At 41.3% G+C, this 115343-nt stretch carries 96 protein-coding genes and 1 tRNA gene (2 of these 97 cut by a window edge); 53 read left to right on the top strand and 44 right to left on the bottom strand.

The window, feature by feature from the left end:
* Together ACN222_RS11855 and ACN222_RS11850 are read left to right on the top strand one after the other, a co-directional pair.
* On the top strand, positions 1–317 hold the 3' portion of the coding sequence (locus tag ACN222_RS11855) for a hypothetical protein (protein ID WP_010996527.1). The gene continues 97 nt to the left of window position 1, outside the view; the window shows 317 of its 414 coding nt (coding positions 98–414); its start codon lies off the left edge, out of view; the stop codon is at positions 315–317.
* A gap of 142 nt (positions 318–459) precedes the next feature.
* Positions 460–636: a hypothetical protein gene (locus ACN222_RS11850; protein ID WP_168370996.1), complete on the top strand. Its 177-nt coding sequence runs from the start codon at positions 460–462 to the stop codon at positions 634–636.
* 320 nt (positions 637–956) lie between these two features.
* Here the strand turns inward: ACN222_RS11850 and ACN222_RS11845 are convergent, their stop codons facing one another.
* Positions 957–1220 carry a hypothetical protein gene (locus ACN222_RS11845; RefSeq protein WP_044521343.1) on the bottom strand — a complete coding sequence of 88 codons (264 nt, stop codon included), beginning with the start codon at positions 1218–1220 and terminating at the stop codon, positions 957–959.
* Between the two features lie 244 nt (positions 1221–1464).
* Between ACN222_RS11845 and infC the strand changes: the two genes are divergently transcribed.
* Together infC and trxA are read left to right on the top strand one after the other, a co-directional pair.
* Positions 1465–1956: a translation initiation factor IF-3 gene (gene infC, locus ACN222_RS11840; protein WP_084789094.1), complete on the top strand. Its 492-nt coding sequence runs from the start codon at positions 1465–1467 to the stop codon at positions 1954–1956.
* 323 nt (positions 1957–2279) lie between these two features.
* Entirely contained in the window at positions 2280–2606 is a 327-nt protein-coding gene (trxA, locus tag ACN222_RS11835) for a thioredoxin (RefSeq protein WP_010996523.1), read from the top strand.
* Between the two features lie 235 nt (positions 2607–2841).
* Here the strand turns inward: trxA and ACN222_RS11830 are convergent, their stop codons facing one another.
* Complete coding sequence (locus tag ACN222_RS11830) at positions 2842–3132, bottom strand: hypothetical protein (protein ID WP_044522982.1); 291 nt, start codon at positions 3130–3132, stop codon at positions 2842–2844.
* 109 nt (positions 3133–3241) lie between these two features.
* A complete protein-coding gene (locus tag ACN222_RS11825; RefSeq protein WP_010996521.1) occupies positions 3242–3409 on the bottom strand; it encodes a hypothetical protein in 168 nt (55 codons plus the stop codon).
* A gap of 651 nt (positions 3410–4060) precedes the next feature.
* Here ACN222_RS11825 and accD point away from each other — a divergent pair.
* Positions 4061–5011, top strand: a complete 951-nt coding sequence (gene accD, locus ACN222_RS11820) for an acetyl-CoA carboxylase, carboxyltransferase subunit beta (RefSeq protein WP_010996520.1) — start codon at positions 4061–4063, stop codon at positions 5009–5011.
* Positions 5012–5223: 212 nt separating this feature from the next.
* On the opposite strand, the gene ACN222_RS11815 is transcribed toward accD, so the two are convergent.
* Positions 5224–6636: an MFS transporter gene (locus ACN222_RS11815; RefSeq protein ID WP_010996519.1), complete on the bottom strand. Its 1413-nt coding sequence runs from the start codon at positions 6634–6636 to the stop codon at positions 5224–5226.
* Positions 6637–6921: 285 nt separating this feature from the next.
* Between ACN222_RS11815 and ACN222_RS11810 the strand changes: the two genes are divergently transcribed.
* Positions 6922–8124 carry a murein hydrolase activator EnvC family protein gene (locus ACN222_RS11810; RefSeq protein WP_044521342.1) on the top strand — a complete coding sequence of 401 codons (1203 nt, stop codon included), beginning with the start codon at positions 6922–6924 and terminating at the stop codon, positions 8122–8124.
* Between the two features lie 40 nt (positions 8125–8164).
* Positions 8165–8237: transfer RNA gene (locus tag ACN222_RS11805), tRNA-Arg, on the top strand.
* Between the two features lie 138 nt (positions 8238–8375).
* Here the strand turns inward: ACN222_RS11805 and ACN222_RS11800 are convergent.
* Positions 8376–10904 (bottom strand): mannose-1-phosphate guanyltransferase, encoded by a 2529-nt coding sequence (locus tag ACN222_RS11800; RefSeq protein ID WP_010996517.1) that lies wholly within the window; start codon positions 10902–10904, stop codon positions 8376–8378.
* A gap of 586 nt (positions 10905–11490) precedes the next feature.
* Here ACN222_RS11800 and ACN222_RS11795 point away from each other — a divergent pair.
* Positions 11491–11682 carry a hypothetical protein gene (locus tag ACN222_RS11795; protein WP_044521340.1) on the top strand — a complete coding sequence of 64 codons (192 nt, stop codon included), beginning with the start codon at positions 11491–11493 and terminating at the stop codon, positions 11680–11682.
* A gap of 225 nt (positions 11683–11907) precedes the next feature.
* Here the strand turns inward: ACN222_RS11795 and ACN222_RS11790 are convergent, their stop codons facing one another.
* Positions 11908–12315, bottom strand: a complete 408-nt coding sequence (locus ACN222_RS11790) for a hypothetical protein (RefSeq protein ID WP_010996515.1) — start codon at positions 12313–12315, stop codon at positions 11908–11910.
* A gap of 430 nt (positions 12316–12745) precedes the next feature.
* Between ACN222_RS11790 and ACN222_RS11785 the strand changes: the two genes are divergently transcribed.
* From ACN222_RS11785 to phnE, 3 genes are all read left to right on the top strand, one after another.
* On the top strand, positions 12746–13720 hold the full coding sequence (locus ACN222_RS11785) for a phosphate/phosphite/phosphonate ABC transporter substrate-binding protein (protein WP_044521339.1): 975 nt from the start codon (positions 12746–12748) through the stop codon (positions 13718–13720).
* 129 nt (positions 13721–13849) lie between these two features.
* On the top strand, positions 13850–14584 hold the full coding sequence (locus ACN222_RS11780; RefSeq protein WP_010996513.1) for a phosphonate ABC transporter ATP-binding protein: 735 nt from the start codon (positions 13850–13852) through the stop codon (positions 14582–14584).
* Positions 14585–14630: 46 nt separating this feature from the next.
* Complete coding sequence (phnE, locus tag ACN222_RS11775) at positions 14631–15425, top strand: phosphonate ABC transporter, permease protein PhnE (RefSeq protein WP_010996512.1); 795 nt, start codon at positions 14631–14633, stop codon at positions 15423–15425.
* A gap of 89 nt (positions 15426–15514) precedes the next feature.
* Here the strand turns inward: phnE and ald are convergent, their stop codons facing one another.
* Positions 15515–16606, bottom strand: a complete 1092-nt coding sequence (gene ald, locus ACN222_RS11770) for an alanine dehydrogenase (RefSeq protein WP_010996511.1) — start codon at positions 16604–16606, stop codon at positions 15515–15517.
* 308 nt (positions 16607–16914) lie between these two features.
* Here ald and ACN222_RS11765 point away from each other — a divergent pair, with 308 nt between their 5' ends.
* The 3 genes from ACN222_RS11765 (at position 16915) to ACN222_RS11755 (ending at position 18927) form a co-directional block, all read left to right on the top strand.
* The gene (locus ACN222_RS11765) at positions 16915–17085 is read left to right on the top strand and encodes a chlorophyll a/b-binding protein (protein ID WP_010996510.1); all 171 of its coding nucleotides are present in this window, start codon (positions 16915–16917) and stop codon (positions 17083–17085) included.
* A gap of 391 nt (positions 17086–17476) precedes the next feature.
* Positions 17477–17773: a hypothetical protein gene (locus tag ACN222_RS11760; RefSeq protein WP_010996509.1), complete on the top strand. Its 297-nt coding sequence runs from the start codon at positions 17477–17479 to the stop codon at positions 17771–17773.
* 113 nt (positions 17774–17886) lie between these two features.
* Complete coding sequence (locus ACN222_RS11755; protein ID WP_084789093.1) at positions 17887–18927, top strand: WD40 repeat domain-containing protein; 1041 nt, start codon at positions 17887–17889, stop codon at positions 18925–18927.
* A 49-nt stretch (positions 18928–18976) separates the two neighbouring features.
* On the opposite strand, the gene radC is transcribed toward ACN222_RS11755, so the two are convergent.
* Together radC and ACN222_RS11745 are read right to left on the bottom strand one after the other, a co-directional pair.
* Positions 18977–19708 carry a RadC family protein gene (gene radC, locus ACN222_RS11750; protein ID WP_010996507.1) on the bottom strand — a complete coding sequence of 244 codons (732 nt, stop codon included), beginning with the start codon at positions 19706–19708 and terminating at the stop codon, positions 18977–18979.
* A 169-nt stretch (positions 19709–19877) separates the two neighbouring features.
* Positions 19878–20816, bottom strand: a complete 939-nt coding sequence (locus tag ACN222_RS11745; protein ID WP_041455902.1) for a phosphoribulokinase — start codon at positions 20814–20816, stop codon at positions 19878–19880.
* A 582-nt stretch (positions 20817–21398) separates the two neighbouring features.
* Here ACN222_RS11745 and ACN222_RS11740 point away from each other — a divergent pair.
* Entirely contained in the window at positions 21399–23000 is a 1602-nt protein-coding gene (locus tag ACN222_RS11740; protein ID WP_044522977.1) for a peptide ligase PGM1-related protein, read from the top strand.
* 14 nt (positions 23001–23014) lie between these two features.
* Here ACN222_RS11740 and ACN222_RS11735 read toward each other — a convergent pair whose 3' ends face one another.
* Both ACN222_RS11735 and ACN222_RS11730 read right to left on the bottom strand, forming a co-directional pair.
* Positions 23015–23146, bottom strand: a complete 132-nt coding sequence (locus tag ACN222_RS11735) for a DUF4351 domain-containing protein (protein WP_231865560.1) — start codon at positions 23144–23146, stop codon at positions 23015–23017.
* Between the two features lie 17 nt (positions 23147–23163).
* On the bottom strand, positions 23164–23427 hold the full coding sequence (locus ACN222_RS11730; RefSeq protein WP_190449592.1) for a DUF2887 domain-containing protein: 264 nt from the start codon (positions 23425–23427) through the stop codon (positions 23164–23166).
* A gap of 48 nt (positions 23428–23475) precedes the next feature.
* Between ACN222_RS11730 and menB the strand changes: the two genes are divergently transcribed.
* Positions 23476–24309 carry a 1,4-dihydroxy-2-naphthoyl-CoA synthase gene (gene menB / locus ACN222_RS11725; RefSeq protein WP_010996503.1) on the top strand — a complete coding sequence of 278 codons (834 nt, stop codon included), beginning with the start codon at positions 23476–23478 and terminating at the stop codon, positions 24307–24309.
* A gap of 149 nt (positions 24310–24458) precedes the next feature.
* Here the strand turns inward: menB and ACN222_RS11720 are convergent, their stop codons facing one another.
* Both ACN222_RS11720 and ACN222_RS11715 read right to left on the bottom strand, forming a co-directional pair.
* Positions 24459–24773 (bottom strand): hypothetical protein, encoded by a 315-nt coding sequence (locus ACN222_RS11720; protein WP_010996502.1) that lies wholly within the window; start codon positions 24771–24773, stop codon positions 24459–24461.
* Positions 24774–25145: 372 nt separating this feature from the next.
* Complete coding sequence (locus ACN222_RS11715; RefSeq protein WP_010996501.1) at positions 25146–25703, bottom strand: DUF721 domain-containing protein; 558 nt, start codon at positions 25701–25703, stop codon at positions 25146–25148.
* 219 nt (positions 25704–25922) lie between these two features.
* Between ACN222_RS11715 and ACN222_RS11710 the strand changes: the two genes are divergently transcribed.
* From ACN222_RS11710 to ACN222_RS11690, 5 genes are all read left to right on the top strand, one after another.
* Positions 25923–27242 (top strand): hypothetical protein, encoded by a 1320-nt coding sequence (locus tag ACN222_RS11710; protein WP_010996500.1) that lies wholly within the window; start codon positions 25923–25925, stop codon positions 27240–27242.
* A gap of 243 nt (positions 27243–27485) precedes the next feature.
* Positions 27486–28193 (top strand): PspA/IM30 family protein, encoded by a 708-nt coding sequence (locus ACN222_RS11705; protein WP_044522974.1) that lies wholly within the window; start codon positions 27486–27488, stop codon positions 28191–28193.
* 162 nt (positions 28194–28355) lie between these two features.
* Positions 28356–29132 (top strand): PspA/IM30 family protein, encoded by a 777-nt coding sequence (locus tag ACN222_RS11700; RefSeq protein ID WP_010996498.1) that lies wholly within the window; start codon positions 28356–28358, stop codon positions 29130–29132.
* A gap of 167 nt (positions 29133–29299) precedes the next feature.
* On the top strand, positions 29300–29635 hold the full coding sequence (locus ACN222_RS11695; protein WP_044521338.1) for a thioredoxin family protein: 336 nt from the start codon (positions 29300–29302) through the stop codon (positions 29633–29635).
* An 89-nt stretch (positions 29636–29724) separates the two neighbouring features.
* A complete protein-coding gene (locus ACN222_RS11690) occupies positions 29725–30939 on the top strand; it encodes an LL-diaminopimelate aminotransferase (RefSeq protein WP_010996496.1) in 1215 nt (404 codons plus the stop codon).
* 280 nt (positions 30940–31219) lie between these two features.
* On the opposite strand, the gene hetR is transcribed toward ACN222_RS11690, so the two are convergent.
* From hetR to ACN222_RS11670, 4 genes are all read right to left on the bottom strand, one after another.
* A complete protein-coding gene (hetR, locus tag ACN222_RS11685; RefSeq protein WP_010996495.1) occupies positions 31220–32119 on the bottom strand; it encodes a heterocyst differentiation master regulator HetR in 900 nt (299 codons plus the stop codon).
* 948 nt (positions 32120–33067) lie between these two features.
* The gene (sepJ, locus tag ACN222_RS11680) at positions 33068–35323 is read right to left on the bottom strand and encodes a septal junction formation protein SepJ (RefSeq protein WP_010996494.1); all 2256 of its coding nucleotides are present in this window, start codon (positions 35321–35323) and stop codon (positions 33068–33070) included.
* 768 nt (positions 35324–36091) lie between these two features.
* The gene (locus ACN222_RS11675) at positions 36092–37390 is read right to left on the bottom strand and encodes an inorganic phosphate transporter (RefSeq protein ID WP_010996492.1); all 1299 of its coding nucleotides are present in this window, start codon (positions 37388–37390) and stop codon (positions 36092–36094) included.
* Between the two features lie 70 nt (positions 37391–37460).
* On the bottom strand, positions 37461–38519 hold the full coding sequence (locus ACN222_RS11670; protein ID WP_010996491.1) for a zinc-dependent dehydrogenase: 1059 nt from the start codon (positions 38517–38519) through the stop codon (positions 37461–37463).
* A 228-nt stretch (positions 38520–38747) separates the two neighbouring features.
* Between ACN222_RS11670 and ACN222_RS11665 the strand changes: the two genes are divergently transcribed.
* The 3 genes from ACN222_RS11665 (at position 38748) to patX (ending at position 42807) form a co-directional block, all read left to right on the top strand.
* Complete coding sequence (locus tag ACN222_RS11665; protein WP_010996490.1) at positions 38748–40202, top strand: serine/threonine-protein kinase; 1455 nt, start codon at positions 38748–38750, stop codon at positions 40200–40202.
* 498 nt (positions 40203–40700) lie between these two features.
* Positions 40701–42488 carry an FAD-dependent oxidoreductase gene (locus ACN222_RS11660; RefSeq protein ID WP_010996489.1) on the top strand — a complete coding sequence of 596 codons (1788 nt, stop codon included), beginning with the start codon at positions 40701–40703 and terminating at the stop codon, positions 42486–42488.
* Between the two features lie 85 nt (positions 42489–42573).
* Positions 42574–42807, top strand: coding sequence for a heterocyst-inhibiting protein PatX (gene patX, locus ACN222_RS11655; RefSeq protein WP_010996488.1), 234 nt, complete (start codon positions 42574–42576; stop codon positions 42805–42807).
* Between the two features lie 480 nt (positions 42808–43287).
* Here the strand turns inward: patX and ACN222_RS11650 are convergent, their stop codons facing one another.
* A complete protein-coding gene (locus ACN222_RS11650) occupies positions 43288–44172 on the bottom strand; it encodes a ferritin-like domain-containing protein (protein ID WP_044521331.1) in 885 nt (294 codons plus the stop codon).
* A gap of 311 nt (positions 44173–44483) precedes the next feature.
* Here ACN222_RS11650 and ACN222_RS11645 point away from each other — a divergent pair, with 311 nt between their 5' ends.
* On the top strand, positions 44484–44687 hold the full coding sequence (locus ACN222_RS11645; RefSeq protein ID WP_010996485.1) for a hypothetical protein: 204 nt from the start codon (positions 44484–44486) through the stop codon (positions 44685–44687).
* A 162-nt stretch (positions 44688–44849) separates the two neighbouring features.
* Here the strand turns inward: ACN222_RS11645 and glnA are convergent, their stop codons facing one another.
* On the bottom strand, positions 44850–46274 hold the full coding sequence (glnA, locus tag ACN222_RS11640) for a type I glutamate--ammonia ligase (protein WP_010996484.1): 1425 nt from the start codon (positions 46272–46274) through the stop codon (positions 44850–44852).
* A gap of 359 nt (positions 46275–46633) precedes the next feature.
* Between glnA and apcB the strand changes: the two genes are divergently transcribed.
* Complete coding sequence (gene apcB, locus ACN222_RS11635; protein WP_010996483.1) at positions 46634–47143, top strand: allophycocyanin subunit beta; 510 nt, start codon at positions 46634–46636, stop codon at positions 47141–47143.
* 487 nt (positions 47144–47630) lie between these two features.
* On the opposite strand, the gene ACN222_RS11630 is transcribed toward apcB, so the two are convergent.
* The 6 genes from ACN222_RS11630 to gloA all read right to left on the bottom strand — a co-directional run bounded on the left by ACN222_RS11630 (position 47631) and on the right by gloA (position 58658).
* Positions 47631–49415 (bottom strand): M61 family metallopeptidase, encoded by a 1785-nt coding sequence (locus ACN222_RS11630; RefSeq protein WP_044521326.1) that lies wholly within the window; start codon positions 49413–49415, stop codon positions 47631–47633.
* A 566-nt stretch (positions 49416–49981) separates the two neighbouring features.
* A complete protein-coding gene (locus ACN222_RS11625; protein ID WP_010996481.1) occupies positions 49982–50665 on the bottom strand; it encodes a Crp/Fnr family transcriptional regulator in 684 nt (227 codons plus the stop codon).
* A 466-nt stretch (positions 50666–51131) separates the two neighbouring features.
* Positions 51132–52325 (bottom strand): hypothetical protein, encoded by a 1194-nt coding sequence (locus ACN222_RS11620; RefSeq protein WP_010996480.1) that lies wholly within the window; start codon positions 52323–52325, stop codon positions 51132–51134.
* A 416-nt stretch (positions 52326–52741) separates the two neighbouring features.
* Positions 52742–54718 (bottom strand): molecular chaperone HtpG, encoded by a 1977-nt coding sequence (htpG, locus tag ACN222_RS11615; protein WP_010996479.1) that lies wholly within the window; start codon positions 54716–54718, stop codon positions 52742–52744.
* Between the two features lie 269 nt (positions 54719–54987).
* The gene (clpB, locus tag ACN222_RS11610) at positions 54988–57630 is read right to left on the bottom strand and encodes an ATP-dependent chaperone ClpB (RefSeq protein WP_010996478.1); all 2643 of its coding nucleotides are present in this window, start codon (positions 57628–57630) and stop codon (positions 54988–54990) included.
* A gap of 590 nt (positions 57631–58220) precedes the next feature.
* Positions 58221–58658 (bottom strand): lactoylglutathione lyase, encoded by a 438-nt coding sequence (gene gloA / locus ACN222_RS11605; protein WP_010996477.1) that lies wholly within the window; start codon positions 58656–58658, stop codon positions 58221–58223.
* A 284-nt stretch (positions 58659–58942) separates the two neighbouring features.
* Here gloA and ACN222_RS11600 point away from each other — a divergent pair, with 284 nt between their 5' ends.
* The 7 genes from ACN222_RS11600 (at position 58943) to ACN222_RS11570 (ending at position 64922) form a co-directional block, all read left to right on the top strand.
* On the top strand, positions 58943–59536 hold the full coding sequence (locus tag ACN222_RS11600; protein ID WP_010996476.1) for a hypothetical protein: 594 nt from the start codon (positions 58943–58945) through the stop codon (positions 59534–59536).
* A gap of 392 nt (positions 59537–59928) precedes the next feature.
* Positions 59929–60267 (top strand): P-II family nitrogen regulator, encoded by a 339-nt coding sequence (locus ACN222_RS11595; protein ID WP_010996475.1) that lies wholly within the window; start codon positions 59929–59931, stop codon positions 60265–60267.
* Between the two features lie 206 nt (positions 60268–60473).
* The gene (locus ACN222_RS11590; RefSeq protein ID WP_010996474.1) at positions 60474–61268 is read left to right on the top strand and encodes a Tab2/Atab2 family RNA-binding protein; all 795 of its coding nucleotides are present in this window, start codon (positions 60474–60476) and stop codon (positions 61266–61268) included.
* 144 nt (positions 61269–61412) lie between these two features.
* Positions 61413–61853, top strand: a complete 441-nt coding sequence (locus tag ACN222_RS11585) for a thermonuclease family protein (RefSeq protein ID WP_010996473.1) — start codon at positions 61413–61415, stop codon at positions 61851–61853.
* Positions 61854–62032: 179 nt separating this feature from the next.
* Complete coding sequence (locus ACN222_RS11580; protein ID WP_010996472.1) at positions 62033–62887, top strand: aldo/keto reductase; 855 nt, start codon at positions 62033–62035, stop codon at positions 62885–62887.
* A 126-nt stretch (positions 62888–63013) separates the two neighbouring features.
* A complete protein-coding gene (gene ilvC / locus ACN222_RS11575) occupies positions 63014–64009 on the top strand; it encodes a ketol-acid reductoisomerase (protein ID WP_010996471.1) in 996 nt (331 codons plus the stop codon).
* Positions 64010–64112: 103 nt separating this feature from the next.
* The gene (locus ACN222_RS11570; protein WP_044521322.1) at positions 64113–64922 is read left to right on the top strand and encodes an EndoU domain-containing protein; all 810 of its coding nucleotides are present in this window, start codon (positions 64113–64115) and stop codon (positions 64920–64922) included.
* A gap of 290 nt (positions 64923–65212) precedes the next feature.
* On the opposite strand, the gene ACN222_RS11565 is transcribed toward ACN222_RS11570, so the two are convergent.
* From ACN222_RS11565 to lepB, 10 genes are all read right to left on the bottom strand, one after another.
* Positions 65213–65992 (bottom strand): COP23 domain-containing protein, encoded by a 780-nt coding sequence (locus tag ACN222_RS11565; RefSeq protein WP_044522967.1) that lies wholly within the window; start codon positions 65990–65992, stop codon positions 65213–65215.
* 298 nt (positions 65993–66290) lie between these two features.
* Positions 66291–67919, bottom strand: a complete 1629-nt coding sequence (locus ACN222_RS11560) for a M48 family metallopeptidase (protein ID WP_096637142.1) — start codon at positions 67917–67919, stop codon at positions 66291–66293.
* 188 nt (positions 67920–68107) lie between these two features.
* On the bottom strand, positions 68108–68425 hold the full coding sequence (locus tag ACN222_RS11555; protein WP_010996467.1) for an RNA recognition motif domain-containing protein: 318 nt from the start codon (positions 68423–68425) through the stop codon (positions 68108–68110).
* A 419-nt stretch (positions 68426–68844) separates the two neighbouring features.
* The gene (speB, locus tag ACN222_RS11550; RefSeq protein WP_010996466.1) at positions 68845–69885 is read right to left on the bottom strand and encodes an agmatinase SpeB; all 1041 of its coding nucleotides are present in this window, start codon (positions 69883–69885) and stop codon (positions 68845–68847) included.
* A 91-nt stretch (positions 69886–69976) separates the two neighbouring features.
* Positions 69977–71716, bottom strand: coding sequence for a R3H domain-containing nucleic acid-binding protein (locus ACN222_RS11545; RefSeq protein WP_010996465.1), 1740 nt, complete (start codon positions 71714–71716; stop codon positions 69977–69979).
* A gap of 39 nt (positions 71717–71755) precedes the next feature.
* Complete coding sequence (ldpA, locus tag ACN222_RS11540) at positions 71756–73033, bottom strand: circadian clock protein LdpA (RefSeq protein ID WP_010996464.1); 1278 nt, start codon at positions 73031–73033, stop codon at positions 71756–71758.
* A 95-nt stretch (positions 73034–73128) separates the two neighbouring features.
* Positions 73129–74541: a sensor histidine kinase gene (locus tag ACN222_RS11535; protein WP_010996463.1), complete on the bottom strand. Its 1413-nt coding sequence runs from the start codon at positions 74539–74541 to the stop codon at positions 73129–73131.
* 182 nt (positions 74542–74723) lie between these two features.
* The gene (locus ACN222_RS11530) at positions 74724–76559 is read right to left on the bottom strand and encodes an EAL domain-containing protein (protein WP_010996462.1); all 1836 of its coding nucleotides are present in this window, start codon (positions 76557–76559) and stop codon (positions 74724–74726) included.
* An 856-nt stretch (positions 76560–77415) separates the two neighbouring features.
* Positions 77416–78198, bottom strand: coding sequence for an MOSC domain-containing protein (locus ACN222_RS11525; protein WP_010996461.1), 783 nt, complete (start codon positions 78196–78198; stop codon positions 77416–77418).
* A 108-nt stretch (positions 78199–78306) separates the two neighbouring features.
* Positions 78307–78954: a signal peptidase I gene (lepB, locus tag ACN222_RS11520; protein WP_010996460.1), complete on the bottom strand. Its 648-nt coding sequence runs from the start codon at positions 78952–78954 to the stop codon at positions 78307–78309.
* Positions 78955–79179: 225 nt separating this feature from the next.
* Between lepB and ACN222_RS11515 the strand changes: the two genes are divergently transcribed.
* The 3 genes from ACN222_RS11515 to patS all read left to right on the top strand — a co-directional run bounded on the left by ACN222_RS11515 (position 79180) and on the right by patS (position 82756).
* Entirely contained in the window at positions 79180–80499 is a 1320-nt protein-coding gene (locus ACN222_RS11515; RefSeq protein ID WP_010996459.1) for a dihydroorotase, read from the top strand.
* Between the two features lie 106 nt (positions 80500–80605).
* Positions 80606–81778: a patatin-like phospholipase family protein gene (locus ACN222_RS11510; protein ID WP_010996458.1), complete on the top strand. Its 1173-nt coding sequence runs from the start codon at positions 80606–80608 to the stop codon at positions 81776–81778.
* Between the two features lie 924 nt (positions 81779–82702).
* Positions 82703–82756: a heterocyst-inhibiting signaling peptide PatS gene (gene patS / locus ACN222_RS11505; protein ID WP_395939658.1), complete on the top strand. Its 54-nt coding sequence runs from the start codon at positions 82703–82705 to the stop codon at positions 82754–82756.
* Between the two features lie 211 nt (positions 82757–82967).
* Here the strand turns inward: patS and tsaE are convergent, their stop codons facing one another.
* Complete coding sequence (gene tsaE, locus ACN222_RS11500) at positions 82968–83456, bottom strand: tRNA (adenosine(37)-N6)-threonylcarbamoyltransferase complex ATPase subunit type 1 TsaE (protein WP_010996457.1); 489 nt, start codon at positions 83454–83456, stop codon at positions 82968–82970.
* A gap of 179 nt (positions 83457–83635) precedes the next feature.
* Here tsaE and ACN222_RS11495 point away from each other — a divergent pair, with 179 nt between their 5' ends.
* A complete protein-coding gene (locus ACN222_RS11495) occupies positions 83636–83860 on the top strand; it encodes a hypothetical protein (protein WP_010996456.1) in 225 nt (74 codons plus the stop codon).
* Between the two features lie 192 nt (positions 83861–84052).
* Here ACN222_RS11495 and ACN222_RS11490 read toward each other — a convergent pair whose 3' ends face one another.
* Positions 84053–85423 carry a gluconeogenesis factor YvcK family protein gene (locus ACN222_RS11490; protein WP_010996455.1) on the bottom strand — a complete coding sequence of 457 codons (1371 nt, stop codon included), beginning with the start codon at positions 85421–85423 and terminating at the stop codon, positions 84053–84055.
* A gap of 171 nt (positions 85424–85594) precedes the next feature.
* Here ACN222_RS11490 and ruvC point away from each other — a divergent pair, with 171 nt between their 5' ends.
* Complete coding sequence (ruvC, locus tag ACN222_RS11485; protein ID WP_010996454.1) at positions 85595–86086, top strand: crossover junction endodeoxyribonuclease RuvC; 492 nt, start codon at positions 85595–85597, stop codon at positions 86084–86086.
* A 29-nt stretch (positions 86087–86115) separates the two neighbouring features.
* On the opposite strand, the gene ACN222_RS11480 is transcribed toward ruvC, so the two are convergent.
* The 3 genes from ACN222_RS11480 to ACN222_RS11470 form a co-directional block, all read right to left on the bottom strand.
* Positions 86116–87396: a capsular polysaccharide biosynthesis protein gene (locus ACN222_RS11480; RefSeq protein WP_010996453.1), complete on the bottom strand. Its 1281-nt coding sequence runs from the start codon at positions 87394–87396 to the stop codon at positions 86116–86118.
* A gap of 65 nt (positions 87397–87461) precedes the next feature.
* Complete coding sequence (locus ACN222_RS11475; protein WP_010996452.1) at positions 87462–88859, bottom strand: GumC family protein; 1398 nt, start codon at positions 88857–88859, stop codon at positions 87462–87464.
* Positions 88856–89884 (bottom strand): polysaccharide biosynthesis/export family protein, encoded by a 1029-nt coding sequence (locus ACN222_RS11470; RefSeq protein WP_010996451.1) that lies wholly within the window; start codon positions 89882–89884, stop codon positions 88856–88858. The genes ACN222_RS11475 and ACN222_RS11470 overlap by 4 nt, the downstream gene beginning before the upstream one ends.
* A gap of 351 nt (positions 89885–90235) precedes the next feature.
* Here ACN222_RS11470 and ACN222_RS11465 point away from each other — a divergent pair, with 351 nt between their 5' ends.
* The 13 genes from ACN222_RS11465 (at position 90236) to ACN222_RS11405 (ending at position 106226) form a co-directional block, all read left to right on the top strand.
* Positions 90236–91333: a polysaccharide pyruvyl transferase family protein gene (locus tag ACN222_RS11465; protein WP_010996450.1), complete on the top strand. Its 1098-nt coding sequence runs from the start codon at positions 90236–90238 to the stop codon at positions 91331–91333.
* A gap of 74 nt (positions 91334–91407) precedes the next feature.
* Positions 91408–92586 carry a glycosyltransferase gene (locus ACN222_RS11460; protein ID WP_010996449.1) on the top strand — a complete coding sequence of 393 codons (1179 nt, stop codon included), beginning with the start codon at positions 91408–91410 and terminating at the stop codon, positions 92584–92586.
* The gene (locus tag ACN222_RS11455; protein WP_010996448.1) at positions 92583–93569 is read left to right on the top strand and encodes a glycosyltransferase family 4 protein; all 987 of its coding nucleotides are present in this window, start codon (positions 92583–92585) and stop codon (positions 93567–93569) included. Before ACN222_RS11460 ends, ACN222_RS11455 begins: the two co-directional genes overlap by 4 nt.
* A complete protein-coding gene (locus tag ACN222_RS11450; protein WP_010996447.1) occupies positions 93566–94843 on the top strand; it encodes a lipopolysaccharide biosynthesis protein in 1278 nt (425 codons plus the stop codon). The genes ACN222_RS11455 and ACN222_RS11450 overlap by 4 nt, the downstream gene beginning before the upstream one ends.
* Positions 94840–95829 carry a glycosyltransferase family 2 protein gene (locus tag ACN222_RS11445; RefSeq protein ID WP_010996446.1) on the top strand — a complete coding sequence of 330 codons (990 nt, stop codon included), beginning with the start codon at positions 94840–94842 and terminating at the stop codon, positions 95827–95829. Before ACN222_RS11450 ends, ACN222_RS11445 begins: the two co-directional genes overlap by 4 nt.
* A gap of 85 nt (positions 95830–95914) precedes the next feature.
* Positions 95915–96946, top strand: a complete 1032-nt coding sequence (locus ACN222_RS11440; RefSeq protein ID WP_010996445.1) for a glycosyltransferase family 2 protein — start codon at positions 95915–95917, stop codon at positions 96944–96946.
* 73 nt (positions 96947–97019) lie between these two features.
* Positions 97020–97475, top strand: coding sequence for a PssD/Cps14F family polysaccharide biosynthesis glycosyltransferase (gene pssD / locus ACN222_RS11435; RefSeq protein WP_096637141.1), 456 nt, complete (start codon positions 97020–97022; stop codon positions 97473–97475).
* Positions 97472–97981, top strand: a complete 510-nt coding sequence (locus tag ACN222_RS11430) for a glycosyltransferase (protein WP_010996443.1) — start codon at positions 97472–97474, stop codon at positions 97979–97981. Before pssD ends, ACN222_RS11430 begins: the two co-directional genes overlap by 4 nt.
* On the top strand, positions 97978–98979 hold the full coding sequence (locus ACN222_RS11425; protein ID WP_010996442.1) for a sugar transferase: 1002 nt from the start codon (positions 97978–97980) through the stop codon (positions 98977–98979). The genes ACN222_RS11430 and ACN222_RS11425 overlap by 4 nt, the downstream gene beginning before the upstream one ends.
* Positions 98980–99477 (top strand): ATP-binding protein, encoded by a 498-nt coding sequence (locus ACN222_RS11420; protein WP_010996441.1) that lies wholly within the window; start codon positions 98980–98982, stop codon positions 99475–99477. It abuts the gene before it with no gap.
* Positions 99478–99611: 134 nt separating this feature from the next.
* Positions 99612–99941, top strand: a complete 330-nt coding sequence (locus tag ACN222_RS11415; RefSeq protein WP_010996440.1) for an STAS domain-containing protein — start codon at positions 99612–99614, stop codon at positions 99939–99941.
* Positions 99942–100183: 242 nt separating this feature from the next.
* Positions 100184–105535, top strand: coding sequence for a trifunctional serine/threonine-protein kinase/ATP-binding protein/sensor histidine kinase (locus ACN222_RS11410; protein WP_010996439.1), 5352 nt, complete (start codon positions 100184–100186; stop codon positions 105533–105535).
* Complete coding sequence (locus ACN222_RS11405) at positions 105528–106226, top strand: response regulator (protein WP_010996438.1); 699 nt, start codon at positions 105528–105530, stop codon at positions 106224–106226. Before ACN222_RS11410 ends, ACN222_RS11405 begins: the two co-directional genes overlap by 8 nt.
* A 78-nt stretch (positions 106227–106304) precedes the next feature.
* On the opposite strand, the gene ACN222_RS11400 is transcribed toward ACN222_RS11405, so the two are convergent.
* Genes ACN222_RS11400 through ACN222_RS11390 form a run of 3 tightly spaced genes read right to left on the bottom strand, consistent with a single transcriptional unit; the run spans position 106305 to position 112068 of the window.
* Positions 106305–107570, bottom strand: a complete 1266-nt coding sequence (locus ACN222_RS11400) for a PP2C family protein-serine/threonine phosphatase (RefSeq protein ID WP_010996437.1) — start codon at positions 107568–107570, stop codon at positions 106305–106307.
* Between the two features lie 39 nt (positions 107571–107609).
* On the bottom strand, positions 107610–111509 hold the full coding sequence (locus ACN222_RS11395; RefSeq protein ID WP_010996436.1) for a response regulator: 3900 nt from the start codon (positions 111507–111509) through the stop codon (positions 107610–107612).
* Positions 111499–112068 (bottom strand): heme NO-binding domain-containing protein, encoded by a 570-nt coding sequence (locus ACN222_RS11390; RefSeq protein ID WP_010996435.1) that lies wholly within the window; start codon positions 112066–112068, stop codon positions 111499–111501. Before ACN222_RS11390 ends, ACN222_RS11395 begins: the two co-directional genes overlap by 11 nt.
* A 373-nt stretch (positions 112069–112441) precedes the next feature.
* Between ACN222_RS11390 and ACN222_RS11385 the strand changes: the two genes are divergently transcribed.
* On the top strand, positions 112442–113407 hold the full coding sequence (locus tag ACN222_RS11385) for an aldo/keto reductase (protein WP_044521313.1): 966 nt from the start codon (positions 112442–112444) through the stop codon (positions 113405–113407).
* Positions 113408–113489: 82 nt separating this feature from the next.
* On the opposite strand, the gene ACN222_RS11380 is transcribed toward ACN222_RS11385, so the two are convergent.
* The gene (locus tag ACN222_RS11380) at positions 113490–114785 is read right to left on the bottom strand and encodes a DNA cytosine methyltransferase (RefSeq protein ID WP_010996433.1); all 1296 of its coding nucleotides are present in this window, start codon (positions 114783–114785) and stop codon (positions 113490–113492) included.
* 340 nt (positions 114786–115125) lie between these two features.
* Here ACN222_RS11380 and ACN222_RS11375 point away from each other — a divergent pair, with 340 nt between their 5' ends.
* Positions 115126–115343 carry the 5' end (the start) of a Uma2 family endonuclease gene (locus tag ACN222_RS11375; protein ID WP_010996432.1) on the top strand. 367 nt of this gene lie beyond the right edge of the window, so only the first 218 of its 585 coding nucleotides appear in the window; its start codon is at positions 115126–115128; the stop codon falls past the right edge of the window.

Below are 115343 nucleotides of genomic sequence, written 5' to 3'. Positions count from 1 at the left end.
GTGAATTATGTCACTATAACGGATTCGTTAATTCCATCTCTGAGGCTGAAAAAGAAGCTAAAGAGAAAATTGACGAAAAATTTCATCAAATAGATAGAAAATCTGCACTACACAGATATTGCGTAATGCGTGACTTTGAAAGCTTTGTTGAACTGTTGAATCAACAAAAAGAAATGTCTCCAGAAATTACTTATCAAATAGCCTCCCAACTGGCTTTAGCTTCAACCTTAAAATATTTTACTAAAGAAGTATTAAGTAATGATGTATTTACATCATTGGAAAGTAGTCAAACAATAAACACAGATAACTTACAATAGGTTGGCTTTTTAGGGAAAATATTCTAGCGATCGCTAAACATTATCTAGTTAAATTCGGGTGACTGCTTTAAGTAGTAATTATTTGAACTTGCACTTCTCTCCCGCTCGCTACACATAGAATTTCCTAGTGCAGTTAAGGAACATGAAAGAAAATTACAAACTAGACATAAGTCACATTAGTCCTGAAGTAGAACAGTTAATCAAGATGTATGCTACTGTTAACGGATGCACGCATATTGAGATGCTGGAACGCATTGTTTTGGAGTGGCACGCTCAACAAAGCCGGAGCGAACGTCCACCAGGAAACGAAGATGAGTAAGATAAAGTATTTTTAATTGCATAATCCTGAAAGCTAGGATGCTTAGTGTTATTAATCTCTTTCATTTTGAATTTTGTAGGCTTGCCTACTCTTCCCTACGGGACTCTCGGCGTACCTTGCTTCCGCGTAGTGGTACGAGAACGAGTTACCACAAACCCGTAGGGTGTTTTGAATTATTTAGCTTTCTCAGATAAGCTTTTAGCATCGTGGAGTTAACATCAAAAACCGTGGAGAAAGTCACACATTCATTGTGCTAGCAATAAAATCAAGATGTAACATCCCATAAATAAATGCTGAAAGCCCATTATTTTGATTTTGCCCTATCTTAACTCAACGTCTTGCTCAAACACCAAGATAAAATCATTTATGGTTTTTTTGTATTGAAAACCATAATCTAATAAAGCTTGCTTTAAAATTTCTAATTCTGGTTCTTTGATGGCAGTTTGATCGTGTTCTATCTCAATCGCTTCATTATTGACTTTAAAGCTGAAACAGTCTTTAAATTGCTGATAGTTCCAATTTAATTTTCTCGCTGCATTTAACTCGATAGCAGCCAATGTGTTCTCAAAATTTTGCCTAACCATAACCTGCATTCTCGTATTATGATATTAACCACATCTTAACAATCAAAATAAATAAAAGACTCAACATAAAATATTCATAAATAGTCAATAGTAAAAATAATTCATTTTACATTAAAAAAATCAACCTTTTGGTAAAAGTCTTAACGAAAGTGATGAAGTAATATTTTATAGTAAACAATATAGATAGTACTGTGTTACCTTAGTAATACTTGCAAGACAGAGCATTGAAAATTAGGAGGAAGCGATTATCGTAGTCCAAAAGCAGCTGATTAATTCCCAAATCAAGTCACCCCAGGTCTTCTTGATTGACCATGAGAATAACAATCGTGGTTTAATCGATACCTACGAAGCTCTACAATTAGCCCAGAGTGTAGAGCTTGACCTAGTTGTAGTTTCGCAAAGCAAAGACACTCCAGTAGCGAAAATTCTTAACTACGGTAAGCTACAGTATCAGAAGAAAAAACGCCAGGGTCAAAGTGCTAGACCCACCGTCAAAGAAGTCCGATTCCGCCCCAACGTTGGTGCGGCTGATTATAATTTACGTATTGAGCAAGCGCTTCAGTGGTTGAGTAAAGGTGATTCCGTTAAATTTGCTATTCGTTTACGGGGTCGGGAAAATCAATATCGAGAACAAGCCGGACAAATGCTAGAACGCATTGTGACTGATCTGAGTCAAGTAGGAAAAGTCCAGTCACTTGATAAACGCTCGCTCATTGTTCAAATTATGCCCGCTTAAAGCTTAAAATACTCTCAGCGCTCTATGCTTTGTTGCGTAGAGCGCTAATTGTTTATTTCAGGAGAGTATATCTATATAAAAGATATAAATCTCGTAATTAGCCTTAATGAAACACTTCCACAAGAATTAAAGGAAATACTCATATTGTAATATCTTTTAATATCTGTGTTTCAAGATTTTTACTAGTAAGGTATCAAGAACTGATGACAAGGTTCTTGATCAGGTATCTGTGGTGAACAACTAACTGTATCAACACAGAAACAATCATACTTTCATCTTCTTCTGTTTACAAAAATTTTAGTTTGATATTGGAAATAAAATTAATGCCTACTGATACAGTTGCTTACGTTCAAGAAAATGAATTTGATACCGTTTTAAGTGAAGATAAAGTCGTTGTAGTTGACTTTACTGCTACTTGGTGTGGCCCATGTCGCCTTGTCAGTCCGTTAATGGATCAACTAGCTGATGAGTACAAAGGCCGCGTTAAAGTGGTTAAGGTAGACGTAGACAACAATAAACCTCTCTTCAAAAGGTTTGGACTTCGCAGTATTCCAGCCGTGTTAATTTTTAAAGATGGTGAGTTAACAGAAAAGATTGTGGGAGTTTCTCCTTATGAACAGTTTAGTGGAGCAGTGGAAAAGCTTATTTAGCTTGTTTTTGAGTATTGGTAAAACAAGTGCTGTGGTATTGACCAGGTATTGTTAAAGTTGTTATAGCATTGTTGCAGTGAGAAATGATTATTAATGAATTTTAATAATCACCAAAGAATATTAATACAGACAGAATGTCAAACTATTCTGTCTTTTTTTATAAAATTTGAGTTATCCATTGAGGCTTTGTTTGGATTTGACGATCGCCTACGGTGAGCGATCGCCATTCCTCAGTCTAGTTGGTAGAAATCTTGGCGCCTTCTTGGATACTGCTTACACAAAAGCTAATATGAGAGCGAATAGCTTGCTCATAAACCATAGTTTGCTTTGTACGTATTCCTACAGGTTGGTATACTAACGTAATTTCGGGAAATTCGCACCAATACATCAGAAAAATATCTTTCGCCGGAGTAATAATCTCGTAATTATTCTCTTGCTTTTTCTTTTTCAGCTTGCAATTATTTAATTGTAACTTTTGTCTAAATAATTTTTCAAATTCGGGAATTATATTTGAAGTAGTTTCCATACTGTATACACGTTGAAACGCGTTATTAGGGCGAACTTTATCTGTTGATACTACTAAGTATGACATTGTTAGCTACTTTAAATTAAAGCTAGTCATGTCAAATCTTCAGCTATTGAGTAATTAATAACAACGATAGCACTTGCAGTGACGAAATATTTGTCAGAAGTACCTGAGCGATCGCTTCTAAATTTAGTAAAACAGTCATCATGACAACTTTCCTCGTACTTTTGTCGCTGCAAACTCGGACTATTTCGTTGGTTTTATAGTTATTGCTCATTACCTGATGAAAAACTCTACATAGTCACACTCCCCATTACCCACAACTGTAACGTTCATTACCCCATTGATACTTGAGATTTTGATAATATCAGCTTGTGACTTGTATCACCCTCTTAACGGAATAGGACTTAGGCAACGAAACTCCTCACTTTGGGAAGGTATCAAGTTTTTAAACACCTATACCTCCTTTGGTGAAGCTAACTAGCCGCCTATACCACCATACTCCTGAATCCTTTAGCTTTTCGTTGCCATCCGTAAGTCCTCAAGAAACACCTGTTGGCTAGCGCAACTAATGTACGTAGATGCTGATTGCTCATCAACTAGCAACATAAATTTTGAGATTAGGAGCAAGAATTCAAGCTGGGGTTGGGGAAAAGCGTCTTGTGGTAGGGTTGATATTCCAATAACTTTAATTTTGCCAATACATTTACAAGATGTGATGAACTAGAGACTTGTATTGGTATCAGTATTTTCGTTAAGCTGGCAACCAAAGATGCAAAATTAATGTCTCAATTGCTTATAAGCGTATTTTGACGATGTAGTCAAGTAACTAAGGGCAAAAAGTTAGTAGTCAGGAACTTGTGATCATTAACTTCCCAGAATAGCTTGACCTATTTTCGACCTCGTATCCCACTTGAATAAGATAAAAATGGCGAACAACGAAGAATCACGCGGTTTAAAGTCTCTATTTGATTGGTTCGCAAACCGACGTAAAGCGGGTGCAACCAACCCCGAACGCCAAGAACGCGAAATTGCCGATGGACTATGGCACAAGTGTTCTAAGTGTGGTGTGTTGACCTATACCAAAGACTTGAGAGCGAATCAAATGGTCTGTGTCGAATGTGGACATCATAATCGGGTAGATAGTGATGAGCGCATCCGTCAACTGATAGATCAGAACACCTGGAGACCGATGGATGAAAATCTGCGGGCTACCGATCCATTGCAGTTCCGCGATCGCAAAGCCTATAGCGATCGCCTGCGGGAAATGGAAGACAAACTCGGCCTATTAGACGCAGTTAAAACTGGTCTGGGGCAAATCAACAGTTCACCCGTTGCTTTAGCTGTCATGGATTTCCGCTTCATGGGCGGTAGCATGGGTTCCGTTGTCGGCGAAAAAATTACCCGCCTGATTGAACAAGCCACCCAGCGACGTTACCCAGTAGTCATCATTTGCACCTCTGGGGGAGCGAGAATGCAGGAAGGAATGCTTTCTCTGATGCAGATGGCTAAAATTTCCGCCGCTTTAGAACGCCACCGCGACGCGAGATTACTTTATATACCTGTACTAACAAATCCTACAACCGGCGGTGTAACGGCTAGTTTCGCCATGTTAGGAGACATTATTTTGGCAGAACCAAAAGCCACAATTGGTTTTGCCGGTCGCAGAGTTATTGAGCAAACCCTCCGGGAAAAACTGCCAGACGACTTTCAAACAGCAGAAGACTTGCTCAAGCACGGTTTTGTCGATGACATCGTACCTCGTACCCAGTTAAAAAACACCTTATCTCAACTAATTGCCCTACACCAACCCGTCCCTACAACCCCCCCTATGGTGCTGTGGGAGACGATGAGTCTTAGTTCCACAGCTGTTGAATAAATGGGAGTGGGGAGTTTCGACTGTTAATTGTTGAGTAGGAAATATAGGACTTACCCATGAAAACGGAAGATCAAGGGTTTAGACAAGGGTGTAGGGGTATAGGAAAGGATATATTGAAACCCTTACACCCTTACACCCGGTCTCAACAGACAATCTGGGTACGTAAGTCCTAAGATAATTACTTCCTTTGTCTCCCCAGTCTCCACTCCCCATCACTTCCCCGGTTCTTGGATAAAAAACAAGGGAATTAACGCTAACAGGCGCAATGCAGTAGAGAGAACAAAAGCTGCCAATAAACCTCCATATTGGGAAAATTGGGCGATAAAACTACCTATAGTTGTGCCTACAGCACCACTGACACCAGCGACAGCAGAGGCGATCGCAAAATAAATGGACTGATTTCTTAATGGTGCAATTCCTAACTGCATATTGTTATTACATAAATCAATAGCCGCCGCAGTTCCGCCTAGTAAAATATGTAATAAAGGCAACCATAGCCAAATATCCAAAGTATTAATACCAATTCCCAGCCATAGTAATGGTGTCAGCGCTACTAAAATTCCTATAGAAATTAAAATACGTCGATTACCGATTTTATCTGCTAACTTGCCCCACAAAATTAGCATGAGCAAATTAGCTCCTGCTAGCAGGCTACCGTAAATTGTCACCCAACTTACATCTAGATTTAATGTGTCTAGCATATAGAGATTGAAAAACGGGGCGCTAATATTTACAGCCAACATCCATAGACCAAAATAAACCAGAAACATGAGGAAATTAGAGTTTTTCCAAATGCTATGGGAATTAGTTGGTGGTGGGATAATTTTTATTGGCAAGGTGGATGCAGATGTATCAACAACTTCATTTTTTTGAGGATATTGGATAACCTCATGTTGTGATTGTGGATTCACATCTATTTTGAAGTATTGACATCCCAAACTCAAAAACCCAAACAAGATACTAATTAAAAGTACTACGCCATAACCTTGGATAGTTCCGCCGTACCAGTGGGAGACAAGCAACCCAGCCAAGGGTACACAAATCAAATTAGTCAAGCTAGCCGCGCTATTACGTAACCCAAAATACCTACCTCGTAAGCGCCGAGGAACAATCATTGCTAGCCAGCTTAACCAAGAAGCACTCCCTAATCCTCCCAGCAAATTTGTGATTAATAGAATTGATAATGTCAATACTTCTAATTGTTGAGAATCGACACTTCCCCGTGTGAATAGAATTACCCCGATAAATAAAATCAGCCATAAGAACCGTGCGATGCCAAAAATCCACATGGAGTATCGAAAACGGCTGGTGGTACGTTCAGATAAGTAAGCTCCCAAAGGCTGAATGAGATTGACCAACATGGGAATTGAAGACAACATCCCGAAGACGATGGGATTAGCATCTAACTCCACCAAAAAATTACTCAGCAAAATCCCACCAGTACCCAAAGAATAAACTGTTGCAAATACAGAATCGACAGTTGATGCTTTTAAACTAGTGCGGATTGCATCTTTAGGAATGCGAATACTAGATTGATTAGCTAGCGTGAGTGTTGTCTCTGGTGGAGTAATCTGGAGGATTTCGGAATTTATACAAACAGCTGTTTCAATGGGGACAGAATCCATAATTAAAAGAGGGATTTACCTTAGTACAGACAGGTAAGAAGTTTTTTACTGAGTCCACAAGTATCTTTACTTACGTTATTGTGTACCAACATGACCCTAAGGTAATAACCACATAAATTCATACCTTGGTTGTATATGGCTCTCTTTTGTGTGTGTCTCTGTAAAAAACAATTTATACATTGTTGAGACCTAGAGACAGGGTGAATAATGACTAAATGTTAGATTTGTCTAAGTTTAGGGAACAATGCTGTTTATGCTTGCAATCCCTTGGCTGAAGATAACGGCATGAAAGCGCCAATTGTCCAACAAAGAAGATTTTGGAAATTATGTATTGTATTGTGCTGTGTTTTGTCCGTGTTTTTAGTATTATTACCAGTATTTGCAAATAATTCAGCTTCCATTGATACCCTAAAACAGCAACAGCAACAAATTCAACAAGAAAGGCAAAATGTTGTACAAGAACGCGATCGCCTCACTAATCTACAAAAAGCAGCGCAAAATCGCCTGACTGGTATTGCCAATAACTTGCAAACCACCAACAGTCAAATTAAAGATAGTGAATTGCGATTACAACAAGCCAACCAGCGCCTCCAGCAGCTAGAAGCAAAGTTAGCTGTTACAGAACGTGCTTATGAAGAACGTCAAGTTGCGACGGTAGCACGATTGCGATATCTTCAGCGATCGCCTCTCAATCAAGGATGGGCTGTTTTATTGCAAAGCAGAGATATCAGTGACTTTTTCAGTCGTCGTCATCAGTTGAAGTTAGTTTATCGGGCAGACCAGCAAATTTTAGCGAAACTCAGCACTCAAGCCAACTTGATTAATCAACAAAAAACAGAAGTAGAGGAGCAAAAAAACGCAATTGCTCTAATTAGAGAGCAACTATTGGGGCAAAAATCCGATTATCAAGCTCAAGCTCAATCCCAGTCAGAATTAATACAACGCTTAAGTAGCGATCGCCTCGCCTTAGAAGCCGCACAAAATCAACTAGAGAAAGATTCTAAAAACCTGGAAGGGTTAATCCAACAAAAGGTAGCCGAAGCTAAAGCCAGAGAAGCAGCGCAAGCAAAAACCAACAGCCGGAGAAATATCTTGATCAAGGGGACAGGACTATTTGCCTTTCCTAGCAATGCGCCTACAAGTAGTCCCTTCGGTTGGCGGGTACACCCCATTCTCGGCTATCGCAGATTTCACGCCGGGTTAGATTTTGCCGCTAGTTATGGCAGTACAATCAGGGCAGCCGATTCGGGAACAGTGATTTTTGCTGGTTGGTATGGCGGTTATGGTAGAACTGTGATTATTAATCACGGCGGTGGTATCACAACACTGTATGGACACGCCAGTGAATTATATGTTTCCGAGGGGCAAACAGTACAACGAGGACAGGCGATCGCCTCTGTTGGTTCTACAGGCTTATCTACTGGGCCACATCTGCATTTTGAAGTTCGTCGCAATGGTACACCAGTCAACCCAGCAGATTATCTTTAGCCCAAAATCTTCTGGAGCATGATATAATTAGCCAGTACGAGGGCGCGTAGCTCAGTGGATAGAGCAACAGATTCCGGTTCTGTGGGTCGGGGGTTCAAATCCCTCCGCGCTCGTTTTTGAAATCAATTAAATTATTTGTCTACATTACCAAATTTATTCTGTGTGGATGGCAATCAGTAACGGGTAATGGCTAATGGTAAAAATCAATTACCAATTAGCTATTACCCATTACCGCCCATATTATCAACTATTCACACTTCCGCCGGATGATATTCCTGCTGTCTCTCTACGAAACTCTGCACACGGGAACGGTAATCCCTCACCGTCTCATCTACCCAGTCGCGCTCGTGACTGTTCGCATACAAATGTACTAATGGTTCACTAGCATCTGGTAAAACTAACAACCAACTATCATCAAAGGGTTGGCGAATCTTCACCCCATCGATGAGTTCGAGGTTTTGGGCTGGGTGAGTTTCCACTAAGTAGCGCATCAATGCACCTTTAGCCGACCAGGGACAACGGATGGTGTGGGTTCTGTAAATCACACGGGGTAATTCTGATCGTACAGTAGCCAGCGATCGCTCTTGTATGGTTAACATTTCAATGATTTTGGCAATGCAGAACATGGAGTCAAACCCCGGATGCAGTTGGGGAAAGATAAAGCCAGTTTCGCCGCTACCACCTAACACCACATTGGGATTTTTCTGACAAGCTTCCATCAAGGCTGTCGCATTGGCTTTGGTGCGAATGATCCTACCATCATGGCGACGGGCGACTTGTTCCACCGCACTGGAAGCATGAACCGGCACAACTACCGTCCCTCTGGGGTTGGAAGTCAAAATCATATCTACCATCAGTGCGGTTAATAGTTCGCCGCGAATGGGGTAGCCTGATTCGTCAACTAAAATGAGCTGTTCGCCGTTAGCGGAGACTTGGACACCGAAATTAGCCTTCAACGCTTCCACCACATGACCTAGCTGAGTCAGTAGTGTTTCCCTATCGGTTGTGGTGACAGCATTTTTATTCAGACTGGCATTTAGTACCACTGCGTCAGCACCAAATTTATCTAGCATTTGGGGTAAAACAGCCCCAGATACAGCATAAACATAGTCAATTACGACTTTTGCCCGGCTGTTGTTGAGGGTAGAAACATTCAACAGTTTCTCAAAAGCTGTGCAGTAAAGGTCAATAACTTGGCTGGGGTAAGCCACATCACCAATTTCATGAGTTAAAGCCCGGCGCATATCTTCCTTGAAATAAGCCCCTTCAATTTTCTTTTCTTGGGCTTTGGAGATATTAATCCCCTTATGATCCATGAATTCTATCAGGATATAGTCGGCGCGATCGGGGTGTACTCGTACATGAATCCCTCCCGCAACTCCCATTGTGGGTATAACTGTCCGGGCGATGGGGATGGCTGTTGCATCGAGGTTTTGAATATCGACACCTACAGACATTAAACCTGCAATGAGCGATCGCGTCACCATGCGGGAAACATTGCGTTGGTCACGGGACACAGTTACTTTTGCACCAGGTTTTAAAGTAGAACCATAAGCAGCCCCTAACTTCACCGCAAACTCTGGGCTGATATCGATATTTGCTAATCCTTGTACCCCACGTTGCCCAAATAAGTTTCGTTGGGCGGTGTTACCCCAAATCAAGTTGATGTTTAAAATTGCCCCTGATTCAATCTTTTTACTAGGCCAAACTCTGACACCGGGGCTAATCTGGGCTTCTTCCCCAACCGTGGACAAAGAACCCACTACAGAGGCTTCTAACACATGGGCGCGGCGGTCTACACGGGTTCCACGAGAGATTACACAAGCACTCAACTGGGCTTCTTCCCCAATAATTGCCCCATTCCACACAATCGGACGCTTGAGATTGGCATCAGCACCAATGGTGACATTATCCCCAATCACAGTTCCAGCCTCAATTTGTACTCTCGCACCGATACGGCAATTGTTACCTATCACGGCTGGGGCTTCTATATGTGCAGAGGGGTCAATATAAGTATTTTGTCCTATCCACAAGCCAGGAGAATTTTCCCTGTAAGCAAAATCTAGTTTTACCTTACGATCTAAACCATCATACTGAGCTTCCCGATAAGCATCTAAGTGTCCGACATCGCACCAGTAACCTTCGGCAACGTAACCATACATTGGCTCGTCTTTGGCCAGCAGCAGAGGAAATAAATCTTTAGAAAAGTCACATTCTGTATTGGATGGGAGATATTCTAAAACTTCTGGTTCCAGAATGTATGTTCCAGTATTAACGGTATCAGAAAAAATTTCGCTGGTAGATGGTTTTTCTAAAAAGCGTTTAATTTTGCCTGCTTCATCGGTGATTACGACACCAAATTCTATAGGGTTAGGAACCCTTGTTAAAATTAGAGTAGCTTTTGACTGTTTTTGTTTGTGAAAAGCGATCGCTTCTCCTAAATCAAAATCTGTGATGCTATCACCGCTAATTACTAAAAAAGTTTCATCCAGAAGTTCGGCAATGTTTTTCACACAACCTGCTGTTCCCAGAGGCTGGTCTTCTTCGACGGCGTAGGTCATCTGCACACCAAAATCACCGCCATCTTGAAAATAGTCTCGCAAGACATCAGGTAGATAATGCAAGGTGGCAATAACTTCTGTAATGTGATGTCTCTTGAGGAGATTAATGATATGTTCGGCAATTGGGCGATTGAGGATCGGTACCATTGGTTTTGGTAGATCACAAGTTAACGGGCGAAGTCGCGTTCCGGAACCGCCTGCCATCAGCACTGCACGCATAAATCCTCCTTAACTTTTTGCAGCGTTAGCTGCGTTTAAACCCGTGAGAGTATATTGTGTTTTTATCTAGTTTCCTATGGATACTGATATTTGAAACACCCCCGTAAGAAGCATCTGACAGTAAATAAGCAAAAGTACTTATTATGCTGTTTTGGCAATCACCTCCGGTCGGTCGAAATGCCATTGCCACAAGTGCTTATGTTTTACGGGGGTCTGGACTGAATCAGTTTATTTATGCTAGCTACCAAAAACTGAAGAAGCAACCAAGTGGAAGGAAAAAGTAATATAGAAATAAAGTTTGCTTTGTTCCGCTTTGATGAGGCAGTTTATTTTACTCATAATATTGTTCTATCCTGACAATAGATGTTCTTATGAGTTAATTGAGAAATAGGGGTAAAATCTATAACCTCATGAGAGAATGTATCATGAAACAACACTAATTTAAAAAAATACTAGGACAGATACACTTGCATAAACCATCTGTGGAAAGTTGAGTCATACTGGGATTAATGTGGATAATTTATCGCTTACATACTGCGGAAATATTTATCTCGAATTACTTCATTGATTAACGGAGTTGATGGTAATGGGAAAATTAATTATTTTCGGCTTAATTGTGATTTATATAGGTGGTGTGTGGAAGTTTTGGAATGGTTTCTCAAGAACAAATTTCACCCAATCTTTGCCCAATAAGATAGGTTTAGCATTGCTTTGGCCAGCTTTATTTGTTGCCAATGGTTCTTATCGGCGTAATTTTAGGAAGGCATTGAAGGGTTAGAAATACTTTTCAATTAAGAAACTTAAATTTATAGCTGTTGACTGTTGATTGTTGACTGTTGGCAGTCTACAGCTATGGAAGGTAATTACTGGCGATTGGTCGGCAACCATCGTATTTTTATCACGAAAAACCCATCCACCAAGGGATGGGTTTTTATTAATAAGTAATAGGTAATTGGTAAGAGCGTCTATTACCCATTATCTTTAACTTTATTGCGAATTGGTTTTATCTTCTTCGCTGGTTATTACGCCAGATATTGACTGCTGCGCCTGCACCCGCGCCATTGATAACGTTGTTAAGAGGTCTTCTGCAACCACCGGTAATCGCGCCAGTTAATACACCAGCACCACCACCTACAGCTACGTCTTGTACCACACTACGGTTTCTGGTATTTCTTCTCAACCCATTTGCACCATTAACAGCAGCGCCAGCCGCCGCACCCTTAGCAGCATTATCTAACACTGAACCACATCTGGTGAATACTCCAGTTAAGATCCCAGCCCCGGCTCCAATAGCTGCATCTTCTACTACTCGGTTATCAGCAGCAGCAGGTTGTAAAGGAACCAAGGTAATACCTGCTAAACTTGCAGCCATAAGGCTGGGGAGAAGTGTGCGTTTTAGAACTAGTTTCATAATTTTCCCTTCTCAAAACATCCACAATTAGAGCATACTTATGCTCATTGCTGTTACAGATGTCGTTGGTTTTCCTAGTTTTATTGTAGACAACTGCAACAGTCTTTGTATATGACTAAGGTCATAATTACACTAACAGAATAAGTATTTTATCTACTGAAAGCAGCAATATTTATTCTCTAGTGAGAAAATTTATTTGAGGTGCTTTTCCATAAAGCAGTGTCTCATCACTATGTAAGTAAATATGCTAGTAGCTGAAAATTTTTTATGTATGCTGTCAACAACCTGACGGGAAAATGCTACTTCCTTTAACTAGTTTTTATACATTTCACTATTGACTTTTGTTGTTAAAAGCTCTAGATTCTTTTATCGGGACAGTTGAAATTAATTTGCAAAAATACTGCAAATAGTTCTTGATGGAGATGTGCAAATGAGTGTAGGCCAAAAAGGCTTGTTAGGTGCTGGCGCGGCATTGATGGCGCTAATGGGTGTAGCAGTTACTACCGTTAGTAGTATCCAAGCGACAACTGCTAATTCTATTTCTAATCAACAAGCGCCGCGCTTACTTGCCCAAAAACTGAAGACTTTAACAGTAATTTTTCCCAGTCGTTCTGATTCCACAGATTTGCAATCTAAGGCAGATGCTGTAGCAGCTTTTTTATCAAAAGATTTGGGTATTCCTGTCAAAGCACAGATAGGTGATGATACTGCGGCAGTGGAAGCGTTGAGAGCTAATCGGGCTGATGTGGCTTTTTTGAGCAGTCGTCCAGCGTTGAAAGCTGAACAATTAGCAAATGCTCGTTTGTATCTAGCAGAAGTACGTGATAGCTATTCTGGCAGATTCACTTATAATTCCATATTTGTTGTCCGCAACAATAGCCCATTGAAATCCAGAAATAATGCCAAAGCCACCCTAGAACAGCTACGGGGCAAAAAAATGGCATTTACTTCTCCCACCTCAGGTTCAGGATTTATTTTCCCAGTTAGTGAATTAGTTAAACAGGGGTTCGTCCCTGACCGCGATCGCCTTGATGGTTTCTTTGGTCAAGTTGCTTATGGTGGTAACTACAGCAAAGCCTTACAAGCCGTAGTGCGCGGTCAAGCGGATGTGGCTGTTGTCTCTGAATATGCCATGTCTCCACCGTACATTACAGCAGAAGAAAAAAATCAGTTGCGAGTACTGCATAAAATTTCTGGTGTACCCGCCCACGGTATAGCTATTGATGATGACGTAGCTGCACCCGATAGAGAAAGAATTATTAATTCGCTACTCAAGTTAAATCAGTCACAAAATAACCCTCTGCTACGTAACTTGTACAACTCCACTGAATTAGTGAGAGTAGATCACAGTCGTCACCTAGCACCAGTTCGTGATGCTCTTAAACGCGTTGGCATCGAACCATAAAATTTAGTGCTGTAAGTGTTAGCAGGGCGTTCAGCCCATTAAGAGTTATGAGTACTGAGTTTTTAATTCCAGCACTCCTAACTCTTAACTTTTATACCCGTAAATTGATGAAATTGACCGAGGCAGAGGATGAGTGATTACGTAATTGAATGTCACAACTTAGAGACAGCTTATGTTGGCTCTTTGAATCGCCCCATCCTCAACGAGATTAGTTGCCACATCAAACAGGGTGAATTTGTTGTACTGCTAGGACTCAATGGAGCCGGTAAGTCTACGTTATTGCGATCGCTTGTTGGGTTAGTACCATTAGTCAGAGGAGAAGTCCACATCAACGGCGTAGCGATGAATAGCCGCATACTCCCCCAAATTCGCCGTGATGTAGGAATGTTGTTTCAAGGCGGTGGTTTGATTCCCCAGTTATCAGCCATTGAAAATGTATTGTGCGGTAGGCTGGGTACAAGAACAACTTGGCAGACATTATTTGGCTTTCCGAAACGCGATCGCCTATTGGCATTAGAATTACTCGAACAGTTGGGTTTAAGAGAGTTAGCTTACCAAAAAACTAGCAAACTCAGTGGTGGACAGCAACAAAGGGTAGCGATCGCTCGTGCTTTAATTCAATCACCGCAAATACTCCTAGCCGATGAACCCACAACGGGATTAGATGTCATCGCCACCCAACAAGTAATGGAGACTTTAGCCGAATTACACGCCCAGCAAGGTATGACAGTTATCGCAGTTCTGCATGATTTGGGAATAGCTGCCAGATATGCCCAACGAGCGATCATTCTAGATGCCGGACGCATTGTTTATGAGGGTTCCTGTGATAACCTGCAAGCCCAGTTTGTGGTAAATAATCAATAGTTCTTTTCTTTGTCCCTCTGCCCCCTGCCCCCTGTCTCTTAACTATATGAGTTATTTACCACTTTCCAAACTCCTACGGCGCTACTCTTGGGTCAGATCCCTAATTATCTTATTAATTGCTTTTCTAATTTACACTTGGGCTTTGCAAGGACTAAAAGTTGATTTTGCCCTCTTGACATCCAGCGCCCCTTACATTACTGATTTCATCTCCCGGTTATTTCCTCCTGACTTCAGAGTTATTGATATTGCTGTTAAGGCACTGATAGAAACCGTACAGATGTCGCTTTGGGGGACAACCATCGGTGCTATTATCTCAGTGCCGATCGCCGTCGCTAGCGCTAGTAATGTTGCGCCTAGTTGGCTGCAATGGCTGGCAAATCTGCTGCAAAATGCGGTGCGTTCTGTCCCTTCAATTATTCTGGGGCTAATTTTTGTTGCTGCCACAGGCTTAGGCGCACCCGCAGGCACACTCGCTTTGAGTATATACACTATCGGCTATTTAGCAAAATTTTATCAGCAGGCGATCGAAGCAGTCCAGCCCCGTTCTTTAGAATCTCTGCAAGTTATAGGCGCATCTCGATTCCAAATTGCTCAGTATGGAATTTTACCCCAAGTGTTGCCTCTGAGTTTGGGTTATACCTTATGGATGTTTGAATACAACATCCGCGCCGCTTCTGTCTTGGGTGTCGTGGGTGCAGGTGGGATTGGCTTTCAGTTGAAAAGTTACATTGATGGATTTGAGTACAATAAAGCCACAACTATGATGCTGGTACTGTTGGTAGTTGTGACAGTAATTGATGGTTTCAGCAGCCAGTTACGCCGCCGTCTTGAATCGATGTAAAACGTAAATTGGGAATGGGGAATGGGTAATGGGTAATGGCAAGGAATTTGTTCTCAATTACCAATTACCAATTACCAATTACCCTAAAATCAATGGACTAAATCAGGAAAAACCTCTTGTACAGCCGGGTGTACAAGGCGATGATTCTGCACATTCAAACCCTTGGCGAGTACTTGATTCACTTCCAACGCTTTGAGTCCTTGATTTGCCAACTGCACAACGTAAGGCAATGTACTGTTGTTAAGAGCTTGAGTGGCTGTCCAAGGTACTGCACCTGGCATATTGGGAACGCCGTAATGTACTACGCCCTCTTCAAGGTATGTTGGGTTGGTGTGGGATGTGGCGTGTAAGGTTTCCACACAACCACCTTGATCTACAGCCACATCAACTATTACCGAACCTGGGTGCATTTGTTTAACTAATTCACGAGATACTAGAATTGGCGCTCTGCGTCCTAGTACCAAAACAGCACCAACAAGTAAATCTGCTTCTTTAACTGCGGCTTCGATATGGGCAGAACTGCTGTAAAGTAATTCCACTCTAGAACCAAACAAAGTTTCTAAATAAGATAAACGTTCAACATTTACATCTAATATTTGTACGGTTGCACCCATACCTACGGCAATTCTGGCAGCTTCTGTACCAACTACACCGCCACCGAGAATAACTACTTTTCCTGGTTTAACTCCAGGAACACCACCCAGCAGTACACCTCTACCACCTTGTTGGCGTTCTAAATAGCGTGCGCCAAATTGTACTGCTAACCGACCGGCAATAATGCTCATGGGGGTCAGTAGTGGTAGTCTGTTAGCGCCTGGTTGTTCTACGGTTTCGTAAGCGATCGCACAAATGCCACAATCAATTAAATGCTCTGTTAATTTGCGATCGGCTGCTAAATGCAGATAAGTAAACAATATCTGCCCTTTCTGTAAAAAGTTGTACTCACTCGTCAGTGGTTCTTTAACTTTGACTACTAACTCTCGACTCCAAACTGCCTCTGCTGTTGGGACAATATCCGCCCCTACACTGCGATAATCATCATCTGTAAACCCAGCACCACTACCAGCTTGAGTCTGAACAAATATACTATGACCATTTTCCTTCAACACCCGCACGCTAGCAGGACTTAACCCCACACGAAATTCTTGATCTTTAGTTTCTTTAGGAACGCCGATTTCCATTTAACGCCTCTGATAAATTTTTTGTTTAATTTAGCCTGCCAGTATCAGACTGACACTTCCGTATTGTGGATATCTATCTACAACATTAGTTTGCCCAATCCCAATATCTAAGCCGCAAGCTCTTACCCTTGACTATTGCCCCAGTGCTTCTACAATATATAAAGATTAATTACAATTTGTTAAAAAGTCATTGCGTGGCTTCCGAAATAGAAGCTACTAGATTTTTCGACTTAACCTTGGCGTTTTCGCCTTGCAATTAGCTCAAAACTCGTTATTAAGTCCCGTTTGCCGAAAAGAGGTTTTTCAAAATGTCCCAAACACAGCCAACAGTTACACCCAAGCTAGAAGAGCCAAAATTTGGCTTCAATGAATATGCAGAACGCTTGAATGGTCGCGCTGCAATGATTGGTTTTCTTTTGATGGTAGTCATCGAATATGCCACCAATCAAGGTGTCTTGTCCTGGCTCGGACTTAAGTAATGTGGAGTGGGGGGTGGGAAAAGTTGTTCTCCCTTACCTCCTGCTCTCCAGCCTCTTACCTCCTGCCCGACTGAAACCAATGTTAAAGTTGTAAGCTAGTAATTAGCAGAGTTAGAACCAGCTGGAACATCTAGCTGGTTTTGACTTTATTAACTTATAGTGAACTACCTCATACAACTTGCCTGATATAACTATGAGGCACACCGGAGAGTGTTAGTAATATCTTAAAACTTGCAAAGTCTTCATGTAAGGGAGTGAATTACTACACGGAAACCCCACTGAAAAAATTATAATCTTTACTTAAAGATGCCTTTTATTCAGGATAGTAATTCTCCGGTAAGGTATTCTTGGTAAATTTACACAAAAGGTTATCTGGAAAAACCAAGCTGTGATGAACGTTGTATTACCTCGTTTTTTGAAGTCAGCCTACAGAAAAGAACCAGTCATTAGTGTGTTGATCACAATGGGTGTGGTAGATGCGCTAATTGGTGGGTTAGATGATAGCTGGTCATTATTTGCTGTTGGTTTGGGAACAGCAGGTGTCAGCCTCGCTTTTAAGTTGTGGCGTAGTAGTCAGCAGCGCTCTCCTGTTATAGAAGAGCCTGTAGTACAACATTACTTGCCCCCTCGCTCGTCTAGTCCGACTCTGCCGATGCTGAGTGTGCAGAAGAAAAAACCACCGTATTAGGGAGTACTGAGTTAATGAGTGTTGAGTATGCACTCGACTATCAGTTGATTAGTTGTATTTAAGCCAGGTGAGGAAAAACAGTGAGGAGTGAGCGAAGAGGAGGGACGTACTCAATGGTACGGCCATACTTGATATTACTATTTATGGGGGTTATAGTTCTGCCTGTGAATCCAGGGCAAGGGCTAAGGGTAAGTGCGGCGGATACGGTGCAAGTGATACCAAATCCGCAACCTATAGAAGGATTTACCAATCCCAGCCTCCTACATAGCCTCAACGCCCATTCAGGGAGGGTAAAATCCTTAACTTTTAGCCCAGATAGTCGGACTATTGTCAGTGGAGGGGCTTATAATGATGGCATTATTCGGCTGTGGAACTCAACAACTGGTAAAAGAGTAGGAACTATCAACAAAGCCCAAAAAAATGCGGTGGAGTCTTTAGTGATTTCCCCTGATGGACAAACTTTAGCCAGTTCCGGCAGTGACAATATTATTAATCTGTGGAATCTTAAAAATAATCAATTTACGCGCTCTTTTGTAGGACATACCGCTAGTGTCATGTCCTTAGCTGTATCTTCAGATGGTAAAGTTCTTGTTAGTGGCGCTTTAGATGGGATTCGGGTGTGGGATTTGCTCCAACAACGTCCATTATCTACTTTAGTGCGCTTTGATAATAGAATTGATACCCTGGCAATGAGTTCTGACGGTCAAACTCTAGCTAGCGGCGACACAAAAGGTGTAATTAAACTGTGGAACTTAAGTACAGGTAAATTAATCCGGGAGTTTACAGCCCATTCTGGTACAGTTACGGATATTACCTTCACACCCGATGGACAAAATTTAATTAGTTGCAGTAGCGATCGCACTATTAAAGTTTGGCATATCCCATCCGAAAAACTCAGCCGCACTCTCACAGGTCATAATAATTGGGTAAATGCGATCGCTATTAACCGCGATGGTAAAACTCTGGCTAGTGCTGGTAGAGATGGAATTAAACTCTGGGATTTATCGACGGGTGAGTTATTAAATACACTGATTGGACATAGTGATTGGGTAAGTGCGATCGCTTTTAGTCCAGATGGTAAAACTCTTGCCAGTGGAGGATTTGACGGCAGGATTAGTATTTGGGGTAATCCACCAGTTACAGTTCGTAAGTAACAATTCAAACTTCAATATTATCGTTACGACATCTATTTGATTTTTGGATTTAATCACCTTGAGGATAGTCGTTCCACAAGGTGGTAATTTCCCGTAAACTTTGATGATTACCATTGCCCAAAATCAAATGATCTAACAAGGGAATCCCTAAAAGTTGCGCTCCTGCTAATAATTGGCGCGTCAATTCTATATCTTCTGGGCTGGGTTCCACGTTACCTGAAGGGTGATTGTGGGCAACGATAGTGCGTGTTGCACCTTGGCGGATGATTTCTCGAAAAATTTCGCGCGGAGAAGCTAAAGTTTCTGTAGCTGTGCCAATGGTAATTACCTGTGTTCCCAGTAAGCGATTTTTAACATCTAATAATAATACGGCAAAGCGTTCTTGATTCTGCCACATCAAATCTTGACTCAGCGCCGCCACCGCAGCCACGGGACTATCAATTGGTGTTTTATCTAAGGGACGGAATTGAAAGGTGCGTTTACCCAATTCAACCGCCGCTAATATACTTGTGGCCTTTGCTGGCCCAATTCCAGGTATTTGCATTAACTCAGCCGGAGTAACTTCTCGCAAAACTGCCAATGGGTCACGCTGATTTTTACCCAACTCCTGCAACAGATATTGCCCTAAACCGACGGCTGAGAGTTTGCCAGGCCCTTGACCAGTGCCTAAAAGAATTGCGATTAATTCGGCTGTGGCTAAAACTTTTGGCCCGTGGGTCATTAACCGTTCACGGGGACGCTCATTTGTGGGTATATCAGCAATTCTCAGGCAGTAGGTCATAGGATAACTGACAAAATAGTCACTGTAGATGCAACTATCTTTAGTTATCCCTTGTTTACGTTCACAATTGCCCTAGCTTGAGAAAATTTTTAATTTTTGCTTTTCCTTTTTGTCTTTTAAAGTTGTTGACCGCGAACTGTGAACAGTCAACCATGAAAATCAAAGATTTTTATTGATAAATTTGCGTTGCCTTGAGCATATGGTAGGTGATGATTAACTGAGTCAGGGCAAGGGGGTAACTTTGTAGTGTTTCGCCAGTTGTCCCAGCAATCTTGCCGAGTTCTGGGTTACTTTCGCGATCGCATACACTACTCAAGTAAGGCATATCAGAACAGAGAATATGCTCTAATTTGTTTACCTGTTCTAAGGTGGCGTGACCGTCAACTTCTAACACATCAACTGGTTTACTCATATCTCTGTCCAATCCCAGGCGAATAGCTGACACAGAACTACCATTAGTCAAATTAATAATGGAAGTAAAGTCTGGGTGGGGAATAGTAGGACGCAATACTAAACGCACGTTGAGATGTCCGTTGGTTTCATCTCCATCCTCATGAGGTGGATAGAAACTGACAACAATATCAGACCATTGTCTTTGGGGACGAATAAATTGTTCTGAATCTGGTTCGCGCTTCTCTAGTTCTGCTAAAACTTGTTCGGGAGTGTAGCCGCGTTTTTGCGTGTCGCGTTTAACTTTCCATTTAGCACGGAGGTTCTCTGGAGGAGCGAGGTAAACTTTCACATCGTAACAGTCACGGGCGGCGCGAGTAGAATAACCAAGTAATCCCTCGATAATAACGAATTTGTTGGGTTTTATATATTGGGGCGGCTCAAAACTTCCGGTTTTGTGACTATAAACTGGTTTAAGAATTGGTTGTCCTGTGCGTAGCAGCGATAGATGCTGCTGCATAATATCCAAATGGTTACAATCGGGGTGGAGAGCGGTAATTCCTATTTCTGCACGTTGTTGGCGATCGTACCGATGATAATCATCTGTGCAGATGAGTGTGACATTTTCTGGCCCCAGTACCTGAGCAATGCCCCTAGTTAGTGTAGTTTTGCCAGCAGCACTATCACCAACAATACCAAGAATTATTGGACGGCTCATCATATCCCCCCGATACAAGTAACTATAGTAATAAATTTTGCAGAGAATGTTTTTTTATTTTAGAAGGGATTGTGTCAAGTCATTTAATTGCACACATTTGTGCAACATCTCTATACATTTAGAAAGAGGATAATTCTTAATTGCTTGCACAATTGCATCTAAATTCCAGTAGTATTTAGGGACTTTATGTTTTAATCAAGTGTTCAACATCTAGAAGTCAGCATGGATAGTATTTTGATATTCTTATTGCCAGACTTCAGCATCAATAATCTTTAAGCCAAAATAAATTGAGTCTTTGATATTCCAGCTTCATGCTTTTAATCAAATAATATTTATCATGACTCAATGATTTTCCTGAGTTCTGGATTCTAAATACTGACTCCTGGACTCTTAAATATGTAAAATAATCGCTAAGTATCAGAAATTTTCCTACTTTTGAGGCATAGCCAATCAAGGGCAATCATACCTACTATTACGGCAGTAGATACAGTCAAGAACTATTGCATAACAGCTATATATGACTTTCTTTAGGATATATAAGAATAATCAGGCAGTATTGGGGAGCAAATGGGGGCAGGGACTATGGTAACGCTAAATCATACAGAATTAGAATCAGTTGATCAGTTTCGTAGTCTGCAATGTACTTTACGCGATCGCTGGAAAACTATCGAGCAATTTGATACTGGTGAGGCGGATATTGTCGTTATTCCTTCCTTAAGTATTGACCAGCGCGAAATTCAAAAAGTTGAAGGTTGCGAACATTATGAAGAAAGATTACTTTTTTCTTTGATGCGGTTACGAAATCCCCGTACTAGATTGATTTATGTAACATCAACTCCATTACATCCCAGCATTATCGATTATTATTTGCAACTTTTGCCAGGTATTCCATTTTCTCATGCGCGTAATCGCTTGCTACTGCTTTCGACTTATGATTCTTCTCCTAAACCTCTAAGTCAAAAAATCTTAGAACGTCCCCGTTTAATGGAAAGAATTCGGCAAGCCTTGAGGTTAGAAAAATCATTTATAATTTGCTACAACTCGACAGATTTAGAAGCAGAATTATCACTCAAATTAAATGTACCATTGTATGCTGCTGCACCAGATTTGCAGATTTGGGGGACAAAAAGCGGTAGCCGGCAAATCTTTGCAGAAAGTGGTGTACCCCATCCTGATGGGAGTGAACTGGTTTGGCACTATAAAGATTTAGCAGTAGTGGCTAGTGATTTGTGGGAACGTGAACCTTCCTTAAAACGGATGGTAGTCAAATTAAATGAAGGGATTTCTGGAGAAGGAAACGCCTTGTTAGACTTGCAGCCAATTATGAATGTTGCGCCAGGACAAGGATCGACAGCAGAAAGAGTAGCAGCAATTAGCGATCGCTTTTCTTCTTTGCGCTTTCAAGCCAAGCAAGAAAATTGGCAAAACTTTTCGGGACGAATTACCGAACTAGGGGCAATTGTTGAAGCATTTGTGGAAGGGGAAATTAAGCGATCGCCTAGTGTGCAAGGACGGATCACTCCCACCGGTGAAGTAGAAATTCTCTCAACTCACGACCAAATCCTTGGCGGCCCAGACGGTCAAATTTATTTGGGTTGTAGCTTCCCGGCTGATGAACGCTATCGTTTGCAATTACAACAGTTAGGTTTGCAAGTCGGCAGAAAGCTGGCAGAAAAAGGAGCTTTAGAAAGATTTGGTGTAGATTTTATCACCGTTGACCAAGGTAACGGTCAATGGGATATTCAAGCAATTGAAATTAATCTCCGCAAAGGTGGGACAACCCATCCTTTCATGACCTTAAAATTATTGACTAACGGTCGTTATGAGCTATCGACTGGTTTATTTTATAGTCAACAAGGTCGCCCCAAATACTACATCGCTACAGACAACCTACAAAAAGACCGCTATCGTGGATTATTACCCAACGATTTAATGGATATCATCGCCCATCATAGATTGCACTTCGATAGCTGCACGGAAACTGGGACGGTGTTTCACCTGATGGGTTGTCTGTCTCAGTTTGGCAAGTTAGGATTAACTAGCATTGGTGATTCTCCCCAACAAGCAGAAGATATCTACAACAAAGTTGTCAAAGTTTTGGATGAGGAAACCCGCGTTAATAATAAACAGTTTCCCCTGTTTTCTGATTACACCTTCCCCAATTCCTGGGATGGATATAGTTAATTTGTCATTCCCAATTATCTTGTAGCTTGATTTTGCAACCACCCTACCAAATCGGCGATAGTCGAGAAATCGAACAAAGCCTCAGCTAAAGCTTCTAAATGTTCTAGGGATAAGATCTCAATCTGGCGTTGCTGTTCATCGGGAATTGCACCTACTCGTTTGTTTAATTGTCGGAGAATAAGCGATCGCGCCTCTTCCGTCCCTCTTCCCGTCCCTCTTGTCTTCCTTCGCCTCGTCCTTCTTGTTTCGCTTCTCTATAAACTCTTGTTTCTTCCAACTTTAGTCCCAGCATCGCTTCAATTTCCTCTCGACTTAAGGTAGCAAATTTGTAGACCATGATTGTAGTCACTAAATCTATTATCGCTCGTGATGACAGGATGTCTACCTGCTGTTGCTGGACTGGGGTGCTAAATATTAGCGATCGCAACTCCCCACCTCTGCGATAAAATTCTCAAGCACAACAGCTATAATTCCCATGCAAATCGATTGGCAATCTACCAAAACCTACGAAGACATCCTTTATGACAAAGCTGATGGTATGGCTAAAATTACCATCAACCGTCCTCACAAACGCAATGCTTTTCGTCCCAAAACTGTTTTTGAACTGTATGACGCTTTCTGTGATGCTCGTGAAGATACGAGTATTGGCGTAGTTCTCTTTACTGGTGCTGGCCCCCATACTGATGGTAAATATGCCTTCTGTTCAGGTGGAGACCAAAGCGTGCGGGGGCAAGCTGGCTATGTAGATGATGCTGGCATTCCCCGATTAAATGTGCTGGATTTACAACGCCTGATTCGTTCCATGCCAAAAGTGGTAATTGCCTTAGTAGCTGGATATGCGATCGGTGGTGGACACGTCCTACACTTAATTTGTGACCTCACGATCGCTGCTGATAATGCTATTTTTGGGCAGACTGGCCCCAAAGTGGGCAGTTTTGATGGTGGTTTTGGCGCTAGCTATCTCGCCCGGATTGTCGGACAGAAAAAAGCACGAGAAATTTGGTTTCTCTGTCGTCAATATGATGCTCAACAAGCTTTAGAAATGGGTTTAGTAAATTGCGTTGTGCCGATAGAGCAACTAGAAGCAGAAGGAATTAAATGGGCTGGAGAAATTTTAGAAAAAAGCCCTATTGCCATTCGCTGTCTCAAAGCAGCCTTTAATGCTGATTGTGATGGACAAGCAGGTTTACAAGAACTAGCTGGTAATGCCACCTTACTTTATTACATGACAGAAGAAGGTGCTGAAGGTAAACAAGCTTTTTTGGAAAAACGTCCACCAAATTTTCGAGACTTTCCTTGGCTACCGTGATCGGGTATTAAAGATTAGGTATTGGGTATTGGAAAAATTAATTAGTCACCAGTCCCCAACTCCTAATCTCCAGACCCCAACTATAAATCTTAAAAGGCAAATCTAAATTCTACGCAGACTGCAAACACAGTCAGGTAATATATGAATGGTTAAATAAGTACTGTCTCAGCTTTTGCTTGTTCAGAAGTAGAGGCAGTTTTCTCCTGAGTTAAGGCAAAAACAGCATTTTCTACATTACACACCAACGGTTCAGATTCTACTAACACTGGTGTGGCATCAGGTAAACTCCAAGCATCTTCCAACGTTTCCCAAGAAGGAGCAAAAGGTGGTAGCGCTAAAGAGCAAGCTTTCCAACAGGCTTGCACAGGCGCTCCCAGCTGTTGGCACATCCCGCCTCGGCGACCCTCTGGCTTGTAATGGCGACAATATCGACAGGCAGATGTCAAAGAATTAATGGGTTTCATTTGGTTTCATCTTTAGTGCCGTTTAGGGCTGATTTCGTCTCTATATTTTCCTTCTAGATAGAAATACGTATTGATCCCATAACCCGTGATTATATCTAGGTTATAACCCTTTTAACGGCAAAATAAACTTTATTATGTTTTTAGATTTATGTTATATTTTTCAATGTTACTTATAGTGGTTACATATAAATTATCGCCAATAACTTATTGGGGATCAACGGTAAAGATAAAACTTTAGACGTAGGAGATTTTTTTAATTAAGCTGTAATATCTCTGGTCTCAGTAAGGTTATCAGGTTCTTTTTAGTAAAAAAGTGACGTTGACAACTAGCTTCAATTTTATATAAAAACAGCATTTTTATACAGAAAATAATTACATATTTTGGGGCAACTGCTTAACGCTACAAAACCCACAAACCCCCCAACGCTGGAGTTCGCCTGGTGGCGTAGGGCATTGACATTGAGGACAAAGGGGTAAATTTTGCGATCGCCTCTGCCTTGTCTTGGCCCAATGACCAAAAACCTGATTCACATCCTGATTAACTGCTGTTACTTGACCCTGGTCTTCATTGACATCACCCAAATAACTGGGATGTTGGCTATGTAACGCTATTGGTAGTGCTTTTCCCTTCTGTGGATGGCGTTGCCAACCAGCAGTAGAAAAACGCAAATCTACAAGAGGGGTAGATAACTTTTGATTTAACTTTAAAAGTAACGTTTGACGGCTAAATGTCAAATTTTGCGCCCAAGCGGCGCTAGAAGTTGCTACGCGTAAAACATCACGCTGTAGTGATAAAGGTTGAGTTTGGGAAGCAATGGCACTACCTACAACTTCTGCCCAAAACTGGCATACTTGCTGAAATGGTTGTTGTTGCCATTTCGCCTGCTTTTCCAGAACACCTAAAATATCATTAACAGATTTAAAAGACATCTTGCCAAATAACAGCCAGAATTGAGCTTGGTTCTGGGATCTATACTAATAGACAATTTTCCTTAGCATTGGTACACAACTAGCATCTCGTAGAGAAGAGCAGACTGCCTTTCCTAATGGAGATGTAACGCGAACACCACCTAACTGGCTCAACTTTTCCAGATAAATTTTGAATTGTTAATTCCCCACTCCCCCTTGACAAAATGAGGTACAGAGGCAATGAGTCAAAAACCCCTGATAGATTCTAGTACTGGACTAAAACAACCATTAGTTGCGGCACTAGCGAGTTTGGAAGTGCAGTTAGAACAAGAATTAGCTCGTTATCGGCGCACACGTATGGGAATCAGGGCAAACAGCCCATCTCGTGTGAATAGTTATGTTCATAATTATCCTCAAGAGTTGACCGATCAGAATGCCACAATGGCACATACTCAGCCATTGACAGTAGAAAGTAAATACCAGGCAAAACCTTTATCTCTTCCCGCAAGCCCTGAGGAGAAAACAGCCTCAATTATTATCAAGTCACCTGTTCACGACAAAAACCCAACACCTAGTGCGGAAAATATATCCTCGCCTCCACGCCTAAATCCTTACACTCCTACAACTGTTGCCAAGACAGAAACACCAAATAACGCTCCCCTAGACACCACACCTGAAGGCAATACACAAATTCCTTTACCTCCAGCTAACTCCACCGACACTAGCAGTATAGTACCGGCGATCGCTCAAGGTAGTCAAAGCGAAAAACTCTTAGCTAATGATACTCCTGCCCAGCCCAATGACTATTTAGAATCCAGTGAAGCACTACTGCGGAGTCTCACAGATGAACAGTCAGAAACTAGCCAAACCAACAACTCTAGCGATAGCCTGCTATCACCTTTAGGCATCGGTTCCATGTTGCTGTTATTAGTAGCAAGCCTGACTTTAGGTTACGTCGTTTTCAATCCCAAAACCTTACCCCAGCTAAATTTTGGCAGATTATTTAACGGTAATTCTTCTCCTACTACCGAAAATCCCCCAGAAGTTGCCAATAATCCCCCAAGTCAATCGCAACCAGAACTGACTTCCATTCCTAAATATCCAGACTTAACTGCTAGAGAGTTTCCAGAGTTGAGAAATCCTATTGATGTAGTTGGCTTAAAACCTAAAGTACAACCAACACCCATCGCCCCCGCCAACACTCTTCCTATCCAGCAGCCAGTTATACCTCCTGTTACCAACCCCTTACCAGAGGCGCAACCTTTACCTACCTTAGATGCCTCATCAACTCCCCGCTTACAACCCTTGCCGCAAGGGACAGCAACTCTGCCCCCAGCTAGCAACCAAATCAAACCCTCAGCAGATGGACTGTACCATATAGTGATAGACAATCAAGGAGCTAATGCCCTGACTGCGGCACGCCAAGTAGTTCCCGATGCTTACTTGTCAAGAAACAGCACGTTAATCTATCTGGCTACAGTCAAGACAAAAGAAGAGGCAGAGCAAAGGTTAAAACAGCTACAGGCTAAGGGGATTAAAGCACGCCTACAGCAGCCATAGGTTGCAAAAATTTACGATAGGATTAAGGAATAGGAAACAAAAAAGACTGGATATGAGGTGTGGGGCATTTTTTCGTGCTAACGCCAGCAAAACTCAAATGTGATACCTCTAGCTTGCCTACTAACCGTGCTTGCACACTTCTGCAAAATTAATTTCTTGAATTTTGTTGGCGCAAGTTTTACCGTAGGCTATGCAAGAATTTCCTTATTGGGGTTGACTGGCAAAAGTGAATGGAGAGCCGAAATGGAACTGATTAAGCGTATCCAAAGGGTGATTAGCGCTAACTTCAATAGTGTGGTAGCCAGCAAAGAAGATCCAGAAAAAATTCTGGAACAAGCTGTCATGGAAATGCAGGATAACTTGCTGCAATTGCGACAGGGAGTAGCACAGGCGATCGCCACCCAAAAACGCACTGAACGCCAAGCCGCATCTGCCCAGTCCACCGCAGAAGAATGGTATCGCCGCGCTCAATTAGCACTACAACAAGGTAATGAACCTCTGGCGAGAGAAGCCTTGACCAAACGCCAGTCTTATGTAGATGCGGCTAAGACCTTCTCAAGTCAAATAGGAGAGCAAATCGAGATAGTAGATAGACTGAAAAAAGATATGCGCTCACTAGAGTTAAAAATTGCCGAGGCGAAGACTAAAAAAGATATGTATATCGCTCGCGCTCGTTCAGCAGAAGCATCTTACAAACTTCAAGAAATGTTAAGTGGAGGTTCAGCCACTAGCAGCTTGAGTGCTTTTGAGCGGATGGAGGAAAAAGTTTTGCAAATAGAAGCAAAATCAGAACTCATCACTCAAATGGGTAGCGACGACTTGCAAAAACAATTCGATTCTCTAGAAGCGGCTAACGATGTTGATAGTCAACTAGCAGCAATGAAAACCCAAGCCTTAAGCGCAGGAGAAAATACCCCTCAGCAGCAACTACCTCAAGGCGAAAACTATTAAAATTTAGTTAATTACCAACTCTAGGATATATCTTAACTATTAACGGGTGTCGGGACTGACTGAAGCCAACCGGAAAGATTACATTGAAAGTGGAAGCTATTAAATAGTAAAAAAGCGAACTAATCAACCAAGCGCGTAAACTCCAAAAGGAAAAACAAAGTTATGGGATTATTTGATCGCATTAAGCGAGTAGTCAGTGCTAACCTCAATGATTTAGTCAATAAGGCCGAAGATCCAGAAAAAATGCTGGAGCAAGCCATCCTGGAAATGCAGGAAGACTTGGTACAGTTACGTCAAGGAGTAGCTCAAGCGATCGCTGCCCAAAAACGTACAGAGAAACAATATAGTGATGCCCAAAATGAAATTAATAAGTGGCAACGCAATGCCCAATTAGCTTTGCAGAAAGGTGACGAGAACCTAGCCAGACAAGCCCTAGAGCGGAAAAAGACTTATACCGAAACCGGCACAGCCCTAAAAACTAGCCTAGATCAACAAAGCACTCAAGTTGAAACCCTCAAGCGCAACTTAATCCAGCTAGAAAGCAAGATTTCTGAAGCCAAAACCAAGAAAGAAATGCTCAAAGCGCGGATTACCACCGCCAAAGCCCAAGAGCAACTGGAAGGGATGGTACGTGGTATGAATAGCAGTAGTGCTATGGCTGCCTTTGAGCGCATGGAAGAAAAAGTCTTGATGCAGGAAGCCCGCGCCCAATCAGCAGCAGAGTTAGCCGGAGCAGACCTAGAAACCCAATTTGCCCGCTTAGAATCTGGCAGCGATGTTGATGACGAATTGGCAGCCTTGAAAGCCTCTTTAGCTCCTGCACCTGAGCAAAACCTATTACCCCCACAACAACAGGAACAACAGTCCACTGCGCCTAAATCTAAAGAGGTTGTTGATTCTGAATTGGATGCCCTACGCAAACAATTAGATCAGTTGTAAGATTTGCAGCCTAACAAATTTTTAGTTAGTCCCACGCCTCTTGGTTGTGGGATTTTGTTCTGTTTGTCCCTTGCTAGTGACAACTAACAACTGACAACTAGCTCCCAGTTTGAGATACAGTAATTTGTGTGCCAACTTTGTATCGATGCCAACTAATGGAGACTGCAATGAGTAAGGGTGTAATCACCATAACTGATGCTGAGTTTGAAAGCGAAGTGTTGAAAGCCGAGCAGCCTGTATTAGTTTATTTCTGGGCTTCTTGGTGCGGGCCGTGCCAGTTGATGTCACCACTGATTAATTTAGCGGCTAATACCTACAGCGATCGCTTGAAAGTCGTCAAACTGGAAATTGATCCTAATCCCACAACTGTCAAAAAATACAAGGTAGAAGGCGTACCAGCCCTCAGATTAGTAAAAGGAGAACAGATATTAGACTCTACCGAAGGAGTGATTAGTAAAGATAAATTACTCAGTTTCCTAGATACGCATTTAAATAATAATTAGTCAGTAGTCAGTGGTTAGTAGTCAGTCGTGAAAAACAAACAACAACTGACAACTGACAACTGACAACTGACAACTGACCAAGGACTAATATGCAATTCTCACAGCGTTTACACCCTCTGCAATCTAATGTCTTTGCTGATATGGATAAGGCTAAGTCCTTGGCTTTAGCAGCAGGGAAAGAGTTAATTGATTTGTCTCTAGGATCTTCAGATTTGCCAGCCGAAGCTCATGTGATTGAAGCGATCGCTAAATCTTTATATGATCCCAGTACCCACGGCTACTTGCTTTTTAATGGGACAAGGGATTTTCGTCAAGCCGCAGCTAACTGGTATGAACAAAAATTTGGGGTGAAAGTCGATCCCGAAACTGAAGTACTGCCTTTAATTGGTTCCCAGGAAGGTACTGCTCATTTACCTTTGGCATTGCTCAATCCTGGGGATTTTGCTTTACTACTTGATCCCGGCTACCCTTCCCATGCTGGGGGAGTTTACTTAGCTAGTGGGCAAATTTACCCAATGCCATTAAAGGCAGAAAATGATTTCTTACCTGTGTTTGCTGATATCCCGACGGATGTCTTGGCTCAGTCGCGGATGATGGTATTAAGCTATCCTCACAATCCCACAGCAGCGATCGCACCTTTATCTTTCTTTAAGGAAGCCGTGGCTTTTTGTCAGGAACATAACATTGCATTGGTGCATGATTTTCCCTATGTGGATATGGTGTTTGAGAATGCTGGGAACTTGAATACAAATCTTCCCCAATCCCCAATCCCTAATCACCAATCCCTAGTCCCTTCAATTCTCCAAGCTGACCCAGATAAAAGCGTTTCTATTGAATTTTTCACTCTTTCTAAGTCTTATAATATGGGCGGCTTTCGCATTGGCTATGCTATCGGTAATGCCCAGATGATTCAGGCTTTACGGCAAATCAAAGCAGCCGTTGATTTTAACCAGTATCGGGGAATTTTAAATGGAGCGATCGCTGCTCTGACTGGCCCGCAAGCAGGCGTAGAAGCTGCTGTGTCAACATTTTGCCAACGTCGTGATGCCTTTATTAATGCTCTACACCACATTGGTTGGTATGTTCCCACTCCCAAAGCCACTATGTATATCTGGGCAAAATTACCGTCTTCTTGGAGTCAAAATTCCATAGAATTTTGTACACAGTTAGTCAGACAAACTGGTGTAGCGGCTTCCCCTGGTGCTGGCTTCGGCAAATCTGGTGAAGGATATGTGCGCTTTGCCCTAGTCCATGAACCATCTATATTAAAAATTGCCGTTGAACGAATGAGTAATTTTCTCTAATCTAGCCTAACCAATACTTATTACTTAAACTAAGATTTTGACACAAGGGACATCCGCACGCGATAGGCTGCTTTTAACTTCCCCGAAACGACTCTTGTCGCGTTGGCTTCATTCTTGCTACATCAGGGATCAAATCCTGAATTTTTAGCAGTTAAAACCGCCCATCGCTGCTGTGTCATCTGCCATGCCAAGTATTTAATTTAATTCGCCGAGTCATTTGTCATCACTAGCATAAGTTTCTCAATGAAACATTACTAGTACTTTTATTCACTCTGGGTGCTTAATCTTCTTTTCTACCAAACACCATTTGTAAAATCATGGGGATACCACCTACTTGGTGATATTTATCAGCCCAGGTACGGATAATTTCATCCAGTTCCTGCATGGCTTCATCCCAGCGCTCTGGTGGCACATCGAGTTCTTCTAAGGCTCGCATAGCGTTTGGCCGCTTTTCTGCCCAGTCTTTCATCATGCGGAAATACCGAGCGGTATCTTCCACCATAATATAAGTCCGCTCTTGGTCGTCTGCTGGGGCATAGAAGGGACGAGTCAGGGCATAGAAGGGCATTCCCCAAGGAGAATCAATTCTTGTCACCGTGCCAGAGTAAAGCAGACGACGCTTGATATGCTCTGCCAGGGCTTCGCTTAACTCCATGCGATGTTCTGGGGGCAGATCCTCTTGCGATCGCTTATGGAGAAATTCGATCAACTCCAAAAACTCAAAGGAAGTAACTAACTGAGCGTCGGGAAGATTGCTGGGTAACTTATGCTCAATTTGTCTTTTTTCTTCACTTGTGAGGCTTGTACCGGGAATGCGCGATCGCCCTGGTATCCAAGGGTACTGTTCCATCCAGACATAGGGAAACTGAATCAAATACCGGGGTTCTTGGGAACCTAAGGTCTTGAGCAGTTTGCCCTCCATCAGGGCTTGTCTGACTTCCTCTACAATGATTTTGACCCGTTTTGGCTCTAGGTGGTGCAAATGTCCGGTCATCCGGAGGTTTTGTCCTTGCTCTAGATAAGTCATGTAAATGGCACACTTAGCCGCCGTTGCTGCTGCATCTAAGAATGCTCCATGCCTATGCCCGCTCGTCCTCATGGCGCTAAAAGCCAGATATAGCATGATCTGATCCATTGCACTGGGGCCAAGACGCTTGATCAGATCGATGTCGTTACTCATATTACAAATAGTTGAATAGCACGCTTATTAGTCTAAAAAAAGTAGTTGGTATACACCCATAGGGGGGTGAGATTGTGACACCAAAATGCTTATGATGTTTTAAATAAAAGTCGATTAATGGTCAAGATGCTCATTCCTCCGTAATTTATGGCATATAACTAGCAACAGTGTTGTTACTAGACGTGCTTGTATCTTACCGAAAAATCACAAAATAACTGCCAGAATTTCCTCATTTATAACATTTGTCAATTACTGGCGAACTTTATGGTTCTAATAAGTAACCTACAAGGACTTTCCCTATTATCCGGAACTTATCTGCTCTTTAATAGCGTCAATAAATTTGCTATTTTTAAGACTTTTGGGCTGCACCCGGATTTAGGAGATAGCAACACAACGGCCAACAATGGGAGATTATAATCGCACAATCTCTCCTTGAGGTGAATACTCTATTCCTGAGTAATTTTACTCAGATGCTGACCGATTATTTCCAGAAATAACAGGAAGTGATTTTTTGAAAAAGTCACCTGCCGACTACGCCAAACTCACTAACGCCCATTGAATCAATAGAGCGTTCTTATCTGCCGAGATGCTGACAATTTTTTTGCTCTTATGGCAGTGTAGGTCGTTGGCTGGAGGGAAAATTATAGACGCTAAATAAGACAGGTAATTCCAACTTAGCAATACCTTTTATTTCCTCACAACATAATATTCTATATTTATCTGTCATATTATTAAAATTGCATGAATTAATCTACTCTTAACTTTTCTTTTGCTAAAAATTTCCAGGATTGATGAATAACCAATGGTTTTTCCATGGAAAAATCAAGGTTTGCTGACATTAAGCCATTATGACTACTGAGCCAGAAGTCCAGAGTTATTAATTATTCTCTTCCTGCTACCTAAGTGACCAAACATTTGTTTTGATTATAAGTCCTTTGTCATAAGGGTTTAACCTTCTGCATTGGCAGGTTTGTTGGGATTTTGTATTTTGCCAATACCAAAAGCAATTGCCCCAAAAGTGACGAATAAAACTCCGAATATTTGGGCAATGTTTAAAGTTTCTTGAAGTACCAAACCAGCAAGAATTACTGTCAAAATAGGTACACTTGCACTAATAATAGCTGACCGCAACCCACCTAATTTATTGATCCCAATATGGCTAAATACATAGCTCAATAGAGTTAAAGCACCCAAAATAAAAGCACTTAACACAATTTCCAGTAACTTAGAAGGGTCAACAACTAAGCTCCAGTTTTCCGGTAACGGTATCATCAAGAAGATAAAACTCAACCCCAACATGGTGACGAAGTTAATCAAAGACAAAGATACTGGATGGACTTTAGCCGCACATACGCGGGTCAGGATGAGGTAACAAGCAAAGGCTGCACCAGCAAGAATTGCGGTGATGCTACCAAGGGGAGTAGTTCCTATACCAGTGCTGGTTGCTCCCGCAAAAACTAGCACCTCACCACAGAAAATAGCGCCGATCGCACTAGCGCGAAATACACCGGGGCGATCGCGGAACAGAAGCCAGGATAACACCCCGTTGATCAGTGGATAGACAAAGAAAAGGGCGATCGCCACTCCGGTGGGGACTTGACCAATGGCCAGATAAATCAGAACTTGCGATAAAAACAAAAAGCAGCCACTAGCAAACATTAACTGGACAAATCTCTGTGGCTGAGAACGACTTCCAGACTGATTATTGCCTAATGATTGCTTCAGGTTTTGCAAATCCTGCCACACTTGCGGATACATCATGGGTGCTAAAAGTATCATTAGTGGTACAACCACCATTAACCGCAAAGTCAGAATTAACATAATATTTCCCAAGGTCGGCGAGATTAACCCCGCCACTTCCAGCATTGCGGAGAGTTGAGAAGTTTTATAGAACATCCCCTTCAGGACTACGTTGTATAACGCTGTCATCACCGTGGACAACACTACCAACAAAAAACCCACTTGGACTGGTGACAAGTTAGATGATTTACGTGATCTTGATGAGGAAGGTGTTGATCCCCGTCTGACTACTGGTGCAGGCGGAGGAGTTGAAGCTTTACTTGCCGATGAATCTCGACTGAGTACAGAAACTGGCTCAGGAGGTTTTTCTGAGGAGGGTGAGAACTTAGTTTTACTTGTAGAAATCGGCTCAGGAGGTTTTTCTGAGGAGGGTGAGAACTTCGTTTTACTTGTAGAAATTGGCTCAGGAGGTTTTTCTGGAGTTAGTGGAGATTTAGCCGCACCCGCAGATAATTCTCTGTTAATTACAGAACTTGGTTCAGCAGCTTTTTCCTGAGATGATTGTAATTTCGTCTCGCTGTCTGGTGACACCTTGGGGATGACAGACTTTGTTTCTGGTCGTGTTTCCTGGGGTGGTGGAACTATTGTTACTGGTGTTGATTTCTCAGGAGGAGTAATACTAACCGATGGCTTGGTAGTGCTAGTCTCCTCTAATGGTGTAGATGCTTGTAAAGGATTGGGCGATTGTTGATCAGGAAATTGCAATACCGTAGGTGGTGATAAATTCACTACCACCGGAGAGCTTGGGGGTTGTAGTTCTGGAGGCTGCAACACCGTTGGCGGGGATAACTGAGCTTTCGCTGTTGATGTTTCTTGGATAGCTCTTGTCAATTCCCCACGTAGACGATCAATTAACTCTTCGACAATTGTTTCTCCTTGCTGCTGTTGGTTATACATTCGAGACAACTGCTGGGAGAGATTACTTTGGTAGTTTTTGAGTTCTTGTTGGAGAGAATTAAAGGCGATCGTCAGGTTATCGTCTAGACTACCCAGCATTTTTTCTACCTGCTCATTGTTCTCGATAGCAGGGCCGATGCTTTGGGCTGACTTGAGAGCAGCTATTTGGCTCTCTGTTTGGTTGGCTATTTTCGCTAGTGATGATTGCAATTGAGAACAGATGTGCTTGGCTAAAGCTTCTGACAATTGACGGATTAATACTTGCTGCTCTGTAATCCGCCGTACCTCTTGTAAATGTTCTTTTTCTTCAATTAGCTGCTGAACTTCATCTGTTAAACGGTCTTTTTCTGTCTGTAGTTTTTTGATTTCTTCCTGAAATGATCTGAGGACATTCTGCTGTAGACTTTCTAAATCTTCCACAACAGCCCATAGAGCTGTTTCTGCTGCCCTGGATAACTCGCCTCGGACTCGCGGGTCGTTGTCTGGTCGCTTCTCAAATCGCCCCATTAGCTTCTAACCTCTATACACCTTGACGATACAGCTGCCGCCTGTAAATTTGCGTGGCGCTCACTCTAATTTCCTGTATTTTTTCAGATAAACTCAAGCATCTTAACAGGACTTACGGATATCAACGTCATTTTGTCATGACCAACCCAAGGTTGGCAAAGCTTATAATGATGACTCACAGCTTACTAAAACACGTTTCCTTCAATCTCATAGGCTGCATAGCATCAGCCCGATTTCAGTCTTTATATCCGAGTGATATTTTGTCTCAAGAAAACAACTCACTAAATATAAATACTTGTTATTTTTGTGGCAACAGTAATTAATCAAGTTCTGCAATTGGATACTTGGCAACAAAAAAGTGGGTGCAGTTGTAATATTTATCGGTAGACTTATGCAGAATGTAGCTGTAATAACAGTTTATATCTTCTATATGGGGGTTATGCTGCGCGTTTTGCCAAAATTAAAATTATCCCCTGGACAACATTTTAATAAATTACCTGCCATTTTGCCAAAATACTTCTAGCAGATATTTCGATATTGTTAGAACTTACGCATCCCAGATTTCCTGTTGAGACCGGATAAAGTAGGCAATGCCCACCCTACAAATACTTAGATATTTTGCATAATCAAATCGGATTCCGATATTTATAGCTGTTGCCAGTAGTGTTAGGACATCAATAGATGATACAACCTAGACACAACAAAACTTTTCACCCAGTCCCCAGTCCCTAGTCCCCAGCCATAACTCATATTTCAGAACATTTTCCATTAAAAAAAGAAAATCCGCGCAATGCTAAAGATGGCAGCGCTCAGAACTGCGCTTACAGGCACTGTCACTAGCCACGCGGTAGCAATACCCTGGAGAGTCTGAAATTTAACTGAATCGAGGCTCTGCACTAGTCCTATACCAACTACACCACCCACAAGGGCATGAGAAGTGGAGACGGGTAAACCCATGCGAGATGCAAGTAAGATAGTGGTGGCGGTTGCTAGTTCCGCACAAAATCCACTACTGGGTTGTAAAGCAATAATGTTTTCGCCGATTGTGGCAATAACTTTTTCACCCCAAACAGCTAAACCACCAACAATCCCCACACCACCCAGAACTAATATCCACAAGGGAACAGTGATCCCATCACTAGGGACTTGACCAGTTTGATTGATATAAACGATCGCCGCCAAAGGAGCGATCGCATTACCCACATCATTAGAACCATGTGCAAAGGCAACAAAGCAAGCACTCAGGACTTGGAAGCGGGCGAATATGCTTTCGATGGGATTGTTGACGGTTGACGGTTGACGGTTGACGGTTGACGGTTGGCTGGGGATTTTTTCCCCTGCCTCCTCTAGCTGTCGCCAAGTTATGAGCGTCAGTGTGACTGCGGCAAATGCACCTGTGATCAGTGGGATATCGTGGGGGGGAATGTTGACACCGAATTGGTTGATGAAGACATTGGTTAGGGGTTGAGTTAGGGAAGGGAGGACAATTACGCCAAATACTCCTAGAAGAACTGCACTTAACCAGGGAATCCACTCTTTGAGTTGGGATACTTGGTTTGGTTGTTCTAAAATCCAGTGTTTAATTTGACTATAGAAGAAAGCGGCGATCGCTCCACTAATCACTGGGGTGAAAATCCAACCGATAGTAATTAGTCCAATGGATGACCAATCAATGGCATTTACTCCCAAAGCCACCCAACTAAAGCCAGCGATCGCACCTACAACTGCATGAGAAGAAGATACAGGTAAACCACGGGAGGTGGCAATTTGCAACCATAAACCACAAGAAATTAATACTGTCATCATGCCAGTAACTAAAACTTGGGGAGTAGCTGCAAATAATGTGGGGTTAGCAACTTTTGTGGACAGGGTTTCTGTTACACCATGTCCAAATAAGACAGCACCAGTAAACTCCAACACCCCAGCAATAATTATTGCTTGCTTGAGAGTTATAGCTTTGGAACCGACAGATGTTCCCATTGCATTAGCGACATCGTTAGCTCCCAGATTCCAAGCTACATAAAAGGCTAGTAGGGCAACTAAAAGTAATGTAATTGGTATTTCCATATTGACAAAGGGGCAAGAGATAGAGCAACACAGACATGGGACAGAGGTAAAAATACCCAGTTCCCAGTCCCTAATCCCCAATTTTCGGATAAATCAGAATTTTGTAAGTTTCTGGTGTGGGTGCGATCGCTTGATCTACTGCGGCTGATAAATCTTTTAGGGGATAGCGATCGCTAATTAATGCTTGCACATCGATGCGGCGATTAAAGACGATATCAGCTGAGAGATTTTGGAGGCGATAGGATGAACTGTAACTGCCCATTAGGTCGATTTCTCGACGATAAAGAATATTTGGGTTAATGGGAATTTCTAATTCGTCTGGAAATTCGGCGAAAAACAAGATTTTGCCGCCTTTTCTCGTACATTCTAGAGCTTGAAAGAAGGCTTTTTCACTGGGGACAGCTAGCAAAGTAACATCAACCCCTAGTCCATTGGTGAGGGCATGAACTTTGGCTGGTAAATCAGGATCACGGGCATCAAATGCGGCTTCTGCACCCACATTGAGGGCTTTTTCTATTCTTGATGGTAGCAAATCGGTGGCGATCGCTTTTGCCCCGAAATATTTCACCAACATGACAAACATTAAGCCAATCGGCCCTGCACCAGTTACCAGAACAGTCTGTCCTGGGGCAATCTGGGCTTTTTTGACTGCTTTTAAGCAACAGTTTGTAGGTTCAACAAAACTCGCTTCTTCAAAACTGATCCCGTCAGGAATCGGAATTAAGCCACCATTCTCTACAATATGACCCGGAACCTTGACATACTCCGCAAAGCCACCGCCACTGGCATTAAATCCGGCAGTGGTGGAGATGTTTTTATAAACATCACACATGGAAAAATTCTCATTCATACAATAGGCACAGCGCATACAAGGAATGTGGTGCATCACCGCCACCCGTTGTCCTACTTGCCAACCCTGTACCTGAGAACCCACTGCGGCTATAGTCCCGGCTGTTTCATGACCAAAGATGCGTGGTGGTTCATAAAGTGGATAACGAATTTTTTTAATATCTGACTGACACAAACCGACTACTTGCACCTGTACCAGCACTTCATCTGGTTCCAGAATCGGTAGGGGGATCTCTTCATAAGAGAGTTGATTTACACCTCGAAATACCTGTGCTTTCACGTTGGTTTTCCACTACTCAACGTTACTAGATTTAACATTAGTCGTCCACGTTCAGCTATAAGGTTTCAGATTTATCAGACAAAACATTACGCACAAAATCCGGTATTTCTCTACCTAGCTACTCAAGTAGTTCGATAAAATTCACTGCTTGGCATATGTAATAGTGAGGTTAAAATACAGACAATCTTCTGTGCGATGGGCTACGCACTACCGGAGGTAATCGCCTGTATGTTGGGTCAGTTATTAGACGGACGCTATAAAGTTACTCAAGTTTTAGGTGCTGGTGGTTTCGGTAAAACTTACATTGCTGAAGACATTAAACTTTACAATAATCTCTGTGTCGTCAAGCAACTCCAACCGATGGCTAATGATCCTATGACTTTACAAGTCGCTAGGCGCTTATTTGCATCGGAAGCAGAGTTATTACATAAATTAGGAACCCACGACCAAATTCCCCAACTACTGGCACACTTTGAAGAACATCAAGAGTTTTTTCTGGTTCAACAGTTCATTGATGGACATCCTCTTAGTGATGAACTGACTCCAGGAAAGCGATTAAGTGAGCCTTATACTATCGCTCTGTTAAAAAATATCCTGCAACCCTTAGCTTTTGTTCATCAAAATAACGTCATTCATAGGGATATCAAACCACCTAATCTGATTCGTCGTAAAAGTGATGGCAAAGTTGTGCTAATTGACTTTGGGGCAGTAAAACAGATCGGTACTCAGGTGGTGAATGGTGAAGGTGTAACTAAAATGACCGTGAGTATTGGTACTGCTGGCTATATGCCTAGTGAACAAAGTCGTGGTAGCCCTCGATTAAGTAGTGATGTCTATGCTGTGGGAATGATTGGTATTCAAGCTTTGACAGGATTGATGCCTCATCAGTTGCAAGAAGATATCCAGACGGCAGAAATTATTTGGCGTGAATTAGTCCAGGTCAGCCCAAGTTTAGCAGATGTATTAGATAGAATGGTACGTTACGACTTTCGCCAACGCTATCAGTCAGCAGTCGAGGCTTTAGCGACGGTGCAGAACTTGGGAAATGCTTATGCACCAACGCAAACATCTCCACCACCTGGATCTAAGCCGACTTTACCTGTAAAAAATCATGGTAATACCCCGCAAGTTGCAGAACCTCCTCTATATTCTCCGCCACCCGCAGTCCCAGCCCAGTATCGTCAAGAAATCCCACAAAAATTGATAGCTTCCCCCCCTCCCATCACTGCCAAACCGCCAGTAGGCATAGGTTTCTATTTGCAATGGGTACTAGTTAATATCGTCGGTTTAGTTGGTGGCGGAATTGTGGGGGCGATCGCTCACGAAATTTTCGAGCCACTTGGTACAATTCTCAGTAGCCAAGCCGTAGCCATCACAATAGCATTGACCATCGGCTTCATGCAGGTATTAGTTTTACGGCGGTTAATTCCTGTATCTGAAAAGCAGTGGGTATTAGGAACTACACTAGGCGTTTGTATTTCTGTTCTCGTGTGTGGTGATTATCCTGAATATTCCTTACTGTGGATTGGCCCTATAGTTGGGATTATTCAATGGTTTATCCTTAGGCAATTTGTTGAGCAAGCAGGTTGGTGGATTTTAGTTAACTCTATGTTTGGCTGGATCGGTGGCGTTCTTTCGGGAGCAGTGTTAGTTTTACTATTAAAAAATCCCAAGAATAAATAATTGCAAACACTTCATTCTCCTCTGATTCTCTTATTTAAGAATCCACTTGGTTTATATTACAAACAGAATATATTTCAGCATTTGTAGGGTGGGCAATGCCCACCAAAGAATTGATAATAGAGGCGATATAGGAATCCGATTTAATGATCTTTGGCGTAGCTTGTGTATAAATATCTCAGTATCTGTAGTTAGGCATTGCCTACCCTACGTGTAATTCAAAAATTAAATATTTTTTCTATACATCCTACCTATTAAAAAATCCTGTAGATCTAATCTTCAATTGGCTGAATAAAACCTCATTCATGAAATTTCATTATAAATATGTGACTTTATTTGCATTTTAAAAATCATACACAAATTCTATATTTAAAATACTAATTTTCCAAACACCAAAATCATTCACTCGTTAGTAAATACAGATATGAGTGCATCATAAAATGCGTATACAACAGGATAAGTTTGTCTGTATCCTGATTACAAATACGTAAATTTCTACTTATGGTTAATCAAACTTATTTAACTGATGTTTTAGTCGTTGGTGGGGGAACCGGAGGAACTGCGGCTGCCATTCAAGCAGCTCGCAGAGGTGCAAAAACTATGTTGGTCAGTGAGTTTCCTTGGCTAGGAGGAATGTTAACTGCTGCTGGAGTATCTGCACCTGATGGTAATGAATTAATGGCGTTTCAGACGGGGTTATGGGGTGCTTTTTTACAGGAATTACAACAGCGACAGCCAGGGGGATTAGATAATAGTTGGGTGAGTTTTTTTAGTTATGATCCCCGTATTGGAGCGGAAATCTTTGCTGACTGGGTACAGGAACTAACAAATCTGCACTGGATTTCTGGACAAGTACCTCTAGAAGTTTTGCAACAAGATAATTCCATCACTGGTGTCAGGTTCGCAGACTTTACCGTGCAAGCCAAAATTACTATTGACGGTACAGAGTTGGGAGATTTACTAGCTTTAGCAGATATCCCTTACCGTTGGGGTTGGGAGTTGCAATCTGAATGGGAAGAACCAAGCGCCCCAAGTAGTTTTAATGATCTAACAGCAAGATATCCTGTGCAATCGCCTACTTGGGTGGTAGTGATGCAGGACTTTGGGGAACCAGTCGCGCCAAAAATTCCCCCTGCACCTAATTATGATGCGGCGCTGTTTGCTGGAGCTTGGGAAAACTACGGTGCAGAGCAATTCTTAAATTATGGACGTTTGCCAGGAAATCTCTTTATGATTAACTGGCCGATTTGTGGTAATGACTACGGCGAAGGAGTAGGACGGCTAATAGAATCAGCAGCAGCTAAGGGTGATTTTTTCCAAGAATCTCGTTGGCATAGCCAAAATTTTGCTCATTTTATCCAAACTCAGCTTGGTCGGCGTTACGGTTTGGCAGAGCAAGTTTTTCCTCATGCTTCGTCGGCATTTGCATTACACCCATACTACAGAGAAAGTCGGCGCTTGGTGGGGCTAACTACTGTTCGAGAACAGGATATTTTGCCAGTTCCCGGTGGTCAGGTAGCATCTTTGTTTCCAGATGCGATCGCTATTGGTAATTATGCCAATGACCATCACTATCCTGGGTTTGACTTGCCACTACAACCTAAATCCATCCGTTGGGGAGGACGTTGGACGGGAACACCTTTTACGATTCCCTACCGTTGTCTGGTTCCAGCTACAGCAGATGGTTTATTAGTTTGTGAAAAGAATATTTCTGTTTCCCATATTGCTAATGGGGCGACTAGATTACAACCTGTAGTTTTGGGTATCGGTCAAGCGGCGGGAATGGCTGCGGCTATGTGTGCAGAGTTAAGCTGTCAACCAAGGGATTTACCTGTAAAAGCATTACAAGAAGCATTGTTACAAGATAATCGCTCTCCCTCTGCCATCATGCCTTTATTTAATTTATTACCTAGTCATCCGGAATGGTTGCAATGGCAAATGTATTACCTAAAGGAGCCTCAACTCTATCCAGATAGCGGCAATTGCCCAGATTCTCTGTATCAGTACTATCACTCAGAAGCCAAATCAGTACTTACACGGGCAAATAATTCCTTCACAGGCGTTTTTCAGGTTTTAAATCAGCAGGATTACAGATTCACGATCGCTGCTCCGGCTGCTAATCTAGGACACACTTGTCAGCTTGTAACTTTGCGATCGCACATCAATGAACAGCTACAAGCCTTGACAGATAAGCAACATCTGACGGTTCGGGGTCATCTCAATCCTTCCGGTCATTGGTTGTTGGTGGAATATATTGACACCATGCACACTTTCATGGATTTTCAGTAAAAAGCACTACTTTTTTTTAGATTCTTCCGGACTCGTTATATAAAACTCAGTAGCAATAGATAAGAGAATTTACAAAGAGACTTTTATGATGCGTGCTGCTGTTCCAGTTTTAATTTCGAGTCTAGTACTTGGTTCCCTAGTTTCTGATTACCTGGGAATAGCTAGTCACGATTTCGCTTTTTCTCCCTCTAATTCACAAAATATGATCTCACTAAAATCTAAACCCAAACGTAATCAACCAGAAAAACCCCAACCACATCGCGGTACTGGACGTAGAAGTCTCATAGAAACTTATAGCAATGCTCATCTAATTGCTTAGAAGTGAGGGTTTGATACTTCCTAATCATGGGATGAGTTCATATTTTTTGTCACAGACAAATATAAAAGCCGTTCAACTCTTTTCATAGTCTCTTCTCGTCCTGGGATGAACAACCCACAGTAACACCATTCTGGACTATAGATTGTCAAAGATTTACTGTGTAGTCTTTTGAGCAATCCACATATTGTCAAAACTGTTTCAATGAATGTCATGAATTAACCTGAATCGACAGCATCACCACTCTTTACTTTTATAGAAGGGTGTCATTCAGGTTCATAATTCAGATTTAAAACATTTAGGGCTTACACATGAAAACGAACAATCAAGAGTATTGGCCAGGTTATAGAAGGATAAATTGCCGATACCTTTACACCCTCCCAAAGCAGAGAGTTTCGGTTACGTAAGTCCTGAAATTGATAACCAGTCTTCAATCACAAGATACCCGAATTTTTCAAAAATTCGGGTATCTGCTCCTTTCAACTAAGGCTTATTTTCCATCTTCTTCACACCATTGATAAACATTGGTACGAACTTTTCCATAAATGTTTGTGGATTGCGTTGCCAAGCTCTTTGAGCAGCTTGAATTCTTGTAAATTGCAATTGAGGTGCTAGCAAAGTTTGTGGTAAACGTTCCATTAGATATTGGGGTCGTTGCCACATGGGCATTGTATTTGCGACTCCCATCAGATTCGCAACTCGCCGCAGTTCTGCACCTAAAGTAATATCCATCCCTGATTCAAAGGCTGCTTGTTCAATGGCAGCATATTTGCGTTTGGCTTGTTCGACTTTTTGCCGATGTTCTGGGCTTTTATTTGCTATCTGTGCTAACCAGCGATTACCCCAACGAACGTGTCCGGCTTCTTCGGGCAGAATTTTTGCAATGGTTTCGCGGATTTGGATATTTTCTGCTGTTTGGGGCGCTTTTTTGAGGGCGTAAATGTGGGCTGAAAAATACTCGCAACCACGTTTCTCGGTGACGTTAATCGCCGCTAGGGTAGAAATTACAAATTCTTCTAGTGCTTGGGTAGGGTCTTGCTGTTCGCTATCCAATAACCTTTCAAACTCATCGATGTAGGAATTACCAGGAGGCGTTCCTACATTCGCACCTAAATCGACCAACAAATCAGTTAGCCACATGGCATGACGCGCTTCATCTGAGATGTGGTGAGATAAATCTCTGATTAGTTCCGGTGGCTTGCCATTTAACCTTTCAATCAGGTCTGTCAGGTCTTTACAACTGCGCTGCTCACTATAACGATAGCGGTTGAGGGTGATCAGGTGAATTTCGCGATCGCTTACTACCTGTTTGAGAATATCCCTCGCACTCAAAGTATTCTGAAATTTCCGTGGATAAACGACTGTCATGGGTTTGGGTAAGTTTGTTGAACTGAATAGTAATTAACTTTTTCTCAATAGCTGCATTAGCAAATATCGCCCAGCATGAGAACAACGTAAATAAATGTAACAAATAAATCATCATTCTTGAGAAAGACATCTCTTGCAGTGTTCTGTTGCTGGAAATAATCTCTAAAACTTTTGCTGAGAAAATAGTAAGTGCAATTACATAAGTATTACAATTTATAACAAATCTTCAATTCCGTAGCATAAGATACAGAATTCTTGCTATATTAAATGTGTGAAGGGTCAAATCCAATTAATATCACTAGGAGGACTGTATGTCTATTCAAGAAAAATCTCGTGCCATTATGATGCGCCAATATCAGCAAGTGAAGAATCGTCAACAATCTATGCTGATGCGTTCCGCACAAGAACTCGGTCTTCCTGCTGAAGAACTGTCCCACTACTGGAACCCCACTCAAGGAAAGATCGATCCCACCACTCGCACGATTTATGGTCGTAGTAATGCTTCGATGAGCTAAGTTTTACTCATGTTTAAGTCATGGTTGTTATTAGAGGAAGTAACTCATTGTTGAAGTTACTTCCTCTAGTATACTTATACATAATTTTTACAGAAGACAAAAAACCACCCATAAGGGTGGCAAAATTTGAACTTTCAGCTATAAATTGCTAACAGGTGTTAATTAAACGTCGTAATAGATAGAGAACTCATAAGGATGAGGACGCAGTTGCATCTGTTTAACTTCGTTAGCTAGTTTGTAGTCAATCCAGTTTTGGATAAAGTCTTCGGTGAATACGCCTGTATCTGTTAAGAAAGCGTGGTCGTTTTCTAGCGCTTCCAATGCTAGTTCTAAAGAACCAGGTGTGGAAGGAACTTTTGCCAATTCTTCTGGAGAAAGTTCATAGATGTTTTTATCTAATGGCTCACCAGGATGAATTTTGTTCTTGATACCATCGATACCAGCGCACAGCATGGCAGCAAATGCCAAATAAGGGTTAGAGGTAGCATCTGGACAACGGAACTCTAAACGCTTGGCTTTGGGGTTAGTGCCAGACAGAGGAATACGGATGGAAGCAGAACGGTTTCCTTGGGAGTAAGCCAAGTTAACTGGTGCTTCATAACCAGGAACTAGACGCTTGTAAGAGTTGGTGCTGGGGTTGGTGATTGCCAACAGTGCTGGGGCGTGCTTGAGAAGACCACCAATGTAGTACAGTCCCATTTCACTTAAGCCAGCATACTGATCACCTGCGAAGAGAGGTTTGCCATCCTTCCAGATAGATTGGTGACAGTGCATACCAGAACCGTTATCACCAAAAATTGGTTTTGGCATGAAGGTGACGGTTTTGCCATATTTTTTGGCAACGTTCTTGATGACATATTTGTAAATCATCAGCCAGTCAGCAGCTTCGATTAACTTACCAAAGCGGAAGCCTAGCTCGCACTGACCACCAGTAGCAACTTCGTGGTGATGTTTTTCGATGGGTACGCCTAATTTCGCCATCGTCAACAACATTTCTGTCCGGATGTCTTGGAAAGAATCTGTGGGGGAAACAGGGAAATAACCCTCTTTAAAACGTGGTTTGTAAGCCAAGTTGGGTTTATCTGCTGTACCTTCTTTACCAGAATTCCAAGCACCCTCTACAGAGTCGAGGAAGTAGTAACCTTCGTTAGCGTTTTGGGCAAAGCGGGCGCTATCAAAGATAAAAAATTCAGCTTCAGGGCCAAAGAAGGCTGTATCACCAATACCCGTAGATACTAAGTAGTCTATTGCTTTTTGAGCAATAACCCGTGGACAACGGTTGTACCATTCTCCTGTGCGTGGTTCTTTAATGCTACAAACAATACTTAGTGTTGGCACTTCCATGAATGGGTCGATCCAAGCAGTGTTGGGATCGAGAACCATTGTCATGTCTGACTCGTTGATTGCTTTCCAACCCCGGATGCTGGAACCATCAAAAGGTACGCCATCAGAGAATGAGCTTTCATCGATTTGGTTTTGGTACAAGGTGAGGTGCTGCCATGTACCTACTGTATCGATGAACTTGAGGTCAATCAGCTCAATTTTTTCATCTTGAATTCTTTTCAAGACTTCTTGTGGGGTTGTCATTGTTACTCCTTCTCTGCCAATTTCTTAAATTCAAACCAGAATCTGCCAAAGCATCTAAGCCCTACTGAGCGAAACAAAGTTGATGACACACCTGAAATATCGTAGATTCTAAACATTAGACAGTTTTGTAGTCTTTGTTACAGAACGTCTGGATTACAGGTAATATTAACCTTTCTTTCGACATCTGCACAAAAGGGAGAAAGTTAATCTCATAGGGGTCAACTTTGACATAAAATCCTTAAGTAACAGATAGATTGTTTTTGTGCCGAATCTATTTTTAATAGCACAAAAATTTACTGGTGCGTAGTGCAACCAAATTAATATCAAACCATAGATAGCAAAGATTGGGAGAAGAAGGAATGCGCGATGCAGTAACAAGCTTAATTAAGAATTATGACGTAGCTGGTCGGTATTTTGACCGAAATGCGATCGATACCCTCAAAGATTATTTTGATAGTGGTACGGCTCGTGTCCAAGCAGCAGCCGCGATTAACTCCAATGCAGCTGCACTGGTCAAACAAGCAGGTTCTAAGTTGTTTGAAGAACTGCCAGAGTTAATTCGCCCCGGTGGTAATGCCTACACTACTCGTCGTCTGGCAGCTTGTTTACGAGATATGGACTACTATCTGCGCTACGCTACTTATGCACTGGTTGCTGGTAATACCAATGTTTTAGATGAGCGGGTGCTGCAAGGCTTGCGGGAAACTTACAATTCTTTGGGTGTACCCATTGGCCCTACAGTTCGCGGTGTACAAATTCTCAAGGATTTGGTCAAGGAACAAGTTGCAGGTGCAGGTATTGCCAACACCACTTTTGTTGAGGAGCCATTTGACCATATTACTCGTGAATTAAGCGAGCGGGATGTTTAAGAAGGTATGGGGCAAAAGGCAGGAGGTATGATTTACAATCTGTTTTTTGTCTAGTTTTCATTGTCTGGTTGATTTTCAATATCAAAAAACAGATTTTTAATGACGCACTTTGGCTGTATTGACAAAGTGCGTTTACTTTTTTAAGTATTACGTAATCTTTTTTGAGTATAAATTCAGGTAAACAAAGATATAGCCGTAGCTAAGATAAAACCCTGGCAATAAAAGGCTTTCAAGTCTGCCAACAGTCAACAGCTATAAATTAACAATAAAATTGACTCTAGATTTTACGTAAATTAAATTATGTAAGGTTTTAGTAAAAAGTTATGAATAATATGTGTATTAACAAAATTTTAAGTAAATCTGTAAAGGGCATGAGGGAGAGTAATCTGCCATAATTTGACTAATCTCCCCCACTTGTATAGGTTGTTTCTTTCCGCACCTGACTGTGAACTACAGGGAACACAAAAGAGTTATTTGTCTGTGGTTATCAACTAACAGTAGAGATGGCAGCACCCAACCACGCGGCAAAGTTTTCTTGCTGCGTCGCGTTAGGATTCTGTATCGCCAGTAGCTGATACTTGGTAGGACGTGGTGTCCCTAGCTTTACAGGATAGGTACGCAGCTCATCTTGGTGAAAAACTGTTACCTGGATAGTATCATTGGCTTGATAGTCTTTAAGGCGATCGCTCAATTGATGGGCTGTGATCTTGATGCCTGCAATAGCCAGCAACTCATCACCTGCGTCAATTCCTGCCATTTGGGCAGGCGAACCAGCCTCGACAAATTTAATCATCTCTCGACCATTTTCCGTGTTTACTTTCACCCCTAAGTAAGGTTCTTCTTCTCTCTCTGCTACCAAATGCAAGCCAAAAGGTTCTAAGTACTGATTAAACGGCAATTCTTCTGTGCCATCAATATAGCGTGCGAAGAAATCCGTCAAATCAACTCCAGCCACCGATTCGATCACCGCCTGTAATTGTTCTGGAGTGTAGCCAATTTCAGCTTGACCAAATTTTTGCCACATTTGACGCATCACATCATCAAGCGATCGCTGATTACGATACCGCGCTCTAATCAGCAAATCTAGTAGCAAAGATATCATTTCTCCCTTCAAATAATAGGAGACTTGCGAATTACCAGTATTTGTATCTGGGCGATAAAGTTTAATCCAAGCATCGAAACTCGACTCAGAAAGTGGTTGTACTTTCCGCCCTGGTGTCGTAATTAACCTACTTATCTCCTTACTCCAGTAATTTAAATAAGTCTTTGCATCATAAATGCCTGCTCGTAAAGGAATCAGTAGATCGTAATAACTGGTAGTTCCCTCACAGAACCACAGAGATGGTGTGTAATTTTCTTGGTCGTAGTTAAATACCTCTAAAGCTTGGGGACGAATTCGCTTGACATTCCATAGATGGAAGAACTCATGGGCTAGTAATTGAATGAAGCGTTCATACTTATCTTGGGAGCGAAAACCAAAACGCTGATAAATCAAAGAACAGCTATTTTTATGCTCCAAACCACCGTACGCTTGAGCAAATAAATGCAGCAAAAAGACGTATCGCTCATAAGGCAATCCGCCAAACATCTGTGCTTCTATTTGGATAATTTTTTGGGTATCCCTAATTAGCTGCTGTACTTGACAATTTCCTTGTCCCCAGATCGCCAATTCATGAGGTTTCCCTAACACCTCAAAGTGATATAACTGGTGTTCACCAATCTCAAAAGGACTATCTACAAGGGTATCAAAATCAGCAGCATAAAAAGTATTAGATTGCTCACCAATTGTAGGTAAAGGAGTAGTTACCCGCCATTGGGGATACGGTGGTATGACAGTAACACAAATTGGTAAGTTTTCCCATCCTGGTAGTCTAAAAAACAATGCTGCCCCATTAAAATAACCGTGGGTAGCATCTAAATGATTTGTCCGCACTGATAGTTCGTTTGCAAAAATGCGGTAACGCACCGTTACTTCTGAAACATCACCTTTATTGATTTGCCAGTGGTTTTTACTGATTTTCCGCCAAGGTAAAATTTTATCTCCTGCAAAAGCAGTAAAATCTTGTAAATTCTTGGCGTACTCTCGCACCAAATATGATCCTGGTGTCCACACCGGCATTCTTAAGTCAAGAATTGGTGATGAATAGTTTACGATTTGCAAACTCACCTCAAATAGATGCGTCTCTGGTTGGGGCATTGCCACCAAATAATTAATCGTCGGCACGGTGTCCTGAACGCCAATATCGATACGAGGTGCTGTCGCTTCAGTCATCTGTAGTTAAGAGTGATAGTTCTGAGTCAAAAGTCAATCCATACATAGTTAATAGTTAATAGTTACTGGCCAATAGTCAATAGTTAAGCAATGCAGACTCAGCATTTAGAGGTGCATTAATGCTATGAGCTATGACACAGGCAACATTACTCAGTCTACTAAAAGAAAAGTCTCCAGAGCTTGCAATTGCTGGACTTTACGCTTTTAGCGCAGACTTGCCATAGCATTAAAAATACATTTCTCAGAGGTTATTTATCAAATAAACATGACATTCAATTATGTTACGTTAAACTTCGTTAACGTATACTCAAAATTTAATATTTACATAATAATTCAGTAGGCAGAAGCCAGAATACTTTTCTCTAAGCTCCAATACCTAAACCCTTTTTGCTCTTTAGTTATATCAGTAGATCAAAGGAACATAGTATCCGTTTGCTTGAATTTGCAAGTATAAATACGCTTGTATTGTTTGTTTAATATGCTTCCATGAAGACGTTAGCCCTCAAATATCAGGTGTTTTAGTGCTGAGGAAAAACTTAAAAAAAGTTTAAAAGAGGATGCTTTTATTAGACTTTTCCCGCTAAATTCAGCAATTGTTTGAAATTTATCAGATAGATAATATTATTAGTACTGTCAATTTTTATCCACCCTTTATCGTGCAATTTATCCATAATTTTGCTAGTTTCTTCAACACCGATTTCTGTAACCTCTGCTAAGTCCTTAAAAGGGATATTAAAAATTTCCCTACCTTGTGTAGATTCTTGACCATAGCTCTCACCCAAACTAACTAAGGTATGAGCTAATTTCACAGCAGGTGGTGAAGAACGGATTTGTAACCGTTGGTTAATTTGTCGTAATCGTCGCACCATTAATTGCAGCATTCTATGATGCAATTGTGGGTCTTTAAATAAAATTTGAATAAAACGTTCTCTAGAAATACTGAGTAACTTGACTGGTGAAAGAGCAATTACATCTGTTGAGCGAGGAGATTCATCTAAAATCGCCATTTCTCCAAAAAAATCACCCCTTCCTAAAATTGCTAAAGCTACCGAATCATCTCCACAGGTGCGCCGAACTTTTACCCATCCAGATACAACGAAATAAACTGCATTACCCCAGGCATCTTCCATTAAAACTGCTCTACCAGTGGGATATTCATGATCAATTGCAATATTGAGTAGCCATTCTAAGGTTTGTGGAGTGGCTGTACTCAATAAGGGGAAAATATCACTAAAAACCTCAGTTTGCATGAAATATCTACTAAAAATGAGTTTGTTATTTGAGAATTAAGCCATCTACTATAAGTTTTAAAGTCGAAATATAGCAATAGATGAGAAAAAAGTTAGTGGGACTTTAAAAGTCATTTCTCAGAACACAGAATCTATATTAAACAAGCCGCCATAGTAATTTTGTTTTAGTCATAAGTAATAATAACTATGGATTTCCGCCGTGAATTTCTGAAGTTAACTGAGCGCTCATAACGTTCTTTAAGAGACACTGCTCGTTGGCGGAGCGTCTCATAGGAAAGTCTGAAGGGTAATTGCTATTTACCATTCCTGATGACCAACCCCCACAAACATTATCAATGTCTAATTAGACAAGTGTTAACCAGAAGCTCTGTAAAAGATAGTCTGGTTAGTCATTACAACATAACAATTATGGTAAAGATCGAAATCAGAGGTTTTACTGACAGCACGATGATTCTCTGTCTGATAGTCATTGATTATTTGCCGTCAGTGTTTTAACTTTTTGGTCTAAGCTTTCAACTATTCGAGTGAGGGTAGATAAAGCCTCTGATTGCTCGGCTTTGAGGTGAGGATTCAGCAGTAATCGTTGATGTAATTCATGCAACTTATAGCTGAGTTGTTGAGAAATTCCTATGGCATCTCGACTCAGACGATCTAATTGCTGCTGCTGATAAAATTTTAGAGCTGCCCCCCTTAGTACTTGCAGTGTGGCCTCTTCGCCATTTATTCCTGGCATTACACGTATGCGTAATAATAAACTATTGTTTTGGTATTGGCATTCTTTCTCAATCTGTTGTGGTTCTGCGAGCGTACTAAGAGGAAACCCTGCAAAACGCTTTAATTCATTAAGTACGCCTTGAAAAACAGAGAGGGGTAAATTTTCCAATACAGACTGTAAGACTCCATTGTCACTCCAAATAATTCTTCCTCTATATGGTTGTCTTTCCAGATATAAGCGACCAATCCCCCCACCTAAAACTCGTCCTAGCAATTCCTCCAATAGCTTCCTAGAGGGTAAATTGAGTAGTGATTCAATAGGGCTGAATAGTTGTGGAGCTTGCACTTGTAAAACAGTTACATCACTCAGTAGAGGCATGGGTGATTCTTGTTGAACACTGACTTGTTGAGAATCATTGGTAGTTTGAGAATCCTTCTCTGAGTGGGACGGCACAGAAACATCTATTAATGACTCAAAAGATTGATGTAACGGCTGTACTTCTGGGGAGGGAGTTGTGGCGTTAGGTAGATTAAGTGTGGTGTTCACACTCTCGGCTAAAATCTCTTCTGCTTCTGGTTTTTCTACTGGTTGTACCTCTGGAGTGGATGTATTCTTATAGTTGAGGTAAGCAGAAAGTATTGCGCGATGAATGTCAGCAGCGATTTCTTGAGTTTCTATTGTGCTGTTGATATATGACACAATGCGATGTACGTAATCGAATGCGGCACTATCTCCTAGATTTACCATACCTAGTGATAAGCGATCATTTTGGCACCTTAAAGGCAAAATCTGGTGGTAGAGGCAAACTTCAAAGGGCAAGATGCTATCAATTAGCTGGAATATTCCCTCTCGTTCGGACTCTTGCTCCCAATTAGTTGGAGTTGTGTTGAGCAACTGTTGTCCATTGGTTCCGGTGTCAGCTGGTTTGCCCTGTGAAGACCACATAGGTTTGCTTGCTTAGTGTTTCTTTATATTCTATTTTGCTCTTCGGCACTTGGCAGTAAATAAATATACTGAGTTCAGTGGATTACAGCCAAATTAACTGGGTGCAATATATAGCGGCTTGCAGTTGAGTTTAATACATACCTAACCCACAACTCCTTCCCTACAAAGAAAAGAGAGAGGCTTAAAAACTTAAATTTTTTGTTGACCGTTCAAGATAGTTAAGTCCCTATCCGCTTGGGAGCGAAAAGTCTGAGCGCAGGCTTCCGGCGCTCAGAACTTTTGAAGACAGAGGGTTTGGGGAGAGGTCATCGAACTCTTAAGAAAACAGAAAGTTTTCTTTCGCTCTTCCCGTAGGTGTTCCTCTGTTGGAGACTCACGTTAAAACAGCCTAGCAGTACTGCTTACAAGATGGGTTGCTAATTTTTGGCTTGTTGGGTCAGCTTGGTTAATACGTCGTTGGAACGTTCGACAAAAGATTTCATTCCTTCTGCGTCGAAACCTTTCTGGGACATTAACGCTAAATCGTAAACGTGTTGACAAATTAAGTTGACTAAGGGATTTGTGGTTGATTCTCCATCGCCTTGAATAATTGCACCTTGGTTGAGGTTTACCAAGTTTTGAATTAGGGGATGGGCTGTATTCACTAGTAAAATGTGGTCTTCGGGAAAATCTGCGTTTTGCTGCTGCATCATGGCGGTCATTTCCCTCATGCGGCGGAGAAATTCTGGTAAGAGAACGATCGCCGGTGGTGTACCTTGAGGATCATCAGACTTGAGTGCTTCAGTGCGGATGTTGACTTTAGGTTTATTGAGGGATTTCTCAAATAACTCTTTAATGATCTCACTCTTGGTTTTATTTGTGGTGGGGTCAACAATTTCCCCGGCTTTGTCTTGTTCGAGCAAGGTATTATCGAGGTCAGAATCTACCCGTGTAAATTTGACATCTTGATATTCCTGTTCGAGGAAGTTGATAAAGTGGGTGTCGATGAAGGAATCGAGGAATAAAACTTCTAAGCCTTGGTTTTTGTGTAGTTCTATATAAGTGGCTTGGGTTGCTTCATCGGTGCTGTAAAATACGCGGTTTTCGTGGCGTTCTTTGTTGCGTTCTAAGTATTCTTTCAGGGTTGTGTATGGTAAGCCTGGTGTGGGAGAGTCGGGGGAAGGGGTGATATCTTGCCAAACATCTCCTTCTTGGGACTGTACCTCAACGGCTGGCGTTTCTGCTGGTTGTTCCCATTTAACGGTACTGCGGAAAATAATTATGTCTTCGACTTGCTTTTTAAATTTCTCGTCGTTGAGGACACCGAATTTGACAAAGGTGCTTAAGTCTTTCCATGCACTAATATATTGTTCGCGGTCGTCGCGGTATAGTTCTTTGAGTCTGTCGCCGACTTTTTTCGCTATATAATCGCCGATTTTGCGGACGGTGCGATCGCCTTGTAAGGCACTACGTGATACGTTAAGGGGAATATCCGTACTATCGATTACGCCCCGCATGGGTACAAGGAACTGGGGGATAATTTCTTCGCAGTTATCACTGACGAAAACTTGGTTGCAGAATAACTTGATTTGTCCTTTGGTGACATCCACATCAGGACGCATTTTGGGGAAATACAGAATCCCGTTAATAATAAAGGGATAGTCGGTGTTTAGATGCACCCACAGTAAGGGTTCTTCTTGGAAAGGATAGAGATAGCGGTAAAATTCTAAATAATCTTCTTTTGTCAGGTTGCTGGGAGACTCCCGCCAAGGTGCTTTTTGTCTGTTTAATACTTCACCATCCAGTTTGATAGGTACTGGCATGAAGTCGCAATAAGTCTTGACGAGATTTTTTACCCGCGCTGATTCTAAATATTCTTCTTCGTCTGGTAACAGAGTCAGGGTGATGGTAGTCCCGATGGTGGTGCGGGATGATTCTTCTAGGGTAAATTCTGGGGAACCGTCACAACTCCAGTGGACTGCTTGCGCTCCTTCTTGATAGGAGAGAGTATCAATTTCTACCTTTTGCGCCACCATGAAGGAGGAATAGAAACCCAGTCCAAAGTGACCGATGATTGGCTGGTCTGATTTTCCCTGATATTTGTGAATAAACTCTTCAGCGCTAGAAAAGGCGACTTGGTTGATATATTTTTTGACTTCTTCTGCTGTCATCCCGATACCGTTATCGGTGATGGACAGGGTTTTTTTATCTTTGTCGATGGCGAGTTGAATCTCTGGTTCATCAACTACTCCTGCATATTCTCCCGCACGGGATACCATTTTCAGCTTTTGGATAGCATCTACAGCGTTAGAGACTAGTTCCCGCAGGAAAATTTGATGGTCTGAGTAGAGGGATTTCTTGATAATTGGGAAAATATTCTCAGTATGAATACTGATGGTGCCTTGCTCTAGCATGATTTTGATTTTAGTATCTGAAACTATTTGTTTAGTCAAGACATCTTAGCTTTTTATGATCATGGGTAGATGCCCAAGATATAAAAGAGCATGGGACTAATGAAGATTTTCAAGGTATAGTTTAAGCGATCGCTGCTTTTTGCTAGGATTGTTTGCCCCCAAGCGGTGATTCGGATTTCCCTACATATCATTTAAACGCTGAGGGGCGCTGAGGTAAGCGCAGAGGGGCGCGGAGGGAGGTATCATCAAACCAGTCTCTGTAAAATTGGCTAGGTTGTGATTTGTGTTACCGAAACTTTTACTGGTGCTTTGTTAGTGAAACTTAAACCGTTTTCATCTTGGTCTATGTAAATGGTGTCACCGGAGATAAAGGTATTTTCTAAGATTTTGGTGGCGAGGGGGTTTTCGATTTCTCTCTGAATGGCTCGTTTTAGGGGACGTGCGCCGTAAACTGGGTCATAGCCTTTTTCTACGAGGAAATCACAGGCGGCTGGAGAGATTTCAAAGGAGATTTTTTGATCTCTGAGGAGACTTTCCACTCGTTTTAGTTGAATGCGGATGATGTGGCTCATCTCAGAACGGCTGAGGGCGTGGAAAAGAATTGTATCATCAACACGGTTGAGAAATTCGGGGCGGAAGTGCGATCGCAAGGCATCCATGACCCGATTTCGCATTGTCTCATACTGGGTATCATCACCGGAAACGTCTAAAATATGTTCGCTACCGATGTTACTGGTCATGACAATGACGGTATTACGAAAATCTACTGTTCTGCCTTGGGAATCAGTAATTCTCCCATCATCTAATACTTGCAATAAAATATTGAACACATCGGGGTGTGCTTTTTCGACTTCATCCAATAACACCACAGAATAAGGATGTCGGCGGACTGCTTCGGAAAGTTGCCCACCTTCTTCGTAGCCTACATAACCAGGAGGCGCGCCAACTAAGCGGGAGACAGAATGTTTTTCCATGTACTCAGACATATCCAAGCGCACCAAAGCATCATCAGCGTCAAAGAGGAACTGGGCTAAAGCGCGGGCGAGTTCGGTTTTACCTACACCAGTCGGCCCCATAAATAGAAATGAACCGATGGGACGGTTGGGGTCTTTCATTCCCGCACGGGCGCGACGAATAGCGGCTGATACTGCTTCCACGGCTTCCTGTTGTCCTATCACCCGTTGATGTAAGTGGCTTTCGAGTTGTAGGAGTTTTTGCCGTTCTGATTCCAACAGACGATTTACGGGGATACCTGTCCACTTAGCGACGATTTCGGCGATGTCGGCTTCGGTGACTTGTTCACGCAACAAGGTAGAACCTTGACTTTGTAGTTCTAAGAGTTTCGCTTCTTTAGCTTCGCGATCGCGCTGTACTCCTTCTAGTTTGCCATACTTCAACTGCGCCGCTTTATTCAAATCGTAAGCCCGTTCTGCTTGCTCAATCTGCACCCTTAAAGCGTCTTCTTCTTTCTTTAACAAACTAATGGCTTCTAGTACCTGCTTTTCACCTTGCCATTGATTGTTTAAATCCTGCTGTTTTTCAGTTAAATTGGTGATTTCTAACTCAATTCGCTGCAAACGTTCCTTAGTAGGCGCTGCTACTTTCTCCTCTCCCGCCAAGGAGAGCTTTTCCATTTCTAGCTGCATCAAGCGGCGGTCAATGGCTTCCAAGTCTGCTGGTTTGGAAGTGATTTCCATTTTTAATTGGGCTGCGGCTTCATCGACTAAATCAATGGCTTTATCTGGTAGGAAGCGGTCAGCAATGTAACGAGCTGATAAAGTTGCTGCGGCTACTAGTGCGGAATCGGAAATTTTCACATTGTGATGGACTTCGTAGCGTTCCTTCAACCCGCGCAAAATGGAGATTGTATTTTCCACACTCGGTTGGTCTACGTACACCTGTTGAAAACGTCGTTCTAAAGCTGCGTCTTTTTCAATGAATTTACGAAACTCATCTAAAGTTGTCGCCCCAATACACCGCAACTCACCCCTTGCCAGCATGGGTTTGAGCAAGTTACCTGCATCCATTGCCCCTTGTTGGTTGGAACCAGTGCCGACGACGGTATGTAGTTCATCAATAAATAATACAATATTACCGTTTGATTCCGTAACTTCCCGGAGGACGGCTTTTAATCGGTCTTCAAATTCACCCCGATATTTTGCCCCAGCAATCAAACTACCGATATCGAGAGAGATTAATTGACGGTTTTTCAGAGATTCCGGGACATCCCCATTAACTATACGCTGTGCCAAAGCTTCAGCGATCGCTGTCTTACCCACCCCAGGTTCACCAATCAAGACGGGATTATTTTTACTCCGACGAGATAACACCTGAATTACCCGACGAATTTCGTCATCTCGTCCAATCACTGGGTCTAACTTACCCGACTTTGCCTGTTCTGTTAAATCCCTACCAAATTTCTGTAATGCTTCATAGCGGGATTCTGGGTTTTGGTCTGTCACTTTTTGGCTACCACGAACGGCTTTGATACTTGCTTCTATCTTGGCACTGTCTACATTAAAACCTTTGAGTACCTTCCTACCAACACGTTCATCATCCACAAAAGCTAGGAGCATATGTTCTACAGAAATGTAGCCATCCTTCATCCGCTCCCTAATTTCCTCGGCGCGGTCAAGCATAACATCCAAGCTACGACCGAGGTAAAGTTGGTCACTTTTGCCTACTTTGGTTTGACGCTGGGTAAAAGCTTCTAATTGCTGTTGTAAGCGAATCGGGTCAATTTCTGCGCGACCCAAAATCCGCACAGCTAAACTAGTAGGATCTTCTATCAGAGCAAGAATTAAATGTTCAACGTCTAGTTGTTGTTGTTGATATGCACGAACTATATCCTGAGATTTGACAATGACTTCCCAGGCTTTATCAGTAAATTTATTGGGATCTGTAGGCTGCATCTTTACGATTTTTAATGTAATATTCCAAACTTTTATTCTAGGTATATAAAAAGAGATTCAAGGCTAATTTATTAGATATTGCGGGAATTTAGATGAGATGTTTGCTGTATCGAGAAGTATCCTTGATCAAGCTAATTAGACCAAAAAGCTTTACACTTGATTTTTGATACTTCCCCACTAATTGATTTTTATATTCCCCTCCCCAAACAATCATTCAAATACTCGCACTATTTATCCGCCTACTTATACGGTAGCAGTCGGGCAAACAACATCGAGTTATTAATCCACCACCTATTTCCTAATTTAAAACGAAAACACCGCCATCAGCTTACTTTGCAATATGGTGTTGGGAAAAATATTTAGTTTGGTAGATAGGGGGAGATGAGGGAGTTGAGTGATGACCTTCGCACTAACAAAAGAATCATAGTTCCATCAATCCCTACACCCTTATACCCCCATACCCCTACACCCTAAACTCGTGTTTTGGGAGTGTAGTGTAAAAAACCTACACCTTTCAGGATGAGTGAGTAGGGAAAAAATCAGCAGTAATTTTATTAACTCCCCACTCATTACTCATCAACCTCCATTCTCTAACCCTGTTTCACTAGCTGTTCTGATGAATCTTGTTTCACTGTCGCGCCTTGATTACTCAACTGGATTAGTTCTATCTTGTATCCATCTGGGTCTTCGACGAAAGCAATCACAGTCGAGCCATGCTTCATTGGCCCTGGTTCCCTAACCACCTTACCGCCCTGAGTTTTAATAGACTCACAGGTGGCATAAATATCATCTACACCAAGAGCAATATGACCGTAAGCATTACCTAATTCGTACTTCTCTACTCCCCAATTGTAGGTTAGTTCTATAACTGTGTTATCACTCTCATCGCCGTAGCCAATAAAAGCTAGGGTAAATTCTCCTCCTGGGTAATCCTTTTTCCGTAGTAACTTCATGCCCAGGACATCACAGTAGAATTTCAAAGACTCTTCCAGGTTACCCACCCGTAGCATTGTATGTAGTAAACGCATAATCACCTTAAGGTTGTTTTCTGTAAAATATTGATTTCTGCCAACATTGTACAGAGGGATTGGAGATTGGGGGCATAAGAGGCAAGGGAGCAGAGGGCAGGGGGAGAAAACTCATGACAACTGACTAATGATTAATGACTATTACCTATTGACCAAGGGTGTAAATTTAGATATCTTTGCACTCCGAGCATTTTTCTATTATTCTTGGGCTAGTTTCAGAAGCGATTATCTTTTGATACCATCTCTGATACTCAGATTAATTCATTTTTGATACCAAGCAACCGATGCGAACAACCACAGGTTCGGTTAACAGTAATCAGCCAAAACCTAATTATCCAAGCTATTCCTCCTCCGTACCCCTGTACGTATATCGGGAATTGGCGGCTGAATTAAAAGCAACACAAGACAAGTTAGATGCGCTGACAGCAAAAAATCAACAATTAGCGCAAGAAAATCAAATACTGCGCCATGAAATTAGTCAGGTTGTGCAGTCTTTTTTACATCTGCAAAAAGTGGTAGATTATAAAGTCTCAGGTTTTCATCCTGAGATAGAAAAACCGACTATTGACCCATCTATACAAGCACAACCACGCCCACAAGCTGTGCGTTCACGTCAACCAGTCGTTCCTGAAGCCCCAAGCAGCAAGAACCGTCGCACTGAGTTTTCTGTACCCATCACACAAATCACCTCTACTACGCCAGATACGGTCTTGATCCCAGAGCAGGAAATGGGCTACCACCCTCTGTCTGCCTCAAAAGCAAAGGCTAAAGAACTTAACAGTTGGTGGTTAGCTGTCTGTATCCTGTTAATTATGCTGAGTGCTTTTGGTGCTGGGTATTTAATTGTCCGCCCTTTATTTGAACACCAAAGTCGTTAGTGCAAGGAGTCAAGAGGTAGAAGTCAAGGAAATTTGTGTCATCAGATTCTTATCTAAGATTTGGTTTCTACCATGCTGTATATTCGTTATTCCCACTGCCGTTTTGGTTTGTTCTTAATTTGTGCTAAATATCTAAAATTAGTTTTTGAATCGCTGCTTTTATTTAATCGTTGGTAAAAGTTACACAGACTACATCGAAAGTTTTTGCGGAAAATAGCATTTTGATATGCCCAACTCAAACTCTCTTCCTCAACTGCTCATACAGAGCAGATACGGTTAAAAAAAGTTGCAATTCTCATAAGTGTCTTTAAAATAAGGCGAATGTGAAAGTGTCAGACATTGGATCTGGTTAGATATATAAACGAAGCTACTAGAAATTAGGAGTCAATGCAATGAAAAAAGTAGAAGCTATTATCCGCCCATTTAAGCTAGATGAAGTGAAAATCGCTTTAGTCAACGCGGGTATTGTGGGTATGACTGTTTCTGAAGTCCGGGGTTTTGGACGGCAGAAAGGACAGACAGAACGCTATCGCGGCTCTGAGTACACTGTGGAGTTTCTGCAAAAACTGAAGGTGGAGATTGTAGTTGAAGATAACCAAGTTGATATGGTTGTTGACAAAATCATTGCTGCTGCTCGTACAGGCGAAATCGGTGATGGTAAAATCTTTATCTCACCTGTAGAACAAGTAATTCGGATTCGTACTGGAGAGAAGAATACAGAAGCCGTGTAAGTAAGGATTATTGTTAGTGTTAGCAGGGCGTTATGCTCGTGCTGAGTCTTGGTAGAGACGCGTTTAATCGCTGTCTCTACAGAAAATTTTTTACGCAAAACATAATTTCATTCACAGTCATCAGCAGGACTCGATACTAAGTTAAGAATTTTATGGTAATACTGAAAAGCAGGCGTGATGACAGCCGTTGAGTAAGAGAGCAGATCATGACTCTGGTTTGGCAAGCAGATTTTTATCGCAGTCCTCGGCAAGATTTAGATGGAAAAATCTTGTGGGAGTTATTAATTTGTGATGTAAATCGTGGTTTCGAGTATACGGCGACTTGTCCCCAGTCAGAAGCTAATTCTAGTTGGTTGACTACCCAAATTCAATTAGCAGCAGGTGAAAAACTACCAGATATTATCCAAGTTTTTCGCCCCCAGTCTTTGAGTTTGATTGAGGCGGCTGGACGCAATTTGGGGATTAATGTCGAACCGCAACGCCAAACCCCAGCTTTGAAACAATGGTTACAAGAAAAGCAATATTCCATAGCAATAGATAAGCCACCACCTACACCGTTACCGGACAACTTATGGGGCGATGAGTGGCGCTTTGCTAGTATCCAAGCTGGTGACATCGTGGATTTGTTTAGCGATCGCCCAATTCCCATTTTATCTTTACCAGAACCCCTCAAACCAATTAATTTAGGCTTGGCATCAACAGTGGCGATTCCTGGTGTGGTAATTTATGGTGGTAAGCGATCGCTAAATCTAGCTAGATGGATTGCCCAAACCCGCCCAGTAGCCTTGAATTATATTGCCGGTGCGCCCGATGGTTTGATACTAGAAGCTGGTTTGGTGGATAGATGGATTTTAGTTACTTTTGAAGATGCAGAAGTAACGGCGGCTGCAAAAGTTTATGAACAACGTCAAAAACAAAGTCGGGGATTACATTTTTTATTAGTACAGCCTGATGATTCAGGTATGACTTACACTGGCTTTTGGTTGTTGCAAGCAATATGATCTTGACTACCTCATCCAAATAAAAACTCCACCCACAAGGGGATGGAGTTTTGTCAGTGGTCAGTGGTCAAGTCCCGTAGGGAAGCGCAATAAACTAAAAATCTCTCCATCAAAGTATTGATGTAGAACACCATACAAAAAATCATGGCTTTACTTGAGCTAATTTTATTACTGGCTACTATCGTAGGTGTAGTAGACGGCAAAACCATCACAGTTAAAAATGAGACCGGGCAAACGGCTACAGTCAGACTAGCCTGTATTGATATACCCAAGACAGCTAAACAAAAGTATCATCTGGCTGCTAAACAGAAACTCCGACAATTACTACCATCACGTACCCCTGTTGTCGTTAGAGTTATCAGACCGGATAGTAAAGATATGGCTTTTGGTGAAGTGTATGTAGATAATCGCTCTATCAATCTGCGTTTAGTAGCAGAGGGTGACGCTGTGGTTGATCAAGCATCTCTCGAAGTTTGCGAAGAGACAAAAACACAATACCTCATCGCTGAAGCCAATGCTAAAAATAAACGCCTGGGATTATGGCAACAGTTAAATCCAGCAATTACTAAACAGACATCAAGATAAATCAGCATAATCCTGGTTGAAGATTGCAATTTACCCTCCTCAGCCAGTGAAAGTCTTCTTTACAAGCTGCTTTCCCTGGGAGTTTCAATTTTAACATCACCTTACCTTAGAGGAATTGTCAAAACCTCCTTGACCCGCTATTAGATAGTTAGTGATGCTATCAAAATCAAGCGAAAAGCATGGAAACTACACAGCTAGGAAAAACAGGTGTATTTGTCAGCGCCATTGGTTTGGGTGGAATGCCAATGTCGATATATAATCGACCACCAGAATCAGATTCAATTCAAGTTATCCACCGTGCTTTAGATTTAGGGATTACATTTATTGACACTGCCGATTCTTATTGTAAGGATGAGTCAGACAAGCACCACAATGAAAGACTCATCCACAAAGCACTTAGCACTTATGCGGGTGATACTAGCCAAGTGGTTGTGGCGACGAAAGGCGGCTTAATGCGTCCTAATGAAAGTTGGACACGCAACGGGAATCCAGAACATCTGCGTCAAACTATCCGCGTTAGTTTTGAGGCGTTGGGTGGTGAAAAACCGATTGATGTTTGGCAATACCACTCTCCAGACCCAGAATATACAATTGCAGAATCCTTGACACCTGTGAAAGAAGCTGTGGAAGCAGGTTTGATTCGATTTGTGGGAGTTTCTAATTTTTCTGTGGAACAAATTAAGCAAGCACGGGATGTGGTGGATATTGTCTCAGTGCAGAATCAATACAGTCCTTGGGAAAGACAGCCAGAAAAAGACGGTGTTTTGCAGTATTGTGAACAAGAAAAACTAACTTTTTTACCTTGGAGTCCCTTTGGAGGTCGTCGTCGCCATCAAGATTTACAGGATATTCCCGCGATCGCCCAATTAGCCAAAGCCAAAGGTGTATCTGTATACTCGATAGTATTGGCCTGGTTACGCGCCAAATCCCCGGCAATTTTGCCCATCCCCGGCGCAAGCAAAATTTCCAGCATCGAAGATTCAGTCAGTGCTGTAAATGTCCAACTAAGTGACGAAGAAGTCCAGAAAATTTAGTAAATAGCTTTGTTGACTGTTAACAGTTAACTGTTAACTCATGACTACTTGTACCCGTGGTAACACAATTTGGGGTAAAATCAAAGACTTGCCAATAAATGATGCTTGCTGACAGGAGATGCTTGTATGGCCCGGATGTACTATGACGAAGATGCCAATTTAGACCTTTTGGCTGGAAAAACCATTGCAATTATCGGCTATGGTTCTCAAGGTCATGCCCACGCTTTAAATTTAAAAGATAGTGGTTTGAATGTGATTGTGGGGCTATATCCGGGTAGTAAGTCAGCAGAAAAAGCCCAAGCAGCTGGGTTAACAGTGAAAAATGTGGCGGATGCTGCTAACATTGCTGACTTCATCATGATTTTGTTACCCGATGAAGTGCAGAAAACAGTTTACAAAAACGAAATCGAACCAAATCTGCAAGAAGGAAACACTTTAGCTTTTGCTCACGGGTTTAATATTCACTTTGGGCAAGTCGTACCACCTGCGAACGTAGACGTAGTTATGGTAGCACCCAAAGGCCCTGGGCATTTGGTACGACGCACTTACGAACAAGGTCAAGGTGTACCAGCGCTGTTTGCCGTTTATCAAGATGCTAGTGGAAAAGCACGCGATCGCGCCCTATCTTATGCTAAAGGTATCGGTGGCACTCGTGGCGGTGTTTTGGAAACAACTTTCCGTGAAGAAACTGAAACCGATTTATTCGGTGAACAAGCCGTATTATGCGGTGGTTTGAGTGCTTTAATTAAAGCTGGTTTTGAAACCTTGGTAGAAGCAGGTTATCAACCAGAACTAGCTTATTTTGAATGTCTACACGAAGTTAAATTAATTGTTGACTTGGTAGTAGAAGGCGGTTTAGCCAAAATGCGCGACAGCATTTCTAACACTGCTGAATATGGTGATTACACTCGCGGGCCTCGGATTGTCAACGAACAAACCAAAGCCGAAATGCGGAAGGTTCTCAGCGAAATTCAATCAGGACAATTTGCACGGGAATTTGTGTTAGAAAACCAATCTGGTAAACCCGGATTTACTGCAATGCGTCGTCAAGAAGCTGAACACCCAATTGAAGAAGTTGGTAAAGATTTACGGGCAATGTTTAGCTGGTTGAAGAAAGTTTAAAACATTCTTTTAAATCACTAAAAAAGACGCAACAGCAAACAAAACTGCTTTGCGTCTTTATTTTTTGGTGTTAAATTGTCAGCAAAACACTAAATTTAAATTTATGGCGAACCATAAGTTACAACAACTGCTGAGTATATTTGCTGTTTTCCTATTAACTTATCCGCTTACTCAAGCACAAGCACAGCCACAACAAGGACTGTTACCTTTTTTTGATAACGAAAATAACCCTGTTCCGGTAAATTTCCCCAGAGGGCAACAAGTCGATATCACACCACCAGCACCACAATTAAATTCTTTTGACCAAGCTGTACTGCAAACCTGTGGTTTTATTGGTACAAGAGTCAGTCCTAATAAATTTAAAGAATTACTATCTGCTTATCCCAATGTCTTACAAAGGCTGCAAAAAGTTAGCGGTGGTGAGTTGCGTCCAGGTCGGCAGAAAAAAGCCCAATTCCTAGAAGATTTAACTAATATTTGGTTTCAGCGTAAAGGTTTTGAACATATCTTTTGTGGTGAAATATATAACGCCAATGATATTGGTGGCTTACATTTTCATGGGAGATATTTACAGTTACAAAACCAGGGTATTGGCGGACGTTTACCAAATAATCAAAGGCGGGAAGAAGTGGTTCCCGGTGTGATTTATACATTAGGTGTGGTAATTAAACAAGGAAATCGAACAGTTACAGATGTAATTAAAGGTTATGGCTATCTCAGCAACGCCGAAGAAATGCTTGTAGATGCAACCCAAGCGTTTAAAAGACAGGGAAATAAAGAAGGGGCTTGTATTTATAATGTCCGTGACCAAGAAACAGGTAAAACTTTTCCTACAGTTTTTGTGAGGAAAGACAAGGCAATTATTACTTATTATCCTGATGCTACTCCCCAAGGGGCAAGGTGTAGACAGTAACAATTCAAAATTCGCCTTGGAAAGTTTGCTCAACGGGGGAAACCCCCGCACGCAACTTTCCGCAAAATTCAAAATTCAAAATACCCTATGGGAAGCAAGCTACAAAATTCAAAAATAAATAGAGTGGGCTTTTGGCTCACTCTATGACAAATGTACATATACTTAATATTTTGCACCACTCTCTTATTGCCAAAATCACAGGCTAAAAGGCTGATTATTTCGTAGGGTGGGCATTGCCCACCACTTGCTTATTGAAAAGGTGCAAGATATCCATATAGGAAATACTAAAATTAGCGGAATCTATCAGGATTGAGGCGTGCAGGGGCTTGATTGGGAGATTGACGACGAATAGCTACCCCATTTCTCAAGCCTCTAGCTGTTCCTCCATCTCTGGTGTCGAGGTAGGGCTTCAAGTTGATTCCGCGTCTGGATGAACTCACCCGATTATTGCCATTACCTAAAAGGGTGCTACCCAAGTTGTAAAGGTCGTTATTACCTCTGTAGGTGTTGACGGCTGTAGTTTGCTGTCCGTTATCAGCAGTCACTAGGTTTTGGAAAACGTTATTACGTACTGTGTAGGGGTCTTGGTTACGAGGTACAGTCAGGACAATGCGACAGCGTTGGTTTGCGTCGGTTGTCACACAAATAATATTTTCGTTGTTTTCTACAGAAACCTGAAGTTCTTGTAAGCCATCTGGGCGATAGGACTCTAGACGATTGGCGATCGCCTGACATCTGCTGGCTGCATCCCAACCACCACCTAAATTTCTCGGTGCTGCCCAAGGAAAGTATTGCCCTGGTTGACTTTGGGGCTGATAAACTACTGTCTGCTGTCCGTTTATAGGCACGCATCTGAATCTGACTGTGCCATCCCCATTTGTGACAGGAGGTATATTTGTTGATGTATCTGTTGGATAAGGATAGGGTACGTTTGTCGGTGTCGATGAACCTGATGGTACAGTTGGCACAACAACACCATCGTCAAATTGTGCCAATGCGACGGAATTACCAAGGAAAAAAGATAAACCTAAACTACCCAAGAAAGCGAGTTTCCAGCTTTTAGATAACATGAATGCTCCTCCAGTGACAAACAGTGTATTAGTCATTAGTCATTGGTTAAAGATTAGGGACTATAAACTAACGTCAGTTCGATGACCTCTCCCCAAACCCCTCTCCGACGCGGAGAGGGGTTTAGATATCCCGAAAACTTAAGGAAAAATTAGGGTTTTGAAGCCTCTCTCCTTGCAGGGGAGAGGTTTGGAGAGGGGTTTTTGAAATTCGTCGAACTCACGTTAAACTAACCCAATGAGAAATTGATGACACGCAACTTTAGTCCTGATTTATTTGACGAAAAATTTTACTTTTAGTTCATTCCGTAGTGCGCTTTTTTTCCTCTTCTTCTTTTCTCTGTTTAAGGAGTTTGTTAACTTTCACTTTAATTTCTGCATGGCGTTGTACACCTTCATAAGCGTAGCGATTATAACTATTGCGAGAAATTAAGTTTTCTAGATAACTAACTCGCTCATTACCGCCTGGGTGGGAAGATAACCAAGTGGGAATGTCATATTTTTTTTGCTTGTCTAGTGTCACCATTAAATTCCGCAAGCCATCAGCAGCATAGCCACTAGCAACAATTAACCGTGTACCCAAAATATCTGCCTGTCTTTCCATATCCCGGCTGTAATTCATGGCGAAAAGTTGCCCAATAGTGCCACCAAAGGGCAGATATTGAGTAACGTTAGAGATGAGATTTCCTTGGGTAACTAATTGAAAGCCGTGGGATAAGACAACATGAGATAATTCATGTGCTACTAATCCCGCTAATTCTGCTTCGGAAGTGGTTTTGGCGATCGCACCAGCATTAATAAAAATTTTCCCTCCCGGTAGGGCAAAGGCGTTAAGTTCTTCTTCCGGAATGACAAAAAATTCGTATTTAAATTCGTTTCTACCCGCGACTTTCGCCAGTTTCTGCCCAATATCATTGACGTAGGCTAAAACATCATCGTCTATGACCAAAGGCAGCTGTTTTTTCGCCTGTTTTGCTACCGATTCACCAATAGATTTTTCGCCCTGTAGTAGCAAAATGGTGGAGTCAAGGGCAGAAAACGGCCCCAATAAGCTACCAGTAACCGCATAACCCAATGCGCCTGTAATGACGTTACTAATTAAATTACCTCTAATTTCCTCTCGAACGTAGGATTGATAGCGTTGAAGATGTTTCTCGGCTAATTGGGTAAATTCTGGTGCTTGGGGATTATTAGGGTTGAGAATAGCAAATTGCCTTGCAGCTAAAGATGCTTCCATCCATTTCTTTGATTTAGCCAAGGCGCTAACTCTGGCTTGAGTTAACTTTGGTTGATTGGGATAAAGAGATGATGCCCGTTCTAAAATATCTAATGCTTCTGTGTGGCGATCGTATTGGGTGAGAACTTCAGCGTAGCGAATATGGCCAGGGACAAATTCGGGATATTGTTCAACTAATAATTGCAGAGGTACTAAAGTTCGGGTTTGCAATTTCTTAGCTATCCCCGCCTCTGCTTCTCGCCAATAGACTTTACCTGCTGGTGAAAGTTCTGTGGGGTCAAGGATGGCTGGTTTTCGTTCTTTGGATGCAGATGTTTGAGTAAACGGTGTTTTAACTTCGCGGTAAATTTTTTCCGCCTCGGCAATTTGTCCCGCCAGATAAAGTTTATCTGCTTCTATGAGTTTTTGTTGACGGGCAATTTCTTCTGGACTGAGTGGGGGTTCCGCCGATTCCGGTGCTTTTGTTGTGGACTGGGGCGGTGTTTCCGAGGGAGATGAGCGTTTTAGTGCATCTCTGAGCTTTTGATCATTGGGATTTTCGGGTTGGGGTGTGTTTGTTTGCTCAGTGGGGGCGGGAGGTTCTTGGGCTGGTACTGGTGCTATCGGTTGAGTGAGAAGAATTAATATTGTTGTGCCAACTGACAACAATATCCAATTCAAGGTTAGCAGCAGAGACTTACTGATTCGCTTCATGCTGAGTTCCACCTAATACAAAAGGCTCTTCTATTTAGGGTAGGAGCAATTCGGCTCATCCGACTAGAGCGATCGTCATTGCTTTACAGTAACTACTAAAAAGATGCCATCAGGACTCAATGAAGAAAAAAAAAGGCAGACGATTTGTCTGACCTCAAGAATTTAGATAAATTCCTAATTATTAATTCTTAATAACGGGAACGACCACCGCCACCGCCACCGCCGTATCCTCCCCGGTTTCCGCCACCAAAGGAGCCTCTGTCTTCTTTGGGCTTGGCTTTATTGACTTTCAGGTCACGACCCATCCACTCAGCACCATCAAGACCCTCGATGGCAGCTGTTTCTTCTGCATCTGAACCCATTTCCACAAAAGCAAAACCGCGCAGGCGACCTGTTTCACGGTCAGTAGGTAGCACAACCCGTTTTACAGAACCATATTCTGCAAAAACGTTGCTGATATCCTCTTGCGTAACTTCGTAAGAGAGGTTCCCTACATAAATTGACATTCTTTTCTCTCCAAAATCATGGCTGTGTAGAGATTTAAATTTCGGAGAGAGGTCTGTAAATACCAAAAGGAAAAGCCTGTTAATACTAAAAACAAAGACTATCACCGATTTAATTCTCACTGTCTATGATGGCATAGAAGTTAATTTCCTGCATGAGTAAAAGCGGTTATCAGGGAAGCTATGCAGCCATAATATTGATATTTAAGACCAAAACCATTGACTTACAAGGCTTTTAAGATTTTATTTTTTAATTATTTACAAATATTACAGTCATAAATTCCCGCTTAATTTAATAAATATTAGTGATAGTAGTCCTAATTTTTATCTTCAAAAGTACACTCAGGATAGATGATGGGAATTAAAAGTTGGTGTCTAGGCAATGACTGACAGTCGATCATTGCCTGCTGAATAATAACAGCTTATTGTTTGTGAGATAAATCCATTAAATTTGCTAATTTATAAACCACTCTCGCCCCTACATTACCATCCCATTCAGCATCACCAACTTCGCAGACATCGAAGCCGATAATTTTTCTCCCGCTATTCACTAATTCCCGAAATAGACAAAAAACTTGCTCCAATTCCAAACCACCAGGAACGGGTGTACCGGTATTTGGACAAAGTTTTGGATCTAAACCATCCACATCAAAACTAATGTGGACGTATTCCGGTAAATGATTCACAATTTCGCGGCTTAGTTCGATCCAATTTGTCTCACCATAGAGCTTTTGTTTAATCATGGGGTCGTAGTATGCCACGATGCGTCCATGGGATTCCTCAATCATTCGCACTTCATCATGACTGATATCGCGTAAACCTACCTGCACTAGTTTAGAAATTTGCGGTAATTTCAACCCATTAAACATAATCGACGCATGGGAAAATTCAAACCCTTCATAAGCATCACGTAAATCTGCGTGTGCATCGATGTGGAGAATGCCAAAATTGGAGTATTTCGCTGCTAATGCTTGAAAGTAACCTAAAGGTGAACTGTGGTCACCGCCAATGACTGCAACTTGCTTACCTTGACTCATAGCTGCTTGACATTGTGTAAACAGCCATTGATTTACCTGTTGGGAAGCTTGATTAATTTCTGTCAGTACAGGGGTTAAATCTGGTGTATCTGTCAGTAATTTACCTTGGGCTAGCCGTTCAATAATTTGTGCTGCTAAATCCCGATAATAATTATTTTTCTCGATCATTTCTTGGGGAATTTCCACTAAGAAAATCCCTTGTTTCCAACCATCAGGATGATCAAAGTCAAATAAATCTAGTTGTACTGAAGCATCCAGAATTCTTTGTGGGCCGTTGGCTGTACCTGCACCATAGGAAACAGTAACTTCCCAAGGAACTGCAAAAACAATTAAATTTGCAGAATCGTAGTCGCACGGCAAACCTAAGAGATTGCCATTGATTTCACCTACGCCGCTAGGGTTATAGTCTTGGAGTTGATTAATCATAGATTCTTGGATATTAATTTTACCAACTAAAAGCGATCGCCCTAAAATCTTGGAGAGCGATCGCTGGATTTACTCGACAAACTCAGTCAGTTTACGCTGGATAAATCCGTAAACGACGGTTTGGTTCTTCCCCAAAACTATGGGACTTGAGCCGATAGTGTTCTACTAGCTCATGCTGCATTTTGCGGACTTGCGGAGAACGGGGTAATAACTCCACTGGTTGTCCTTTGGGAATGACGATTTGCTCGACGGCTAGTCTTGCTTCTTCTAAAGCGTCCATTTCGTCGTCGCTACCGTTGTGGAGAAACAATTGTAGTTCTCGATCATCCGCTACTTCGGGATCTTCCATGTTCAGCAAGCGCCGCAATCCACGGGTAATCTGAGGAATGGTACTAGACTTAATCACATGGATGGGTACATGACGGGCTTTAGCCATCTGCCTTAATTTAGCGTGGTTTTTGACGTGCGATCGCAATGCTAAAATTGCATCAGCATTATCTATATCTTTTGTCAATACCACAGGCAAAGTTAAAACACTGATCACCTGTTCCAGTTGATGCCTACTCACACCATAAGGGTAAACGTGCAGTGGCAAATCTTCACCGTTGGGGCCTGGTTGTCTAGCACTACTGCCGAAATCAATAGCCTCTGGGTAGTTAAACGATTCATCTAACAAGCGGTCAAATTCGCTTTGTCCAGAGATTCGTTCTCGCTCTAGAGGCAATGATGGGATGGCTAGCATTTGTCCTGATGCACGCCAACCATTAGATGGTCTAGCTGGTGCAAAAGATTCCTCAGGAGTTGCCAACTGTCCGCCACGACCATTAACAACAGATAATTGTCGTGTGATGGCGACTTTACCTTGCTCATCCACCGTTCTCGTTTGTGGACTAGGCTGACGGCCTCGCAGAAGAGTATCCACCGTATCCGCAACACTTTCGTGTACTACCCAACGTTGCCGTTCTAACATTTCCACGGCAATCTCAAAGGTAGGCGGGGCTTTCCGTTCCAAAACGGTTTTTTGACTACCCCTGCGTCTCGCTTCATCGTCTCCCAGTGTCACAGCTTGAATACCCCCAACCAAGTCAGACAGTGTGGGGTTTTTGATCAGGTTTTCTATCTGGTTTCCGTGGGCAGTACCTACCAACTGCACACCTCGTTCGGCAATGGTACGGGCTGCTAAAGCTTCCAGTTCTGTACCAATTTCATCGATGACAATGACTTCTGGCATATGATTTTCCACTGCCTCAATCATCACCTGATGTTGCAGTTCTGGATGAGCTACTTGCATCCGCCTAGCACGACCAATGGCTGGGTGAGCAACATCGCCATCCCCAGCAATTTCGTTGGAGGTGTCAATGATAACCACACGCTTATGCAATTCATCTGCTAAAACACGGGCAATTTCTCTTAAGGCTGTAGTTTTACCTACACCAGGCCGTCCTAGCATGAGAATCGATTTACCAGTTTCCACCAAATCGCGGATCATGCCTATGGTACCGAATACCGCTCGACCAACACGACAAGTGAGACCAATTATCTTACCACTGCGGTTGCGGATACCACTGATCCGATGCAAAGTTTGCTCAATTCCTGCCCGATTATCTCCACCAAAGTTTCCTACTCGCTGAACGCAATCGTCTATCTGTGCTTGAGTAACGGGTGTTTCGCTCAGGTACTCGGCTTGATTGGGAAATCTAGCCTCTGGGCGACGACCCAAATCCAAGACCACTTCTACTAAACTATCTCGTTTGGGATGGTTCTCTAGTATTTGTCGCAGGTCTTGGGGCAAAATGTCTAACAACTTTTGGAGATCGTCTGTAGTCGTCATGCTTTCTATTGTGACGTTTTGAGAGATAACGAAGAGCGATTAGCTCTCCTGCTGTGACTTGAGCTGGGAGACGAGGGAACGGGCAAGCTCTACGGCTTGCCAAAGCAATTCTGGTTCTTCTTCAAGGCGTACTGTGGCCTTAACACTGCTATTACTCACCTCCTTATTTTCTAACTGCTCAATAATCGGTGACAGCATTACACGGGCGTAGCTACCGTAAGCAACTCCGGCAATGGAGGCGGAGGGGCGGGAGGTGAGACAGCGCGGTCTTGGGGGTTTCCCCCATAAGCGACTGCGAACCCGAAGGGCAGGGGGCAGAGGAGAAGAAATTTCCCCCATGCTCCCGTTCGCGTAGCGTCCCGTAGGGAAGTTCGCCCGGAGGGTTTCCCTCCTTGCGACTTCTCTTCCTGCTCCCTGCTCCCTTGCTTTTTTCAGTAGTCCCATTGCCTTTAACTTAGCAACTGTGTAGCTGTTAGTGCCACCTGCTAGTTGTATATATCCTGGTAACTTAGCTGCTAGAACTTTTTGCCCTAGTTTCACTGCTGCTAAAGTGGTACCATCTCCAATATCACCACTCATGGGGCGACCGTCGGTTTGCCAAATTAAGGTGGTAGGAAGTGGAGAAATTAGTTCATAGATTGATTGGAGATATTCAACTAGATGTTTGCCATCGGGACAGCTGATAGCCAATACCTTCAGTTGGTCTGCCCAAGGTGAAATTACTTGCCATAATTGCTTAAACTCTGCCAAACGTCCCACTTTTGTATGGATTTCTACGGCATCTATTCCTGCTGACAAAACCATTGGCGCGATCGCTTCTGGCGGTGACATATAGGAATTTGTATAAATTATATCATAAGGACAAACTGGCAGACAACGCCCACAACCGTAGCATTTCTGAGATTCAACTCCAGAAAAATTATCTTTTTGATGATTAAATACAATTGCCTGAGCGGGGCAGATTTTCTCGCAAGGTCTGGGACAATCAGAGGGACAATGGTGGGGATTGAATTCGGCTTTGCGGAAATGGGGGTCTTCTCCGTCATTTAAGCTGACCATCAACAAGGGTGCATGACCTTTGTAGTCCAGTCCTCTTGCTTGAGCTGCCTGCACCAAATTTCTAGCTACTTGTATTGCTTCTTTGGCATCTCTAATCACGGCTGGGTCAGCAGCCACATCTATGCAGTCAGCACCAGCTAAGGTGTAGGCTAATGTTAAACTTCTCACAGCAGGTAGGTGCTGGAAACTAGCTCCGCAGATGAGCTTGAACCAGTGACCTTGGTTTAATGATTGTAAAGGGGCTAACAGATCAGTCACACTTCTATTATGCTTTTATGTGAATGAAAATAGTAGCCTGTGTTGACTAAAAATCCTAATTTATTTGTAGTGTCATTTGACTCAGCCCTTTCTACTCAGACTGGTGTAATCGGAATTGTAATAACAAACTCTGCTCCTTCGCCTAATGCAGAAGCACAGGTGATTTGCCCTTGGTGTTTCTGCACTATAATCTGATAGCTGATAGATAATCCCAATCCACTACCTTTGCCTACGGTTTTTGTGGTGAAAAATGGGTCAAACAGATGGGATTGCCAAGATTGATCTATACCTACACCATTATCGGCGATCGCAATCCTCACGGTGTGCGAGTTGAGTAATTCTGTGCGAATCCGAATTTGAGGATTTGGGTTTGGGGGTTCTCCCTTGATTTTGGTTATTCCCAATGACTGTAGATGAGCTGTTCCTTGACGAACACTTACCCACAGAGGATTGACTTGGCTATTTTGTACACGTAGTCTGGGAGTCATTGGTATTACGCCAGAATCAGTTTCTTCTCTCACCGCCAAAGCATCTATGGCATTATTTAAGATGTGCATAAATACTTGATTTAATTCGCTCGGATAGCAAGTAATCAAAGGTAAGTTACTGTAATCTTTCACCACATCAATTGCTGGACGATTTGATGTGGCATTGAGTCGATGCTGTAACATCACCAAGGCGCTGTCTATTCCCTGATGAATGTTTACCAATTTCATTTGCGCCTCGTCATGGCGGGAAAAGTTTTGCAGCGCCAGTACAATTTCCCGAATCCGATCAGATCCTCTGTACATAGCACCCATTAAGTTTTGCAGGTCTTGCATCACAAAACTCAAGTCTGTCTTTTGAATTAGTTGTTGAATTTTGGATGTTGGATTGGGATACTCCTGTTGATAAACTTCGATGATTTTCACTAAATCTTGGATATACTCATTAGCATATTGCAGGTTGCCATAGATAAAACTAATAGGGTTATTAACTTCATGGGCAATACCTGCTACTAATTGTCCAAGTGCCACCATTTTCTCGTTTTGAATTTGTTGAACCTGTGAGGCTTTTAAATTATTAAGGGCATCTTGCAATAAAAAATTTCTTTCTTTTAATTGAAGTTGCAACAAACGTAAATTTATTTGATTTTCAATTCGTAAGATTACTTCCGCACCATGAAAGGGCTTAGTAATGTAATCCACACCACCAACATCGAAAGCTTTAACTTTATCTAGGACATCATCTAGCGCGCTAATAAATATCACTGGTATATCGGAGGTGTGTTCATCAGCTTTCAGTTGCTGACAAACTTGATAACCATCCATATCCGGCATACTAACATCTAGCAAAATGACATCAGGTAAAAGCATCTGACACGCAGTTAGTGCCATTTTACCGTTCAAGGCTTTGCGAACTTCAAAACCTCGTGCAGTTAACATCGCTGATAACAGCCGCAGATTATCTGGTGTATCATCTACTACCAAAATATTGCTTTTATATTTATTGTTATTATTTAAATTCATTATGAATTAAAATTCATCATTTATCCCCTGATAAATATATTAAATGCTGTTTGGACGGACTTATATAAAAATTACCTAAACTCAACAAATATTTTGTTGACACTAATATCAAATAATTACTAAAAAATAAAGCTATACAGATATGAATTGAGAAATTATAAATTCAGGAGTATCAACCTAAACTACCATTGGGTAGCTGAGGCGATAAAATCTATTACCAAGTTCTGCTCTATAGGTTGAGAAAATAGATATCCTTGTGCAAAATCACATTTTAAACTTTTCAGTTGTTCCAATTGTTCTTGGGTTTCAACTCCTTCTGCGATCGCCGACATACCCATAGATGCAGCAATGCTAATCATCGCAGGTACTAATCCCATATTTTCCTGATTATCCAACATCCGATTAACAAATGATTTATCAATTTTTAGTGCATTAAAAGGAAATATATGTAAATAGCTCAGGGACGAATAACCTGTACCAAAGTCATCCATTATTAGTTTAATTTTACGCTCCTTTAATTGTTGGAGAATTACTTTAATTTCATTATTATTTTCCATAATGACAGTTTCTGTGATTTCTAGCTCTAAACTAGATGGATCTATTTGAGTCTCTTTGATAATTTGATCGACTTGTGTTAGGAAATTAGTCTGCAAAAATAATTTAGCACTTAAATTTACACTAATGGTTAGATTATTAGGAGTTCCTGGATGAGATTGCCAGATGCGTAGTTGCTGACAAGCTGACTGTAATACCCATATATTGATAGTATTAATTAGACCAGTTTCTTCCGCTACAGGGATAAATTCTGTCGGAGCAATCAAACCGTGAGTTGGATGCTGCCAACGAACAAGTGCTTCAAATCCGGAGATTTTACCTGTAGACAAAGAAATAATTGGCTGGTAATAAATAACAAATTCCTGTTTTTCCACTGACCTACGTAAGTCATTTTCCTTTTCTAAGGCTTTGATCACTTCCTCGTGCATTGCTGGGTCAAAAACATGATATCTAGACCTTCCTGAATCTTTAGCACGATACATCGCTGTATCAGCATCTCGCAGCAGATACTCTGGTTGATCATATCCTTTATGACCCCAATTAATGCCAATGCTGACATTCATAAAAACTTCGTATCTAGACAGTTTAAAAGACATTGATAGTTGTTGAAGAATGTAATCGGCTATTTGAATTGCCATGCGGATATCTTTTATATCCTCTAACAAAATGCCAAATTCATCACCGCCTAGTCTTGCTAGAGTAGCGTCTGGTGTGAGACAAGATTGGAGACGATGAGCGATAGAAATAAGTAATTCATCTCCTACTAAATGCCCTAAAGAATCATTGACAACCTTGAAGCGATCGCAGTCTAAAAATAGTACTGCAAATTGATAATTAGATTCTTCTTTAGCGCGATTTAAAGCTTTTCCTAATCTCCTGATAAACAAAATTCTGTTTGGTAAACCAGTCAGAGCATCATGCAGCGCCATATCAAGCAATTTGCCTTGTAACTTTTGACGCGCACTAACTTCTATTTGGAGTTTTTGCAAAGCCTTTTCTAACTCCCAAGTACGCTGCTTTACTCTTTGTTCTAACTCAGCATTAAGTGTTAATATTTCTATTCTCGCTGTTCGCAATTCTATTTGATTTTTTACACGTACTAAGACCTCTCCTAATTCAAAAGGTTTAGTAATATAATCTACCCCACCAACTTTAAAAGCCTTAACTTTGTCAAAAACATCATCTAAAGCACTAATAAAAATTACTGGAATATCAGATGTCAGTTCCCAAGCTTTAAATCTTTGACAAACTTCATAACCATCTACCTCTGGCATCATAATATCAAGCAAAATCAAATCAGGTAATAATGTTTGACAAGCGGTGCAAGCCATTTGCCAATTTAAAGCTTTACGAACGTTATATCCTTCCCTAGCAAGAATTGATGACAAGACACGCAGATTGTCTGCCATATCATCAATAATCAAAATATCGCTTTTATATGGGTCTAACTGTTTATGATTCATTCTATATTTGTTTTAGTTAGTGCCATAGTTTTTTCAACTTGATAGTTATTTACTAGATACTTCAGAAAATGATAAAGTTGATTTTTCTGGAGTAACTGTTTCAGAAGAACAAATGAAGCGTGTGGCCTCACACACAACAAAAGCAATAGATGACAGGAGTTTCACCAACAACCGACTGTCAGCCACATCATCTACTACCAAGATGCGATATTCTCCTTGTGTGGTGATAATCTAATATTTCCTGCCCATTTTGCAACGCTAGATACCTCACTGTTTCCGTCGCCAAATACGTTTGCCGAACGAAAGGCATAATGAGAAATAATCTGAGGGACTTCTTAGTAAATTTTTTGCCAATTGAGCAGTAACAGGAGTTGACGGATTGAAGTTTGACTAACATCATTTGTAAAAAATTTCCCCAATGTTAACCCCAGGGAATCTACGATATATCAGCTACCTTGAGCTTAAGGGTTAGTACTGTCTACAATAACAAATATTGTCAAGCAAGTAGCTGATGCTTATATCAAAAGATACTGAAATATGTTTATACATATTCGGTCTACTGGGGTACTTCTTCCTGATATAAAGGCTTAAACTTTGTTATAACACCATAATTTGTTCTATTGCATCTGACAATACATGAATATGTATTATTCAAGGAGTTGCCAGATATATTTACACTATTTAACCAAAAAATTTTGTACTAGAAAAAGGTTCCTATTTTTACCAATTGAAGACAAAATGATGAGTCCAAGTTTACATACAAAGATATGAGGGGTAGGTATTTGCTACTTGGTAGTTAGATTTATGCTGAATGAATGAGTATGTTTATTTTGTTGTTAAAAAATCTCAATTTTTTTTATAAGGTAATTTTAACTTCTTCGCCCACACTAATGAATTTCCCTGCTTCCGAACTTGGTAATTGTGTATTTACACTTAAACGATAAAAATGATTAAAACGAGATGTAGCAGCCCATTCCGGCAATGTATTTTGACGCTTTTGGACAAATATTTTTTGAAAACCTGGATAAGCGATACCTGAAAAAGAGTCTCTTGTGGGAACTACACAACGCTGGCAGGGGTTAACACCAAAAAATTGCACGTCTCCAACTTGGAAGGAAATAATTTCACCTGATTCACTAAATAACTGATCTTCCCAAAATGCCGGAACGCCATCAATTTCCAGATTAGCACGCATTCGACGGCGCATTTCATCGATAGTTACACCGGGAAACCAAGAAGCTACTTCTGCCAAGGTTGCGGTGCTAATTACTGTTGGCCCTGGTGATTGTAAATCATCAGGGAATCCTCCTTGGGAGTTTTGCTCTAGGGTAACAGCAAACTCAAAAAAATCACTTAAGATAGCTGCTAGTGTTTGCCTGTCTTCGTCTAGATGAAAGACATATTCTGAATATTTTCCAGGAAATTGGAGCGAGACTGTTCGATGAGAGATGTGGAAATATGAACGCAATTGATGAATAGATGGATTTCGTTTCCCATTCACCACTCTCGAATGTTCGTCAAATATGGCAAATTCACGGTCATGCTCTAGCGCACCACTGTTGATAATTCGTCCTTGCTGAACCTCCACCGCGTCTAGTGATTTAATCGGGTAGATGAATATTTTAGCTAGGTAAGGCATTTTCAATATTTCTGAGCCAATAGTCAACAGTCATTGGTTGATGGGTCATGAAACAAAAATTCCAGACTATGGACTGTTGACTATCCCTTTGTTTTATATATAGTTTTTTTACTTTGGAGAGTATAGAGGCGATTTATCGATTTCTCCTACGTTGTTGAGTGGCCAAAAACGAAGAACTGCACGACCAATAATATTTTGACGTGGGACAACACCCCAACAACGACTGTCATAGCTGCTATTACGATTATCTCCTAGTACTAAATAGGAGTCAGAAGGTATAGTCTGGGGTTTTGTTAAGAAAGCTGGTTGCTGTCCTGACGTACAGACATCAATGACTGTGGCTTGTTTGGAGCCGAGATATTTCTCTTCATTAAGGGGCTTTTTATTGATATATACTCTGCCGTTTCTGAGTTCTACTGTTTCCCCTGGTAAGCCAACCACCCTTTTGATAAAGGCATCTTGGTATTGTTCTTTTTGTAACTCTTCTGTAGGGGAAAAAACTACAATGTCTCCCCTCTGCGGTTGAGAAAATCTATACTTCAACTTATCAACAATAATTTTGTCTGCTTCCCACTGGTTGGGAGTCCCGTGGAGAGTGGGTTCCATCGAGCCAGAAGGAATCCAGCGTGCTTCAGCCACGAAGGTACGAATACCCAAGGCGAGAACAATACTTAATACAACTGTTCTACCTAGCTCTGCGATCCAAGAATTATCAGGTTGTTTACTAGAATTGTTGTCAGACACTTGATTTTGCATGAAATTACTGAAGTAAGAAAAGTGTAAGTAATTAACTCGCTGAGGGAGACTATATTTGTTAATCTTAACGGGAGAAAGCAGATTAGGTGGTCATCGACTCATAAGATAAAAATAATCTTTTTTGTAAATAACTGCAAAAAATTATTACAAAAAGTACTGTTAAGATTGACCTAAAAGGATAGTTTTTTATAGTCTATAACTCCTGTATTGAAAATTGTTAGCATCATGTCATCTCCACAAAGTTTGCTAATTCGCGGCGCTCGCATCATTTTACCGAATGGTGAATTTTTGGTGGGGGATGTGTTGACACGCGATCGCCATATCGTTGAAGTAGGGACAGAAATAGTCAACACTACACCAGCTACAGAGATTGACGCGAAAGGGTTGACTTTGTTGCCAGGAGTCATAGACCCCCAGGTGCATTTCCGCGAACCTGGGCTAGAACATAAAGAAGATTTGTTTACAGCCAGCTGCGCCTGTGCCAAAGGTGGGGTAACTTCTTTTTTAGAAATGCCCAACACGCGCCCCCTGACAACTACCCAGCAAGCGCTAGATGATAAGTTACAACGGGCTGCTAGTAAGTGTTTGGTGAATTATGGTTTTTTCATCGGGGCAACAGGGGATAACACACCAGAATTATTAGCCGCACACCCAACACCAGGCATTAAGATTTTCATGGGGTCAATGCACGGTCAGTTGTTGGTTGATCAAGAGGCTGCACTAGAATCGATATTTGCTCAAGGTCAACGCCTAATTGCTGTTCATGCGGAAGACCAAGCCAGAATTAACCAGCGCCGTCAAGAATTTGCGGGGATTCAAGACCCAGCAATTCACTCCCAAATTCAAGACAATCAAGCGGCACTGTTAGCAACACAATTGGCATTAAAACTTTCTAAAAAATATCAGCGTCGGTTACATATTCTGCATATGTCCACAGCCGACGAAGCCGAATTGTTGCGCCAAGACAAACCCAGTTGGGTAACAGCCGAGGTCACACCACAACATTTGGTGATGAATACTGGTGATTATCAGCGTATTGGCACATTAGCACAAATGAATCCGCCCTTGCGATCGCCCCACGATAACGAAGTTTTATGGCAAGCGTTGCGGGATGGTGTGATAGATTTCATCGCCACAGACCACGCTCCCCACACCTTAGAAGAAAAAGCTCAACCCTATCCCAATAGTCCTTCTGGGATGCCTGGGGTAGAAACATCCTTGGCTGTCATGTTGACGGCGGCGATGGAGGGGAAATGTACCATTGCCCAAGTAGCCAACTGGATGTCCAAAGCTGTCGCTGTAGCTTATGGTATCCCCAATAAAGGAGCGATCGCCCCTGGTTACGATGCTGATTTAGTGCTTGTTGATTTGAATACATACCGCCCCGTCCTCCGAGAAGAAACCTTAACCAAATGTCACTGGAGTCCCTTTGAAGGTTGGAACCTCACAGGATGGGCTGACACAACTATAGTTGGTGGTCAGATTGTCTACCACAAAGGCAAGTTAAACACAGAAGTGCGCGGTCAAGCTTTAAGCTTTGTGTAGCAAATAATATTCTCTGATTACGTAGATTACAACTGTAAAACAGATTTAGGCGACAGAAATTATTCTTCCCTGATCCCCAGCCCCTAATCTACCAAGGAGAATCAAAATGTCCTTCAAAATATTGAGTCTGGATGGCGGCGGTATACGCGGCGTTATTACAGCACGCATCCTTCAAGAAGTGGAGCGACAGATTCAACAGCAGCAAGGTAAGTCCTTACACGAATACTTTGATTTAATTGCCGGCACTTCCACGGGTTCCATATTAACGGCTGGAATTGCCGCGAAAAAAAATAGCAGTGAGCTAGTTCAACTGTATCAGGAACAAGGTAAGCAAATATTTCCTATCGAGAGAAAAGAACGCTACAAAAAAATTCCCAGTTTCCTACAACCATTGATTGAAGCCTTTTCACTACCTAAATATTCTCATCAAGGGCTGATTAATGTCCTGAAAAATGTTTTGGGTGACACAAGAATTAAGGATGTGGAAAGCCCGATAATGTTGATTCTCGCTTACGATACTCTTTATCGCAACACAACATTTTTTACTAATTGTCACCCCGATTTAGGCGATAGATGGTATGATGATTGTCATCTATGGGAAATTTGTACCGCTTCAACCGCAGCTCCTACCTTCTTTCCCCCATATAAGTTAGAGCCTGTAAATAAAGAAAAATATGGAAATTGGGTATTCCCTCACATTGATGGGGGAGTTGCGGCCAATAACCCAGCACTAGCTGCACTCAGCTTGGTAATGCGGTTGTCTCAATCTTCTGTCTCCTCTGCAATCAAACAAAAATATAATTTGGATGGGATCAATTTAGAAGATATTGCCATCCTTTCTATTGGTACTGGTCAAACTGGTGAACCATATTTATTTGATCAGGTGCAAAATTGGCGTGGCCTAGATTGGGCGCAACATCTGATTGATATATTTATGGAGCCGACATCTGAAGTTAGTAGTACAATTTGCCGTCAAATTATGGGCGGATTTAATTCTCAAAGATATTTACGTCTTCAGTTTGATTTAAATGAAAGATTTCAACCTCACAAAGTGGAATCTTACAAAGACACTCGTCAAGTCCTCAAACCAGGAGAAAGAGTTAACAGATTTACCCAAACTCCGCTTACAGAAGAGATGGATGACACGAGGGACGACATTTTGAGATATCTAATCGATGCCACATCTAAGTTTATTGATAAAGGTTATACTTTCTATACCAGAAATGACTGTGGACCTCAGGTGAAAGATGCGATCGCATCTTTTATTCAAGCTAACTAGCATATTTACGTAAAAAGTTCTATCCCTACCAGGGTCAGTATTGTTTCGGTGATCAGTAGTATTTGCGTAGTCCGCCTCGTGAAGCATGGTAGAAATAGCATTAACTTGGTCAACTGATTTTTAATATAAGAAATTTTTTCATAAAGTTTTTGTCTGATTAATTTAATTAATAAGTTAATAATTAGTAACTTTACGGGTATAGATCCTGAATTTGTTTTGGGAACACTTAAGTATGCGGATAGACTGGGCAGTTAGTACGGAAAGTAGTAAGCCTTTTACTTCTCCCCGTTAGCTTTTTGCATTTAACTATCCGGATTTTTTACCAAATAACTGTAGAGAAAAGTAGGGTTAAGTAAACGGGCAAATTTTCGTGAAAACAATGTTTTATACATATAAAAATTTTATCTGCGCTTAATTTGTACCTTCTAAAAACCTATTTCTTACATCTCTGATTCTTTAATCCTTCTGGGCATGGGATTGCTGAGGATACTAATATTACTGAGCGAAACCTAGCAAGAAAATATAAATCAGTATTTGTTCTCGCACAATTTAGAACAAATTTTACAGAGATAATCCAAGGAATAGGTCAATAAGAATAACAATGGTGCAAAAAATAAAAAGACTTTACCAGTATTGACTGATTTAATAAAAGTCTGCTGTAAGCCTTATCAGCTATATGATCTACCAGAGGACAAGTTTATGTCATTTTTAATATCAATCTAATTTTCCGAAAGAGCAGGTATTAAAAACATCTTCCAACTTCCTAGATATCACCTGCATAAAGTTCTTGAAGATACTTAGATTTGATTTTTTCAACCATCTACACCAAGACTGATGATGAGAAGATGCAATCGTAGCTAATCTCAGTAGATGGAAAAAGTAACCAAATGTTCTGTTGAAAAGTAATTCACCGATTTTAAGATTATGAAGGCAATTATGTTAGTGAATTTCTGTGATGAGCGCGGTAGTGGTAGATAGAACGAGTGTAAAATTCTGCCTCGACTATCGGTAAAAATTTTGTCGTTATCATGTAGAGATTGATTGGGTATGGCGTTGATGTGCTGGTAAATTTAAGATAAAATTAATGTAATTTGGGGTAACTTTTTTACTGTTTCTACTCAGTGGCAAATAGTCCTAATATTACTACAGTACTAAGCAGCGTTTTTACCCAATTCGGAAATAAAGTCATTCACTTGGTAGCAATTAAATCGCTGATGGTGCAATTGAATGGTGTAATTTCGGCTTGACGACTGCCCTCATCGCCATAAGTCAAAAGTACGTTAATGTAGGTACTTGGCTTGTAGGGCATTCGTTCCGACCACTCAATCGCTACAATACCCGGAATTATCTCAATCCCTTCCCAATAAATTTCTAAATTTAAACTTAATACTTCTTGTGGCTCTAAGCGGTATAAATCCAGATGGTAAAGGGGTATACGTCCTTCTGTGTACTCATTAATCAGAGTAAAAGTAGGACTGACAATGGGTTCAGTAATACTTAAACCTTTACCCAAGCCCTGTACCAAAGTAGTTTTACCAGCACCTAAATCACCTTCTAGTAAAATCACACTACCAGCAGTTAAAGTTTCTCCTAAGAGAATACCTAAGTTGAGTGTTGACTCTTTATCTGCAAGAAAAATTTTAGTCATTTGGTCAATAGTCATTTGGTCAATAGTCATTAGTCAGTTGTTAGTTGCAAATAATTTTCTTTTCCCTACTGCGCTCTAACTCCTTCCTCCTGTCATATATGGAAAATGTGGTTTTAAATACGCTATTCGATTGAATTAGTAATATAAAATTTCCATGTGTATGTCATCAGATTAGTGAGTTCAATCTGGTCAAAAATTAGGACTAATCCATGAGTAGAGAAGCAGTTAAAGTCATTTTATGGGAAGAAAATCAAAAGGATTTTATAAAAAAGTTCTATGATTTACAATTTACTCCCAGAGTCGGTGAGGAAGTTTATCTACAAAAAGAGCGATGGAAAGTAACCAGAGTTGAGCATGATGTAGAAGTTAGTGAGATTAATGTGTATATGGAATTAATTAAAAAAGTCAAGCAGGATAAACCATCTAATTCTTAAATAAAACTAAATTTTACCTTCATCAAAGGGAATATCGACTGGACTTAATTCTTAAATCGGTTTGAGATTGCATATTACTTGTCTGGACAGCAAAGGCCGGAAACACACTATTATTTAGATTCTAGACAAAGTACATCAGTGCAATCATCTACCCTGGGCAGTTACACCATCTCCTACAGTTAGTGATTCTCTTCACTTTCCATGATGCGCTCCACCATACCACTTCAATAGGACTTTAGCTAACTTTTGGGGATTGTGACGCACGAATCCTGTCTTATCCTCGTACAAAACGTTAGCTAAAACAATTCTTCTCCCTAGTTGAGATACAGCTTCTCTGTCTAAGAAAACAGGATGGGAATCTTGTTGAGCATAACGGATGAGTGACTGGGCTGAGGGGGATTTTTTATGTACCAGAACAGCATCAAACAGCTGTCTTTCTCCACAAGCTGCATCAATGGCGCGAATGTGGTCAGCAACAGTATATCCTTGAGTTTCCCCTGGTTGGGTCATCACATTGCAGACATAAATCCGGGGGGCTTGGGATTGAGCGATCGCATCAGCAATATCTGATACTAATAAGTTAGGAATTAAACTGGTATAGAGGCTACCGGGGCCAATAATAATATAGTCGGCTTCTTTGATGGCCTTAATAGCAGCTGGCAAAGCCGGAGGATTAGCCGGAATGCAACCAATCTTGACAATTTTACCGCCAGCCTTGGGAATGCTAGACTCGCCCTCAATGCGGCGACCATCGGCTAATTCTGCCCAAAGGCGAACATCGCTGAGAGTAGCAGGCAAAACTTGTCCTCTCACAGCTAAGACTTTAGAACTAGCAGCCACCGCCCGTTCCAAGTCACCAGTGATATCACTCATCGCGGTTAAGAACAAATTGCCAAAACTGTGACCAGTCAAGCCATCTCCAGCCCGAAAACGATATTGAAATAACTCAGTTAATAACTTTTCTTCATCTGCTAAGGCTGCTAAACAGTTACGAATATCTCCCGGTGGTAAAACACCGAATTCTTGACGTAACCGCCCAGAAGAGCCACCATCATCAGCGACTGTGACAATAGCCGTAATATTAGCACTATAGGTTTTTAACCCTCTCAGCAAAGTAGATAGTCCCGTACCACCGCCAATGACTACTATTTTCGGCCCTCTGTACAAGCGTCGATGGGCTAACAGTACATCAATAAGTTCTTCTTCCGCACCTGGTCTTAAAACCTGAGTAATCGAGCCGACAGTGCGCGTTTGTCCCCAAAGCAACAATAACAAACCACCTAAAATCACCAAAGGGCCACTGATATAGTTGGGTAAAATGTTAGCGACAGCTCCCAAGAAACCCCTGACTAACTCCAACAGCCAAAAAATGGGAGTCAGCTTCACCCAAATAGCTAACCCTAGAATCGCTAGCAGGACACCCCCAACACTGATTAGCAACCAACGTTTTATCGATAATCCAGGGGACAACCATTTGAACCACTGGTTCACCCGATGGGAAGTTCGACTGCGCGACTGCTGTTGCAATGCGTTGAGGGCTTGTCTGAGAAAACCGATTGACATACCTGATTCGGAGCCGTGGTACAAAGAATAACTAACAGAAAATGCACACTAAATGGTTTTAACACCAAGTATGAAATTATGAAACCTTTTTTTAGTTCCACTTAAACTAAAAGCAAGTCATCAAGGCTGCCAGTATGTCCATCAAACCATAACTTGGTAAAAGATAATTTAATGGAAAAGCGAATTTTAGGATTAGACCCAGGACTGGCAATTTTAGGATTTGGGGCAATTACTTGTACACCAGGCTTAACCCAACTACAAAGTACAAAAGTCAATGTCTTGGACTTTGGAGTCATCAAAACCTCAGCAGATATAGAGATTGGGCAACGCTTGTGTACTTTGTTCGATGATTTGCACACCGTGATTGATCAATTACAACCTGATGTAGTCGCAATTGAAAAACTGTTCTTCTATCGTATGTCAAGTACAATTGTTGTGGCACAAGCTAGAGGTGTAGTGATGTTAGCCTTAGCACAGCACCATTTGCCTTATGTCGAATTTACACCAGCACAGATTAAGCTAGCTTTAACGGGATATGGCAACGCTGATAAATCTGAAGTGCAAGAGGCGGTAGCACGAGAGTTGGATTTAGCAGAAATTCCTCGGCCAGATGATGCTGCTGATGCCTTGGCTGTAGCTTTGACAGCTTGGTATCAAATGTGATTTTTTCCCAAACTCAGCCAGAATTTAGATTATTCTTGACAACCGATACCCATTACCAATAGTCCAGGCCAATATAAATATACTAGTATTTCCAAATTTTCACCAAAGGTATAAAGGAAAAGAATCATCACCACACTCAAGCCTACTTTTGCAGTTGGGCATCTGCTATCCATTGACTTGATTAATAAATAGACGAAGCTTAAACCCATTGGTAGAGCAATTGCTATAAACCCTACAACTCCTTTAACAAACAATACACCAGCCCATGTATGATGTGAACCGATGGGCATATATTCCACAATGTGGGGGCCATCTTCAACTACCCCATGTCCCCAAATAGGGGCTCCTGTTTGCCAGCGATGTACCGCAATTCGCTTGAGTGCCATACGTACTCTTGTAGAACCTGCTCGTGCAGCTTTGAATCCTTCCCAAAAATTATTAAAAGCGAGAATTATTGATGGGGAGAAAATACCCCCCAGGTAGCTGAAAAATCCCAACCCAATCAAGATTCGTGGTCGATTTAAACCAGAGAGAACTTTTGTTAGCAAGGGAATAATGATTATACAAACCTGAGCTAATCGAGACTTACAAACAAAGCACATCAAGACTGAGCCGATTAATCCAAAGGTGCGCCATTTTTTATCTTTTTCTTGCAGCGCCAGCATAAAGTAAACATTACCCACAAAACCTAATGCAGGCCCCCAAGGTGTAAATAGTCGCCAGCGTAAGTCTCCTGTACTACCGTCTATTTCGTAAAGAGGTACATCAAAAAATTCATTGCCAGGCCCCCCTACTGCTCTGAGTGGCGAAACGTAGAGAATTTGGGGTAAATGCAGATAAGGTGTTAATAGTAAAAAAGGGGTAATGATGAGGGTATGAAAACCGACAATGCAAACAGCCCGATAAATTATTTGCGGCCGGATTTTCAAGCACCCGGCTAAGGGATAGAGAGCCAATGCCGCCCAACCTTTAGCCCAACCAATGGAAGATTTAATTATTAGACTCGTAGGCAAATTGAAATCTAAATGTCCCGCAATTAAAGCTACTTGCATGAAGAACATTCCCACAATCCAAACCCAAATAATCCAGGAAATAGTAATTTTTTCCTCCGGTGGTGTGTCTTTGGTTTGAGCCAAAATTTTAATTATTAAAAATAGTAATAGCACCCAACCCATAACGGAGCCAACAACATATAGTCCACCGAAGACCCAAATATAATAGGTATTAGCGATCGCCCACCAAACAACTTTCTCTGGTACATTCTCTGGCTGGATATCGTCATTTTTGCTTGGTTTAAATAGCTTTAACATTCATCCCTTCCAAAAATCCCTAATAACTATTCAAAATTGTTCACACTAGCGCTAATTACGAATTATCAAGATAACCACTTAGATAACTTTTCTATCCAAGGTTTACGAATCCACACCAAGCACAAGCCAAGGGTGGAAAAGATAGAACCAGCCGCAGAGCCAGCTAAAATAAAGCTTTTTTTGGGTGCAGTGGGTTGATCGGGAAGATTAGGTTCCACCAACATCTGTACTAAAGGATAGGCTGCAAAAATATCTCCTTGTCCCAAATCTAATTTGGTCAGGGTAGAGGCAAACATAGCTTCTGCAATCTGCACATCCCGCTTTAGGTTTTCTAACTTAGATTGGCGCTGAGAGAGAATTTCTAAACGTTTTTCTAAACGCTGAATTTCTGAATCTAAAGTTTTTACCTGAGACTGGAGTCCTTTTTGATCAGATTGGTAGGTAACTAAATTCTGAAATAAAGTATCTCGACCAGAGCCATTCACCGCTAAGGCTAAACGGTTCAATATAGTTGTAGTCATAGGTTTTTCTAAGAGAATTTGACTACGTTCCAGTAGAGCTGCTAAAGCAGCTTCTTGCCTAATTCTTTCCTTTACCACCTGGGGATGGTTAGGGCCATATTTAGTCATTAAAATTTCTAGAGTTGTGGTTGCTTCACTGTAGTCTTTGAGATTCTGTTGAAAAATTTGGTCTACACGCAGCAAAAAAGCATCTGCGGCTTCTTGGGGGGACAATCCTATATTTTTAGCTAGCTGCTGTAATTTTTGGTTGGTAGCGTTTTCTTGCGCTTTGGCTTCGGCTCGTTGCCGTCGCAACTGCTCAATGTTAGATGATAAGTTGCCTATTTGATCGGGAAAACTTAGACCCGAACGTAATTTGTATTCCGAAAGGTGTTTCTGCGCTCGTTCTAGTTTTTGTTGAGATGAAAGTAAGGTTTTCTGTGTAGGGTCTTTACGTTGATTGATTTCTCCAGTTCGTAAAACAGTAATTTGATGCACCATAGCCTGATATAGAGCTAGGGATTTATTCTGTGCTTCCTTAGGACTTTTGCCTGTGACTTCAAACTGCATGATTGTGCTGTTATCTAACAGTTTGATCCGGGGTTTACTAAATTGTTCTTCTGGTATTTTGGCGATCGCTGCGGCTTTCTTTAAAACTGCCTCGCTGGTAAAAATATATTCATAGTTTGCCCTAGCATCATAAGTAGAACTACCAATAGCAGAGCTACTAGAAGATGTTGCCTGACCAATTCCTGGTAGGTTGACGTTAACACCAAAACTAGCACCAGAAAGGATTAGGGCGAACTCACTGGTATAGGTCGGTTTGGTAACTTTTAAATATTGAATTGAAGTTCCCCAGATGAGAGCGTTCCCGGCGACACTGAGAAACGCATAACGTAGCCAACGGCCTGTCAGCAGATTTTTTAACTTGACTATTGGCACAATCAAAAGTTGTCTAGTCATTTGAATAAATCTCGCAAAATTGGAATGGGAGATAAGATGGTTTGGATCACATCCCGGAATTGCACAACTCTTGAGTCATAGCAGGCTACACTATCATTTGCCTTTAAGAAGGGGTTGTTGGTATCGTCAGTAGAACGCATCAAAATATCGTCAACACGACGCTCTAAATAAGAAGTTTTCCCGGTTAACTGGTCTGTAGTCACCAAAATAGCCTTTCTGCCAGCATTGGTTCCTCGTGTTCCACCTGCACAGTTAGCTCCAACCACCGCATGGGAAAAACGAGCGCCGTAATGAAATGAGGTGGCATCACGACTAATAGAAGAAGCACCGTTGCCCGTAGCTGGTACAGTCAAATTGGAGAGAAAAACCTTGACCCCTGTAGGCGTAATTTGCGAGGGACGCACGAGGTCATTATTCATTTTGCCTGAATCGGGAACGATGATGCGATCGCCGGCAATTAGTGGCACATCTTCAAAAGGTTCACCTGTTAATATCCCCGATAAATCAATAGTGCGCGTCTCTCCATTGCGAATTAACTGCACATTTTTAATATCGGCTGTGGGTGTAACTCCACCAGCATCACGAATGGCGGCGGCTAAATAACGATTGGGGGGGTATTGTCCAGTTACAGGTACAGGTGCCTGGGTTTTTTCTCCTGGGGAAAGTTCATTGATCATTACCCTTCCCGGTAAGAATGTTGACCCACTGACAAACACCACAATCGGCGACCACTGCACCACATTCACGCTGACCTGCAAAAAAGAAGGCTGAAAAAAGCCTCGCTCAATCAAAGCCGTTTTCAAGTTCATCTGTACTTCCCCAGGTTCTAAACCAGCTACAAGCAAAGGCGGTAGATAGGGGATTTCCAGGTTTCCTTCTAAATTCACCTCAAAAATCCCGCTAAACTCCTGTCCTTCGGGAATACTCACTTTCAGGCGATCGCCTGGAGATAGAGGCAAAGCTAAACACGGTGTAGATAGACTCAAGCTGACAAGAATTGTGGTGACAATTAAAGGTTTGGACATGGTAAGACCCAGTATTTTCTATTTCTATGTAATAAATAAGTTATTTTATGACAGTAGATTACGGTAATAAGCATAAGTAAATATTTTGGTACCAATATATACTTTATTCTCTTAAAGATTTTAGAATCAGAATAATTTTATTTATCAACTGAATAGATACTTATGGTAGTTATATCTCAATCTTTTTTCTAAGTAATAACATTGAGAAAATTTTACATACAAGATTACTTTTATGTAATTACACTACGTATTTTATATTGCAAAATTAATCAATAACTAGACTTTTTTATACTGATATAGCCAATAACATGAGAAGAGAGTAATAGAGATTCATCACTCTGTTAATCAAACATGGGACTCACCGTTGGTTTAGTAAATACTTATTCGACTTTAAATATTGGTGATGCGGCAATTTATAGCGCTTTAGCTGCCTTAGCATCCGGGGCGGAAGTTGTAGCCAAATTTTCAGATACAACACCGGAGTATATCCCAGGATTGCAGATTCTGTCGGATCTGGGGCGTTGTGATGCCTATATTAGCGTAGGTGGCGATATTTTCAATAATGCCCGTGAAGGCTTGATTACCAAAACTTTCATTCGGAACTTGTTGGAGTTAAGGCGATCGCCTAAGCAAACATTCCTCTTTGGACAATCAATTCCGCGATCATGTCACGGCTTGAGTTTTCAGGCTCTAGCTTGTTCTCTCCGAAAGTTGTCTGCTGTCTGCGTCCGCGATGTGGAAAGTCACAAACGTCTAACACAAGCGGGAATCAACGCCATTCTTTCCTTTGATGCTGCTTTTAGCCTTTCTGTCAGTTCCCAGGCGCAAACGCAAGCAAAGCAGATATTCCAAACTCTAGAAATCATGCCAGAGAGGGCAGCCTTAATCTCACTGCGCGCTTTTGACTCGATGTATAGCCATGATAATCAACAATTTCAACGTCAATTAGTTAATCTGTGTTGTAGACTCTGGGAACGTCAATATCAACCTGTATTAGTGATTCAGTCCCAAGCTTACGGTGCAGATAACGATTTAGCTGTAGCAGAGGAAATTTCTGGGCAAGTACCACAACTGAAAATATTCAATCCCTTTACAGTGAGTAGCAACCTGGCTAAATGGGAATTAGTGATGGGTGCGTTGAGTATTTCTCCTGTGATTGTCGCCATCCGTTATCACACAGCCGTCTTAGCCCTAGCTAGTGGGCGAGTTCCTTTTAATCTTTACTACTCCAACAAAGGCCGAGACTTAAGCGAAAGACTGGGAATCCCTGGGTGCAGTCTCGAACAGTTTGATGTGGATGCTCATATAGATGCGATCGCCCATACCTCTGAGCAGACATTTGACCATGTAGCCATTCGGACTCAAGTGCAGAAAGACTTTAATGAGTGCTTTCAAAAGATAGAAACAAGCTTCTTGGCGTTGCCAGGATTTAGGGGTGTGAAGGTGTAAGCGAAAGAAAGATTTCTCCAAACCCCTATCCCCTCACACCCCTACACCCCTATCCCCCCACACCCCTAAATAATATGAATCACCCACGTCTAGCTTTAGTTAGCAACTTTCGAGACGAAGCCTCTCCCAGTATGCTAGTTTGCGGAGACCGTCTTTATGATCATCTCAGTGCAGAGCATCCCGATTTAGAAACTACCCGTATCCAACCAGACTATACTTATCGATTGCGGCAGTTGCCTCGACTGGGGAAAATGGGCTTTGCTAGGGAAACGGACAAAATGTTAAACCGTTTTTGGGATTATCCCCGACATCTCAAATCCCAAATTTCTCAGTTTGATCTTTTCCACATCTGTGATCAAAGTTATGCCTCACTGGTGAATATATTACCCCCAGAACGCACAGGGGTATTTTGCCACGATTTAGATGTGTTTCGCTCCATCTTGCAACCAGATAAATATCCCCGCTCCATCCGCTATAACACCATACAGCGCTACGCCTTGAATGGTTTTTGCAAGGCGGCAGTGATATTTTACACAACCCAATCTGTGCGAGAGGAAATTCTTCACTATCAACTGATCAGCCCCGATAAGCTAGTCCAAGTTCCTCTAGGAATTGCCCGTGAATTTTCTCCTCACGAGAGCAATGCAAATATGGCTGCCATTATTCAGGAAAAAATAGGCGATCGCCCTTTCTTGTTGAATATCAGCGTCAATCTCCAACGTAAACGCCTTGATGTTTTACTAGAAACCTACGCCCGTCTACGCCATCACCACCCAGATTTACTGTTGGTTAGGGTCGGCGCAGAATGGGAACCTGATATGCAGGCACGAATAGATCGCTTGGGGATTCGTGATGGTATCCGATTATTCCCACGCTTAGAACAGAAAGATTTGGCAGAATTTTATCGGCGGGCAGCAGTAGTATTAATGACCAGCGAAGCCGAAGGCTTTGGAATGCCTTTGATTGAAGCCTTAGCCTGTGGCAGCATCATTGTTGTAAGTGATATTCCTGTGCTGCGGGAAGTAGGAGGTAATGCAGCAGTTTACTGTCCAGTGGGTAAACCGGATATTTGGGCTAACACCATTAGCGATTTGCTCAATTACCCAGAAGCCACACCAGACCTATCAATACGCTTCCAGCAAGTGAAAAAGTATACTTGGTCAGCCCACGCCGAAACCATTGCCCAAGCCTACCAAGAACGTATTCTGTCTCAAAGTACCAGTCAACAACCACTACAGGTATTTGCCTCATGAAAGTGCTGCATATCCTTGGTTCTCAAGGCATGGGGTGGACAGGCGGGATTCGCGCTACTCTAGCCAGCTTGACGCAGACACGGTTGTCATCTTGGGTAGAGTTTCAATTGGTGACTCAAGACCAAGCAAAAGATACTTTAAAAAGTTGGCAGCCTGATTTATTGGTGTTACATCGTGCCTCGTCTTGGAAGGGTATTCCAGATTTATTAACCTGGAAGGCGAAAGCCCGAATATTGATAGAACATCACTACAGTGCAGGGTTTGAACAGCATCAAGTCCCCTCTACTTGGCGATTTCGCGCTATGTTACGCCTGAACTATCGGCTAATGGATCGGGTTGTATCCATCTCCGAAGGACAACAGCATTGGCTGGAGTCTGCGCGATTAGTTCCACCGGAAAAGATGCGCTTGATTCGCTCTAGTCGAAATATAGATCCATTTTTGCAAGTATCAGAAAAGGCTGACTCGGACGAACTATTTACCTTGGCAGCTTATGGACGGTTCACCCATCAAAAAGGATTCGATCGCTTGATTGAGGCGGTACAGTTATTACCTATTGGTTCTGTACAGTTACTTTTAGGAGGACAGGGACCAGACGAGCGATCGCTGAAAACTTTGGCTCACAATCATCCTCATATTCACTTTCTGGGAAAAATTGATGATGTCCCAGGGTTTTTAAGCCGTTGTGACGCGGTTGTGGTTCCTTCCCGATGGGAACCTTGGGGTAATGTTTGTTTAGAGGCTCGCGCGGCTGCTAGACCTGTTTTGGTGAGTGATGTTGATGGTCTGACTGAACAGGCAAAGAATTGTGGGATTCAGTTTCAGCCAGAGAATTGTCGGATGTTGGCGGATGGAATTGTGCAAATGATTCAAGCCTCCCCGGAACAACGAAAATCCTGGGGACAGCAAGGCAGATTCAGCGCTGCAAAAGCCTGGGATGATTATGTGGATGCTTGGGAACAGGTCTTGAGGGAGTTCAAATGAACCGAATACAAACTCTACAGAAACGCCTGTTTCAAGACCGCTTTATCCGGAATATTGGCTGGATGGGGGCGGCGGAATTAGTTATCCGCGTGTTTAGGCTCATTACTACCGTCATTCTGGCGCGGTTTCTCAGCGCTGAGGATTATGGGCTTGCAGCCATTGTCTTAATGACTTACGAATTTATCCGCGTTTTTACCCGCAATGGGATTGCTGACAAAATAGTCCAGGCGGATGCTTCCGAGGTAGAAGAGTTATGCCGCACTGCTTACGGGTTGAATTGGTTGATTGCTGGTGTTTTATTTATTGCTCAATGTCTAGCATCGTTGGCGATCGCCCAATTCTATAACAATTCCCAACTCATTCTCCCGATTTGTCTCATCGCCATTACTTACTTAATCTATCCTCTGGCGATGGTGCAAACGGCATTAATCAGAAGGGAAAATCGCCTGAATATATTGGCCTTAATTACTTCCGTGCAAGTATCCACCGATAACATTTTGACGGCAATTTTGGCTTTATCGGGAATGGGAATGTGGGCGATCGTTTTACCTAAGTTTTTGGTCGCACCCATCTGGATTATTCTCACATTCAAATATCATCCTTGGCGAATGACTAAATCTTTGACTTTCGCTGGAGGTGGAAAAATTACCTCTTTTGCTTCCCGTGTTCTGGGAATTGAGTTACTTACCATCTTTCGGGAAAACATAGATTATCTCTTAATTGGACGGTTTCTCAGTGTCCAGGCTTTAGGGGTATATTATTTTGCTTTTAATGCCGGATTAGGACTGAGCTTGAGTGTAATAAATGCTATCAGAGTATCGTTGTTCTCTGACCTGTGTGACCTCAATTCTCAGGCAACGTTATTTACCCAACGCTATATGCAGAGCCTACGCAAAATAGCCTTGATGATTGTGCCATTAGTCATATTCCAATCTAGTTTAGCCCCCTTCTATGTTCCTTTAATATTTGGTCATAAATGGGTGGAACGAGGAGCCGTCCCGATTTTAATTCTGATTTGTTGTTCGGCTTTATCCCGTCCCTTTGCTGATGCTGCGTCTTTGATGTTCCGCGCCTTTGGTCAACCGCAAATCGAATTGCGCTGGAATCTAGTATTTACTATGTGTTTGGCTATAGCAATTTCCCTGGGAACCCAGTGGGGTATTTTAGGCGCGGCGATCGCAGTCACAGCAACTCACCTCATTTTGCAGCCTCTATATACTATTTGGGCAACTCGGCAAGTCCTACCTAAATTCTTACAGGAGGTGAAGGGATGACCCACGCAAGCATATTGATATCGGTGATTATTCCCGCTTACAATGCTGCTAAATTTTTGCCGGATGCGATCGCCTCTGTAGAAAAGCAAACTTTCACCGATTGGGAATTACTGATAATTAATGATGGTTCTACGGATGACACAATTGAAGTTGTCAGAGAACATCAAAAAACGAGCGATTGCATCTATCTAATTAATCAGACCAATCAGGGAGTTTCTGCTGCTCGTAATCAGGGTGTCGCTCATAGCCAAGGTCAAATCATCGCCTTTCTAGATGCCGATGATCAATGGCTACCTGACAAACTCAGTCAGCACTGGCAACATTTTCAGTCTAATTCTCGCTTAGGAGTCAGCTTTGCTCAAGTAGAAATATTAGATCAGGCTGGTGAACCAACTGGACAAGTATCCACTTCTCGTTTAAACGACTTAAAACCAGAATATTTCCTTTCAGAAAACCCGACAACTACCACTTCTAACTGGGTGATTCGTAAAGAAGTTTTTACCCAAGTGGGGGGCTTCTGTTTGGACATGAGCTATTCCGAAGATTTGGAATGGCTACTCAGGGTGAGTTCTACCACAGATTGGCAAATCCAGGGAATCAACCAAGTGTTGACGCGCTATCGCACAAGTTCTAGTGGGCTTTCTTCTAACTTGTACTATATGGAAGCTGGTTGGAAGCAACTTGTCAACAGGGCGAGAATTTATGCACCTCAATTGGTACATAATCATTTTGCTTTAGCTCAGGCTGTGCATCTACGTTATTTAGCTCGGCGGGCTTTTCGTTTGAAGTTACCAGCACGGGTAGGGGTGGATTTTATTACCCGTGCTTTAATTTCCGATTGGCGGTTATTGTTTCACCAACCACAGCGTACTTTTTTCACTTTGCTGGCTGTGTTTGGGGCGTTGGTGATGGAGAGGGTTTTTGGACTTAATACACACAGAGGCAGTACCGCTAAGGCAGAACCCTTTCGCGGCAGTATCCCTTAGGGAAGGGGAGCAAGGGGGAAAGATTTTCCAAACTGAATAATACGCATTACGTAGATGCAAGCCTTTGCAGAGGTTATTACGAATTATGAATTTGTCTGTAATTATTCCCGTTTACAATTCTGAAAGTTCGGTGGCTGAGACATTGCGGTCTGTGCTGGCGCAAACATATCGAGACTTGGAAATTATCATTGTTGATGATGGTTCTACAGATAAGAGTATTGATATCTGCAAGCAATTCCAGGATGAGCGCATCAGGATTATTCATCAACAGAATCGCGGCTTGGCTGGGGCGAGAAATACAGGTATTCGTCAGGCGCGAGGGGAATATTTAGCCTTTGTTGATAGTGATGATCTTTGGCTACCGGAGAAATTAGCCAAACATTTAGAGCATTTTGAGCGATCGCCAGAAGTTGGGGTGAGTTTTTCTCGTTCTAGTCTGATTGATGACCAAGGTAAGCCTCTGGGTATTTATCAAATGCCCAAGTTAACGGACATTACACCAGAATATTTGTTCTGTCGCAATCCCATCAGTAACGGCTCCTCAGTGGTGATTCGTCGGGCTGTTTTGGACACTATCAAGTTTCAAGAGAACCTTTACGGGGAAGTAGAAGACTTTTACTTTGATGACAGTTTTCGTCAATCGGAAGACATTGAATGCTGGCTGCGAATTGCTCTCCAAACTACCTGGAAAATAGAGGGGATACCCGAAGCCCTCACCCTCTACCGTGTCAACATGGGAGGTTTATCAGCCAATGTTCTCAAACAATATGAATCTTGGGAACGGATTTTAGTCAAAACCCAAGCCTATAACCCTGAGTTTATCGAGCGATGGGGCAATAGAGCTAAAGCCTATCAACTACGATATTTAGCTCGTCGGGCGACAAGAGGGCGATCGCCTGCAATGGCAGTTAATCTACTACACCAAGCAGTGAAACTCCATTGGCGAATTCTTATAGAAGAACCCCATCGCACCTTCATCTCTTTTGTTGCAGCCTATTTACTCTGGATTCTACCACAATTTGCATACCAACCCTTAGAGAGATTAGTAATGCAAATAACTGGAAATAGCCAGGAAAAACGCATTCAAAAAGAACAAATTCTTAAGCCATCAATCTGAAAGATAAAAGCTATAGGTACAAATCACCAATTACCAACCTAAATAAATAAATCCAAAAACCAAAACAGAATCTATGAAAGTATTATTAATTTGCTCCTCCGGTGGACATTTTAAAGGACTCCAGCAATTGCAACCTTTTTGGGAAAATCACGAACGAGTCTGGGTAACTTTTAAAACTGCAACCACACAAGCCGCTTTAACTGAAGAAAAAGTGTATTGGGCTTATAGTCCCACCAATCGCAATTTACCTAATTTGTTCAGAAATTTGCTTCTAGCCTTTCAAGTAATTAGCAAAACCAAACCAGATTTAATCTTGTCTACTGGTGCTGGTGTCGCTGTCCCTTTTCTCATTCTTGGCAAATTATTTGGTAGTCAGACAGTGTTTGTCGAATCTGTGACGCGGATTACTACTTTGAGTTTATCCGCTAGGTTAGTTTTACCTTTTCTCAGCGTTTTATATGTGCAGTGGCCGCAACTGCAAACCCTTTATCCTCAAGCCGAATTAATCGTTCCTCAAGAAAGTTTATGATTTTGGTCACAGTTGGTACGGAACAATATCCTTTTAATCGCCTCATGTCTTGGATTGAGGTATTACTACAGACGGAATTAATTCAAGAAGAAATTATCGTACAGTATGGTAACTCGACAATTTTGCCTGCTGGGGCTAGGGTTTACCGTTTCCTCAAAGAAGAGAAATTTCAGGAGTTAATTCATCAAGCGCGAATTGTGATTGCTCATTGTGGTGAAGGAACTTTACTACTGTTGGATTCTCTGGATAAGCCTTATATTTTGGTTTCTCGCTCTCAGCAATATCAGGAACACGTTGATGATCATCAAGTAGAACTTGGTTTAGCTTTATCACAGATTAATGTTCCTGTTGCTTGGTCGCCTGGTGATTTAGTGCGATTTATTCAAGCTCCCAGACAAGTCTCAGTTGCCGATGTTTCCCATGCTTCGGCGATCGCTCTTTGTCGAAGTCTAGAACGCCGTTTTGCTCAACCCCTCAAAGAATTATCAGTAGGTATATCCAAATGATTAGCCCTCATACCAAAACCCCAATTTCTCTAGTTATAACTCGGATTCATGGCACTTTATTAGTGCAGTTACCGCCAAGATTAACGGTAATTGAAGCTATATCTTTCCGCGAGTATTTTCAAAGTTGGATAGAAGACTCTAGCTTGACTAAGATTATCTTAGATTTTGGTCAAACCACAATTATTGATAGTAGTGGTGTGGGGTCATTAATTAGTAATCATAAATCAGCACAAGCAAAAAAGATTGAATTAATCTTTTGGAGTATTCATCCTCAAGTTAAATTGGCTTTTTCTCTTGTCGGTTTGGAGCAGATATTGAACATCGAAGCCAATACAGATGCAATTGTCCCGACAGCAACACGCAAAATTGAGCAGCGTCCACCCTTAACCCATCCATCGGTGCGATCGCCTATGAAACGTGCGATCGACATTGTGGGGGCTGTCATCGGCTTGAGTGTTACCGCCGTGCTGTTTGTGCCGATAGCGATCGCTATTAAACTCGATAGTCCTGGTCCTGTATTATTTAGCCAAACTCGTTGCGGTTGGATGGGACGACGGTTTCGCATCTGGAAGTTCCGCTCGATGGTGACAAATGCAGAAGCACTCAAAGATACTATTCCTAATCAAGCTTCTGGTGCTTTCTTTAAAAATGACAAAGACCCACGAATTACCCGTGTTGGTCGCTTCTTACGTAAAACTAGCTTAGATGAATTTCCCCAATTTTGGAATATTCTCACAGGAGATATGAGTTTGGTCGGGACTCGTCCACCAACTCCCAATGAATTAGAACATTATGAAGTAGCAAATTGGCAAAGACTGGATGTCAAGCCTGGACTTAGTGGTGAGTGGCAAGTCAATGGCCGTTCAAAGATTCGTAATTTTGAGGATGTCATTCAGTTAGATTTGCGTTATCAAAATAATTGGAGTTTAGTTTACGATCTCAAATTAATTTTAAAAACAATCATAGTTGTTTTTAAAAAGGATTCAGGGGCAGTCTAAATGTCACCGCACACAGATTCACAAACCCACCATTCTACTCTACAAGTTGCCAGCGACTGGGACGCAGTCGCAACAGTTGTAGAATGGTTTGAAAAATTCAACTGTAAACAGCTACCATATCAAATCTGGATAGAAGGTCAAACTGCATTAATTGAGGGCTTTACAAATGCAGTCCGTCATGCTCATAAACACTTAAATCCACAAACTCCTGTTGAGTTAGCGGTGACACTTGATCCCCAATATTTCCAGATTTGTATTTGGGATCAAGGCGATATTTTTAATTTTGAAGCAGCGTTAGAAAAGCTTAGTGAGAAAACTAACGATCAGGCATTTAATCCTTTAGATCATGAAGCTCATTGGGGTTGTATATTTTTCCTCAAACTTAGGAGAGACTATGCTTGGACAGTTAGTTATAATCGTGAATTAGCAGGTAGAAACTGCTTATTTCTCAAGAAAAATCTAGTACCTAAAGTTGAACTACCAAATGCAAGAGACTGAAGAATTAAACTGCGTGAGTATTATTTATATGGAGTTGCTGATTCACCATACTGATTAAGTAACTGTATCACTAAATTCATCAACTTGGGATTTCATGTTACTTATCTGTACAAATTCTATTTATCGGGAGACATATGTATTCCAATGTAAACACCAAGATTATTCAACCTAGTGGTTTTTTTGATGGTAAAAAAGGCAGACAAATTCATGAAGAAATCAGCAAAACTATTACATCAGATGTCACAACTATTTTGATTGATTTTCAATTTGTTACTTTTATGGATAGCTCTGGATTTGGCACTCTACTATTGACTTTAAAAACAGTCCGACAGAAAAAAGCTAGGTTGGCACTCTGTTCAATCAACGAACAAATTAAGATGATTCTTGAACTGAGCGATACATCAAAAGTTTTTGAAGTATTTCCTGATCAAGCAGCTTTTATGCAAACAGTTACACAGTATTAAATCCGCTTTCAGTCAAGAGTTATATTACTCAAAAGTTCCCAAATACAATGAGATACCCTATTACTGAATCTAATAGCAACTAAAACCTGTTCACTTAGCATCCTGTAGAAAGTGCGGTCAAACAGTACTAAATCTATGGTTTATAAATAAATTTATATTTGTAAACCTCTTGTTATGAAGTCCCATCTATTTTGGGAACAATAACTATGCAATAAATTATTTATGTAGATACTGCAATATATATGGTAAAGCTCACAGGTTATCAAATAGTAGAAAAAATATATGACAGCGCTAACTCTGAAGTATATAGAAGTATCAGGCAGGAGGACAACCAAAGCGTTATAATCAAAGTCCTCAAGCAGGAATATCCTACACCTATAGAATTAACTAGATATAAGCAAGAATACGAAATTACTCGTAATCTAGATTTTGATGGTGTGATTAAAGCTTATAGTTTAGAACCATATTATAGAACATTAGTCATAATCTTAGAAGACTTTGGTGGTACAGATTTAAGAGATTTCCATAATATTAATTCTATAGAGAAATTTTTGGCGATCGCTATCAAAATTACTGATACTCTAGCGCAAATTCACGCTGCTAATGTTATTCACAAAGATATTAATCCATCAAATATAGTTTTTAATCCCAAAACAGGCGAAGTTAAAATCATTGACTTTGGTATTGCTACAGTCTTTACGCGTGAAAATACCACTCTCAAGCACCCCAATGTTTTAGAAGGTACTCTAGCCTATATTTCACCTGAACAAACAGGAAGAATGAACCGCGCCCTTGATTATCGGACGGATTTTTATTCTTTAGGTGTGACTTTTTATGAATTATTAACTAAACAATTACCTTTTGATACCACTGATTCCTTAGAGCTAGTCTATTGTCACCTAGCTAAACAACCCATTCCTCCCCATGAAATCCACTCAAATATACCCAAAACTCTCTCGGATATTGTCATGAAATTGATGGCAAAAACTGCTGAGGAGAGATATCAAAGTGCGTTGGGTATTAAAGCAGATTTAGAATTTTGTTTAACACAATACCAAGAAGGTAAAAACACATCATTTTCTCTTGGAAGTCAAGATATTTCGGATAAATTTCAAATTCCCCAAAAACTATATGGAAGAGAAGGAGAAATTAATAACTTACTAACAGCATTTACCAGAGTTAGTCAAGGAACAACAGAAATGATGCTGGTTGCTGGTTATTCTGGTATTGGTAAATCAACATTAGTCCAGGAAATTTATAAACCCATTACTGAGCGCCGGGGATATTTCATTGCGGGTAAATTTGACCAATTTCAAAAAAATATCCCTTATAGTGCAGTAGTTAAAGCATTTCAATCACTCATTCGCCAACTTTTAACAGAAAATGAAACCCAACTCCAAGAATGGAAAAATAAACTATTAACGGTTTTAGGAATCAATGCTCAGGTAATAATTGATGTGATTCCTGAATTGGAATTAATTATTGGTAAGCAACCAGCAGTTCAAGAATTAGGCCCGGCTGAATCACAGAATCGGTTTAACTTGGTCTTTCACAATTTTATTCATGTATTTTGTCAAAAAGAACACCCTTTAGCTATATTTTTAGACGATTTGCAATGGGCGGATTCTGCTACTCTCAAATTAATTGATTTAATTATGAGAGATAAAAAGTTAGGATATTTGTTTCTAATTGGCGCATATCGAGATAATGAGGTTCACATCAATCACCCTACTATTATCACTATTGAAGGATTAAAAAAATCAGGTTTGACAATTAAGGAAATTAATTTATTACCCCTAAATTTAGAAACTGTTAATCAATTAATCTCTGAAAGTATATACAGTGATTTTATCTCTGCTCAACCATTGGCAGAACTGGTACTGTCTAAAACTGGCGGTAATCCATTTTTCGTTAACCAATTTTTGAAAACGTTATATCAAGAGGACTTATTAATATTTGATTTTTCAAGTCTTAGCTGGCATTGGAATATTGTCCAAATTGAAGAACTGGGCATTACAGACAATGTTGTTGATTTGATGATCAATAAGTTAAAAAAACTGCCAGTTAATACTCAGCAAATTTTACGTTTATCTGCTTGTGTAGGTAATAGTTTTGATTTAAGTACACTAGCAATTATTTCGGAAAAATCGACTTTTAGCACTTTTAGAGACTTGCTTCCTGCTACTCAAGAAGGCCTAATTGTACCTACTTCTGATTTAGAAATTACAGAAGCAGATTTAGTTAAATCACCACTATTAATAATTAACTATAAATTTCTTCATGACAGAGTACAACAAGCAGCTTACGCCTTAATCGATCAAGATAAAAAACGTAATATTCATCTGCAAATCGGGCAACTACTGTTGCAGAATATTTCGGAGACAGAACTAGCAAATAGGATATTTGAAGTAGTAGATCATCTCAATATAAGTTGGGAACTACTCATTAATGATATTCAAAGAGTTGAATTATCTCAGTTAAATTTGGCAGCAGCTAAAAAAGCTAAAGAAGCTAACGCCTACAGTGCAGCTTTACAATATTTGATTTCAGGTATCAATATTTTACCTGGGGATATCTGGTGTGAACATTATAATTTAGCTTTGAATTTGCACTGGGAAAGGTCAGAGGTAGAGTATTTACTAGGGAATTTTCCCCAATCTCAATCTTTAATTTCTATCTTACTTGAGCAAGCAAAAACGAATCTAGAAAAAGCGAAAATTTATAATTTACTAATTGTACAGTACACTTTATTAGGCAATCTGAATCAAGCTATTGCATCAGGTCGTAAAGGTTTAGCTCTCTTGGGTATTTATTTACCAGAATCTGACTTTGAAGCTAACTTAGAAGTATTGATCAACGAGGCGAATCAACTCATAGCTAATCAAGACATTGCTGAATTTATCAATAAACCAGAGATGGTTATTCCTGAAAAAATAGTAGCATTACATTTATTAATGAATATTGATCCAGCCAGTTATCTTGCTGATCAAAAACTTTACAAAATAATTGTTTTAGAATCATTGAACTTATCACTTAAATATGGGAATTTAGGTGAATCAGTTAAGGGCTATACCAATTATGGGATGCTGCTAGGTGCTATTTGGGGAGACTATCAAACTGGTTATGAATTTGGCAAGTTAGCGCTAAAAGTTAGTGAAAAATTTAATAATTTAGCTCAGAAATGTAAAGCTTGTTTTGTACTGGCGAATTTTCAAACTAACTGGGTTAAACATATTAAATTTACGCGTGCAATCAACCAAGAAGGATATCATGCAGGGCTAGAATCGGGAGATTTACAATTTGCTGGATATATTTTGGCTTTCCAGTTATTTAATACCTTATTTGAAGGAGTCGTCTTAGAAGATGTATTAGCTGAATTAGATAACGGGTTAGAATTTGTCCAAAGAAATCAGAATCAATGGGCAAAAGATACCATGCTGGCGGCACGGCTTGGTTTATTCAATATCACATCTAGAACATCAGATAAATTAGATTTTGGTATTAGTGAAATTAGCGAAGATGAATATTTAACAGGCTGTGAAAATCGTCATAGTTTTGCGCCTTTATTTTGTTATTTAACATTTAAATCGCAAATTCTCTACCTGTATGACGAAGATTTAGCAGCACTTAAATGTTCGTTAGAAGCAGAAAAATATTTAGAATATTTAAAGGGTCTAATTCCTGTTGCTGACCAAAATTTTTATCAGTCACTAATTCTAGCATCAACATATCTCAAAGTGACTCCAGAGGAACAAGCAGAGTTTTGGCAAAAATTGCTAAATAATCAAAAATTGATGAAACTTTGGGCAGATAATAGCCCAGAAAACTTCCTGCATAAATATTTGTTAGTAGAGGCGGAAATAGCACGGATTTCTGGCCAATATTTAGAGGCGATGAACTTGTATGACCAAGCAATTAAATCAGCACAAGAATATGAATTTACCCAGAATGTAGCCTTAGCTAATGAACTAGCTGCTAAATTTTGGTTAAGTCAGGGGAGAGAAAATATTGCCAAAATTTACATGATTGATGCTCATTATAGTTATCAATTATGGGGTGCAGAACGCAAACTAGAAGATATATTGGCAAAATATCCACAACTACTAGGGAAAACGCCAGTAATGGGTGGTGTTAAAAACAGTTTATCAACTAATCATGATGTTATTACGACTCATAACCGTCGGGGCGAATTTTTAGATATAGCTACGGTCGTCAAAGCTTCACAAGCAATATCAGGAGAAATAGTTCTGAGTGAATTGTTGAAGAAATTGATGAGCATTACAATTGAAAATGCTGGCGCATCTAATGGTTGCTTAATTCTTAATCGCAACGAACAACTAAAAATAGAAGTCTCAATAAATATAGAAGGAAGTGTTTGCATACACTCCTCGACACCTTTATCTGAAGATAGTTTACCTTTATCAGTAATTAATTATGTAGCCCGGACTTATGAGGATGTAGTGTTAAGTGATGCTATTGATGAGCCTAATTTTGGAAATGATCTATATATTCAATCTCACAAACCAAAATCAGTTTTAGCAACAGCAATTATTAATCAAGGAAAATTGATAGGCATTCTCTATTTAGAGAATAACCTAACTATAGATTTTTTTACAAGCGATCGCCTAGAAATTTTGCAACTATTATGTTCGCAAGCTGCCATTTCTTTAGAGAATGCTTTACTATATGAACAGTTAGAATACTATTCCCGAAATCTAGAAATTAAAGTTGAGGAAAGAACCAGTCAATTAAAAGCCGCTCAAAATAAAATTATTGCTCAAGAAAAACTAGCTTCACTAGGGTTGCTGACTGCTGGAGTTGCCCACGAAATTAGGAATCCGCTTAATTTTGTCAATAATTTTGCAGCTATTTCTGCGGAATTAGGTAAGGAAATATTAGCAGAAATTGAGAATCAGTCTGAAACTTTAAACTCCGAATTAATTGAGTATATTAAAGGAACTATTACTGATATAGTAGACAATTCAGTAGAAATCGAGCAACAAGGGTTGAGAGCAGACAATATTATTCAAAATATGTTATTGTTGGCACGTTCCGATAGTAATAATCAACCACAATTTACTGATATAAATTCACTGCTTGAAACAGCAGTACAACTGGCTTATCATAGTCTATCTAATAAACTTAACGGTTTTAATATTACTATTGACACCGATTATGATTCCTCTTTACCAGAAGTAGCAATAATATTTCAAGATATAAGTCGAGCTTTGATTAATATTGTTGACAATGCTTGCTACGCAGCTTACAAAAAAAAGCAGGAGGTTGGTGATAAATTCATTCCAAAACTTTTTGTGAAAACCCAAAATCAGGGCGAATCATTGCTAATTATTATCCGAGATAATGGCCAAGGTATAGCACCAGAGGTGATTGATAAAATTTTCAATCCATTTTTTACTACTAAACCACCTGGTGAAGGAACAGGTTTAGGATTATCTTTGATTCACGATATTGTTGTCGGACAACACCAGGGAGATATTAAGATTAACACTGAAGTTGGAGAATATACGGAATTCGTTCTTACAATACCAATTAATTTATCCTTTCCTGAATATCAGGGTTGCAAATATGACTGAGTATATATTATTTGTTGACGACGAACCATTAATAAAACGTTTAGTAACTCATTATTTTCGGCATAAGATACGTCAAGGAGAATATGAATTTATCTTTGCTCATAATGGTAGAGATGCCTTGGAAAAATTACAAGCAAATCCGCAAATAGATTTATTAGTAACTGATATTAATATGCCGGAGATAGATGGGCTAACTTTACTTAGTAAAATACGGGATCTGAATTTAGATATTAAAGCTGTCATTGTATCTGCTTACGAGGATCTCAAAAACATTAGACGAGCCATGAATCAAGGTGCTTTTGATTTTATTACTAAGCCTATAGATTTTCAAGAATTAGAAAGCACTATGAACCGTGCTTTAGAGTATGTGCAAGAGATAAAAAATAAAAGTTCTTTAGTGTCATCTGATCAATTACCAGAAGTTCAAAGTAAGGAAATATATGTAAATAATCAATTGGTTTTGGAAAAACAGCAGGAAATCAACCATTCAACCAACTTAGATTATATCGATTTTCAGGAAATAGAGACTGGTGTTAATCAACTAATTAATCATTTACGACTTTATCAGCAAGACTTTCCTCTTGCCTCACCACAAATTTTGCAGAACGCCAAAGATATTGATTTGGCATCTCTATTGCTAGGATTACCTACAACTATACAATCAATGAAAGATAAAACTAATCAACCATGAACAAAGCATGATGAAAATTACAATAAATCTGCTGATTTTCAGCTAAATTATTAATTTGATTACATCCAAAAATTTGAGTTACTTAAGAACAAAATTTATTTCTATTAAAGAGCAGTCATCGTTGAATATTTGACTACCAGTGGTAGTTTTTATGGCTTCTAAAATCTCACTTAACCCTTCTTCGAGTGGTTGATTGCACATAGCTATTACCTTAATGAAGCTTTCAAAATTCCACATATTACCATCAGATTTTTCCACTTCATAAACTCCATCACTAAATACATAGAGTTTACTACCGCTTTGGATATTACAGATAGCATTGCAATATTTTGCTTCTGTAAATGCTCCAATTGGCAGACTGCGAGTGGCTAACTTTTGGATATCTAATTGAGAGTCAGTGGAAGGAGAAAGTAGTAAAGCTGGAGGATGACCGGCGCTAGCATAAGTGAGCTGCTGAGAACTCCGCTTAAAAACTCCGTACCACATCGTAAAGTATTGACAATTTTGCTGATCCATTTGAAAGAAAAGATTTAAGTCTCGGAGAACTTGTGCGGGATCGTATAGATCAGCTTGAGGAAGAGAACGCGATCGCAGTAGATTATGTATGGAAATTGATGGTAATGCTGCTGCCAATCCATGTCCAGAAACATCCAGCAGGTAGATAACTAAATGATCATCATCAAGCCAGTAGTAATCAAAACAATCACCACCTAATTGACTAGAGGGCAAAAATTGAGAATTGATGTTGATTAATCCCGATAAAGGTTGGGGAAGAATCGATTTGACATAATCAGCCGCTTCATTCAACTCTGTTTCTAAAAGCTGTTTTTGGAGTTGTAAATCTTGCGCTAATCTTTGCAGTTCTTGATTTGTTTGATATAGCCTCAAGCCAGAGCGTACACGGGCTTTGAGTTCATTTACGTCAATTGGTTTGCTTAAAAAATCATCTGCCCCCGTATCTAAGCCTTCCACTCGGTCTTCTACAGCTCGCCGTGAGGTTAAGAGAATAAAAAAAGTCGTAGATAGGGTTGGCTCTGATTTAATTTTGCGGCACACTTCTAAACCATCCATTTCATCCATTTGCCAATCACAAATTATCAGTGCTGGGTGGTGTTTATCGGCTTGCTCGATTCCTTGTAAACCATTGGTGGCGAGAATGACTTCATAGCCTTGTTCTTGCAATGCCTGTTTGAGAATTAATTGGATGATGCGATCATCATCAATTACTAAGATTTTGACTTTAGTGGGTGGAGATGGAGGCTGGGGGGCTGGGTAAGGTGGCGACCATTCTGAGGATGAGGGGTAATTCAGATTGGGGACTGAGGAAAATGTATTTTCTTTCATATTTTTTTAATTTGAGCTAAGAGAAAAATGCTATTTATTTTAAAAAATAAGGGTTTTAAGTGCCGCTACAACATTTTGATATTCGTTGTTGAGTTGATTAACCAAAGCAGTAAGTTGATCCATTGATTGTTCCTTGGCTTCATCCTCCACGGTTTCACAGATTTTTCCCAGGTTAATAGCTCCAATACTCACACTAGGCGATCGCAAAGCGTGAGCTATTCTGGCTAACTGTGAACGGTCTTCCAAGGTTGCTGCATCTTGAATTGCCTGAATTTTGGCTGGGGTATCTTCTAGGTAAAGTTGGATTAACTCAGTGATGATACTACTACCGCCTCCATCCTCATCTGCTTCGTCGCTACCACCTAAATTTCGCAGGTATTCTAAAGTCTGTTGGTCAATTACCTCTTCTATTTTGGGTTGTGGGGTAGGTGCAGGTGGGGCAGATATAGACACCGATGCGGGAGACTCTAATGCTGGTTGACGCTGACTACCGAACTTTTTCAAAGCTGTGGTGATATCTTCTAGGCTGATCGGCTTACTTATGTAGTCATCCATACCTGCTGCCAAGCACTGCTGACGATCTTCTGGGCGGGCGTGGGCAGTCATGGCAATGATCCAAGGTTGAAGAGTAGGGGAAAATTCCTGGCGAATTTTGTGGGTGGTTTCCCAGCCATCCATTTCCGGCATCTGAATATCCATAAACACAACATCATAGAGTTGTCTTTGTAGCGCTTCCAGAGCTTCTAAGCCATTGTTAGCGACATCGGTACGATATCCCAACAGATGCAGCATATTCATCGCAATTTTCTGATTCACCAACACGTCTTCAACTAGAAGAATTTTGAGCGGCAAATTTTCCGCCAGATGGGTATCAATAGCTGGGAGATTGGGTTTAGGTAAGCGGGAGTAAGAGGGAATTATGCCTTGAGGGGTGGATTTGCTCAACCACTTACCACGTACAATTTGCAAAAGTGTATTGTGTAACTGGTAATGGCGCAGGGGTTTATGTAGAAAAGCCGTAAATTCCGATGCTACTTGCTTCACTTCTAAAGTTTGTTTGCCTTTAGCACTCAACATCACCAGAGGTAAATTCTGATGCTGGGGAATAGCACGGATTTTTGTACTGAGGTGGAGGCCGTTGATCTGTGGGCTATCAACATCTAACACAGCTAGAGCTAGGGAAGTATGTTGCCATAGACAATGTAGCGCCGTCGCGTTGGAATCTACAGCCTGGACATCTAATCCTAAGGACTGGAGTTGCCGGGTTAAGCATTTTCTCAAGTTGGCGTTACCGACTGCTAGCAGTAATCGTTTGCCAACCAATTCTGGATCGACCTTGGCGGCGCTATTGATGGCAGAGGAATTGACCTGTAAGGTAGCAGTGAAATAGAAAATAGAGCCTTGATGCGATTGACTTTCTACCCACATTTTGCCGCCCATGATTTCACTCAGGCGCTTACTGATTGCCAGTCCCAGGCCTGTACCACCATAGCGTCTAGTCATGGAGGCATCGACTTGACTAAAAGGTTTGAATAATCGATGTAGGCGATCGCGTTCTATGCCAATACCCGTATCTTGGACTGCAAATTGAAATTCGTAGCGAGTAGGGTCTGTCTGTTTATAAATCTTCTGTTTTGCCCCAATAGTGATACATATTTCGCCAATTTTGGTAAACTTGACCGCATTACTGACCAAATTCCACAGAATTTGCCTGATACGAGTAATGTCACCCACAACTAAAGTGGGTGTGTCTGGTTCTAGTTGGTACATGAGTTCGATGCCTTTTGAGGCTGCTTGAGGAGCCAGTAAATCTAAGGCTTCTTCCACACAAAGGCGTAAATCAAAAGGTTGTTCTTCTAGTTCTAATTTGCCAGACTCAATTTTAGAAAAGTCGAGGATGTCATTAATGATTGTTAATAATGTGTGACTGCTGTTGCGAATAGTTTCTACATAGTCGAATTGCTCAGGTTTGAGGGTAGTATCTAGGAGCAGTCCACTCATACCAATGATGGCATTCATCGGAGTACGAATTTCATGGCTCATGGTGGCCAGGAAATTACTCTTAGCCATATTTGCCTTCTCTGCTACTTGTTTAGCAACGTTCAGTTCTTCATTTTGCAGCGCTAATAATTGGGCTTGCCTAGTTTCCTGAGCCAATAATTGGGATTGGGTGAGGGCAATACCCATTTGATCTGCCAGATGTTTGAGGAGATCCAATTCTAATTCCGTCCATTGCCTGGGGCGATCGCACTGATGGACAATTAATAACCCCCACAAATTTCGTCGCACTCGAATTGGTACAACCAAATTAGCTTTGACCTGGAACTGTTGCAAGAATTCTACATAGCAAGGTTTCAAACCCCCTTGATACACATCAGCAATGGCAGTAATGCGTCCATCCCGATACATATTAAGGTATCCATCTTTGAGGCAGGGATCATAAATATCTTGGTCTAAAGTGACTGACCATCCAGGCATTACCGCCTCTTGAACCACTTTGCCAGAACCATCAGAATTGATTTGGAAAATCAGGGCGCGATCAACTTGTAAAATTCGCTGAACTTCTGTAACTGTTGTCTTGAGAATTTTTTCCCATTGTAAGGACTGGCGGATTTCTTCTGTGATTTGTTTCAGCAGTAAAGTGTGTTGATATTGCTGCTGTAGGTCTTGTTCTGCCTGTTTCCGTTGGGTAATATCTAAATGAGTTCCCACCATTCTGATAGCTCTACCCTGAGAATCCCGACTCACTAATTTACCCCGGTCGAGAATCCACCTCCATTCTCCAGATTTAGCGAGTAAACGTATTTCTACTTCATAGAAAGGAGTATCACCTTTGAGGTGGGATATCAGCCTTTGCTGCATCAAGGGGATATCATCTGGATGGATCAACTTATCTCTGAATTTAATATCGTTGCCAATTTCCATAGGGGTGTAACCCAACATGGTAAACCAACGTGCGCTACGATAAACTTCTCCCGTGACTAGATTCCAGTCCCATAGACCTTCTTCTACAGCATCTACAGCCAGCTTTAATCGTTCCTCACTTAACCTCAAAGCAACTTCTGATTTTTTGTATTGGGTAATGTCACGATATTTCCACAGATGACCATAAAGTTTATGATCAACCACAATCGGTATATAGTTTTGCTCTAAGGTGCGTCCATCTTGAAGTTCCCATTCTTGATGGAGAAACATTTTGCCTTGACGGATGATCTCATCTGTGGTGCAAATAAATCTCTCTGGTTCAGTGAATAGATGTTTACTCGCTTCCAAAGCTTGCTGACAATCCATACCTTGCAAAGCTTGTGGAGGTAGAGGAATGCGAAAGTAATCACAAAATTCTTGATTTACTAGAATAATATGCTGGTTTGCATCTTCCAGGAGAATGCCAGACTGTAAACTCTCAATTAGTGTCCTCAGTCGTAAGGCTGTTGTTTGTAATTCAGTCTTTTGGTCTTTGAGTTTTGTAGTCAGTTTTTGAGCATCAGCAAGGGCAGAATTTTTAGCCTGTAACAGAAACAAATAATCGGAAACAGAGTCATGTAGAGGGAAATCATTGATCTTCAATCCCAGATTTTTTAAATCAGCGATATCAGTAATCCAAGGAGAACCAAGAAATAGCAGATGATCGCGGGACTCTAAATTTAACATTTGTCCCTTTAGCTGTATTTCCTGATAGTGGGCTTGTAGAATGAAAAGCGATCGCGTTTGTTGGCAAATCCCTTCAAAGCTAGTTAGGCATTTGGGGCGACTGATTTGAAAATGCTCTCCCAAATAACTATCAAGAAGCACCATAGGCTCCAAAATACGCTGAATTACCTCACCCGCCTGAACAATCTTTAATTCTCGATCTATAACCAGATGGAAGGGGAACAAAGCAGCAAATTGTTCGGGAGAAAGACCAAATTTTTTGGAGCTACTATCCCTATCAGTCGTCATATAAATTCGAGTCTTCGTATTTAATAGAGAAGATATCGTGATCCTCACCAGTCTCACGAAAAGCGGTTTGAGTAACTTCAACTTTTGTCTGAAAGCGTTTCCCTAATCCGTGGAGTAAACCAAGCACCATTGGAGCTAAACCACAGCGAGTTGATTGGTAGTGGAGTTCCATCGACTTGCTACTGGTGTGTTGACACTCAAAAGCGGGGGGACGAAGCTGAGGAAAACTTAAGCCTACTCTGGCATGAAGGTTATCAAGGTTTTCCATAAACTCTGGTAAAGAGTCTCCCGCACTAGCTAAAAGTTCTCCATAGCCTTCTTCGGATGTATATGTCACCCAGTATTCCCCAAAGGCTATCAGCAGTTCCTCGGCAGGCTTACCCAATACTTCACTAGCGGCACCAACCAAATGATAAGTAACATCATCACTATAAGCTTCCATCCCTACGAAAAAATCAATATCTTCCAGTCCGGCTTTTTGCTTGATGGCTTCCCATGTATCTTCGCCGTGATGCTTGCTAATCATGTCTTGAATGGCTTTGTTCACTAAACCATACATTGCCTTAACTCCTTTTTTTATGACAGTGAAATTACTTAAATGATTTTCGATTTAGGGAAGACATTTATGAGCAATATAGATGGGTTTTACTAATGAAAAACACTTAATAGTTAAGCATTTTTGGTTTTTAGAGTCTATTTTTAAATCTCGGCTATTTTTCAAACATTGGTATTAAATAAATCTAATACTAAAATTTTGCTCATGCTGCAAATGTAATATATATTACTGTTTATTTGGTGACCATCAGGAGGAAAAATCATAAGTGGTTGGACAAAATTAAGTTGATGCGTCGATACAGGTAACTGAGGATAGTTAGTATTCTTTGTTGCGTTTTTTCGTTACCATACAAATAGACTAGGGATTTTGCCCAAATATGACAGCGAAACAGACACGGCGTAACTTTCTCATGACCAGTGCTGCTGTTACCGGGAGTGTTGTAATGACGAATGTTTTACAACAAAATTCCACTCCTACTGCTGCACCACCAGCAATGATGCCAGAACGCATCTTAGGACGCACAGATGTGAAATTACCTATTTTTGGGTTGGGAGGTGCGGGACAAACCCCACTATCTTGGGAAGGCAAACAGTCTGAAGCTGAAGCAATTATTTACAAAGCTTTAGAACTGGGTATTCGCTATTTTGATACGGCTGCAAGTTATGGGCCGAGTGAAGATTATTTTGGTAAAATTTTACCACCCCATCGTGGGAAGATATTTTTAGCTAGTAAGACTGCATATAGAGATCGGGATGGTGCATGGCGAGAATTAGAGCGATCGCTCAAACGCCTAAATACAGATTATCTCGATTTGTGGCAGTTACATCACGTTTCTTTTGCCGCAGAACTCGACACTATATTTAGTCCCTCTGGTGCCATTAAAGCTTTAGAAGAAGCCGTTAGCCAAAAATTAGTTCGTTTCGCAGGTATTACCGGACATCGTGACCCAGAAGTAATTACCGAAGGGTTACGTCGCTATCCCTTCCATACGACACTCATACCAGTTAACGCCGCCGATAGACACCACCCCCGTCCATTTATCCCTGTAGTTTTACCAGTAGCGCAAGCCAAAAATGTGGGTGTGGTAGCAATGAAAGTCCCGGCTTATGGGCGATTATTTAAGCCTGGTGGATTGGCAGGGATGGAACAGGCAATGGGATATAGTTTGTCTCAGCCAGGGGTTCATAGTTGCGTGGTTGCGGCGGAAAGTGTAGAACAATTAGCAAGTAATGTGCAAGTGGCGCGTAACTTTCAACCTTTGGCAGAAACAGAATTGACAGCGATCGCTCAACGTACTGCTAGTATTTGGGAAGATAGTACATTTTTCCGTAGTTGGAGTTAGTGTTAAAGAAGTCAGACCCGATAAAACAGGTTTCACAGTCATAGATGAAAGAAAGATATCTTTCCCCTACACCCCCACACCCCTACACCCCCTTCAAATCAGAATAATACTGCGCCGCTTGAGAAATGTTGAATTGCAGTAGCTTTTCTTGTCCCAATGGGTAGCAAATATTGGGTTTCACAGGTGATATATTCAATCTGCGAATAATCTCCCTGGCGACTGCTTTTGCTAGTAATGGCGGTACAGAGTTACCAACCTGGCGAAAACCATGCCATTTGGTGATATGAAATCTAAACCAGTCTGGGTAGGAATGTAGTCTTGCTGCTTCTCGGACTGTAATACATCGGGGTGTCAATGGATGAATTGGTCTAGGGGAGGTGAAAGAACCTTTAAACTTATCGGTTCCCGCCCTTAAGGTATTGCAGACACCGGATGGATGCAGTTTATGGAATCGACTGATTGGTTCTCTTTCCCCTGGGACTGTAGCCGCAAAGCGTTCGATGGTTGCTTGTGAATGCTTGGTTCTGAGACTAGAAGAGAGAAGACGCGAATCAAATAGGCGATCGCATGAATAATCATCTGCTAAAGTACTAATACCGCGAAGTACGGCAGCGTAATTACTAGGCTTACCATACTCTGCAATTATCCAATCTCTTGTTAACAACTCCGGGTATTGTTCTACCTCTGGTAAATCGCCAATAGCTTCCCAAACATTTGGACAAAGTGGCAGACGAGATAAATTCCTGGCTTTCGAGTTATTTGATTTTGCTGGTTTGGTAATTGGTTTGGGGTATTTGGGTAACTTTACATCTTCCCTTGCACCAATAAGAAATAATCTTTCCCGCGCCTGCGGTACTCCATAATGAGCTGCATTGAGAACTTGATAATTCTCTTCCACCTGATAACCGTGGCTTTTAAACTCATAAATCAAGGCTTGGAGGATTTGTTTGTGTTCACCAAAAGTTATCCCCCGCACATTTTCCATGACAAAAAATTTCGGTTGTAACTCCAGTACTAACCGATGAAAGTGAAATACTAAGGAGTTACGGGGGTCATCAAAAACCCGCTTACCCATCAGGGAAAAACCTTGACAGGGACTACCGCAAATAATTACATCTATTTCTTGGTTATTGATTTTGGAGCGATCGCGTATCTCTTTGCCTGTCGTCTCTTCTACACTTTTGCACAAAACTGAGCAAAAAGGAAAGTTATACTCATGTACTGCACAGTGAATGGGGTCAATTTCCACCGCCGCCAACACATCAAAACCAGCCTGTTCAAAACCAAGACTCATTCCTCCTGCACCTGCAAACAAATCTACAGCGATGGGTCGTCGTCGCTTAGAGTTGCGTTTTAATTCCTGGGTGCTGGAACTCATTGATGATGCAAACGCTGAAAGATAAACCGTAATACAGATTGTTGAATCAGCGATTAATTAAACTATTCTTAGGAAAATTAAAATTAGTATATTCTATAACAAGATGAATATGTAAATCATCATGGTTTATCTGTAATTGTTGTGACTCAGTGCTTTCGACTCAAGATTTCAGGACTGTTTTGGTGATTCAAGAAGAATTAGAATAGTAGAGCCGTAGCCAGATGGATTAGGACATCAAGCTAAAATAAAGCTCTGACAATAAAAAGCTTTAAAGTCTGTCAACCGTCAACCGTCAACCATCAACAGCTATATTACTGCGATCGCTATCTTAATTATCTTTATGGTTATCAGTCCTTTGACATTAAACCTAGACACCGTTCACCTCACAGACGAACAGTTCTATCAACTATGTCAAAATAACAGTGAATGGAAGTTTGAACGTACTGCCACTAGAGAATTGATTATTATGCCTCCCGTTGGCGGTGAAAGTGGTAATCGAGAAGCAGATTTAATTATTGATTTGGGTATTTGGAATCGTCAAACGGGACTCGGTTATAC

The organism is Anabaena sp. FACHB-595 (assembly GCF_048568275.1).
Classification (GTDB): domain Bacteria; phylum Cyanobacteriota; class Cyanobacteriia; order Cyanobacteriales; family Nostocaceae; genus Trichormus.
The sequence above is the reverse complement of the archived record's forward strand: the minus strand, read 5'-3'. Positions and strand labels throughout refer to the sequence as shown.

Bases quoted from the DNA above. Each gene is read 5' to 3' on its own strand.
- ACN222_RS11715 (WP_010996501.1), bottom strand. From the start codon at position 25,703: ATGTCTTTTAAATCTGTTAATGATATTTTAGGTGTTCTGGAAAAGCAG.
- sepJ (WP_010996494.1), bottom strand. From the start codon at position 35,323: ATGGGGCGATTTGAGAAGCGACCAGACAACGACCCGCGAGTCCGAGGC.
- ACN222_RS11560 (WP_096637142.1), bottom strand. From the start codon at position 67,919: ATGAAGCGAATCAGTAAGTCTCTGCTGCTAACCTTGAATTGGATATTG.
- ACN222_RS11410 (WP_010996439.1), top strand. From the start codon at position 100,184: ATGGTAAAGCTCACAGGTTATCAAATAGTAGAAAAAATATATGACAGC.
- ACN222_RS11795 (WP_044521340.1), top strand. From the start codon at position 11,491: ATGGGAAAATTAATTATTTTCGGCTTAATTGTGATTTATATAGGTGGT.
- ACN222_RS11585 (WP_010996473.1), top strand. From the start codon at position 61,413: ATGGCTTTACTTGAGCTAATTTTATTACTGGCTACTATCGTAGGTGTA.
- phnE (WP_010996512.1), top strand. From the start codon at position 14,631: ATGAGTTATTTACCACTTTCCAAACTCCTACGGCGCTACTCTTGGGTC.
- ACN222_RS11510 (WP_010996458.1), top strand. From the start codon at position 80,606: ATGTCCTTCAAAATATTGAGTCTGGATGGCGGCGGTATACGCGGCGTT.
- ACN222_RS11440 (WP_010996445.1), top strand. From the start codon at position 95,915: ATGAATTTGTCTGTAATTATTCCCGTTTACAATTCTGAAAGTTCGGTG.
- radC (WP_010996507.1), bottom strand. From the start codon at position 19,708: ATGACCTACTGCCTGAGAATTGCTGATATACCCACAAATGAGCGTCCC.
- ACN222_RS11515 (WP_010996459.1), top strand. From the start codon at position 79,180: ATGTCATCTCCACAAAGTTTGCTAATTCGCGGCGCTCGCATCATTTTA.
- ACN222_RS11390 (WP_010996435.1), bottom strand. From the start codon at position 112,068: ATGTATGGTTTAGTGAACAAAGCCATTCAAGACATGATTAGCAAGCAT.
- hetR (WP_010996495.1), bottom strand. From the start codon at position 32,119: ATGAGTAACGACATCGATCTGATCAAGCGTCTTGGCCCCAGTGCAATG.
- ACN222_RS11810 (WP_044521342.1), top strand. From the start codon at position 6,922: ATGAAAGCGCCAATTGTCCAACAAAGAAGATTTTGGAAATTATGTATT.
- ACN222_RS11790 (WP_010996515.1), bottom strand. From the start codon at position 12,315: ATGAAACTAGTTCTAAAACGCACACTTCTCCCCAGCCTTATGGCTGCA.
- menB (WP_010996503.1), top strand. From the start codon at position 23,476: ATGCAAATCGATTGGCAATCTACCAAAACCTACGAAGACATCCTTTAT.
- ACN222_RS11660 (WP_010996489.1), top strand. From the start codon at position 40,701: ATGGTTAATCAAACTTATTTAACTGATGTTTTAGTCGTTGGTGGGGGA.
- ACN222_RS11780 (WP_010996513.1), top strand. From the start codon at position 13,850: ATGAGTGATTACGTAATTGAATGTCACAACTTAGAGACAGCTTATGTT.
- ACN222_RS11490 (WP_010996455.1), bottom strand. From the start codon at position 85,423: ATGTCAATCGGTTTTCTCAGACAAGCCCTCAACGCATTGCAACAGCAG.
- ACN222_RS11525 (WP_010996461.1), bottom strand. From the start codon at position 78,198: ATGCCTTACCTAGCTAAAATATTCATCTACCCGATTAAATCACTAGAC.
- ACN222_RS11555 (WP_010996467.1), bottom strand. From the start codon at position 68,425: ATGTCAATTTATGTAGGGAACCTCTCTTACGAAGTTACGCAAGAGGAT.
- ACN222_RS11385 (WP_044521313.1), top strand. From the start codon at position 112,442: ATGACAGCGAAACAGACACGGCGTAACTTTCTCATGACCAGTGCTGCT.
- ACN222_RS11850 (WP_168370996.1), top strand. From the start codon at position 460: ATGAAAGAAAATTACAAACTAGACATAAGTCACATTAGTCCTGAAGTA.
- ACN222_RS11470 (WP_010996451.1), bottom strand. From the start codon at position 89,884: ATGTCCAAACCTTTAATTGTCACCACAATTCTTGTCAGCTTGAGTCTA.
- trxA (WP_010996523.1), top strand. From the start codon at position 2,280: ATGCCTACTGATACAGTTGCTTACGTTCAAGAAAATGAATTTGATACC.
- ACN222_RS11675 (WP_010996492.1), bottom strand. From the start codon at position 37,390: ATGGAAATACCAATTACATTACTTTTAGTTGCCCTACTAGCCTTTTAT.
- ACN222_RS11690 (WP_010996496.1), top strand. From the start codon at position 29,725: ATGCAATTCTCACAGCGTTTACACCCTCTGCAATCTAATGTCTTTGCT.
- ACN222_RS11395 (WP_010996436.1), bottom strand. From the start codon at position 111,509: ATGACGACTGATAGGGATAGTAGCTCCAAAAAATTTGGTCTTTCTCCC.
- ACN222_RS11720 (WP_010996502.1), bottom strand. From the start codon at position 24,773: ATGAAACCCATTAATTCTTTGACATCTGCCTGTCGATATTGTCGCCAT.
- ACN222_RS11455 (WP_010996448.1), top strand. From the start codon at position 92,583: ATGAAAGTGCTGCATATCCTTGGTTCTCAAGGCATGGGGTGGACAGGC.
- gloA (WP_010996477.1), bottom strand. From the start codon at position 58,658: ATGCGTTTACTACATACAATGCTACGGGTGGGTAACCTGGAAGAGTCT.
- ACN222_RS11800 (WP_010996517.1), bottom strand. From the start codon at position 10,904: ATGCGTGCAGTGCTGATGGCAGGCGGTTCCGGAACGCGACTTCGCCCG.
- ACN222_RS11600 (WP_010996476.1), top strand. From the start codon at position 58,943: ATGCGAACAACCACAGGTTCGGTTAACAGTAATCAGCCAAAACCTAAT.
- ACN222_RS11445 (WP_010996446.1), top strand. From the start codon at position 94,840: ATGACCCACGCAAGCATATTGATATCGGTGATTATTCCCGCTTACAAT.
- ACN222_RS11570 (WP_044521322.1), top strand. From the start codon at position 64,113: ATGGCGAACCATAAGTTACAACAACTGCTGAGTATATTTGCTGTTTTC.
- apcB (WP_010996483.1), top strand. From the start codon at position 46,634: ATGCGCGATGCAGTAACAAGCTTAATTAAGAATTATGACGTAGCTGGT.
- ACN222_RS11815 (WP_010996519.1), bottom strand. From the start codon at position 6,636: ATGGATTCTGTCCCCATTGAAACAGCTGTTTGTATAAATTCCGAAATC.
- ACN222_RS11700 (WP_010996498.1), top strand. From the start codon at position 28,356: ATGGGATTATTTGATCGCATTAAGCGAGTAGTCAGTGCTAACCTCAAT.
- ACN222_RS11545 (WP_010996465.1), bottom strand. From the start codon at position 71,716: ATGACGACTACAGACGATCTCCAAAAGTTGTTAGACATTTTGCCCCAA.
- ACN222_RS11425 (WP_010996442.1), top strand. From the start codon at position 97,978: ATGATTAGCCCTCATACCAAAACCCCAATTTCTCTAGTTATAACTCGG.
- ACN222_RS11380 (WP_010996433.1), bottom strand. From the start codon at position 114,785: ATGAGTTCCAGCACCCAGGAATTAAAACGCAACTCTAAGCGACGACGA.
- ACN222_RS11760 (WP_010996509.1), top strand. From the start codon at position 17,477: ATGAACGTTGTATTACCTCGTTTTTTGAAGTCAGCCTACAGAAAAGAA.
- ACN222_RS11415 (WP_010996440.1), top strand. From the start codon at position 99,612: ATGTATTCCAATGTAAACACCAAGATTATTCAACCTAGTGGTTTTTTT.
- ald (WP_010996511.1), bottom strand. From the start codon at position 16,606: ATGGAAATCGGCGTTCCTAAAGAAACTAAAGATCAAGAATTTCGTGTG.
- ACN222_RS11580 (WP_010996472.1), top strand. From the start codon at position 62,033: ATGGAAACTACACAGCTAGGAAAAACAGGTGTATTTGTCAGCGCCATT.
- ilvC (WP_010996471.1), top strand. From the start codon at position 63,014: ATGGCCCGGATGTACTATGACGAAGATGCCAATTTAGACCTTTTGGCT.
- ACN222_RS11765 (WP_010996510.1), top strand. From the start codon at position 16,915: ATGTCCCAAACACAGCCAACAGTTACACCCAAGCTAGAAGAGCCAAAA.
- ACN222_RS11705 (WP_044522974.1), top strand. From the start codon at position 27,486: ATGGAACTGATTAAGCGTATCCAAAGGGTGATTAGCGCTAACTTCAAT.
- ACN222_RS11630 (WP_044521326.1), bottom strand. From the start codon at position 49,415: ATGACTGAAGCGACAGCACCTCGTATCGATATTGGCGTTCAGGACACC.
- ACN222_RS11665 (WP_010996490.1), top strand. From the start codon at position 38,748: ATGTTGGGTCAGTTATTAGACGGACGCTATAAAGTTACTCAAGTTTTA.
- ACN222_RS11405 (WP_010996438.1), top strand. From the start codon at position 105,528: ATGACTGAGTATATATTATTTGTTGACGACGAACCATTAATAAAACGT.
- ACN222_RS11535 (WP_010996463.1), bottom strand. From the start codon at position 74,541: ATGAATTTAAATAATAACAATAAATATAAAAGCAATATTTTGGTAGTA.
- ACN222_RS11400 (WP_010996437.1), bottom strand. From the start codon at position 107,570: ATGAAAGAAAATACATTTTCCTCAGTCCCCAATCTGAATTACCCCTCA.
- patX (WP_010996488.1), top strand. From the start codon at position 42,574: ATGATGCGTGCTGCTGTTCCAGTTTTAATTTCGAGTCTAGTACTTGGT.
- ACN222_RS11740 (WP_044522977.1), top strand. From the start codon at position 21,399: ATGGTAACGCTAAATCATACAGAATTAGAATCAGTTGATCAGTTTCGT.
- ACN222_RS11650 (WP_044521331.1), bottom strand. From the start codon at position 44,172: ATGACAGTCGTTTATCCACGGAAATTTCAGAATACTTTGAGTGCGAGG.
- ACN222_RS11710 (WP_010996500.1), top strand. From the start codon at position 25,923: ATGAGTCAAAAACCCCTGATAGATTCTAGTACTGGACTAAAACAACCA.
- ACN222_RS11495 (WP_010996456.1), top strand. From the start codon at position 83,636: ATGAGTAGAGAAGCAGTTAAAGTCATTTTATGGGAAGAAAATCAAAAG.
- ACN222_RS11465 (WP_010996450.1), top strand. From the start codon at position 90,236: ATGGGACTCACCGTTGGTTTAGTAAATACTTATTCGACTTTAAATATT.
- ACN222_RS11590 (WP_010996474.1), top strand. From the start codon at position 60,474: ATGACTCTGGTTTGGCAAGCAGATTTTTATCGCAGTCCTCGGCAAGAT.
- ACN222_RS11565 (WP_044522967.1), bottom strand. From the start codon at position 65,992: ATGTTATCTAAAAGCTGGAAACTCGCTTTCTTGGGTAGTTTAGGTTTA.
- ACN222_RS11825 (WP_010996521.1), bottom strand. From the start codon at position 3,409: ATGAGCAATAACTATAAAACCAACGAAATAGTCCGAGTTTGCAGCGAC.
- ACN222_RS11695 (WP_044521338.1), top strand. From the start codon at position 29,300: ATGAGTAAGGGTGTAATCACCATAACTGATGCTGAGTTTGAAAGCGAA.
- accD (WP_010996520.1), top strand. From the start codon at position 4,061: ATGGCGAACAACGAAGAATCACGCGGTTTAAAGTCTCTATTTGATTGG.
- ACN222_RS11530 (WP_010996462.1), bottom strand. From the start codon at position 76,559: ATGAATCATAAACAGTTAGACCCATATAAAAGCGATATTTTGATTATT.
- ACN222_RS11595 (WP_010996475.1), top strand. From the start codon at position 59,929: ATGAAAAAAGTAGAAGCTATTATCCGCCCATTTAAGCTAGATGAAGTG.
- ruvC (WP_010996454.1), top strand. From the start codon at position 85,595: ATGGAAAAGCGAATTTTAGGATTAGACCCAGGACTGGCAATTTTAGGA.
- ACN222_RS11460 (WP_010996449.1), top strand. From the start codon at position 91,408: ATGAATCACCCACGTCTAGCTTTAGTTAGCAACTTTCGAGACGAAGCC.
- pssD (WP_096637141.1), top strand. From the start codon at position 97,020: ATGAAAGTATTATTAATTTGCTCCTCCGGTGGACATTTTAAAGGACTC.
- ACN222_RS11475 (WP_010996452.1), bottom strand. From the start codon at position 88,859: ATGACTAGACAACTTTTGATTGTGCCAATAGTCAAGTTAAAAAATCTG.
- ACN222_RS11625 (WP_010996481.1), bottom strand. From the start codon at position 50,665: ATGCAAACTGAGGTTTTTAGTGATATTTTCCCCTTATTGAGTACAGCC.
- ACN222_RS11420 (WP_010996441.1), top strand. From the start codon at position 98,980: ATGTCACCGCACACAGATTCACAAACCCACCATTCTACTCTACAAGTT.
- lepB (WP_010996460.1), bottom strand. From the start codon at position 78,954: ATGCAAAATCAAGTGTCTGACAACAATTCTAGTAAACAACCTGATAAT.
- glnA (WP_010996484.1), bottom strand. From the start codon at position 46,274: ATGACAACCCCACAAGAAGTCTTGAAAAGAATTCAAGATGAAAAAATT.
- ACN222_RS11785 (WP_044521339.1), top strand. From the start codon at position 12,746: ATGAGTGTAGGCCAAAAAGGCTTGTTAGGTGCTGGCGCGGCATTGATG.
- ACN222_RS11620 (WP_010996480.1), bottom strand. From the start codon at position 52,325: ATGTGGTCTTCACAGGGCAAACCAGCTGACACCGGAACCAATGGACAA.
- ACN222_RS11845 (WP_044521343.1), bottom strand. From the start codon at position 1,220: ATGGTTAGGCAAAATTTTGAGAACACATTGGCTGCTATCGAGTTAAAT.
- ACN222_RS11755 (WP_084789093.1), top strand. From the start codon at position 17,887: ATGGTACGGCCATACTTGATATTACTATTTATGGGGGTTATAGTTCTG.
- ACN222_RS11645 (WP_010996485.1), top strand. From the start codon at position 44,484: ATGTCTATTCAAGAAAAATCTCGTGCCATTATGATGCGCCAATATCAG.
- ACN222_RS11830 (WP_044522982.1), bottom strand. From the start codon at position 3,132: ATGGAAACTACTTCAAATATAATTCCCGAATTTGAAAAATTATTTAGA.
- ACN222_RS11745 (WP_041455902.1), bottom strand. From the start codon at position 20,816: ATGAGCCGTCCAATAATTCTTGGTATTGTTGGTGATAGTGCTGCTGGC.
- speB (WP_010996466.1), bottom strand. From the start codon at position 69,885: ATGATTAATCAACTCCAAGACTATAACCCTAGCGGCGTAGGTGAAATC.
- ACN222_RS11450 (WP_010996447.1), top strand. From the start codon at position 93,566: ATGAACCGAATACAAACTCTACAGAAACGCCTGTTTCAAGACCGCTTT.
- ACN222_RS11430 (WP_010996443.1), top strand. From the start codon at position 97,472: ATGATTTTGGTCACAGTTGGTACGGAACAATATCCTTTTAATCGCCTC.
- ACN222_RS11480 (WP_010996453.1), bottom strand. From the start codon at position 87,396: ATGTTAAAGCTATTTAAACCAAGCAAAAATGACGATATCCAGCCAGAG.
- clpB (WP_010996478.1), bottom strand. From the start codon at position 57,630: ATGCAGCCTACAGATCCCAATAAATTTACTGATAAAGCCTGGGAAGTC.
- tsaE (WP_010996457.1), bottom strand. From the start codon at position 83,456: ATGACTATTGACCAAATGACTATTGACCAAATGACTAAAATTTTTCTT.
- htpG (WP_010996479.1), bottom strand. From the start codon at position 54,718: ATGCTAGAGCAAGGCACCATCAGTATTCATACTGAGAATATTTTCCCA.